This is a genomic window from Xanthomonas sp. F10 (genome assembly GCF_014206815.1).
Classification (GTDB): Bacteria; Pseudomonadota; Gammaproteobacteria; order Xanthomonadales; family Xanthomonadaceae; genus Xanthomonas_A; species Xanthomonas_A indica.
On sequence record NZ_JACHNP010000001.1, the window covers coordinates 1,416,746 to 1,529,574 of the forward strand.

Sequence of the window (112,829 nt, forward strand, 5' to 3'; positions counted from 1 at the left end):
ATCGGGCCACTGGTGGCGCTGCTGGCGGTGATGCGGGTGCCCGGATGCTCGGGCTGGAAGGTGTTGCGGATGATGATCGGCAGGCCGCGCTCGATCGCCGGCGACATGGTCTGCGGGTGCACCACCTTGGCGCCGAAATACGCCAGTTCGCAGGCTTCGTCGTAGCTGAGCGTCTCCAGTTGCACCGCTTCGGGCACCACCCGCGGATCGGCCGACAGCACACCGTCGACGTCGGTCCAGATGTGCAGCTCGGCGGCGTCGAACAGCGCGGCGAAGATCGCGCCGGAGTAGTCGCTGCCGTTGCGGCCGAGCGTGGTGATGCGGCCGGCGCGGTCGCGGGCGACGAAGCCGGTGACCACGATGCGCCGCTGCGGATGCTGCGCGCGCCACTGCGCCAGGCGCTGCGCGCTGACCTCCCAGTCCACGTCCACGCCCAGCTCGCCGCGATCGACCACCAGCACCTCGCGCGCGTCCAGCACCGCGCAGTCCTCGCCCAGCGCCCGCAGGTGGTCACCCAGCAGTTGCGCCGAGTACACCTCGCCCAGGCCCTGCACGCGGTCCAGCACTTCCCGCGGCAACTCGCCGATCACCGCCAGCGCAGCGAGGATCTCGGCCAGGTGCTCGAAGCGCGCGTCCAGCCATTCCACCGTGGCGCCGGCGTGCTCGCCCAGCAACGCGACCGCGGCGGCGCGATGGCGCGCGCGGGTCTCGTGCCAGCGTTCGCGCCAGTCCCCATGGCCGCGCGCGGCCAGTTCGGCCAGGCCGATCAAGGCGTCGGTGACGCCCTTCATCGCCGAGACGACGGTGACCTGGAGACGCTCCGGGCGCGCCAACAACAGCTGCGCGACATGGCGATAGCGTTCGGCATCGGCCACCGAGGTGCCGCCGAACTTGTGCACGACGGTGGCGGCGGCGAGCGCGGGATCGACGGCGGAATCAGGCGGAGCGGCGACAGCGGGAGCGGCGGCGGGGGACGACATGGGAGACCTCGGAGTGGAGGCCCCGCTCGCATCAGGCCGAGGGATTCCCCCGCATCCTGATCCGGGTGCGGGGCCGTGGTGTTCGACGATCAGGCGAAGACGACGGGCCGCACCGGGCGAATGGTGAGGGTGGTAATACCGGTGGTAATGCCCGCAGCGACCGCGGCCGCGTGCCGGAGCGAGCGCGGAAGCGAGATGGCGATGAGGGCGAGGACCAGAGGCATGGACGCAAGAGGACATCATGCGCCGGGGCGCTGTCAAGCACCGCGTGTGCAAGCGCAGCATCGGCCGGTCGACCGAGCAAGACGGTTGCAAAAGTGACTATCTCGAAAAGCCGCAAACCCCGGCGTTGCACCGGATCGGGCTGCTTCCTCCGCACCGGGGACACACCAGGCACGGCCCATGTCGGAGCACGCCGCACACAAGCGCGCGGCGCCCGTGGCGCCGCGCGCTTGCGCATTTTCTTACTGCTGCTTCTGATCCGCCGGCGGCGTCTGCGTCGGCTGCTGCGGATCCGGGTTGGCCGGGTCCTGCGGCGTGGTGGGCGACGTGCCGTCCTGCCCCTGCATCGTGCCTTGGCCGGCATCGGTGCCGGTGGTGCCGGTGGTGCCGGTCGCGGTGCCGCTGGCGTCGCCGCTGGTGCTGCCCGCCGGGGCCGTGCCGCCTGCCGGGGCGGTGCTGCCGCCTGCCGGGCTGCCGTCGGCCGCGGCCGGCGGGTTGGCCGCATTCGGGTCGTTGGCCGGGTGATCGCCATCGCGCTTACACGCGGCCAGCGCGGCCAGCATCGAACCAACCAGGACCATCTTCATCGCTGTTTTCATCTGTGACTCCTGCTTCGCATAGGGGTGGAAATCGCCGCGTGCATGCCGGCAAACCGGCAATGGCGCCAAGACGACCAGGACCGCCGATGCGCGGCGGCGATCGCCCCGCCGCACTCGTGCGGACGGGACGCTTGTAGCGGACGCGGCGGATGGGACTCCGTCATCGTCGTCGCCGCTGCGACAACCCGGGATCGCGAGGCGAGCCCTCGGGACGCCGCAGTGGCGGACGTACGCAGCCTACGCAGGGCCATGCTCAGGCCGCGTCGGCGCAAGGTGTAGAGGGCGTTATTGCAGACCGGCGCGACAACGCGCGATTCAGCGTCGTAGAATCTCCGGCAGGCCAATGGCCCCGTAGCTCAGCTGGATAGAGCGGTCCCCTCCTAAGGGACAGGTCGTGCGTTCGAATCGCGCCGGGGTCACCATTTCGTTTATGCCGGCGGCCGCGACGTCGCGCCCTCAGCCCCTTACTCGCCCATGCAAGCCGTGCAGCCCCGCGTGGCGGCATGCCTGCGCGTTTTTTGCGCTGGCCGGGCTTCCAGGCCAGCGACGGCGGCCGGCTGCGTGCGGTCTGCTAAAATTGTCGGCTGCGCGTCCCGCGTCCCCCGCCTGCGGTCGCCTTCCCTGTCGCAACGAACCCAGGAGATTCCATGTCCGCTGACCTGCTCAAGGCGCTCGGCCTCGCCGCCACCAACTCCGGCACCTACCTCGGCAACGGCGAGTGGTCCAGCGCCACCGGCGCCGGCGTGCTGCAGCCGCTCAACCCGTCGAGCAACGCCATCATCGCCGAGGTCCAGGCCACCACCGAGCAGGACTACGAGACGGTGATCGCCCGCGCCCAGGCCGCGTTCAAGGTGTGGCGCACCACCCCGGCACCGCGCCGCGGCGAGGCAGTGCGGCTGTGCGGCGAGGCGCTGCGCAAGCACAAGGACGCGCTGGGCTCGCTGGTCGCGCTGGAGATGGGCAAGAGCAAGCCGGAAGGCGACGGCGAAGTGCAGGAGATGATCGACATCGCCGATTTCGCGGTCGGCCAGAGCCGCATGCTGTACGGCTACACCCTGCACTCGGAGCGTCCGGGCCACCGCATGTACGAGCAGTACCAACCGCTGGGCCTGGTCGGCATCATCAGCGCGTTCAACTTCCCGGTCGCGGTGTGGAGCTGGAACGCGTTCCTGGCGGCGATCTGCGGCGACATCTGCATCTGGAAGCCGTCCAACAAGACCCCGCTGACCGCGATCGCGTCGATGAAGATCTGCAACGAGGCGCTGCGCGACGCCGGCTTCCCGGACATCTTCTTCCTGATCAACGATGCCGGCGTGGCCCTGTCCGAGCGCCTGGTCGAGGACACCCGCATCCCGCTGATCAGCTTCACCGGCTCCACCCAGGTCGGCCGCGTCGTCGCCGAGAAGTGCGCGCGCCGCCTGGGCCGCTGCCTGCTGGAGCTGGGCGGCAACAACGCCATCATCCTCGACGAGAGCGCCGACCTGAAGCTGGCCGTGCCCGGCATCGTGTTCGGCGCGGTCGGCACCGCCGGCCAGCGCTGCACCACCACGCGCCGGCTGATCGTGCACGAATCGATCTACGACACCGTGCTGGCGACCCTGGTCAAGGCCTACAAGCAGGTCGAAGGCAAGATCGGCGACCCCACCGACCCGGCCAACCTGATGGGCCCGCTGAACAGCCGCGGCGCGGTCGAGCAGTTCCTGGATTCCATCGCCAAGGCCAAGGCCGCCGGCGGCACCGTCGAGACCGGCGGCACCGCGCTGGACCGTCCGGGCAACTTCGTGTTGCCGGCCATCGTCACCGGCCTGAAGAACAGCGATGAAGTGGTGCAGCACGAGACCTTCGCGCCGATCCTGTATGTGATGAAGTACAGCACCCTGGACGAGGCCATCGACATGCAGAACGGCGTGCCGCAGGGCCTGTCCTCGTCGATCTTCACCCAGAACCTGAAGGCGGCGGAGAAGTTCCTGTCCGCGGCCGGCAGCGACTGCGGCATCGCCAACGTCAACATCGGCACCTCCGGCGCCGAGATCGGCGGCGCCTTCGGCGGCGAGAAGGACACCGGCGGCGGCCGCGAATCCGGCTCGGACGCGTGGAAGGTGTACATGCGCCGGCAGACCAACACGATCAACTACTCCGATTCGCTGCCGCTGGCGCAGGGCATCAAGTTCGATCTGTGATGCGGTAAGTCCGGCGGCCGCGCGCTGCGGCCGCCGATCCCTTCCTTCTTGCAAGGAGCGACAGCGATGAGTCAGGTGCGCGAAACCAATTCCCTCGCCGTGGTCAGCCTGGTCGCCGGCATCCTCGGCTGGACCCTGATGCCGGTGCTGGGCAGCCTCGGCGCGATCGTCACCGGGCATCTGGCGCGCGCGGAGATCCGCCGCCAGCCGCAGCGCTTCCAGGGCGACGGCCTGGCGGTGGGTGGGCTGATCCTGGGTTGGGCCGCGGTGGTGCTGGCCGTGCTAGCGGTGCTGGCCTTCGTGCTGTTCTTCGGCGGGCTGGCGTGGTTCGCCAGCACCCAGTCGTGAGCCGGGACGCCGCCGCGCCGCGCGAGCGCTTCAGCGACCGCGTCGCCGATTACGTGCGCTATCGCCCCAGCTATCCGCCGGCCCTGCTCGACTGGGTGCACGGCGAACTGGGCGTGGCCGGCGACGCGCTGGTCGCCGACATCGGTGCCGGCACCGGGATCTCCACCCGCCTGTTCCTGCAGGCCGGGCACCCGACCCTGGCGGTGGAGCCGAACGCGGCGATGCGCGCGGCCGCCGAGCAATTGCTGCAGGACCAGCCGGGCTTCCGCGCCATCGATGGCAGCGCCGAAGCCACCACCCTGGCCGACGCCAGCGTCGACCTGATCAGCGCCGCGCAGGCCTTCCACTGGTTCGACCTGGAGGCGGTGCGCCGCGAATGGGCGCGGGTGTTGCGCCCCGGCGGCCTGGCGCTGGTCTACTGGAACTCGCGCCTGCTCGACGCCACCGCGTTCCTGGAAGGCTACGAGCAACTGCTGCTGGAGTACGGTACCGACTACAGCGCGGTGGCCGAGCGCTACCACGACGATGCCACCATGCAGCGCTGGTTCGGCACCGGCCTGCGCGGCACCGCGCAGTTTCCCAACGAACAGCGCATGGACTTCGAGGCGCTGCGCGGACGCCTGCTGTCGTCCTCCTACGCGCCGCTGCCCGGCCACCCGCGCCACGCGCCGATGCTGGAGGCGCTGCGCACGCTGTTCGACCGGCACCAGCGCGACGGCGTCGTCGCGTTCCATTACCGCACCCGCGCCTTCGCCGGGACGCTGAACTGAGCCACACGCCATGTATTCCCTCGCCCGACCGTTCCTGTTCGCCTTCGATGCCGAGCGCGCCCACGCCCTGGGCCTGCGCGCGATCGAACTGGCCTACCGCACCGGCACCAACCCGCTGCTGGCGCGCACGATCGCGCCGATGCCCACGCGTGCCTTCGGCCTGGACTTCCCCAATCCGGTCGGACTGGCCGCGGGCCTGGACAAGAACGGCGAACACATCGATGCGCTGCTGGCGCTGGGCTTCGGTTTCGTCGAGATCGGCACGGTCACCCCGCGCGCGCAGGCCGGCAATCCGCTGCCGCGCATGTTCCGCCTGCCGCGGCAGCAGGCGGTGATCAACCGCATGGGCTTCAACAACCTGGGCGTGGACGCGCTGGTGCGCAACGTCGAGCGCGCGCGGCGCCGGCGCGGCCTGCTCGGCATCAACATCGGCAAGAACAAGGACACGCCGAACGAAGACGCCGCGTCCGATTACCTGCACTGCCTGGAGAAGGTCTATGCGCTGGCCGACTACGTCACCGTCAACATCTCCTCGCCCAACACCGCCGGCCTGCGCGAACTGCAGGAAGAACAGGCGCTGCGGCAGCTGATCGCGCGCCTGCGCGAGGCGCAGGAAGCGCTGGCCGCGCGCCACCGCAAGCGCGTGCCGATGCTGGTCAAGGTGGCGCCGGATCTGAGCGACAGCGACATCGACGCGGCGGCGCGGGTGCTGTCGGACCTGCAGGTGGACGGCGTGATCGCCACCAATACCACGGTTGCCCGCCCCGGCCTGGAGCACGAGCCATTGGGCGCGGAAAGCGGCGGCCTGTCCGGCGCACCGCTGCTGGGCCAGTCCACCCTGGTGCTGCGCCGGCTGCGCGCGCGCCTGCCCGAACACATCCCGCTGATCGGCGTCGGCGGCATCCTGTCCGGGGCCGACGCGGTGGCGAAGATGGCCGCCGGCGCGGCGCTGGTGCAGTGCTACAGCGGGCTGGTGTTCCGCGGGCCGGAACTGATCGGCGAGTGCGTGGAGGCGATGCGCCGGCGCCGCGAAGCGCCCAGCCGCGGGGACGTGGTCGTCCCATGAGCACGACGGCCTGGTCGCTCACCGCGCAGGCGCCGCTGCAGGCGCTCAACACCTTCCACGTCGCCGCGCAGGCGCCGTGGCTGCTGCAGATCTTCGCGCCCGAGGCGCTGCCCGAGGCGCTGCTGGCGCCGGAACTGGCCGGCGCTGCGCTGCTGCCGCTGGGCAGCGGCAGCAACATGCTGTTCGCCGGCGATGCGCCCGGGGTGGTGTTGTGCTTCGCCAACCGCAGCATCGACACCCTGGAGCACCGCGCCGACTACGCCATCGTCCGTGCCGGCGCCGGCGTGGGCTGGCACGAACTGGTGATGTGGTCGCTGGCGCAGGGCCTGTCCGGCCTGGAGAACCTGGCGCTGATCCCGGGCACGGTCGGCGCCGCACCGATCCAGAACATCGGCGCCTATGGCGCGCAGATGGGCGAGTTCGTGCACGTGGTCGAAGCCTACGACCGTGCCGATGCGCGCTTCGTGCGGCTGGACGCGGCCGCCTGCGAGTTCGGCTACCGCGACAGCCTGTTCAAGCGCCAGCCCGACCGCTACCTGATCGCCGCGGTGGAGTTCAACCTGCCGCGGTTGCACGCGCTGCGCCTGGACTACGCCGGCATCGGCGAGGAACTGCAGGCGATGGGCATCGCCACGCCCGGCGCGCCGGACGTGGCCCAGGCGGTGATCAACATCCGCCGGCGCAAACTGCCCGACCCGGACGTGCTCGGCAACGCCGGCAGCTTCTTCAAGAACCCGTTGCTGCCGCTGGAACAGGCATTGGCATTGCAGCACGAGTTCCCGGCATTGCCGGTATTCCCGGGCGAGGACGACAGCCAGCGCAAGCTGTCGGCAGCCTGGCTGATCGAGGCCTGCGGCTGGAAGGGCTACCGCGACGGCGACGCCGGCGTGTCCGCCGCGCATGCGCTGGTGCTGGTCAACCATGGCCAGGCTAGCGGCGCCGAGCTGCTCGACCTGGCGCGGCGCATCACCGCCTCGGTGCGCGAGCGCTTCGGCGTCATCCTGGAGCCGGAACCGCGCATCGTCGGCGCGCAGTGGTAAGCGCGCCCACGCCGCTGCGCGCGGCGCTGCTGATGCTGGCCAGTACGATGGCCTTCGGGCTGATGGTGGTGGCGATCCGGCTGGCCTCGGCACACCTGTCCACGCTGCAGATCGCCTTCTTCCGCAACCTGTTCGGCCTGCTGTTCCTGCTGCCGATGCTGCTGCGCCCGGGCCGGCCGCTGCCGCGCACCGCGCAACTGCCGCGCTACCTGCTGCGCACCGCGATCGGCCTGGTGTCGATGCTGGCCGGGTTCTGGGCGATCGGCCACCTGCCGCTGTCGCAGGCGATCGCCCTGTCCTACTCCACCCCGCTGTTCGCGACCCTGGCCGCGGCCCTGTGGCTGGGCGAGACGGTGCGCCTGCGGCGCTGGCTGGCGGTGCTGTGCGGCTTCGCCGGGGTGCTGCTGATCGTGCGCCCCGGCGTCGCCGCGTTCAGTCCCGGCACGCTGGTGGCGGTGCTGGCCGCGGTGATGAGCGCGCTGGTCGCGATCCAGATCAAGCAACTGGCGCGGGTGGACGACGCCAACACGGTGGTGTTCTACACCTATGCGTTCTGGGTACCGATGTCGTTGCTGCCGGCGCTGTTCGTGTGGCGCTGGCCGCAGGGCATCGACTGGCTGTGGCTGCTGGCAACCGGCCTGTTCGGCACGCTCGGCCAGTTGCTGTGGACGCACGCGCTGCGGCTCGGCGAGGTCTCCGCGCTGACCCCGATCAGCTTCACCCAACTGCCGCTGGTGGCGCTGTTCGGCTGGTGGCTGTTCGACGAGACCCCGGACGGCGGCACCGTGCTGGGCGCGCTGGTGATCCTGAGCGCCAACGCCTATATCGCCCACCGCGAGGCCGTGCTGGCACGGCGTGCAGTGCGCGCCGGCGCCGGCACCCCGCCGACGCTGGACGCCTGAGCACCGCGCATGACGCCGCGCCACGCTCCGGCGTCGTGGCAGTCGCCGGCACGGCCGCCGCGCGCGGTCGCTGCACGCGGCCGATGCCGCTACCATCCTCGCGCACGCGCAACCACGGCAGGCGACGCACGATGAAGACCATCGGCATGATCGGCGGCATGAGCTGGGAATCCACCCTGCCCTACTACCGGCACATCAACGAGACGGTCCGCGCACACCTGGGCGGGCTGCACTCGGCCAGGATCCTGCTGCACAGCGTGGACTTCCACGAGATCGCGCAGTACCAGCGCGACGGCGACTGGGATGCGGCCGGCGCCGCCCTGGCGGCGTCGGCGCGCGCGCTGCAGGCCGGCGGCGCCGATTTCCTGGTGCTGTGCACCAACACCATGCACTGCGTCGCCAACGCGATCGCCGCCGCGGTCCCGCTGCCGCTGCTGCATATCGCCGACGCCACCGCCGATGCGCTGCAGGCCGCCGGCATCGCCCGCGTCGGCCTGCTCGGCACCCGCTTCACCATGGAACAGGCGTTCTACCGCGAACGGCTGCAGCGGCGCGGCTTCGAGGTGCTGATCCCGGACGCGCCGGCGCGCGAGGACGTGCACCGCATCATCTACGAAGAGCTGTGCCAGGGCCTGGTGCTTGCGCCGTCGCGGCTGCGCTACCAGGAGGTGATCGCGGCGCTGCAGGCGCAGGGCGCGGAGGCGGTGATCCTGGGCTGTACCGAGATTTCCCTGCTGATCGGCCCCACCGACGCGGCGATGCCGCTGTTCGACACGACCGCACTGCATGCGCGCGCCGCCGCGCTGCACAGCCTGGCCTAGCGATGCGCAATCAGCCCCCTGCCCTTGTCCCGCACCGCGATGTCGACGCTGCGCGCGCGTGGGCGCCGTTCCGGCGCGGCGCCCTGCTGGTCCTGGCCCTGCTGCTGTGGCCGGCGCTCGGCCGCTGCGCCGTCGCCATTCCGCCGTACACGCCGAACGTGGTCGATCCCGCCGGCACCCTCAGCGCGGACGACACCCAGCGGATCAACGCGGCACTGCAGCGCCTGCGCGAGCGCCAGCACATCTGGGGCGCGGTCTACATCGTGCCGTCGCTGCAGGACGAGCCGATCGAGCGCCTGGCCGAACGCGCCTTCCGCACCTGGCAGCTTGGCCAGAAAGGGACGGACAACGGCCTGTTGCTGGTGCTGGCGATGCAGGACCGGCGTTCGCGCTTCGAAGTGGGCTACGGGCTGGAAGGCGTGCTGCCCGACGTGGTCGCCCGGCACGCGCTGGACGACTACCTGGCGCCGCGCCTGCGTCAGGGCGACACCGCCGACGCGATCGTCGCCGCGTTCGACTTCATGGGCCGCGCCGCCACGCAGGATCCCGAGGCCGTCGCCGAACTGGCGCAACCGGCCGACGACGGCATGCACTGGCGGCGCGGCGCCATCGCCTGGGCGGGCCTGCTGGTGCTGATCTGGCTGCTGCTGCCGCTGCGCAGTGCCTGGACCGGCGTCCTGCGCAGGCGTCTGCTGCGACGGCACCCGCGCCTGTCGGCCCAGCCCGAGGAACTGGTCCAGGACACCGCAGGTGGCGGTTTCTGGGCGTGGTTCATTCGCCTGTTCCTCAGCGCCAACCCCGGCATCTTCGTGATACTGCTGTCGGCCAGGTCGATGACGATGACGGTGATCTTCCTGGCGCTGGAACTGCTGATCCTGGTACTGACCCTGGTCATCGCCGCGCAGCGCTATCGCTCGCCGCAGCGCTACAGCCGCTTCCTGCGGGCGCTCACGCGGCGGCGCAATGCACTGATCCGCAAGGGCCATATCGCCGAGACCGCGCCCGGGGTGTTCGCCTACACCGCCAGCTACTACGCCCATCAGGCCGCCAGGGAACGCGCCGCGGCCGAGTCCGCAGGATCGTCCTCGTCCTCCTCCTCGTCCTCCAGCAGTAGCTCGTCCTCCGGCGGCGGCAGCTCCGGTGGCGGCGGCGCGAGTTCGAGCTGGTAGGCGGCGGGCGGCGCGTTAGCGCCCCGCATCCTCAGGCGACCGGCGACACGACTGGCGCCGGGGATCAGTCGGCGGATCCGGCGTTGGCGATCATGCGCTCGAGCAAGCCGAGCAGCAGTTGCTGCTCCTCCGGCTGCAGGCCGGCGCAGACCTGCTGGTCGACGCCGCGCAAGGCCTCGCGGCCAGGTTCCAGCAGCGCGAGTGCCTGGTCGGTCAGGGAGATCGCCGCGCTGCGCTTGTCCGCGGCCGCGCGTTCGCGCTTGATCAGTCCGTCGCGCTCCATGCGCGCGAGCAACTGCGCCATGCTCGGCTGTTCGACGCCGGCCATTCGGGCCAGTTCGCCCTGCGTGCGCTGCTCGCCGTGCTTCAACGCCACCAGCACCGGGAGCTGCGCCGCAGTGATGCCGGCCAGGCGCAGCCGCTCGTCGCTCAGCTTGAGCAGCAGGCGCGCCAGGCGACCGACCACCAACGTCGGCATGGCATGCGGCGTCCACTCGGCAGGCGCGTCAGGCATTGCATAGGATCCTATGTATCTATAAGGTGGCGTCCATGCGCAGCCCCACTCCAACCCGCTCAACCCAACCCAGCGTCGCGATCGTCGGTGGCGGCCCCGCCGGACTCACGGCTGCGGCCATCTTAAACCGCCATCGTTGGGCGGTCTCGGTGTTCGAAGGCGACGCCTCGCTGGAGGCGCGCGACCAAGGCGGCACGCTCGACCTGCACCCGGAAGATGGCCAGTTGGCCCTGCACAAGGCCGGGCTGCTGGAGCGGTTCAAGGCGATTGCGCGCTACGAGGACCAGGAACAGCGATCGTTGGACCACGCCACCGGTGCCGTCCTGCGCGAGGAAGTGCCGCTTCCGGGAACCGGCGATCGCCCGGAGATCGACCGCCTCGTGTTGCGCCGACTCCTGCTGGAAGCGACCGATGGCACCGCCATCCGCTGGGACAGCAAGGTGACCGACGTGATCGGCAACCGCACCGGGGGCTACCGCTTGCAGTTGCAAGACGGCCTCACGCCCGCCTTCGACATCGTGATCGGCGCAGACGGCGCCTGGTCGCGCGTGCGCAGCGCAGTGACCCCGGTGGTCCCGGCGTACACCGGCGTGACCTTCGTCGAACTGTGGCTGTCCGAGGTGGATACCCGGCATCCGCAAAGCGCCGCGCTGGTCGGGCACGGCACGATGTTCGCGCTGCACGGCCCCACCGGCATCATCGCGCAACGCAACGGCGGCGGGACGATTCGCGTCTATGCCGCCTTCCGCACCGGCCCCGAACACGGCGATTGGCCGGACACCGCCTTGCAGGGCATCGACAAGCCCGCCCTGCTGGCGCGCTTCGATGGCTGGTCGGCGACGTTGCGGCGACTGATCGCCGATGCGGACCGCATCGCCGCCATGCGCCCGATCGTGGCCTTGCCGCCGGGACTGCGCTGGCCGCACCGCAGCGGGTTGGCGCTGGTCGGCGATGCGGCGCATGTCATGCCGCCGCTGGGGGTCGGCGTCAACCTGGCCATGCTCGACGCCGCCGAGCTCGCCGAAGCCCTGGTCGGCGCCGCGGACTGGCGCGACGCGATGCAACGCTGGGAAGTGGCGATGCTCGACCGTGCCGCCGGGTTCGCCTCGCTGTGCCGCGACGGGTTTGCCGAGATGTTCCCCGACGCAGCGCCCCCGGGCGCGTGAGTGCCACGCCTTGCGGCTGCTTGGCGCGCGCGCCAAGCGACGCGCAGCCCGCGGTGTCCGGCGGTGCGACGCCATGGGTCACAGCGCCGCGATCGCGCTGCCGCGCGTCAGCTCGCCAGCCGCCGTGCGCGCCAGCGCGGGCGGCGCTCGCCGCGGAACAGCAGCAGGTACAGCCCCACCACCCACACCAGCGCCGCGCTCCAGCCGCCGAGGATGTCCGAGGGGTAATGCACGCCCAGGTACACCCGCGACACCCCGACCAGCAGGGTGAAGCTGCCGGCCAGCCACAGCACCGGCCAGCGCCAGCGGGTGCGCCAGCTCAGCGCGATCAGCACCGCCGCCAGGGTCATCGAGCCCATCGCGTGGCCGCTGGGGAAACTGAAGGTGTGGTGCTCCGGCGCGATCGACTCCCACAGGCTGGGCCGGTCGCGCTGGAAGAACTGCTTGGCGCCCATGTTCAGCAGCGCCGAACCGATGAAGGACAGCGCCGCGAACAGCGCCTCGCGCCAACGGCGCAGGCCCAGCAGTACCAGCACGATCAGCGTGTCCAGCGGGATCACGCCGTACTGGTAGCCGGCATCGGTGACCACGGTGAAGAACCGGTCCCAGCCGGGGCTGGTCAGGCCGCGCATGCTCCACAACAGCGGCTCGTCGAAGTAGAGGTCTTCCAGCGCATGCACTTCGTCGGCCAGGGCCACGAACACGCCCAACGGCAGCAGCACCCCGGCGAACAGCAGGATCACGCGCCAGGCATTGCGCCGCAGCCAGCGGCGCAGTCCGGCCGCCTCGGCGGCGGACTCACCCGGTGCGGCGGACATAGGTGCGTTCGACGTAGTCGTCGATCAGCGCGACGAACTCGTGGGCGATGTTCTCGCCGCGCAGGGTCACTTTCTTCTCGCCGTCGATGAACACCGGCGCGGCCGGCGCCTCGCCGGTGCCGGGCAGCGAGATGCCGATGTTGGCGTGGCGCGACTCGCCCGGCCCGTTGACCACGCAGCCCATCACCGCCAGGGTCATGCTTTCGGCGCCGGGATGGGTCACCTTCCACTCCGGCATCTTCGCGCGGACGTGATTCTGCACCACCTTGGCCAACTCCTGGAAGAACTCGGAGGTGGTGCGGCCGCAGCCCGGGCAGGCGGTGACCAGCGGGGTGAAGGCGCGCTGGCCGGTGGTCTGCAGCAGTTCCTGGGCGACGATCACTTCCTGCGTGCGCGACTGCCCCGGCTCCGGGGTCAGCGAGATGCGGATGGTGTCGCCGATGCCTTCCTGCAGCAGCACCGCCAGCGCCGCGCTGGAGGCGACGATGCCCTTGCTGCCGATGCCGGCCTCGGTCAGGCCCAGGTGCAGGGCGAAGTCCGAGCGCTGCGCCAGGTCGCGGTACACCGCGATCAGCTCCTGCACGCCGCTGACCTTGCAGCTGAGCACGATGCGGTCGCGGCCCAGGCCCAGTTCCACCGCACGCTCGGCCGAATCCAGCGCCGAGCGGATCAGCGCCTCGCGCAGCACCCGGCCGGCATCCCACGGCACCTCGCGCCGCGAGTTCTCGTCCATCAGCTGCGCGGCCAGTGCCTGGTCCAGCGAGCCCCAGTTGGCGCCGATGCGCACCGGCTTGTCGTACTTCAGCGCGAATTCGATCAGCTGCGCGAACTGGGTGTCCTTCTTCTTGCCGAAGCCGACGTTGCCGGGATTGATCCGGTACTTGGCCAGCGCCTCGGCGCAAGCGGGCTCGGCGGCCAGCAGCTGGTGGCCGTTGTAGTGGAAGTCGCCGATCAGCGGCACCTCGATGCCCATCATCCGCAGCTTGTCGACGATGCGCGGGATCGCCGCGGCCGACTCGGGATTGTTGACCGTCAGGCGCACCAGTTCCGAGCCGGCGCGCCACAGGTCGGCCACCTGCTTGACCGAGGAGGCGACGTCGGCGGTGTCGGTATTGGTCATCGACTGCACCACCACCGGCTTGCCGCCGCCCATGGTGACGCCGCCGATGCGGACCGGCTGGGTGAGACGGCGCGCCCAGGGCGCGGCGTCGGCGGGAGGCGTGGGGCGGCTGACGGCGTCGTACATGCGCCCATTTTAGCCTGCGCGGCGCATCCTGCCGCACGCGCCGGCACCGGCGATTCAGCGAGGCGGCGCCGCTGCGACGGTTTGTCGCAGGCAGGCCCCGGGCCCAGCGCATACGATGCGCAGCATGGATTCCACCGATGCCTCCTTCCTGCGCACCCTGTGCAGCCTGCGCTGGCTGGCCACCGCCGGCCAGGCCGCGACGATCCTGGTGGCGACCTGGCCGCTGCAGTTGCCGCTGCCGCAGGCGCCGCTGTGGGCCGGCGTGGCGGTGCTGGCGCTGTTCAACCTGTACGCGCAACTGCGCCTGCGCCATGCCGACTCGGCCGCACCCGCCACCGCCTTCGGCCATATCCTGGTCGACGTGACCGTGCTGACCTGGATGGTCGGCTGGAGCGGCGGCATCGGCAACGCCTTCGGCTCGCTGTTCCTGGTGCTGATCGCGCTGGCGGTGCTGGCCCTGCCGCTGCGCTGGGCGCTGGCGGTCGCGCTGGCCTGCGTGGCCGGCTACGCGGTCAGCGCGCTGTTCGGCCTGCCGCTGCCGCACGGCCCCTACCAGGCGCTGGACCTGCAGCGCTGGGGAATGGCGGCCAATTTCCTGCTGTCCACGGTGGTGGTGCTGGTGTTCTCCACCCGCCTGGCGATCGCCATGCGCGAACGCGAGCGCGAGCTGGCGCTGCTGCGCGAGCGCTTCACCCGCAACGAGGGCATCGTCGCCCTGGCCACCCATGCCGCGTCGGTGGCGCACGAACTGAACACGCCGCTGGCGACGATGACCCTGCTCACCGACGACATCGCCGAACAGAGCGACCAGCCGGAACTGCGCGAGGACCTGGACACCCTGCGCGAACTGCTGGTGCAGTGCCGCGAGCGGGTGCTGGCGCTGGCCGCGCCGGCGCAGCGCGCAGGCGGGCAGACCGTGTCACTGGCGCAGGTGCTGCACCAGTGGCAGTTGGTGCGGCCCACCGTGCGCCTGCGCCGCAACGACGACGCGCCGCTGCAACTGCGCATGGAAAGCGCCATCGGCCACCTGCTGCAGGTGCTGCTGAACAACGCCGCCGACGCCGGCGAACGCGCCGGCCACCCGCAGGTGGACCTGAACGTGCGCGTCACTGGCAGCGAACTGGTCGGCGAAGTGCGCGACTACGGCGGCGGCTTCGACGCCAACCAGGTCGGCCTGCCGGCCACCCTGTTCCGCAGCGGCAAGCCCGAGAGCATGGGCGTGGGCCTGGCGCTGTCGCATGCGACCATCGAACGCCTGCGCGGCGAGCTGTGGACCGAGCCGGCGCCGGACCACGGCGCCCGGGTCGGCTTCCGCCTGCCGCTGCTCGCCCTGGAGACCTCCGCATGAACACCGACACCCCGCTGGGCCTGCTGGTCGACGACGATCCGCTGTACCTGCGCACCCTGCAGCGCACCCTCGCCCGCCGCGGCCTGGACACGCGTACCGCCGACAGCGCCGCCGCCGCGCTGGCGCTGGCCGCCGAAACGCCGCCGGACTATGCGCTGATCGACCTCAAGCTCGGCGACGAATCCGGCCTGGCGCTGATCCAGCCGCTGCGCGCGATCCGCGCCGACATGCGCATCCTGCTGGTCACCGGCTACGCCAGCATCGCCACCGCGGTGGAGGCGATCAAGCTCGGTGCCGACGACTACCTGCCCAAGCCGGCCACCGTGCCGATGATCCTGCGCGCGATCGGCCTGGAGGCCGAGGAGGAGGAAGACGAGGACGGCAGCGACGTGCCGGACGCGATGACTCCGCTCAGCCGCCTGCAGTGGGAACACATCCAGCAGGCCATGCACGAGACCGGCGGCAACGTCTCCGCGGCCGCGCGCCTGCTCGGCATGCACCGCCGGTCGCTGCAACGCAAGCTGGCCAAGCGCCCCAGCCCGCAGCGCGACCCGCCGCGCTGAGCCGCGCGGCGCGGCCTGAACCGCGCCCGGGCCTGGCGCTCAAGTCCCCCGGCGCCGGGCCGCTAACTCGGTATGTTGAAATCTCCGCCCGCCTTGCTGGACGAGCCGCAACGGCTCAGCGCCCTGCACCAGCTCTGCCTGCTGGATACCCCGGCCGACCAGGTCTTCGACCTGGTCACGCAGCTGGCGTCCCGCTACCTGCGGGTGCCGATCGCGCTGGTCTCGCTGATCGACGAAAAGCGCCAGTGGTTCAAGTCCCGGGTCGGCCTGGAGGCGGCACAGACACCGCGCAGCCAGGCGTTCTGCGCCTACGCGATCCACAGCCCGGAGCTGATGGTGGTGCCCGATGCGCGCCAGGATCCGCGCTTTCGCGACAACCCGCTGGTCACCGGCCCGCCGTTCATCCGTTTCTACGCCGGCGCACCGTTGCTGATGGCCGACGGTGCCAGCCTCGGCACGCTGTGCGTGATCGACAGCGAGCCGCGCCACGAGTTCGACGAGGTCGCGCGCCGCACCCTGCAGGACCTGCGCGACCTGTTGATGGTGCGCATCGACACGTTGCGCAACAGCGGCTTCGTCGACGCCCTGACCGGCCTACCCAACCGCAGCCGCTTCAACGACGACCTGACCATGTGGCTGTCGCTGCAGAGCGCGGACCAGCACGACACCGCGGTGGCGATCGACGTGTGCGGCATCGAGTACTTCCGCGACATGGTCAAGGCGCTGGGCTGGGAGTACGCCGAGGGCTATCTGCTGGCCGCGCGCGATCGCCTGCGCCAGGCGCTGAACGGCCTGCCGCTGTACCGCATCGACACCACCACCTTCGTGTTCATCATGGAAGGCAGCGACACAGCGCATCTGGAGTACTGGTGCGAGCACGTCTGCGACGCCTTCGCCGCGGCGATCGACCACCAGGGCATCCCGCATGCGGCCAGCCCCTCGCTGGGCGCGGTGCGCCTGGACGGGGCGCTCAGCGCCAACCATACGGTGCGCTCGCTGACCACCGCGGTAGACATGGCGCGCCAGCGCGGGCAGCGCTGGAGCCTGTACGAGCGCAATCACGACGCCAACCAGCGCAATGCCTTCCGCATCCTGGCCGCCTTGCCCGAGGCGTTGGAGGCGCAGGGCCAGCTGAGCCTGCACTACCAGCCGCGGGTGAGCCTGCGCAGCGGCGAATGCGTGGGCGTGGAGGCGCTGCTGCGCTGGCAGCATCCGTTGCTGGGCGCGGTGGCGCCGAACGACTTCATCCCGCTGGCGGAAAAGACCGCGCTGATGAGCCGGATCACCGCCTGGGTGCTGCGCACCGGCATCGCCCAGGCGGCGCAGTGGCAACAGCGCGGCTATCGCTTCAGCGTCTCGCTGAACGTGTCGGCGGTGGACCTGGAGCAGGTCGATTTCATCCTCCGGCTGCAGGCGCTGCTGCAACAGCATGCGCTGGCCCCGGGGGCGCTGGAGATCGAATTCACCGAGAGCGCGATGATCCGCGATCCGCAGCGGGTGGCCGAACAGCTGCAGCAGATCAGCGCGCTCGGGGTGAAGATCGCCATCGACGACTTCGGCACCGGCTACAGCAATCTCGGCTATCTGAAGAACATCCCGGCCAGCGCGCTGAAGATCGACCAGTCGTTCATCCGTGCCCTGCCCGACAGCCGCAGCGACGGCATGCTGGTGCCGTCGATGATCCATCTCGGCCACGATTTCGGCCAGCAGGTGGTGGCCGAGGGCATCGAGAGCGAAACCGTGTACCGGATGCTGCGCGACTGGGGCTGCGACGAAGGCCAGGGCTACTGGATCGCGCGGCCGATGACGGCCGAGGCGCTGGACGCCTGGCTGGCCGAGCCGTGGCAGGGCGACGACGCCTGAGCGCACCGCGCCACGGCCCGCCCGTGGCTCACCAGAACACCGCGTAGAGCGCCACCAGGATCGCGATCACCGCGGCGGCGCCGAGCTTGAAACCGAGCGTGGTGCCGTAGCGCACGTCGTCGGTGCGGATCAGGTCGCGCGCCGGCGCCTGCGGGGTCAGCAGCGACACCACCACCGCCGCAACGAGCGACAGCACGAACACCAGGCCGATGCGGTCCATGAACGGCAGTTCCGGCCACAGCTTCTTCAGCGCGAACGACAGCAGCACCGAGCCGATCGCCGCGGTCAGCGCGCCGGCCTCGTTGGCGCGCTTCCAGAACAGGCCGAGCATGAAGATCACCACCACGCCCGGGGTGAAGAAGCCGGTGAACTCCTGGATGAACTGGAAGCCCTGGTCGAAATTGCCCAGCAGCGGCCGCGCGGTGAGGATGCCGATCAGCACCGAGGTCACCGCGGCCACGCGGCCGACCCGCACCAACTGCGGCTGGTCGGCCTGCGGACGGAACTTGGCGTAGAAGTCCAGGGTGAAGATGGTCGCCACCGAATTGATCTTGGACGCCAGCGAGGCCACGATCGCCGCCACCAGCGCGGCGAACACCAGGCCGAGGATGCCGCTGGGCAGCAGCTGCATCATGGTCGGGTAGGCCTGGTCGGGTTTGGCCAGGTCCGGCGCCAGCACCACCGCGGCGATGCCCGGCACCACCACCACCACCGGCATCAGCAGCTTCAGGAAGGCAGCGAACACCATGCCCTTCTGCGCCTCGCCGATGTTCTTGGCCGCCAGCGCGCGCTGGATGATGTACTGGTTGAAGCCCCAGTAGCTGATGTTCATCACCCACAGGCCGCCGAGCAGCACGCTCAGGCCCGGCAGATCCTTGTAGAACGGGTTGTCCCTGGACAGGATCATGTGGAAGTGCTCGGGGTGCGCGTTCCACAGGTGGCGGAAGCCGGCGAGCACGCCGGCGCCGTCGCCGATCCGCGACAGGGTCAGCCCGGCGACCAGCAGGCCGCCCAGCACCAGCAGGGTGACCTGGACGATGTCGGTCAGCGCCACCGCCTTCAGCCCGCCGTACAGCTGGTAGACCAGCGCGAACACGCCGATCAGCGCCAGCGCCAGGGTCTGGTCCATGCCGGTGACCTGGCTCACCGCGATCGAGCCCAGCCACAGGATCGAGGTCAGGTTGACGAACACGTACAGCAGCAGCCAGAACACCGCCATCAGCGTGCGGATCCACTTGCCGTAGCGCTGTTCCAGGAACTGCGGCATGGTGTAGATGCCGTTGCGCAGGAAGATCGGCAGGAAGAACTTGCCGACGATCAGCAGGGTCAGCGCCGCCATCCACTCGTAGGAGGCGATCGCCAGGCCGATCGCATAGCCGGAGCCGGCCATGCCGATGATCTGCTCGGCGGAGATGTTCGCCGCGATCAGCGACGCGCCGATCGCCCACCACGGCAGGGTCTTGCTGGCCAGGAAGTAATCCTCCGCGCTCTTGCGGTGCCCCGCCTTCTCCCGCGAAACCCATTGCGCGAGCAGGAAGATGCCCGCCAGGTAGACCACCACGATCGCCACATCCAACGTCGCCAACCCCACTGCCTTCTCCTACGGGCCGCAGCCCTGTCGCACCGTTGTCCATGACGCCGCCCGCGTGGGCGGCGCCGCTCGTTCGATAAACCCGTTCGCCGCCTGCGCCGCCGCTCAGTGCAGCGGGCAGTCGACCACGCTCTGCGCCTCGTTGCTGCTGCCCAGCGCGATCCGCGACAGCGCCAGGTCCAGTGCGCCGTCGCTCTCGATCTCCGGCAGACGCTCCAGCCGGGTCAGGTCAGCGCCGCCCGCCGCGAAGCACTTCAACGGTACGCCCAGCGTGCGCCACTCGCCCTTGGGCAGCGCGGCCAAGGCCTTGCCCAGGTCCACGCGCGCGCCGCAGTCGTGGCCGCAGGCCACGCCGATGCGCGCGGCTGCGCTGGGTGCCGCGTCCACCTTCAACGTCAGGATCAGTTGCACGTCGCCATTGCTCTCGCGCGAGACGTCCAGCGGCTTGGGCAACACCAGCGCCAACCCGGACTTGCCGCTGCCGGACCAGACGAAGCGCCGCGCATCCTCCTGCGCCTTATAGTCGATAGCGGTGACCTTCAGCGATCCGTCGGCCAGCGCCGCCGGAAAGGTCGCCGCCGGCAGGTTGGTCTGGGCGCCGCCGAACAGGATCAGGTTGATGCCGGTCGCCGGCTTGCCGCGGTCCAGGTACACCCCGCCCACCGCCTGCGCGCCGGACACGCCCGACACCTCGGACAGGCGGCTCAGATCGCCCTTGTCTTCATAGGTGAGGCCATAGCCGAAGGCGAACTGCGGGTTGTAGTTCTTCTGCCCGACGTTGTTGGCGAACTGCACCGCGGTGCGCGGCCAGGAGAAGCTCAGCTTGCCGTGGAAGTCGTACTGCACGCTGCCGTCGGGCTTGCGCAGCAGCACGTCGGCGATGCCGCCGCCTTCCGAGCCGGGCAACCAGGCCGCGACGAAGGCGTCGGCGGCATTGATCTCGCGGTTCACCCACAGCGGCCGCCCGCTCAGGAACACCGCCACCACCGGGATGCCTTGCGCCTTCAGCGACTTGATCAGGTCCAGATCGCTGTCGTCGCCGGGCTTGTACAGCAGCGTGGCGACGTCGCCCTGGAATTCGGCGTAGGGATGTTCGCCGAACACCACCACCGCCACGTCCGGCTTGGTCGCGAACTTGCCGTCCACCGCCAATTCGGCGCTGCCGCCGGCGGCGCTGACCTGTTGCTGCAGGCCTTCCCAGATGGTGGTGCCGTTGGGGTAGTCGGCGCGCTTGGTGCCGGTGCCCTGCCAGTTGAGGGTCCAGCCGCCGGCCTGCTTGCCCATGTCGTTGGCGCCGTCGCCGGCCACCAGCAGCTTGATCTGCGGCTTCAGCGGCAGCAGCTGCCCCTGATTCTTCAGCAGCACCAGCGATTCGCGCACCGCCTGCCGCGCCACCGCGCGGTGTTCGGGCGCGCCCAGCAATGCGAACTTGCCGCCCAGCGGACGCTGCGACGGCTTGCCGGCCTCGAACAGGCCCAGGCGCAGCTTCACCCGCAGGATCCGCCGTACCGCATCGTCCAGCCGCGCCATCGGGATCTGGCCCGACTTCACCGCCTTCAGCGCGTTCTCGTACACGCCCTTCCAGCTGTCCGGCGCCATCAGCATGTCGACGCCGGCGTTGAACGCGGCCGGGCAGTCGTCCTTGCGGCAGCCCGGGACCTGGGCATGGCCGTTCCAGTCGCCGACCACGAAGCCGCCGAAGTGCATCTGCCCCTTCAGCACGTCGGTCAGCATGACCGTGTTGCCGTGCATCTTGACCCCGTTGACGCTGTTGAACGAGGCCATCACCGTCTGCGCCCCCGCGGCGATCGCCGGCGGATAGCCGGCGCCGTGGATGTCGCGCAGCTGCTGTTCGCTGATGCGGGTATCGCCCTGGTCCTTGCCGTCGGTGGTGCCGCCGTCGCCGAGGAAGTGCTTGACCGAGGAGATCACATGCGACCCGTCCAGGAAACCCGGCGTGCCGGGCACGCCCTGCAGCCCCTCGACCACCTTGCCGGCGTAGCTGGCCACCACCTCGGGCGACTCCGAATAGCCTTCGTAAGTGCGGCCCCAGCGGTCGTCCTGCGGCACCGCCACGGTCGGGGCGAAGGTCCACTCCATGCCGGTGGTGCGGGTCTCGGCGGCGGTGATCTCGCCGATCTTGCGCATCAGTTCCGGGTCGCGGGTCGCGCCCAGGCCGATGTTGTGCGGGAATAGCGTAGCGCCGACGATGTTGCTCTGCCCGTGCACCGCGTCGATGCCGAAGATGATCGGGATCGCCGGGCCGGCGCCGTCGGTCTGCATCGACGCCGCGTAGTAGGCATCGGCCAGCGCCAGCCACTGCGCCGGGCTGGCGTCGTACTTGCCGCCGGGATCGGAATTGCCGCCGGCCAGCACCGAGCCGATGTGGTACTTGCGCACGTCCTCCGGGGTCATGCTGCCGATGTCGCCCTGCACGGTCTGCCCGACCTTCTGCTCCACCGACATCTGCGCCATCAGCTTGGTGATGCGCGCCTCCAGCGCCGGATCCTCCTTCAGCGGCCAGGCCGGCGACGGCCAACGATCCGGGTGGATCGGCGGCGGCGCAGCGGCCGCCACGGCGGGGACCGAACGGCCCGGGACCGCCGCGACCAGGGCCAGCAGGCCCAGCGCAGCGGCCGCGGCCAGCGCAGTGCGAAGCGGCGCGGTCGCGCCAGAAGGCTGTGTATGCAAGAGACTCCCTCCGAGGAACGGCGAACGCATGCCATGTCGCGGCCGGACCGCCCACGCCGAAGTGCGGCCGGCGCCTACGCTTCCCGAATCGCCCCAAGCCTGTCAACCGCGATGCGAGGTATGCCCCAATGCCAGCGGGATATCGGTTGACGCTATAGCGATGGAATACCGGCTTGGCTTGTGCGGGGGCCACATCCGGGTCGTTGCCGGCGCTCGCCGGCGCCACCCGCCGCGACGACGTTTGCTGCGCCGCAATATTGACCGCAGCGCGCACTGCGCAAGGCGCAGCTGCATTCGACGCGGCCGCCGCCGGCCGCACGCGCTCGCAGGTTTCAAACGCATGTCACCAAGCGCGCCTAGGTTGGACCGCGCCGGCACCGAGGGGGAGTGACCGGTATCCCGCCCGTTCTGGAGAGTCCCCCGATGTCGCACCTCCCCGATTCCGGTCGCCGCCGCGCCCTGCGCCTGCTGGCCGGCACCTCGCTGCTGCCGCTGGGCAGTCTTTCCGCCGCCGCGTTGGCGAGCGACCCTGCGGCCGCGCGTCTGCCGCCCCAGCCCCCGCCGCGGCCAAGCCGCCCGCCGCGATCGCGCGTGCGCGCGGTCAGCTTCGACGGCATGGCGGCGCCGTCGCTGGCCGAGCCGGCGGCGATGGCCACCACCAGCGTGCGCTCGCATGTCGAGGTGACCCTGCACGACGGCAGCCGACAGCGTTACGCCCTGGCCTACCGCCCGTTCTTCATGACCGGCGACCAGGTGCCCGACGGCGCCGGCGGCACCGTGCTGGCCGGCGGCTACTACGACATCCACAACCGGCCGATCCTGGATCGCTCGGTCCCGGGCAGCGAACGGCCGTTCTTCTCCGATTGTCCCGATGGCTCGTCGCTGCTGGCCCTGCCGCATGCGCACGTCCCTGGCGTGCGCGGCAACACGGTGTTCGCGGTGGTGCAGTTCGAGTACACCACGCGCGATCTCGCCGGCAACGGCACCTACCGCCAGCTGCCGGCGCCGATCGCGGTGCTGACCCTGGACCAGGACCCGCGCAGCGGCCACCTGCGCCTGGTCAAGTACCACAACGTCGACACCTCGGCGGTGCACGGCCTGTGGACCACCTGCGGCGCCAGCCTCTCGCCCTGGAACACGCACCTGTCCAGCGAGGAATACGAACCCGATGCCGCCAGCATCGCCGGCAACACCCAGTTCCAGCGCTTCAGCGAACACCTCTACGGCGACGCCACGCGCGCCAATCCTTATCACTACGGGCACCTGCCGGAAGTGACCGTGCACGCCGACGGCAGCGGCAGCATCCGCAAGCACTACTGCCTGGGCCGCATCTCGCACGAACTGGTGCAGGTGATGCCGGACCGGCGCACCGTGCTGATGGGCGACGACGCCAGCAACGGCGGCCTGTTCCTGTTCGTCGCCGATCGCGACTGCGACCTGTCCAGCGGCACCCTGTACGTGGCGAAGTGGCGGCAACGCTCGGCCAGCGGTCCCGGCGCGGCCACGCTGGACTGGATCCGCCTGGGCAGCGCCAGCAGCGACGAGATCGAGGCGATGGCCGACGTGCTGCGCATCGGCGACATCATGGACGTGGCCACGCGCGATCCGGGCGGCCCCGGCTACACCCGCATTCCCTACAGCGGCGGCTTCAACTGGATACGGCTGCGACCGGGCATGGAACAGGCCGCCGCCTTTCTTGAAACCCATCGCTACGCCGCGCTGGTCGGCGGCAGCCTGGGCTTCACCAAGATGGAGGGCACCACCGTCGACACCCGCGACCGCATCGCCTACTCGGCGATGTCCTACATCCAGGGCAGCATGCTCGACGGCTCCGGCGACATCCGCGTGGAAGGCCCGACCGCCGGCGCGATCTATGCGCTGCCGCTACGCGGCGGCCAGCGCGACCATCTCGGCCAGCCGATCCGCAGCGAGTGGGTGCCGGTGTCGATGAGCGCGCCGCCCGCGCTGGTGGGGCGCGACTTGCCCGCGGCCGACGCGTTGGGCAATCTGGCCGACCCGGAGCGCATCGCCAATCCGGACAACATCAAGTTCTCCGAACGCCTGCGCACGCTGTTCATCGGCGAGGACAGCGCCATGCACGTTAACAACTTCCTGTGGGCCTACAACGTCGATACCGGCAAGCTGTCGCGCCTGCTGTCGGTGCCTGCCGGCGCCGAATCCACCGGCCTGCACGCGGTCGACGAGATCCATGGCTGGACCTACGTGATGAGCAACTTCCAGCATCCCGGCGACTGGGAAAGCCCGCTGCACGACAAGGTCAAGGCGCAGCTGGATCCGCTGATCCGCGCCAACTACAAGGATCGCTACGGCGCCGCGGTGGGCTACCTCACCGGCGACCCGGTCGGGTTGCGCCTGGACGATGCGCGCCTGGACGACGCATAGGACGCCGCACGGCGTCCAAGAGATTGCGCGAGCCGATCGCGCGAGCCGCCTTGGCTCGCGCGACCGGGTACGTTCTCGCTCAGCCCTGCAAGTGCGCCAACACCGCGCGGGTGACCGGGTCGGCGACCTCGGTGGACTCGCCCTGCAGCGCCGGCAGCAACTGGCTGGCCAGTTGCTTGCCCAGTTCGACGCCGAACTGGTCGAAGGCGTTGATGCCCCAGACCACCGACTGCACGTACACGCTGTGCTCGTACATCGCGATCAGCGCGCCCAGCGCCTGCGGGGTCAGCGCGTCGAGCAGGATCAGGGTGCTGGGGCGGCCGCCCGGATAGTCGCGGGCCGGATCGTCGCTGCCCTGCCCGTTCGCCAGCGCCTCGGTCTGCGCCAGCAGATTGGCCAGCAGCGCCTGGTGGTTGACGGTGTACGGATCGTCGTTGCGGATGCAGCCGATGAAATCGGCCGGCACGATGCTGGTGCCCTGGTGCAGCGCCTGGAAGAAGCTGTGCTGCACGTCGGTGCCGGCGCCGCCCCACCACACCGGCACGGTGTCGGCCTCGACCGGGCTGCCGTCCAGGCGCACGCGCTTGCCCAGGCTTTCCATCACCAGTTGCTGCAGGTAGGCCGGCAGCAGCGCCAGGCGCTGGTCGTAGGTCATCACCGCCTGCGTGGCGTAGCCCAGCAGGTTGCGGTTCCACAGCGTGGTCAGGCCATGCAGCACGGCCACGTTGCGCTCCAGCGGCGCGGTCAGGGCGTGTTCGTCGAACTGCGCGGCGCCTTCAAGCAACTGTTCGAACGCGTCGGCGCCGATCGCCAGCGCGATCGGGAAGCCCACCGCCGACCACAGCGAGTAGCGGCCGCCGACCCAGTCCCACATCGGCAGCACGCGGCCGGCGGCGATGTCGAAAGCCTTGGCGGCGCGCTCGGGGTTGGCGCTGACCGCGTACAGGCGCTCGCTGCCGCCCAGCCAGTCGCGCAGGATCTGGCCGTTGAGCAGGGTTTCCTGGGTGCCGAAGGTCTTGGAGATCAGCACGCCGGCGGTGCGCGCCGGATCCAGCGTGGCCAGGGTGCGCTGCATCGCCGCGCCGTCCACGTTGGAGACGAAATGCACGCGGAAACGCGCGCCGGCGACCGGACGCAGCGCGTCGGCGACCAGGCGCGGGCCGAGATCGGAGCCGCCGATGCCGACGCTGACGATGTCGGTGACCTCGGTCTGCGCCAGGGCGTCGATCAGCGCGCGCATGCGCTGCTGCACCTCGCGGGCGCTGGCGTGGGCCTGGCTGGCCACCGGCGCGCCGGTGAGGTCGCCGCGCAGCGCGGTATGCAGCGCGGCGCGGCCTTCGGTGACGTTGACCGTTTCGCCGCGGAACAGGCGCTGGAAGGCGCCGGCCAGGTCGTGCTCGGCGGCCAGCGCCAGCAGCGCGTCGAGCGCGGCGCGGTCGTACTTCTGCCGCGCGAAATTGAAGTACAGCGGTCCGACCTGCAGCGCCAACGTCTCGGCACGGCCGGGTTCGGCCGCCAGCAGGTCGGGAAGGCGCGCCCCGCGCAAGCGCTGGGCGTGGGAATGCAGTGCGTCGAAACCGGTGGACTGTGTCATGCGGCCTGCTTTGGGATGCTGTGGTTGGTGTGGGTGATCTTGTTGTTGCCGTCCACGTAGACCAGGGTCGGCTGGAAGCGCGCGGCTTCCTCTTCGCTCATGCCGGCGAAGGCGGCGATGATGATCAGGTCGCCGACCTGCACGTGGCGCGCGGCGCCGCCGTTGAGCGAGATGATGCCGCTGCCCTCGTCGGCGCGGATCGCATAGGTGCTGAACCGCGCGCCGTTGGTCACGTCCCAGATGTGCACCTGCTCGAACTCGCGGATGCCGGTCGCCTCAAGCAGCAGCCCGTCGATGGCGATCGAGCCTTCGTAGTTCAGCTCGGAATGGGTGACGGTGGCGCGGTGGATCTTGGTCTTCAACAGGCTCAGTTGCATGGGGCGGGACTGCGGTCAGGAAAGACGCGCAGTTTAGCAGCCGAGGGTTAGGTGGCGGTGGTGAGGGGCGGCCTCAGACCGTCGTAGGAGCGGCTTCAGCCGCGACAGGCGGTCGCGGGAAAGCCCGGTCGCGGCTGAAGCCGCTCCTACGACGACGGCGACCGCGGCCGCTTGCTCAGAATTCCAGGTTGTCGATCAGCCGGGTGCGGCCCAGGCGCGCGGCGATCAGCGCCACGCGCGGGCCGGTACCGTCGTCCTGCGGCTCGCTCAGGTCGGGCGCACGCAGCACGCTGTAGTCGACCTCGAAGCCGGCCGCCTGCAACTGCGCGGTCGCGTCCGCCTCCACCTGCGCGCGCGGGCGCCCGGCCAGGTGACCGTCGCGCATCGCCCGCAGGGTGCGGTGGATCTGCGCCGCGCGCGGCCGCTCCTCGGCCGACAGGTACTGGTTGCGCGAGCTCATCGCCAGGCCGTCGGCCTCGCGCACGATGCTGCCGCCCAGGATCTCGATCGGGAACGCCAGGTCGGCGACCATCTGCCGGATCACCGCCAGTTGCTGGTAGTCCTTCTTGCCGAACGCGGCCAGGTCCGGCTGCACCTGGTTGAACAGGCGTGCGACCACGGTGCAGACGCCGTCGAAATGGCCGGGTCGGCAGGCACCCTCCAGCACTTCGCTGACGCCGGGCGTGTGCATGCGCAGCGCCAGTTCCACGCCCAGCGGGTACATGCTCTCCACCGTCGGCAGCCACAGCACGTCGCAGCCGGCGCCTTCCAGGCCGCTGGTGTCGGCTTCCGGGGTGCGCGGGTAGCGGGTGAAATCCTCGTTCGGGCCGAACTGGGTCGGGTTGACGAACACGCTGGAGACCACGCGGTCGGCGTATTGCCGCGCCAGCATCACCAGCGAGAAATGCCCGGCATGCAGGTTGCCCATGGTCGGCACGAAGGCCACGCGCAGGCCCTGCCGCTTCCAGCCGGTGACGACGGCGCGCAGTCGCGCCAGGTCGGTGACGGTCTCGATCATTTGGCGTAGGCGTGTTCGGCGTCGGGGAAGGTGCCGGCGCGTACTGCGTCGGCGTAGGCGCGCGCGGCGCCGGCGATGGAACCGCCCTCGGCCAGGAAATCCTTGACGAAGCGCGGGCGGCGGTGGCCGCTGTCCAGGCCGAGGAAATCGTGCATCACCAGCACCTGGCCGTCGCACTCGGGGCCGGCACCGATGCCGATGGTGGGGATGTCGATCTCGGCGGTGATCCGCGCGGCCAGCGGCGACGGCACGCATTCCAGCACCAGCAGCGCGGCGCCGGCCGCGGCGACCGCCTTGGCGTCGGCGAGCAACCTGGCCGCGGCGGCTTCTTCGCGGCCCTGGATCTTGTAGCCGCCGAAGGTCAGCACCGACTGCGGGGTCAGGCCCAGGTGCGAGCACACCGGGATGTCGCGCTCGCTGAGGAAGCGGATCACCTCCAGCTTGTGGCCGGCCCCCTCCAGCTTGACCATCTCCGCCCCGGCCTGCAGCAGCCGGGTCGACGCGTCCAGCGCGCGCTCGGGGGTGGCATCGGACTGGAACGGCAGGTCGGCCACCAGCAGCGCCCGCTGCAGCACCCGCGCCACCGCGGCGGTGTGATAAGCGATGTCGTCCACGGTCACCGGCAGGGTCGAGTCGTGACCCTGCACCACCATGCCCAGCGAGTCGCCGATCAGGATCAGGTCCACGCCGTTGGCGTCGAAGGTCCGCGCGAAGCCGGCGTCGTACGCGGTCAGCATCACCAGCTTCTGCTGGCGGCGCTTGGCCTCGGCCAGGGCGGGGACGGTCCAGGGCTTGCTGTCGGCGTGGCTGCTCATAAGCTCATGTGCTGCGGTAATGAGCCGAGCATTATCTACCGATTGGCGCGATCCCGCCGGTTTCGATGCGGTCGCGGGCGTCACGCACCGTTCCATGCCCCGGAATGACCGCCTCCGCGGCGATCTCGGCGAGCGGCAGAAGGACGAAGGCACGCTCGTGCAGGAACGGATGCGGCACCTGCAGCCCGGGCAGGTCGATCACCGCCTGCGCGTACAGCAGCAGGTCTAGGTCCAGGGTGCGCGGACCCCAGCGTTCGCCGGGCAGGCGCTGGCGGCCGTGGCGCGCCTCCAAGTCCAGCAGCGCCTGCAGCAGGTCCGGCGCCGGCAGCGTGGTGGTCAGCAGCGCCGCGGCGTTGATGAAGTCCGGCTGGTCCTCGCGGCCCCAGGCCGGGCTGCGGTACAGCTGCGAGGCGCGCAGCAGGCGGGTCTGCGGCAGGGTGTCGAGCGCGGCCAGGGCCGCGCGCAGGGTCGCCGCGGCGTCGCCGAGGTTGCCGCCCAGGCCGATGCAGGCCTGGACCGGCGTCTCCACCACGGTGCTCACTCGACGGGCGCGGTGGCGTCCGGGCGGCGGCGCCGGCGCCGGCGGCGCTTGGGGGTCTCTTCGCTGTCGGCCGGCGGCGCGAACGCCAGCTCGTCGCCGGCGTAGTCCACCTCCGGGTCGAAGCCGCGCGGCGGCGGCGCGTAGCCGGGCTGTTGCTGCAACTCGCGCCAGTAGGCAATGTCGGCCGCATGCTCGTCCGAGGCCGACTGGCGCACGATCAGGAAATCGAACGCAGCACGGAAGCGCGGATGCGACAGCGTGCGCATCACCCGCTTGCGCTGGCGCGAGGTGAAGCGCGACTGCAGCAGCCAGATCTCCTGCATCGGCAGCGAGAAGCGCCGCGGCAGCGCGACGGTGCTCAGCTGGTGCAGGGTCACCCGGTCGGCGGCGCGGCGTTGCGCCTCCTCCATCTGCATGCCCTGCTTCTGCAGGGTCATCAGCGCGCGGCAGTAGGCCGGCCACAGCAGCAGCGCGAACAGGAACGCCGGCGACACCGGCTCGTCGTTGGCGACGCGGTTGTCGGTGTTGCGCAGGCCCTCGATCAGCATCCGCCGCAGCGCGCCGCTGCGGTTGGAGCGCAGCGCCGCCGCGCTCTCGGGGAACAGCGCGGCCAGCAGGCCGTGCCGCTCCAGGCCCTCGAAGCTGGCCACGCCGTGGCCGGACAGGAACAGCTTGAGCACTTCCTCGAACAGCCGCGCCGGCGCGGCCTCGGCCAGCAGCCCGGCCAGGCGCGGGATCGGCTCGGCGGTGCCGGCCTCGATCTCGAAATCGAGCTTGGCCGCCAGGCGCACCGCACGCAGCATGCGCACCGGGTCCTCGCGGTAGCGCTGCTCGGGGTCGCCGATCAGCTTCATCAGCCGCGCCTGCACGTCCTCGAAGCCGCCGACGTAGTCGCGCACCGAGAAGTCCTCGATGGCGTAATACAAGGCGTTGCAGGTGAAGTCGCGGCGCACCGCATCGTCCTCGATGCTGCCGTAGACGTTGTCGCGGACCAGGCGGCCGTTGTCCACCTCGCGGTCGCCGCTGCCGTCGTCGACGTTGGCGCGGAAGGTGGCGACCTCGATGATCTCGCGGCCGTAGACCACGTGCGCCAGGCGGAAGCGGCGGCCGATCAGGCGGCAGTTGCGGAACAGCTGCTTGACCTGCTCGGGCGTGGCGTCGGTGGCGACGTCGAAGTCCTTGGGCTGGACCTGGACCAGCAGGTCGCGGACCGCGCCGCCGACCAGGTACGCGCCGAAGCCGGCCTCGCGCAGCCGGTACAGCACGCGCAGGGCATTGGGGCTGATGTCCTTGCGCGAGATGGGGTGCTGATCGCGCGGGATCGCGCGCAGGGTGAATGGCGATGGAACTGGCGGATTGATGATGGCGCTTCCGTATCGGGTTGCGGGATTGCCGAAGGGCGGCGAGACCCATATACTAGCGCGCTGCAATCGACGCGACCAACGCTCCCTTCGTCTAGTGGTTAGGACGTGGCCCTCTCAAGGCTAAAACAGGGGTTCGAGTCCCCTAGGGAGCGCCATCCTCGCCTCGCCTGCAGCGCGACACAGCAAAAACCCCGCCTTGGCGGGGTTTTTTGCGTTTCGGGGAACCGCAGCATGGCAGGACGGGGCGCAGGCGCCGGCCATCCTGGACCCGGCGCATCGCGGGTTGGCCCATCCCCGGCAAACGGCCGCGGTCGCCACGCCGCCCGGATGATCGCGGCCAGCCAGGCCGTCGCCACGGGCCGCGCGGCCCGGTGGACGGCAAGCAGACGCCTGGCGCCGGATCTCAGCGAACGGCCTCGGCCAACGCCCCCGCCGCCGATGCGGTCTCCGCCACCGCATCGTGCGCATGCAGGCTCTCCAGATGCCGCACCTGCACCTGCACCTCGGCGTAGTGCGCGCCCAGCGCCTGCTGCAGGCGCCGCGCGGCGTCCTCCACGTACATCAGGTTCTCGCCGTTGCGGCGCGCGAACGCCTGTTCGTCGGCGCGGCGCACCGCCGCCTGCACCGGCGTGGCCAGGGCCTGCTCGGCGAGCGCGATCACGCCCTCGGCATCGAAACGCACCGCGCGCGCCGACAGGCCGACCCGGACCGAGGCCACGCTGCGCTGGCTATGCGGGGTGGCATGGCTGCCGTGCCGGAGCAGCCAGTCCGCGACCGCCTCGCGCGGCACCGAGGCCTGGTCCACATGCTGCTGCACGAAAGCCTCGCTGAGCAGTTGCCGCGCCAGCGCCGCCGAACAGGGACACGTCGAGGAGTACAGCAACTCCACGCCCAGCCCCAGGCGGACCACGCCGCCGCGCAGCTCGGCGTCGATCCGCAGCGGATACGCCCGCCAGCCGGCCAGCCCCGGACTGCGCAGCGCCGGGCTGCGACGCAGCAGGTCCAGGCGCAACGACACCCGCGCCGCGGTCGAGGCGCAGTCGGCATGGCTGTGCACCATCGCCCGCAGCAACTGCGACAGCCGCGACGGCGACAGCGGCTGCTGCGCGCTCTCGTCGAGGAGGCGGTACAGCCGCGACATATGAATGCCCTTGACCTGCGCCGACGGCAGGTCGACGGCGAGCGCGGCCTGCGCCGGCACGGGTGCCGCAGGCGCGCCCTCGCCCACCTCCAGACAGATCGGCACCGCGATGCCGTCCATGCCCACCCAGTTCAGGGGTGCGGCGATCTGCGAAGGTTCGTCGGCAGCGACATCGGGCAAGGGCGAGGAGATCTGCAGGTTCATCGGATCGACTGGAGCGGCAAGGGAGCGAGGGACGGCAAGCAAGCCGGAGTGACAATTGTTATAAAGTAACACAACAAGCGCACGCCGACGGGACCATCGATCGCACACCTCAGCCGTTGGGAGTGCCCGGCACCATGGCCGGGAGGACATCAATGAACGTCTATGGGCTGCGCGGACCTGCTCGCAAGGATTCGCCCGGACCCTCATCCGCCCCTACGGGGCACCTTCTCCCGGCGGGAGAAGGGAGAGGCCAAAAGCCCCTCTCCCACCGGGAGAGGGGTTGGGGTGAGGGTACGGCACCCGCAGCGCCGCCACCGATCCGGCAATGCCTTCAGCCGCTCGCTGCAGACACCTCGATCCGGACACGGCATGCACGCCGCGTGCGCGTGCGTATCGGCCTTAGCCCTGCATCTGTTCCAGTTCCTTGCCCTTGGTCTCGTACACGTAGCGCAGCACGAAGAACACCGACAGGAACGCGGCCACGGTGTAGATGCCGTAGGCACCGGCCAGGCCGATGCTGCCGAGCAGGACCGGGAAGGTCACGGTGATGGCGAAGTTGGACATCCACTGCGCCGCACCGGCCACGGCCAGGCCGGAACCGCGGATCTGGTTGGGGAACATCTCGCCCAGCATCACCCACATCACCGGGCCCCAGGACATGTTGAAGAAGACCACGTAGACGTTGGCGGCGATCAGCGCCAGCCGGCCCATGCCCGGCGACAGCGCCAGCTTGCCCGCCGCATCCAGCGAGGCGCTGGCGAAGGCGATGGTGACCAGCGCCAGCGACACCGCCATGCCGGCCGAGCCGATCCACAGCAGCGGCTTGCGACCGATCCGGTCGATCAGCACCACGGTGACCAGGCAGGCGCCGATGCTCAGCGCGCCGGACAGCACGTTGATCAACAGCGCATCGCTCTCGGAGAAACCCACCGCCTGCCACAGCACCGCGCCGTAGTAGAACACCACGTTGATGCCGACCAGTTGCTGGAAGGTGGCCAGGCCGATGCCGATCCACACGATCGGGCGGACCTTGCCGGTGACCTTGCTGACCAGGTCGGACAGGCGCGGCTTGTGCTGGTCGGCCGACAGCGACCCGGAGATCTCGGTCAGCTTGGTCTGCGCGGCGCCGGCCCCGTACAGCCGAGTCAGCACCGCCAGCGCCTGCTCGCGGCGGCCCTTCACCACCAGAAAGCGCGGGCTCTCCGGGATCGCCAGCAACAGCAGCAGGAATGCCGTGGACGGCAGCGCCTGCATCCAGAACATCCAGCGCCAGGCCGGCTGGCCCAGCCACAGCGCCTCGGTGGACGCGCCAGCGGCCTTGGCCAGCAGGTAGTTGCTGAGGAAGGCGCAGAACAGGCCGCCGATGATGGCGATCTGCTGCACCGTGGCCAGGCGCCCGCGGTAGCGCGCCGAGGCGACCTCGGCGATGTAGGCCGGCGACATCACGCTGGCCGCGCCCACCGCGAAGCCGCCCATCATCCGCGCCAGCACGAACACCGCCGAGTTGTGCGCCGCGCCGGCGCCCAGCGCCGACAGCAGGAACAGCGCCGCCGAGACGATCAGCACCGTGCGCCGGCCCCAGCGGTCGGCCAGCGAGCCGGCCAGGAACGCGCCGACCGCACAGCCCAGCAGCATCGACGCGACCTCGAAGCCGGTGCCGGCGGAACTGGACTGGAAGGCCTCCTTGAGGCCATCGACGGTGCCGTTGATGACGCCGCTGTCGAAGCCGAACAGGAAGCCGCCGATGGTGGCGACGCAGCTGATCAGGATGATGAGGCGGGTGTTCTCGCCGGCGTCGGCGTGGCGATCGATCGGAACACTGGACATGGATTCACCTGGTGGCGTGCAAGAGGGAGACGGCCGGCGCGCGGAGCGGCGTGCGCAGCGACGGCACCGGGCCGCCGCCGCGCACCCGGTTCAGCGCAGCAGGTACTGGTTGATCAGGTTCTCGTAGGCTTCCTGGCGGCCGCTGCGCTGGGTCGGCTCGCCGGCCTGCGCGGCATGCGCCACCAGGTCGGCCAGCGTACTGTTGCCGGCGGCGAAGGCCGCACCGGCGCCGCCGTCGAAGCTGGCGTAGCGCTCGCGGCGCCACTGCTCCAGCGGCGAGGCGGTCAGCAGCGCATGGGCGACTTCCAGGCCGCGCGCGAACGCGTCCATGCCGCCGATGTGGGCGATGAACAGGTCCTGCGGATCGGACGACTCGCGGCGCACCTTGGCGTCGAAGTTGAGCCCGCCCGGGGCCAGCCCGCCCTGCCGCAGCACCACCAGCATCGCGCCTACGGTGTCGTACAGGTCGACCGGGAACTGGTCGGTGTCCCAGCCGTTCTGCGGATTGCCGCGGTTGGCGTCGATGCTGCCGAGCAGGCCGGCGTCGCTGGCCACCTGCAGGTCGTGCTCGAAACTGTGCCCGGACAGCGTGGCGTGGTTGGCCTCGATGTTGAGCTTGAAGTCCTGGTCCAGGCCGTACTGGCGCAGGAAGCCGACCACGGTGGCACTGTCGAAGTCGTACTGGTGCTTCATCGGCTCCATCGGCTTGGGCTCGATCAGGAAGTTGCCCTTGAAGCCGATGCTGCGCCCATAGTCGCGGGCCAGGGTCAGGAACCGCGCCAGGTGCTCCTGTTCGCGCCGCATCTGCGTGTTGTGCAGGCAGGCGTAGCCTTCGCGGCCGCCCCAGAACACGTAGTTCTCGCCGCCCAGTTCGACGGTCGCCTCCAGCGCGGCCTTGACCTGCACCGCCGCACGCGCGACCACGTCGAAGTCCGGGTTGGTCGCCGCGCCGTTCATGTAGCGCGGGTGTGAGAACAGGTTCGCGGTGCCCCACAGCAGCTTGACCCCGGTGTCGGCCTGGCGCTGCCTGGCGATGCCGACCATGTGCGTGAGGTTCTTTTCGTACTGGCCGATGTCCTCGGCGTCCGGCGCCAGGTCCACGTCGTGGAAACAGTAGTACGGCACGCCGAGCTTGGTGAAGAACTCGAACGCCGCATCGGCCTTGGCCTCGGCGCGGCCCAGCGCATCGCTGCCGGCGTCCCAGGGATAGGCGCGGGTGCCCGGGCCGAACGGATCGGCGCCGTTGCCGCAGAAGCTGTGCCAGTAGGCCACGGCGAAGCGCAGGTGCTCGGCCATGGTCTTGTCGCCGATGCGCTTGCCGGCGTCGTAGACCTTGAACGCCAGCGGATTGTCCGAGGCCTTGCCCTCGAACGGAATGCGGCCGATGCCCGGGAAGTACGCCTTGGCGCCGGTGTAGACGGAAGTGCTCATCACGAAGTCCTGGTGCGTTGCGGGGGAAAGGAAATCACGCGGCGTACAGCGGGCCGATGGCCTGCAGATGCCGCTGGAACGTCTGGTAGTGCGCCTGGTACTGCGCGCCGCGCTGCGCATCCGGCTGCGCGGAGCGCGCCGCATCGTCCTGCTGGTGCCGCAGCACCACCTCGGCCAGGCTGGCGCGCTCGCCCTGCGCCCAGCCGTCGGCCCACAGCGCCTGCAGCGCGGCGCCGAACGCCGCACCTTCGGCCTGTGCCGGCACCTGCACCGGCAACCCGAACAGGTCGGCGATGAGCTGGCGCCAGCCGGCGCTGTTGCTGCCGCCGCCGGTGAGGGATATGGCATCGAAGCGCAGGCCGGCGTCGACGAAGGCATCGAAGCCGTTGCGCAGGCTGTAGCTGGCGCCCTCCATCGCCGCGCGATAGAAATGCGCCGGCGTGCTGTTGTGCAGGTCCATGCCGGTCAGGCAACCGCGCGCGGCCGGCAGGTTCGGGGTGCGTTCGCCGTTGAAGAACGGCAGCAGCACCAGTCCGTCTGCACCGGGCTCGGTGGCGGCGAGCAATGCCTCGCCCTGCCCGGTCTTGATGCCGAACAGACGCGCGATGGTCTCGGTGGCCACTGTGCAGTTCATCGTGCAGATCAGCGGCAACCAGCCGCCGCTGGAGGAACAGAACGCGGCCCAGCGCGCGTCGGGGTCCACCACCGGGCGCTCGGCGTAGGCGAACAGCGTGCCGGAGGTGCCCAGGCTCATGCTCAGGCGCCCCGGCACCACGTTGCCGGTGCCGATCGCCGCCATCATGTTGTCGCCGCCGCCGGTGGCCACGCGCACCTCGCGCGGCAGGCCCAGCGTCTGCGCCGCGGCGGCGGACAGGGCGAAGCTGGTCTCGGTCGGCACCAGCGGCGGCAGCGCCGCGGCCAGGTCGCGCTGCGGATCGATCGCCTGCAGCAGCGGCGCCGACCACTGGCGGGTGCGCACGTCCAGCCAACCGCTGCCGGAGGCATCGCCGACCTCGGCGTAGCGCTCGCCGGTGAGCCAGAAATTGACGTAGTCGTGCGGCAGCAGCACCGCGGTCATCGCGGCATAGGCATCGGGGCGATGCTTGCGCGTCCACGGCAGCTTGGAGGCGGTGTAGCCGGCCAGGATCGGGTTGCCGGCCAGTTCCACGCAGCGCTGCGCGCCGCCGACCGCGTCCATGATCTCCTCGCACTCGCGCTGCGTGCTGGTGTCGCACCACAGCTTCACCGGCGCGGTGACGTGGCCCTGCGCGTCCAGCGGCACGAAGCCGTGCTGCTGCCCGGACACCGCGATCGCACGCACCTGCGCCCGCTGCGCGGCGCTCAACGCGGCGAAGCAGGCAACGATGCCGTCGATCCACCACTGCGCCTCTTGCTCGCGGGTGCCGTCGTCGCGGCTGATCAGTTCCAGCGCATGGCCGTGGGTGGCCACCACCTGCCGAGTGTCGGCATCGTAGGCGAGCAGCTTGACGCTCTGCGTGCCCACGTCCAGACCGATGTACAGACTCATTGCCCTACTCGCCACATCGTGCACACACCCAGTTCCATCGTCGCTCCAGGAGAAAGGCCGGCGTGCGGGGACCACCCGCCATGACGCCGAGTGTAGTGCGCACTGCATGCATCACGTAGCGGTGCATGATGACGGCGTGCGTCGCGCCAGGCCAGGCCGTGCCATCGTGCGCCGCATGTGTGAGGTGCGCGCGGTGCGTCATAGGTCATCCCGCACGCGTTGCAGTCGCAATACGGACTTCGGATGGGGCTGTCCGCCATGCACGCACAGGTTGTGGAGGTCGCAGCGGATGCGTCGATGCGCATCCACATGCCCCCGTTTTGATGCACCGCATCAAGCACACGCGCAAGCCGTGCGCAGTTGCGCCGGATTCCATTCGCTTCATCCCTTCTCCCACGGGACGATGACCGCTTTTCGGGGAAAGGTACCCCGCCGGGACGGACGAGGGTGCGGCGTAGCCCGCGTCCTGTGACGACCTGCGCTGATGTCGGCACGAGGGCTGCGCTCCGTACCCTCACCCCAACCCCTCTCCCGGGGGGGAGAGGGGCTGAAGCGCGCCGCGGCTGTGTCTTTGCCGCCGTCATGATCGTGCCTGCGCCAGCGAACTCGCCTCCCTTCACCCATCGGGACCATGGCTCCCTTTTCGGGGGAAGGTGCCCCGAGGGCGGATGAAGGTACGAGCATAGCGCGCATATTTCGCTGCATCGCGCCCCAGTCGGCACGCCATGACCGACAGCATGGCGCAACCAACGCTGGCACCATTTCGCACGCCATCCCAGGCTCATCCACCCCGCGCCGCGGCGGCATGGCGGCTGCCCTTGCGTGGCACCTCCAGGGGCTGGCCGCGGTACTCCACGCTGGCGTCCGCCGCCGGTTCCAGCGCGCCGGCATCCGCGCGCGGGCCGTCGACGAAGCGCACGTGGATGCTGCGCCGGTCCTGCATGCCGGGCCAGCGGCCTTCGCGCGCACCGATGCGCAACACGCCCCGCGCCTGGTCCCACTGCAGCGGGATACGGCTGAACTCGCCCTTCTCGTAGCCGTAGCCGGTGCCGTCGTCTTCGTAGAGCGAGAAGCGGCCGTCGGCGCCGGTGTAGACCACCACGGTCAGCGGCGCATCCGGGATCTGGTCGACGTACTGCTGCACGCGGGTCATCGGCACGATGGCGCCGGCGCGCACGAACAGCGGCATGCGCTGCAGCGGCGCGGCGGCGTCGATGGTCTGGCCGCCGGCGTGGCGCGCGCCGCTGTTGAAGTCGATCCAGTCGGTACCCGCCGGCAGGTACACCTTGCGCGAGGTCGCGCCGAAGCGGATCACCGGTGCGACCAGGAACGCCGGCCCGAACAGATACTCGTCGTCGATGTCCGCGACCTTGGGGTCGTGCGGGAAGTCCATCGGCAGGCCGCGCATCATCACCCCGTCGCGGTGATAGGTGTCGCCGGCGAGCGTGTAGATGTAGGGCAGCAGCGCATAGCGCAGACGGCTGTAGTAGGCCATGCTGGCGTAGTACGGCGTGCCTTCCGGCGCGATGTTCCAGATCTCGCGGTACGGGAACTGGCCATGCGAGCGGAACAGCGGCACGAAGGCGCCGAACTGGAACCAGCGCGTATTGAGTTCGCGCCACTCCGGCAGGTGCGCCGGGTCCTGGGTTTCGTAGCGCTTCTCCACGGCGAAGCCGCCGATGTCGAAGGTCCAGTTCGGCAGGCCCGACATCGACAGGTTGACGCCGGCGGAGATCTGCTCGCGCATGTCCTCCCAGCGCGAGGCGATGTCGCCGCTCCACACCGCTACCGCGTTGCGCTGGACGCCGGCGTAGCCCTTGCGCGACAGGATGAACACGCGCTTGCCATCGGCGGCGCGATCGCCGGCATAGACGCCGTGGGTATGCGGCAACGGATAGGCGTTGAAGAACTCGGTGGACGGCCCCAGCGCGGTCGGCGTGGTGCGCGCCTTGCGCTCGGCGATGTCCAGGTTGGAATGCACGTCGGGCTCGTCGGCATCCAGCCACCAGGCATCGATGCCCTTGCGGTTGAGTTTTTCGTCGATCTGCCGCCAATAGATCGCCTGCGCGTCGGCCGCGTACGGATCGTAGAACGCGTTGGTGTAGCCCTTGCCGATCCAGTCCAGCTCGCCCACTTCGACATTGCGCCGATAGATATGTCCCGCCGCGTCCAGTTCCTTGTAGTGGTCCGTGCTCGGGTAGAACTTCGGCCAGACCGAGATCATCAGTTGCGCGTGGTTGGCGTGCACTGCCTTGACCATGCCGTCCGGATCGGGGAAACGGCTGCGATCGAAATCATGCGAGCCCCAGGCGTCCTCCGGCCAGTACGACCAGTCGAGCACGATGTTGTCGATCGGCAACTGGCGCCGGCGGTATTCGGCCAGCGCGCCGAGCAGTTCATCCTGGGTCTTGTAGCGCTCGCGGCTCTGCCAGAACCCATAGGCCCACTTCGGCAGCAACACCGCCTTGCCGGTCAGTTGCCGGTAGCCGGCGATGACCTGGTCGGCGTTGTCGCCGGCGACGACGTAGTAGTCGATCATCTGCCCCGCTTCGGACCACAGCGACAGGTTGCCGGCCTCGGCCGCCGGCAGCGGATCGCGATGCAGCAGCGCGATGTAGCTGGGATCGATCAGGTCCCACTCGACCTTCAGGGTATGCCGCTGGCCAGGCTGCAGTTGCAGCGCGAACTCGTGGTGCCAGGGGTTCCAGTTCTGCCGCCAGCGGTCGACGAGCAGCTTGCCGTCGACCCACAGCCTGGCGTATTCGCTGGCATACAGCGAGAAGGTATGCGTCCCGCCGCGCTCGGCCTCGATCTGGCCTTCCCAGCGCACCTGGATGCGGCGCTTGTCGCCGGGCTTGGCGGCGGCGGGAAACCTCGCCAGGTCCTTGATGTACTGATAGTCGATGTCGGGCTCGCGGCGCTCCAGCACCGGCTTGCCGTCGATCGCGTAGCGCGCGGTGAGCGCGCCCGGCTTGCCTTGCGCGTCGTACAGGCGCAGCGACGCCGGCAGCGGCTGCAGCCCGCGCGGATCGCCGAAGCGGGTGATCGCGTTGTTGTCCCAGAGGATGCCGTAGTTGCGGCTGGACACCAGGTACGGCACCGCCATGTCGAGATTGCTCTGCAGCAGCTCGATGTCGTGGCCCTTCTGGTTCATCCAGCCCTGCTGGTGCTGCCCGAACCCGTAGAAGGCCTCGTCGGGCGGCGAGACGAAACGCTGGCGCACGCTCAGGTAGTGGCGCCCTTCGACCTGCAGCGGCGCGAAGCTGCGCCCGCCCGCCACTTCCGCCAGCAGCGGCGTGCCGTGCGCATCGGCGAAGCCGACGTGGCCGTCGACGGTGGACACCTGCGCGGTCAGCCTGGCGGTCCTGAGCTGGACCGTCTCACCGTGTTGCTCGAGCGCGAAGCCGGTGTCGCCCTGCACCGGCACCCGCATCAGGCTGGGCGTGCGCTGGAACGTACCGGCCGGATCGGCGCTGACGCGGACGATGCCGCGGTCGATCACCTGCAGGCGCACCGGCGCCGCGCCCTTGGCGCTGGGCCGCACGGTGACGCCATCGGCATCGCGGGTCACCTGCTGCGCGGGAGCGGACGCGGCGACAAGCGAGAGCGACAGCAGCAACAGGCCTCGCAACGAGGGCGGCAGGGGGCGGTTCGCGTTGTGCATGTTCACTCCATTGGATCGTCACGCAGCGCGGCACCACAGGCGCCGCCGCGTCGTCAGTAGGTCGCCAGGGTGACGCGCAGCAACTGCGGCACGTCGGAGAAGTTGAGGCCGTAGTCGGTCTGGTCGCCGTTCCAGTTGCGCCGGAACTGCCAGTGCTCGCCGTCGTAGACGCCCTCCTCGACCCGGTCGTAGAGCATGTTGGCGGTCGCTGCGCTGGCCGGGTGCAGGGTCACCCGTGCGTGCTGGGCGGTGATCAGGAAGGTGTCCGGGCCGAGTTCGGCAATCAATGCCGCGCCGATCGGTGCGGCATTGCCCGGCGGCGTGCCCTGGAACCAGAACTGCGGCACGCCATAGGTGATGGTGGCACTCCAGCGCGCGTTGAGCGGCAATTCCTGCACCGCCTGGCCCGGCGCCTCGGCGGTGCCGTGCAGTTTGCCCGCGGCCGCGGCGCGGGCGAACACGCGCATGCCCATGCCCACCGCACGGTAGCCCAGCGCGAACGGCGCCAGCGCCTGCGCGTCCACGCGCCTGGCGCCGAGCGGATAGTTGGAGTAGCCGCTGTAGTCGATGCCGAAGGTCGACCAGCCGATGCCGTCATGGCCCAGCGCCGGATACAGGTAGCGCGCGTATTCGGGCCGGTTGCCGGTCTCGGCCACGAACAACGCGTTGTCCGTCCGCGCATAGCGCTGCAGCACCGTGGTGTACAGCGGGTACTCGGGCATGTAGATGTCCGGTGCCAGCAGGTCGATGTGCGGCGCCGCCGCCTTCCATACGTCCAGCACGTTGTCGGTGGGGCCGCCGCTGGCGTACTGCCCGGGCTGGCCGGGATTGAACGGACCGCGCAAGGCCGCGTTGACGTAGATCGGCAAGGGATAGGCCGCCTTGCCGGCCTCGGCGATGCGGTCGATGAAGCGCGCGATGTGCCAGGCGTGGAAGATCTCGTCGGCATCGGCGCCGAACACCTGCGCCCAGTTGCCCGGCGGCTTGCCGAGCCGCTGCAGCAGCACCGGCGGCACCGGGCCGTCGAACTCGCGCTGCGCCATCGGCGAGAAGTCGCGCGCACTGCCGTAGGTGCCCGGCTCGTTCTCGGCCTGCACCATGATCACGGTGCGCTGCGGATCGGCCTGGCGCAGATGCCGCATGAAGGCAACGAAGGCAGTGCGGTCGGCCTCCAACGTGGCCGGCGCCAGCGGCGACAGCGAACCCAGGCGTCGCCCGTCGCGCGTGACCACCCGCGGGAAGCGCGCATCGTCGGTCTTGACCCAGTGCGGTGCGTAGTTGGGGCCGTTGTTCTTCCAGGTGCCGAACCACAGCAGCACCAGCCGCACCCGCTGCGCGCGCGCCTGCGCCAGCAGCGTGTCGACGAAGGAGAAATCGAAGCGGCCCTCTTCCGGTTCCACCTGCTCCCAGGCGATCGGCACCTGCACGGTGTTCGGCCCCAGCGCGCGGATCGCCGGCCACACCTGCGCCAGCGCCGCCGGATAATTGCTGGAGTTGTTGACTTGCGCGCCGAGGATCAGGAACGGCGCGCCATCGACCAACAGCGCGTGGCGGCCGTCGCTGCTCACCAGGCGCGGGATCGGTGCCTGCGCCTGCGCCGATGGCGCGGCGTTGGCGGCAGCAGCGCGTGCATGGGCCGGCGGCGCATCCGGCGCGGCCTGGCAGGCGGCCAACAGCAGCGACAGCAGCACCGGCAGCAAGCATCGACGGCGGGCGGTGCGCGACTGCGGCCCGGTGTCTCCCATGCGGCGCGTGCCCTGCCTCACCAGCTGTCGGTGCGGAACGGGCCCACCGGCAACTGCTCGCGGTTGACCAGGTTGGCGTCCTCGGGGTTCTCGCTCCAGGCGTAGCGCAGCGCCTGCGGCTGCGGCACCTCGGCGCTGCGGACCACCACCTGGTCGCCCTCGATGCGCGCCTGCGCCGGATGGAAACGACGATCGGCACCGGCCAGGGCGAAACCGCGCACCGCGTTGCCGCCGCCGCGCACCGCCAGCACGCTGCCCATCATGTCGAACATCACCCGTGCCTGGCCGTCGGCAAATGTGGCGCGGGCGAACACCGGCGCGCTGTAGACCAGGGTTTCGCCGTAGGCCACGTGCCGCGCGACCAGCGCCAGGCGATGCCCCACGTCCTGCTTGTTGGTGGGATGGATGTTGTCCGGCATGCCGATGTCGATGGTCACCGCCTGCCCGGTCGCCGGCAGCGCCAGCGTCCTGGTCTGCGATTCGCGCAGCTGCGCCCACGGGCTCAGGTCGCCCTGGTCGTTGCCGGCCTTCCAGTTGGCCAGCTGCACCCACAGGAACGGCAGTTGCGGCTGTCCACGCTCCTGCCGCCAGCGGCCGATCAGCGACGCGAACTGCTCACGGTAGCGCAGCGCACCGTACGGGTAGGCGTTGCTCTCGCCCTGGTACCAGATCACGCCCTTGACCGGGAACGGCTGCAAGGGATGGATCATCGCGTTGTACAGCAGCGTCGGGATCTGGTTCTTGTCGTCGTTGGCAGCCAGCGTGACCTTGCCCGGACGGAACTGCCAGTCGCCGGCGAGCGAGTGCGGCCGGCCACCGTCGGGCTGCACGAAGAACGCCGCCGCGTCGCCGGGAATGCCGCCGAAGCCGCCGGTATCCAGGATCCGGATCGCGATGTGGTTGACCCCGGCGCGCAATGCCGCCGGTGGTACGCGATAACGGCGCGGCTCGGTGTAGCGCCCTTCGGTGTGGCCAACCTCGACGCCGTTGACGTAGGTGGTGTCGGCATCGTCGGCCGGCCCAATGCCCACGACCGCACCGGCTTTGGCCTCGGCCGCGCTGAGGGTGAAGGTGGTGCGATACCAGGCCACGCCGTCCATGCCGACATAGCCGTGCTGCTCCCACAGCCCCGGCAGCGGCTGGCGGTCCCAGTCGCGGTCGTCCAGGTCGGCGGCCGCCCAGCCTGCATCCGCATCCGCTGTGGCCGGCTGCGGCCAGCGCGCCAGGCGCCGCTTGGTCTCGCCCAAGTCTTTTGCGTCCTTGACCTGCATCTGCGCGATGCGCGTGCGCACCTGCGCCACGTCCACGCCGGGCGAGGCCGCGTCCATCCACGCCTCGATCGCGCTGCCGCCCCAGGTGCTGTCGATGATGCCGATCGGCACTCCGGTGCGCTGGCGCAGGTCGCGCGCGAAGAAGTACGCCACCGCCGAGAACGCACCCGCGGTGCTCGGCGTCGCCGCGACCCAGTGGCCCCCGGGCAAACGCGGCTGCGGTTGCGCCGCCCAGGCCTTGGGCACCTTGAAGTTGCGCAGCTGCGGATCGGTCGCCGCCGCCACCTCGCGTGCGCCGTCGCGCGCCTGCGCCAGCGGCCACTCCATGTTGGACTGGCCACTGGCCAGCCACACGTCGCCGATCAGCACGTCGCCGATGCGGCGCTGGCCGCCGTCGCCCTGCACTTCCAGCACGTACGGACCGCCGGCCGCATGCGCCGGCAACTGCAACTGCCAGCGGCCATCGGCGCCCGCGACCGCACTGGCGCTGGCGCCATCCAGGCGCGCCTGGATGCGCGCGCCGGGCGTGGCCCAGCCCCACACCGGGATCGGCGCATCGCGCTGCAGCACGGCACCGTCGTCGAACAGCAACGGCAGTTGCAGCGCGGCCGCGGCCGGCCATGACGCGGTCGCCAGGGCCAGCAGGGCCAGGCGGCGGACGGTGGAAAACAATGGGGCGGCCATGAGCGGATCCTGCATCGGGGGAAAGCCCGGCCGCGGCCCCCCGCCTCGCCGCAGGCGGACCGCGTGCCGGATGCGGCGCGGCGCCTACCAGTTGGCGCGCAGCACCAGCGAGTAACGGCGATCGTTGACGAACCAACTGCGCGTGTACAGGCGGCTGTCGACCTCGCCGTCGCTGTACGAGGTCGGCCCCATCAGCACCTTGGTCACCGAATTGGTGAGGTTGTTGGCCTGGATGCCCAACTGCAGGTGCGGGGTGAAGCGGTAGAACACCGAGCCGTCGAGCTGGCCGTAGTCGTCCGACCAGGTCGGCAGCTTGGTCGCCACGTCGCTGGCGGTGAGCAGGTAGCGCGAGCGCCAGTTGTAGGCCAGGCGCACCGACAACGGCCCCTTCTCGTAGATGCCGGCCAGGTTGTAGCTGCGCCGCGACAGGCCTTCCAGCGGCAGCGCCACGCCGGTCACGGTGGTCTTGGTGTACGGATCGGTGGCGGTGTTCACGCCGCCGCTGCTGTCGACGAAGGTGAAGTTGGCGTTGACGCCGAAACCGCTCATCCAGCCCGGCAGCGAATCGAAGAACTGGGTGTAGCCGTACTCGAAGCCGCGGATGCGGCCCTTGTCCATGTTGTACGGGCGCGTCACCAGGAAGTCCTGGCCGCCGTAGTTCTCGGTGACGGTCTGGTTGGAGAAGTAATCCTTGACGCTCTTGTAGAACAGCGTCAGGTACATCATGTCGCTGCTGTCGAAGTACCACTCCAGCGCGGCGTCGTACTGGTCGGCCTTCATCGGCTTGAGGTTGGGGTTGCCGGCGGTGCCGGTCCATTCCTTCGGGGTTCCGTCGTCGTTGAAGGTCGCGGTCAGCAGCAGGTAGGGCTGCAACTGGGTGTAGTCCGGTCGCGCCATCGCCTTGGAGGCGGCCAGGCGCAACTGCAGCGCATCGGAGAACTTGAAACGCAGGTTCAGGCTTGGCAGCACGTCGGTGTAGCGGCCGCGCGCGTTGTTGGGGAAGTACTGACCGTCGTACTGCGCCTTCAGCGCCTCCGAGGCCGCGGTGGCGGAGAGGTCCGGATACTGGCCGTAGCCGGCCGCCTCGGTCTTGGTCTGCACCACGCGCACGCCGATGTTGCCGTCCACCGGCACGCCCAGCGCCGCGTCGTTGCCGAAGTACATCACCATGTACGCGGCCTGGGTCCGCTCGAACTGGCGGTTGGTGTCCTGCAACTGGTGTTGGTCCGGCGCCCAGCCGGAGCCGCGCAGCGCCACGATCTGCTCGATCAGCGCCGACGTGCCGGCGTAGTCCTTGACCGCGCTGTTGCGCGGAAAGACCAGTTGGGTCGGCACGTTCACCTTGCCGCGGAACAGGTTCGAGTAGGTGTATAGCGACGACGAGGCGGTCATGAAACTGGCCAGGTCGGCCAGGCCGGTGCTGGTCCCGGGGACGGTGGCCCAGTTGTCGCTGATCACGCCCCAGTTGTAGCCGGAATTCTTGTTGGTCTGGGTGCGGTCGGTGGCGCGGATGCCGGCGCGGAAGGTACGCAGCCACGGGTTGTCGTCGTAGCTGTATTCCAGGTCGAAGCGCGTGGCCAGTTCGCGGCCGCGGTTCTTCGCCAGGTGGTCCATCGCCGCGCTCCAGAAGTAATTGGAGGGGTTGGCGGTGTAGCCGGGGTCGGCCAGGGTCACCGCCGGGTAGCGGCCGCCCAGGTCCACGTTCAGGCCCGGCAGGTAGATCGAACTGAACAAGGTGAAATCCAGCACGTCGCTCTGCGAGCGCACCAGTTGCATGTCGCCGCGCACGGTCAGCCGGTCGGTCAGGCGATGGCTGAAGCCGCCGGACAGGTCGGACGTGGTGGCGCTCTGCTGGGCGTAGCGGTTGTCGGTGTAGAAGCGCACGCCATCGTTGCCGGTGACGTTGCCGCGCCAGGAGGTGGACACCGGCGAGCCGCTGACGAAGCGGCCTTCGCTGTCGTAGGTGAAGGTGGTGCCCGGTGCCGGCACGATGGCATTGGTGTCGTCGTTGAAGAACGCGGCGCGGTCGCGCCAGTTCATGTCGTAGGACGAGCGCAGGTATTGCACGTACACGTCGGTGGCGTCGCTGGGGCGCCACTGGAATGCCGCCGCCACGCCCTTGCGCTTGCGCTCGAAATCCATCTGCCGCCAGTTCACCCCGCCCGGCACGTAGACCTTGTCGAAGGTGGTGCCGGCCAGCAGCGCCGGATCGGTGCGGCGCACGAACGGCTCGACCTGGATGCCGTCGCTGCGCGTGGCCAGTTCCGAGTGCGCCACGTCGAGCATGAGGCCCATCTCGCCGCCGCCGGTGTTCCAGCGATCGCTGAACAGGAACGAGCCGGACGGCTTGTAGGTCTTGCTCATGTCGCCGTAGTTGACGTCCGCGGTGGCGCCGATCACCCGCCCCGGCTGGTCGAACGGCATGCGCGTGCGCAGGTTGACCGTGCCGCCGAGGCCGCCTTCGATGATCTCGGCCGACGGGTTCTTGTACACGTCCACGCCGGCCATCAGTTCGGCCGGCACGTCCTCGAAACTGAGTCCGCGCCCGCTGGCGGCGCTGAAGCTGTCGCGGCCGTTGAGTTCGCCGCGCACCTGGGTCATGCCGCGGATCATCACCCCGCTGCCTTCGGCCGAGAAGTGGTCCGGATCGTTGCGCGCCATGAAGTGATCGATGGTCACGCCGCTGACCCGCTGCAGGGTCTCGGTGACGCTGCGGTCCGGCAGCGCGCCGATGTCCTCGGCGCTGACCGAATCGACGATCTGCTCGGCATCGTGCTTGATCGACTGCGACTTGATCAGGCTGCCGCGCACGCCCTTGACCTCGACCGCGTCGAGCTGGGTCACCGAGCCAGGTGTCTGCGCCTTGGCGGCGCGCTCCGCGTCCTGCGCCAGCGCCTGCGCGCTGAGCAGCAGGCCGATGCTGAGTGCCATGATGGAACGCGGCAAAACGCGGGTACGGCGTGACGCTGCGGTCGGCCAGGCCGGACCACGGGGATGCTGCGAGGCCATGCTGTTTCCCTCCCAGGAGACATGCACACAGACACGGGCGACGGTCGCCACGGGCGCCGTCCTGCGAGTTGTGACGGCATCGGTCTCGGCCGCTGCCGTATCGGATGGCGCCGCTGCACGGATCGGCAGGTCGCTCGCTATCGCGATCGGCCGAGACTAGGGAATGACAATCGCGTGAAGCAAATGAAGATTTCACGCACACCTATGCGATTCCCGACTAGCGGGATGCGCACCACGGCATGTCTACGAAATCGTCCGATTGTGTCAGGAAAGTGCCTGCGACGGCGCCGTTCAGAGGCCTGCCGCCCGCTCGGGGTACAGCCGCTTGGCGGCGTTGCGCAATGCCAGCAACACCCGTTCGGCACCGGGCGGCAACAGATAGTCGCGACGGCGCACGATGCCGAACGATTCCATGCGCACGCCCAGCGCGATCGGCAACACCGTCAGCAGCTTGGCCTGCACGTACGGCGCCACCGCCTCGGCCGGGAGCGCGGCCAGCAAGTCGCTGCCGCGCAGCAGGCTGGTCATCACCGGCAACGACGAGGTCTCGATGACATTCTGCGGCGCCGGCACCGCGTGCTCCAGGAACATCGCGTCCAGCCGCGCACGCAGCACGCTGTCGGCCGGCGGCAGCACCCAGCCGTAGCGCGCCAGGTCGGCATGGCGCAGGTCGGCGCGGGTGGACAGCGGGTGCCCGGCGCGGGCGATCACCGAATGCGGCTCGTCGGCCAGCGGCTCGAACTCCAGCGCCTCGGCGCCGTAGGGGCCGAGGATGCGGCCGATCACGATGTCGAGCTGGCCGTCGAGCAGTTTGGCCACCAGCGGCCGGCTGTAGTCCATCTCCACCCGCACCAGGATGCCGGGGAACTCGCGCTTGACCTCGGCGATCGCCTGCGGCACCAGGTTTGTGCCCGGATTGACCACGGTACCGATCGAGACCTGCCCCATGCGCCCTTCGCACAGCGCCGCGATCTCTTCCTGGGCGCGGCCGATCTCCGACATCGCCGCGCGCGCGCGGCGGATCAGCACCTGCCCGTACCAGGTCGGCTCGACCCCGCGCGCGTGGCGCTCGAACAGCTTCACCCCCAGCAGGTCCTCCATTTCCGCCAGCAGCTTGGACGCCGCCGGCTGGGTCATGCTGGCCGCCTCGGCCGCGCGCAACACCGAGCGGTGCTCGTGCAACTGCAGCAGCAGCAACAGGTGCCGGGTCTTCAGGCGCGCGGCGTTGAACCAGGGATTGGCGGAGGCATTCATCGTGGGCAGGCATCCTGAGGGCGGCGCCGCGTATTCGGCAGCGGAATAGAATATGCCTAAAATTTCATTTGCAGAGCATAGCTCACGCGCGCAGGCTACTGCCCATCGCGCCCCCTGCTGGCGTCGCCGCCGCCGCCCCTGCTCGCGCAGGCAGGCCGATTCAGCCGGGTCCGCGCCAGCGCCGATGCAGCGGGCGCGGACCGCGGCCTTGCCGCCCGGCCCCACCGCGGCACCGCGCTGACCGCGCGCCTTCTTCACCGCCGCTTCCGTCAGGTACCCCGATGTCCGCCGCCTCCCCGTTCCGACTCCCGCTGATCGCGATCCTGCGCGGCCTCACCCCGGAGGACGCGCTGGCGCACGTCGGGGCGCTGGCCGATGCCGGCTACGACGCGATCGAGATCCCGCTCAATTCGCCGCGCTGGGCCGACAGCATCGGTCCGGCCGCACAGGCATTCGGGCAGCGCTGCTGGATCGGCGGCGGCACCGTGCTGCAGATCGGCGACGTCGACGCCCTGGCCGATCTCGGCGCGCGCTTCATCGTCACCCCCAACACGCGCCCGCCGGTGATCCGCCATGCGGTGGCGCGCGGCCTGCAGGTGGTGGCCGGCTTCGCCACCGCCACCGAGGCGTTCGACGCGCTGGACGCCGGCGCGCAGATGCTCAAGCTGTTCCCCGCCGCCACCTACGGCCCCGGCCACGTGCGCGCCCTGCGCGCAGTGCTGCCGGCGCAGGTGCCGCTGTTCGTGGTCGGCGGCATCAACACCGAGACCCTGCACGACTACCTGGGCGCCGGCGCGGTCGGCGCCGGCATCGGTGGCGAGCTGTACCGCCCCGGCCAGCCGCTGACACAGACCCAGGCGCACGCTGCCGCCTTCCGCCACGCCTATCTGGACCGCGCATGAAGATCGTCCGTCTCACCACCTATCACGCCGCGCCGCGCTGGCTGTTCCTGAAGGTCGAGACCGACGAGGGCATCACCGGCTGGGGCGAGCCGGTCATCGAAGGCCGCGCGCGCAGCGTCGAGGCCGCGGTGCGCGAACTCGGCGAGAGCCTGATCGGCAAGGATCCGGCGCGGATCAACGACATCTGGCAGATGCTCTACCGCGGCGGCTTCTACCGCGGCGGCCCGATCCTGATGAGCGCCATCGCCGGCATCGACCAGGCGCTGTGGGACATCAAGGGCAAGGCGCTGGGCGTGCCGGTGTACGAACTGCTCGGCGGGCGCGTGCGCGACCGCATGAAGACCTACCGCTGGGTCGGCGGCGACCGCCCCGCGGCGACCATCGCGCAGATCCAGGGCTACCGCGACCTCGGCTTCGACACCTTCAAGTTCAACGGCACCGAGGAAATGAAGCTGATCGATGGCCCGCGCGCGGTGGATGCGGCGGTGGCCAAGGTCGCGCAGATCCGCGAGGCGTTCGGCACCGCCATCGACTTCGGCATCGACTTCCACGGCCGCGTCGCCGCGCCGATGGCGCGCGTGCTGCTGCGCGAGCTGGAGCCGTTCAAGCCCCTGTTCGTCGAGGAGCCGGTGCTGCCCGAGCAGGCCGAGTACTACCCGCGGCTGGCCGCGTCCACGCCGATCCCGCTGGCCGCCGGCGAGCGCATGTTCTCGCGCTTCGATTTCAAGCCGGTGCTGCAGGCCGGCGGCCTGTCGCTGCTGCAGCCGGACCTCTCGCACGCCGGCGGCATCACCGAATGCCTGAAGATCGCCAGCATGGCCGAGGCCTACGAGGTCGGCCTGGCGCCGCATTGCCCGCTCGGCCCAGTGGCGCTGGCCGCCTGCCTGCAGGTGGACTTCGTCTCGCACAACGCGGTGCTGCAGGAACAGAGCATCGGCATCCACTACAACGAAGGCGCCGACCTGCTCGACTACGTGCTCAACAAGGACGACTTCGCCTGCGACAATGGCGGCAGCATCGCCGCCCTTCCCAAACCGGGCCTGGGCGTGGAAATCGACGAGGAGCGCCTGCGCCATGCCAACGCCAACCCGCCCGACTGGCACAACCCCATCTGGCGTCACGCCGACGGCAGCATCGCCGAGTGGTGAGCCGATGAACGTTTCCGCCACACCCCGCCACACCGCCACCCTGGCGGTGGACAGCCGCTGCGAGCATGGCGAAGGCATGCTGTGGTGCGAGCGCCGCGGCGTGCTGTTCTGGGTCGACATCAGCGGCCGCCGCCTGTGGCGCCACGATCTCGCCAGCACCGTCAGCCGTCATTGGGACCTGCCCGACCGCCCCGGGTGCCTGGGCCTGTTCGACGACGGCCGCCTGCTGCTGGCGCTAGCCAAGGGCGTGTACGCGGCCGATCCGGATGCCGCCGCCGAGGCCGACAGCGCGCTGCCGCTGCAGCACCTGGCGGACGTGGAACCGGAGCGCGACGACACCCGCAGCAACGACGGCCGCGCCGACCGCCACGGCAACTTCGTGTTCGGCACCATGAGCGAGCGCGCGGACCAGGCGCCGGTCGGCAGCTTCTACCAATGGTCGGCGCGCCACGGGCTGCGCCGCCTGCCGTTGCCGGGCGTGGCCATTCCCAACGCGATCTGCTTCAGCGCCGACGGCCGCACCCTGTACTACTGCGATTCGGTGCAGCCGCGCATCCTGTGCTGCGACTACGACCCGGACAACGCGCACACCGCCAACAGCCGCGTGTTCGCCGAACTGGATCACCCCGGTGCCGAGCCGGACGGCGCCATCGTCGACGCCGAAGGCCACCTGTGGAACGCGCAGTGGCGCGCCTGGCGCGTGGTGCGCTATCGCCCCGACGGCAGCGTCGAGCGCAGCGTCGCCCTGCCGGTCAAGCATCCCACCTGCCCCACCCTCGGCGGCGCCGACGGCGGCACCCTGTATTTGAGCACCTCGCGGCAGGACCACAGCGAGGACGAACTGGCCCGCACGCCGCAGGCCGGCGGCGTGTTCGTGGCCGCGGTCGGCATCGCCGGCCTGCCCGAAGGACGCATCGCCAGCGCATGATCGTCGTCGATTGGGGCACCAGCAGCCTGCGCGGCTATCGGCTCGACGCCGACGGCGGCATCCGCGACCAGCGCCGCAGCGACCAGGGCATCGCCGCCTGCCAGGGCCGCTTCGCCGAGACCCTGGCCGCCTTGATCGACGGCTGGGACGGCGACGTCGTCCTGTGCGGGATGATCGGCAGCCGCAACGGCTGGATCGAACTGCCGTACGCGCCCTGCCCGGCCGACGCTGCCGCGCTGGCCGCGGCAATGCAGCCGCTGCAGGATCCGGCCCTGCCCGGCCGCACGCTGTGGTTCGTGCCCGGCGTGGCCAGCGACGCCGACGCCGTGCCGGACGTGATGCGCGGCGAGGAGACCCAGTTGATCGGCCTGCTCGCGTTGCTCGCGCAGGAACCGCCGACGGCCGAGGTCCACCACGTCTGCCTGCCCGGCACCCACAGCAAGTGGGTGACCCTGCAGAATGGGCGCATCGCCTCGGTGGCGACGATGATGACCGGCGAACTGTACGCACTGCTGCGCACGCACAGCCTGCTGGCGCGGCTGATGGACGCCGACGACGGCGCTTTCGACGCAGCCGCGTTCGATGCCGGCGTGCAGCGCAGCGGCGACCCCGGCGGCTTGCTGCACCATCTGTTCGGCGTGCGCAGCCTGGGCCTGTTCGAGCGCCTGAGCGGTGCCGCGGCACCGTCCTATCTGTCCGGCCTGCTGATCGGCCACGAGTTGCGCGCGCGCGCCTTGCCTCTGGTGGTGCACCTGGTCGGCGGCAGCGGCCTGCTGGCGCGCTATGCGCATGCGCTGGCCGCACTCGGCAGCCGCGTGCGCACCCACCCGGAGGATCTGGCCGCGCGCGGCCTGTATCGGCTGGCGCAGCAGCACGGCGGCCTGACCGGCTGAGCGCGCGCATCGCCCGGCTCCTGCCAGGCTGCCCCGCACACACGGCGGCGCGCGCCGCTTTGCATTAGAATTACCGGGTTAATCGCCGGATCCCGCCATGCCTTTCGTCGTCACCGAAAACTGCATCAAGTGCAAATACACCGACTGCGTGGAAGTGTGCCCCGTGGATTGTTTCCACGCCGGGCCGAACTTCCTGGTGATCGATCCGGACGAATGCATCGACTGCACCCTGTGCGAGCCGGAGTGCCCCGCCAACGCCATCTATCCCGAAGACGACGTGCCGGCCGGCCAGGAAGGCTTCGTCGCGCTCAACGCGGAACTGGCCAAGGCCTGGCCGGTGCTGACCACGCGCCAGGAACCGCTGCCCGACGCCGCCGAGTGGGACGGCAAGCCGAACAAGCTGCCGCTGCTGCAGAAGTAACCTACTCACATCGTGGTACGCGAATCCTGCGTTCGCGGCTGCATGATGGTTGGCTCCCAGGGTTCTTCTCGTTCGTCTCGTAAATCTCAAGCAACAGCAAAGGCTTTCGCCTTGCGGCGAGTTACTTTTCTTTGCTTGTGCAAAGAAAAGTAACCAAAAGAAAGCACACCCTGCCTACGCGCCCTCCGCGCTGCGCGCTCCGGGTCCGCGTCCATCCCGGGGATCCGCGGAAGGGGCATCCTGCCCCTGCCGCGGACGGCGCACATCCATGTGCGCCGCCCTTCGGGTGTTTCCCCGCGATGGCCGCCGCTGCGGAAGGGGTCTCGGTAAGTCAAAAGCCGAAGCAACATCAGTAGCAAAGGCCGAACAATTACGACTGCAGCACACCCCCGCCTCATACAATGTCCTCCAGCGAATACGCTGCGCGTCGGCGGGCTACGTCGCCTATCGATCATCGAGGACACGCAACGACGCTAACTTCCTTAGCAGCGGCACGCGCCGTTCGCGCGGCGAACGGCAGTTACAGGGACTTGCGATACGCTGACTGGGTGCACTGTGGGAGGGACTTCAGTCCCGACGCATTGAGGTTGGAGATCTAGCGGGCGCCGCGTGCCTCGGTTGCTTGGCCGTTGGCTCCTACGGAAAACGAAACGGGCGCCCAAGGCGCCCGTTTCGCATGCGAACCGCATGGCAGCCCGGCGCATGCGCCGGACCCGTACCGGATCAATGACCCAGCTTGGCCTTCAGCGCCGCGATCAGCTTGACCGGCGCTTCGCCGGTGGCCGGCAGGCCGCGCGGATCCACCGCCGAAACGTACACGCCGGCATCCACCGCCACCACGCGGATCAGGAAGTTGCTGCCTTCGTAGGCCACGTCGTAGGAGCCGAGCAACTGCGCGCGGCTGGCGATGGTCACGCCGGGAATGGCACCCAGCGCGTCGCCGACCTGGCCGAACACCTGGTCGCGCGCGCCCGGCACCACGAAGCCGCTGTTCGATGCCGCCGGCGCCTGCCCGGCCGGCGCCGCAGGACGCTGCGCCGAGGCCAGCGCCGGCACCTTCATCGCCGCCGAGGTATCGGGCGTGGTCAGATCCGGCGGCACTTCCAGCGGGCGCATCTCGGGCGCCAGCGCGTAGTCGCCGCGCGGCTTGCCCTTGTGGAACCAGCTGCAACCGCTGGTGGCCGCGACCATGGTGGTCGCCAGCACGGCGGCCGACAGCACGCGGACGTAGGGAACGGAAGCACGCATCAATCAATCTCCTGGGGTCAGGCCGCGAGCGTTTCGCGGCTGGATAGGTCTTCCAACGCGGCAGCGTCGGCGGCAAGTCGGTCGGCCGTGGCGTGGTGCGCCGCGGACAGCGGCAGCAGCGGCAGCCGCAGCCCCTGGCCGATCCCGGCACGCTGCAGCAGCGCCTTGACCGGGATCGGGTTGGATTCGATGCCGCAGAACGCATGGAACGGCTGCAGCCGCGCGTCCCAGGCCTGCGCCGGCTCGGCCTGGCGTGCGCGCGCCAGGTCGCACAGGCGCCGGTAGGCGCGCGGCAAGGCATTGGAGGCGACCGAGATCAGCCCGTCGAAGCCGGCCAGCATCGCCTGCGCGGCGCTGCCGTCGTCGCCGCTGAGCACGGCGAAGCGGTCGCTGCGCAGGGCCGCCAGCGCGGCGACGCGCTGCGGATCGCTCACGGCCTCCTTGATGCCGACGATGTTCGGGTGCTGCGCCAGTTGCGCCACGGTCTCCGGCAGCAGGTCGCAGCCGGTGCGGCCGGGCACGTTGTACAACACCACCGGCAGGCCGCCCTGCTCGGCGACCTGGGTGTAGTGCGCGATCAAGCCGGCCTGGGTCGGGCGCACGTACGGCGGGGTCACCACCAGCGCGTACTGCGCGCCACCGGCAGCGGCGCGCTGGGTCAGCGTCACGGTCTTGGCGGTACCGGACAGGCCGGTGCCGGCCAGCACCGGCACGCGCCCGCCGATCAGCTGCACCGCTTCGCGCAGGATGCGGTCGTATTCCTCATCCAGCAGCGTGGCGGCCTCGCCGGTCGATCCCGCCACCACCAGCCCCTGCACGCCGCCGTCGAGCTGGCGTTTGAGCAGCCGCTGCCAGGCGTCGAGGTCGAGGTCGCCATTGCCCTGAAAGGGCGTGGCCAGGGCGGTGATGATGCCGGAGAGGGACAAGATGCCGGGTGCTCGCTGGGAGATGAGGGCCGCGCAGGTTGCGCGGACGGATCGGCCCCGCACGCGGGGCAGGGTCGCCCCGCATGTTACTTGCGGCCCGAAAGCGCGGGCAAGTATGCTGCACACCATGCCGGGCGACCGCCCGGATGCCGTTCAGCCTTACGCAATGCCGGAAGCCCCTTTGACCGACACCACGCCCCGGCCCGCGCCGACCGAAAACCACCTCCTGATCAACGCCTACACGACGCATCCGGAGTCGCCCTTGTTGCCGGTGACGCGTCGCATCGCCGACAGCGGCTGCAATCTCGTCGATGCACGCCTGGCCACGGTCGGCCGCGACGTGTCGGTGACTGCGCTGGCGACCGGCTCGTGGGATTCGGTGGCCAAGCTCGAAGCCATGCTCACCCGCCTCGACCGCGAGGAAGGCATGAAGCTGGTGTGGTACCGCACCGGCGCCAAGCAGGCGCAGTCGAACCTGCTGCCATACATCGTCGAAGTCATCGCCGCCGACAAACCGGGCATCCTGTTCCAGTTGGCCGACTTCTTCGACCGCCAGGGCATCACCATCGAGAACCTGCAGAGCACGCGCTACCGCGCCATGCAGACCGGCGCGGAGATGTTCTCGGCGCAGGTGACGATCGGGGTGCCCGCGAACATGCACATCGCCGCCCTGCGCGACGACTTCCTCGAGTTCTGCGATCACCTCAACCTGGACGCGATCATGGACCCGATGAAGTTCTGAGTGCACCGCGCTGGACACCGACGCAATCGAACGCAGATGATGGCGATGCACGCGGAGGAGACCCCATGAAGGACGGCGACACCCTGGACCGCAGCACGCTGGCCTTGCCGCTGGCGCTGTCCGGCGGCGCCAGCGCCACGCTCGGCGACTACGCCGGCCGCTGGCTGGTGCTGTATTTCTACCCGAAGGACAGCACGCCCGGCTGCACCACCGAGGGCATCGAGTTCAACGCGCTGCTGCCGCAGTTCGAACAGGCCAACGCCACCGTGCTCGGCGTGTCGCGCGACTCGGTGAAGTCGCACGACAACTTCTGCGCCAAGCAGGGCTTCCGCTTCCCGCTGATCAGCGACGCCGACGAAGCGCTGTGCCGCGCCTTCGACGTGATCAAGGAAAAGAACATGTACGGCCGCCAGGTGCTGGGCATCGAGCGCAGTACCTTCCTGATCTCGCCGACCGGCCAACTGCTGCGCAGCTGGCGCAAGGTCAAGGTTCCCGGCCACGCCCAGGCCGTGCTCGACGCGCTGCAGGCCGCCGCCAAGCAGTGACCACTGCCGTTTCCCGCACCCCGCATCGCCCTGCCCCGCAGGCAGCGATGGCTCGTCCCTGCTCCTCTTTCAGGAATCCATGATGACCCGAGGCAAGCGCATCTACGTGCTGGATACCAACGTGCTGATGCACGATCCGACCGCGCTGTTCAAGTTCGAGGAACACGACGTGTTCCTGCCGATGCAGGTGATCGAGGAACTGGACAATGCCAAGAAGGGCATGTCCGAAGTCAGCCGCAACGCGCGCCAGGTCAGCCGTTTTCTCAACGAGCTGATCGAGGGCGCCGGCGCCGAGCAGATCGAATCCGGCATTCCGCTCAGCCACCCGCAGGGCATCCAGCTCAAGAGCACCGGCAGCATCGGCCGGCTGTACTTCCAGGTGCGCCCGGTCGAGCCGGGGCGCAGTTTCGGCACCGTGGCGCCGGACAACAAGATCCTGGCCGCGGTGCTGGCGCTGCGCGAGGAGCACCCGGACATCCCGGTGATCCTGGTCTCCAAGGACATCAACCTGCGGATCAAGGCCGCGATCAGCGGCCTGGTCGCCGAGGACTACGAGAACGACCGCGCGCTCGACGATTTCAGCCTGCTCTACACCGGCGCGATCGAACTGCCCGAGGATTTCTGGCAGAAGCACAACCAGGACCTGCGCAGCTGGAGCGACAAGGGCCGCACCTGCTACGAGATCGCCCTGGCCGCCGACGAGGACTGGCACCCGAACCAGTACCTGTACCTGCCCGGCGAGGACGAAGTGGAACTGCGCGTGGTCAAGGTCAATGCCGAGCGCAAGGCCACGCTGGCGCTGGTCGACGACTTCCGCAGCGGCCAGCACGCGGTGTGGGGCATCGCCGCGCGCAACCGCGAGCAGAACTTCGCGCTCAACGCGCTGATGGATCCGGAAATCGACTTCGTCACCCTGCTCGGCACCGCCGGCACCGGCAAGACCCTGCTGGCGCTGGCCGCGGGCCTGGCGCAGACCATGGACCAGCAGCGCTACCGCGAGATCATCATGACCCGCGCCACGGTCAGCGTCGGCGAGGACATCGGCTTCCTGCCCGGCACCGAGGAAGAGAAGATGACGCCGTGGATGGGCGCGCTCACCGACAACCTGGAAGTGCTCACCCACACCCAGGAAGGCGGCACCTGGGGCCGCCAGGCCACCAACGACCTGCTCGCCAGCCGCATCAAGATCCGCTCGATGAACTTCATGCGCGGGCGCACCTTCCTGTCGCGCTACCTGATCCTGGACGAAGCGCAGAACCTGACCCCGAAGCAGATGAAGACGCTGATCACCCGTGCCGGCCCCGGCACCAAGATCGTGTGCCTGGGCAACGTCGAACAGATCGACACCCCGTACCTGACCGAGACCACCTCCGGCCTGACCTACGCGGTGGACCGCTTCAAGGCCTGGCCGCACAGCGCGCACATCACCCTGCGTCGCGGCGAGCGTTCGCGCCTGGCCGACTACGCCTCGGAGGTCCTGTGAACGCGGCCGCCGGCATGCGCCTGGCCGGCGCGGCGCTGGCCATGGCCCTGCTCGGCGCCTGCGCCACCGCGCGCGGGCCGGCCACGGTACCGACCGCGGTCAAGGCCGGGCAGTCGTGGATCGTCACCCGCAACAGCACCGCCGCGCAGGTGCTGGACACCTGCTCGCGCGACAGCCCGGCGCGCCAGGATGGCGCAGTCACCGGCTACTGGATCCCGACCCCGGAACAGATCGCGCAGATGGAGGCGCACCTGGCGCAACTGCAGCCGCACATCGCCGACCCCACCGCGTCCGATCGCCAGTACGTCGGCATCCTGTACCGCGGCAAGCAAGCGATCTACATCAATGCCTTCGCGCCGGACGACACCAGCGAGCGCGATCCCACGGTCGATGCGGTTCGCGCCTGCGGCGGCGGCAGCCGCTTCTGGGGCGCGGTCTACGATCCGGCCAGCGCCGGCTTCTCCGAGATCGCGGTCAACGGCGCACGCTGAGATGGCCGCGGGCAGGCGCCAGTGGCGGCGCACTGGCGCCGCCGCACACCGCGGCCGCCGCGCCGCGGCTGCACGGCGCGCGGCATGAACCTGGAACTGCCGCGCTGGGCCTGGGCGTTCGCCGGCGCACTCGCCGCCGTCGCCGGCATGGTCAACGTGGTCGGCTATCTCGGCTTCGAGCACCAGGCGGTCACCCACCTCACCGGCACCACCACCCTGCTCGGCGCGGCGCTGGCCGACGGCGACGCGCGCGCGATCGCACAGCTGGTCGGCGTGGTCCTGGCCTTCCTCGGCGGCTCGATGCTGGGCGGCTTCATCGTGCAGGACAGCCGCCTGCGCCTGGGCCGCCGCTACGGCGTGGCGCTGGCGCTGGAGGCGCTGTTGCTGCTGGCGGCGATGCAGGCGTTCAAGCAGCAGCAACTCGCCGGCGCCGTGCTCGCCGCGATCGCCTGCGGCCTGCAGAACGCCACCACCACCATCTACAGCGGCGCGGTGGTGCGCACCACCCACCTGACCGGCATGTTCACCGACCTGGGCATCGGCATCGGCCAGGCGCTGCGCGGCCTGCCGCTGCCGCGCCGGCGCATCCGCCTGAGCCTGCTGATCATCGGCGGCTTCCTGTGCGGCGGTGTGCTCGGCGCCTGGGCCTACCGACAGGTCGGCTTCGACGCACTGCTCGGCCCCGCCCTGCTGACCGGCACGGTCGGCATCCTGTACGCGCTGCAGGCGCACTACCGCAGCCGCGAGCGCTGAAGGCGCTGCGGAGTGCATAAGCCGCGCCAGCCCTGCACAATCGGCGCATGAGCGAACCCACCGTCGTCTCCGCGCTGAGCATCGCCGGCACCGATTCCGGCGGCGGCGCCGGCATCCAGGCCGATCTCAAGACCTTCGCCGCGCACCGCGTGCACGGGCTGGCGGCGGCCGCCGCGCTGACCGCGCAGCACACCCGCGGCGTCACCGCGGTGCACGTGCCGCCGCTATCGTTCCTGCGCGTGCAGATCGACGCCTGCTTCGCCGACTTCGACATCGCCGCGGTCAAGCTCGGCATGCTCGCCAACGCCGAGGTGATCCACCTGGTCGCCGATGCACTGGAGGAGTACCGCCCGCCGTGGGTGGTGCTGGACCCGGTGATGGTGGCCACCAGCGGCGCCAAGCTGTTGCAGGACGACGCCCTGGACGCGCTGCGCAGCCGTCTGTTGCCGCTGGCCACGCTGGTGACGCCGAACGTGCCGGAAGCGCAGTTGCTGCTCGGCCGCCCGATCGACAACGCCGACGACGCCGAGCACGCCACCGCCGCGCTGCTCGCGGCCGGCGCGCAGGCGGTGTTGTTGAAGGGCGGCCACCTGCAGGAAGGCCAGCGGGTGATCGACCGCTACGACGACGGCGTCAGCCGCAGCGAGTTCAGCCATGCACGGCTGGCGCTGGAGGCACACGGCACCGGCTGCACCCTGGCCGCGGCGATCGCCGCACAACTGTGCCAGGGCCTGGCCCTGCCGGCCGCCTGCGAAGCGGCGATCGACTACGTGGCGCGCGCGCTGCACGGCAGCTACCGCCCCGGCCGCGGCGATGTGGCGGTGCTGGATCACTTCGGCGCGGCGCGCGGCCCATGAGCGCCGTACCCATCGGCTCGCCAATCGCCGAACACGCCCTGCCCGTCGCCGCGGCCGACGGCCATCGCTGGACCTTGCTGGCGCGCGTGCCCGACGCGCCGCGGCAGGCGCTGCTGTGGCTGCCGGCGCTGGGCGTGGCCGCGCGTCACTACCTGCCGTTTGCCGACGTGTTGGCCGCGCACGGTGTCGCGGTGTTCCTGCACGAATGGCGCGGCAACGGCAGCAGCACACTGCGGCCGTCGCGGCAATGCGACTGGGGCTATCGCACGCTGCTGCAACTGGACCTGCCCGCCAGCCAGGCGGCGATCGCCGGAGCCGGCATCACGACGCCGCTGCTCGTCGGCGGCCATAGCCTGGGCGGACAGCTCGCCTGTTGCTACGCCGGCCTGCAGCCGCAGGCCTTCGCCGCGTTGTGGCTGGTCGCCAGCGGCACGCCTTACTGGCGTCGTTTCCCCGCGCCGCGCGGCTATCTGCTGCCGCTGGCATACCGCCTGCTGCCGTGGCTGGCGCAGCGGCAAGGCGTGCTGCACGGCCGCCGTCTCGGCTTCGGCGGCACCGAAGCGCGCAGCCTGATCGCCGACTGGGCGCGCGTGGGCCGAAGCGGCAGCTACGCCGCGGCCGGCCTGGCGGCCGACCTGGACGCGCACCTGGCGCACCTGACGCTGCCGCTGCGCGGCGTGGTGCTGCAGGACGACTGGCTGGCGCCGGAATCCTCGCTGCGCGGCCTGCTGGACAAGCTGGCCACGCCGACAGCGCAGATCCGCTGCCTGGACGCCGCGCAGCTGGGCACGGCCGCCGACCATTTCGCCTGGATGAAGCGCCCCGCGGCGGTGGCCGTGGCGCTGCTGGCCGAGCGTCCGTGAAATTTTTCGCAAAGAGCATTGACGGGCCAGATCGGCTCCCGCATAATTCCGCTCCTGACGACGCGCCCGTAGCTCAGTTGGATAGAGTACCTGGCTACGAACCAGGCGGTCGGGAGTTCGAATCTCTCCGGGCGCACCAGTCAGATAAAAAACGACAAGCCACCGCTTGTCGTTTTTTTTTGCCCTGTCGCGGCGCCGCGATCGCATCGGGACAGGCTGCGGCAGCGCATTCGCTCGCGGTTGGTCATGCCGACGACACGCAGGTGTAGACGAATCGCCGCAACTCGTGAATAATCCCGCGCCTGACAACGCGCCCGTAGCTCAGTTGGATAGAGTACCTGGCTACGAACCAGGCGGTCGGGAGTTCGAATCTCTCCGGGCGCACCAGTCAGATCAAAAACGACAAGCCAGCGCTTGTCGTTTTTTTTGTCTGCGCTTCGGCGATTTGCACGCCGCGCGCAGGGACCGGTGACGCACCCATACCGTGGCGTTGCGCCGATCACGGCACCCGTCTCGCACACGGGCGTCCGCACCACCGACGCGCACTCCAGAACGCGACGCAGCTTGCACACCGCCTCGCGCTCGCCTGCGCGAACGCCGAGGCCGCCGACCGACTCAGGCGATGGTGTCCACCACGCCACCGTCGACGCGCAGCGCCGCACCGGTGGTGGCGGATGCCTGCGGCGAGGCGACGTAGACGCAGAGATTGGCGACCTCCTCCACGGTGGCGGCGCGGCGGATGATCGAGCTGGCACGATGCGCCTTCACGAAATCGGCGGCGACCTCTTCCAGCGGCTTGCCGGACTGCTCCACCTGCTCGGCCAGCATGGCCGCGACGCCCTCGGTCAGCGTCGGCCCCGGCAGGATGGCATTCACGGTGACGCCGGTACCGGCCATGCGCTTGGCCAATCCGCGCGCCAGGGCGAGATCGGCCGTCTTGGTGACCCCGTAGTGGATCATTTCGACCGGGATATTGAGTCCGGACTCCGAGGAGACGAACAGCACGCGTCCCCAGCCCTTGTCCGCCATCCGCGGCAGGTACGCGCGCGACAGGCGCACGCCGGACATCACGTTCACCGCCAGAAATCGCTCCCACTCCGCGTCGGGCGTGTCGAAGAAATCCTGCATCCCGAAGATGCCGGCGTTGTTGACCAGGATATCGACCGCAGGAAGCGCCGCGACGATCGCATCGCAGCCGGCTGCGGTCGCCACGTCGCCCGCCACGGCGCGTACGCTGGCAGCGGGGACATCGCGCTTGAGTGCGGCAACCGCCGCCTGGGTGCGGGCCTCGTCGCGGCCGTTCAGCGCCACTTCGGCGCCCGCCGCGGCCAGCCCCTTGGCGATCCCGAAGCCGATGCCGGCGGTGGAACCGGTGACGAGGGCGGTTTTCCCGGATAGATCGATCTTCATGGCTGTCTCCATGCATGAGGGTGAGGGTGAGGATCCGCTGCGACGCCCTTGCGGGATCGCCACCGACACGGGCTTGCCGCGCCGGTGTTGCCGTCGCCGGATCATGGACGCATCCGCGGGCGAGCAAGTGAACGCACCCTGGTCGCCACGCCAGCTCGGCCACGCCAGCGGGATGCGGCGACGCAGGCGGAAGGATCGAGCGTATCAGGGCATGACGGGCGCCCCTGCCCACCTCGCCCACGCCTGCAGACGAGCCACGCGCCGGCATCGACGGGCATGCATGCGCCTGCGCCTCGTGATGTCACTGGAACGCATGACGCTCGCGCTGCGGCGACTCACGCCGCGATCGTGTTGCTTTTCGGCGGTGGCGCCACTGCAGCAGCGGGGCCCAGCGCAACCAGCGGATGACCCGCCGCACGCCACGCCTCCAGGCCACCGCGCAGCGGCAGCACATCCTCGAAGTCGTGCTGGCGCAGGCGCTTGGCCAGCACCGCGGCCGAGACCTCGTTCGGGCAGGCGCAGTAGATGACGATCGTGCGATCGCGCGGCAAGCGCGCGACCAGTGCCTCGACCTGACGCTCGTCCACTTCCAGTGCGCCGGGGATGGCGTACGGCTCCAGCGTGCGGTAGCCCGGGGCGCGAATGTCCAGCAGCAGCGGCGGGGTCTCGCTCTGCAGCAGCGCATGCAGCGCGTCGACGTCGATGCGCAGGGTCTCCATCGCCTTGCGCAGCGTATGCCGGCGCCAGGCGCGGTAACCGATGTACAGCGCCAGCAGGCCGACCAGCAGCAGCGCCGCGCGCCTGCCGAGCAGGCTCAGCCAGTCCAGCAAGTCCTGCACCTGGTCGGCGAAGCACAGACCCAGCAACAAGCCGCCACCGGCCCACAGCGCCGCGCCCAGCGCGTCGTAGCGCAGGAAGGCTGCAGGACGCACGCGCATGGCGCCGGCCATCGGCACCGACACCATCGACAGGCCTGGCACGAACTTGGCCACCGCCAGCACGCGCACGCCCCAGCGCGAGTAGAAGCGCTCGGTGCGCTTCATGCAGGTGTCGCGCGACAGCGACAGCCGGCACAACGACTGCAGCGTGCGGTTGCCGTAGCGACGGCCGGCGCCGAACCACAGCAGGTCGCCGAGCAGGCTGGCCACGATCGACACCGACAAGGCGCCCAGCAATGCGCTCCACATCGCCGCCCCATCGAGCAGCGCATAGGTCGCGCCGACCAGGATCAGCGTGGGCAGCGCCGGCACCGGCAGGCCCAGCGACAAGGCCAGGACGTTGACGAAGACCAGCCCGAGTCCGTAGCGCGCGATCAGGTCCTGCATGGCATGGCGGGCGGAGAGAAGAGGATGCCGCGCATTATCCTCCCGGCATCCGCGGCGCGCATGGGCGCGACGGCATCACCGGCGGAACAGACCCATCCATCGCCACCCTGCAGGACGCGTTGCCGGTGCCCCGACGTGCATCACCCGCCCTCGTCCAGCCGCGCCGCCATCTGCGCCAGCCACGCCGAGAACACGCCCGGCGCGCGCATGCGCGCGCGCCACCAGGCCAGCGCCGCGCCCTCCTCGCCGCTGCGCCAGGCCAACTGGAACACCTCGTCCGGCTTCGGCTCCTCCACGGCCTTGCGCACCAGCGCGCCCCGCGCCAGCGCCGCGCGCGCATAGGGCTCGGGCAGAAAGCCGAAGCCGAGCCCGGCCAGCTGCAACCGGTACTTGCTGCGCATGTCCGGTACGGTCAGTGCGTCCTGGCCGAACAGCAGACCCACCGTGCGCGGCAGCAGCCGCCGCGCCGAATCCGCCACCGCGATCGCGCGATGCGCACTCAACTGACTGCGGCTGAGCGGTTCCGGCGCCTGCGCCAGCGGGTGCCCGGGCGCGACCGCGAACACGAACGGCAGCGTGCCGAGCGGCTCGGCCACGTAGCCGCCGCCGCTCGGGCCTTCGCCGGCCGCCCCGACCAGCAGATCCACCCGGCGGTCCAGCAGCGCCTCCCAGGTGCCGGACAACGATTCCTGCACCACCCGCAAGCGGGTGCGGTCAGCGACCGCGTAGAACGCCGCCATGTCCTGCGCCAGGCACTCCGGCGCGAACACCGCATCCAGGCCCAGCGCGAACTCGGTCTCCCAGCCAGAGGCGACGCGGCGCACGCGCAGCTCCAGGTCGCCGGCCGCGCGCAGCAGATGGCGGCCTTCGCGCAGCAGTTCGGCGCCTGCGGCAGTCGGCACCGCCTTCGGCCCCAGGCGCTCGAACAGTTGCACGCCCAGGTCCTCCTCCAGCTTGGCGACCGTGTAGGAGATGGTCGACGGCACCTTGTGCAAGGCCTTGCCGGCGGCCGAGAACGAGCCGCGACGGTCGATGGCGTCGAGGATCTGCAGGGCATCGAGGCTGAGCTTGAGCATTCGAATTTTTCGATGATGGATACCAAATCTATCCGTTTTTCAAACCCAGCGACAGCGCGGATACTTGTTCCCAAGCCGAAGCGCTAGCGAAATCAAAGCAAACAGCGCTTTCGATCCACTTGCACATCAATGTCACCAAGGAGCCTCCCATGCTGCAGATCCGCCCCGCCAACACCCGTGGCCGCGCCGAACACGGCTGGCTGTCCTCGCGCCACACCTTCTCCTTCGGTCACTACCACGACCCGCGCTACATGGGCTTCGGGCCGCTGCGGGTGATCAACGAAGACCGCGTGCAGCCCGGCGAGGGCTTCGGCACCCACGCCCATCGCGACATGGAGATCCTGTCCTACGTGGTCGACGGCGCGCTGGAGCACAAGGACAGCATGGGCAACGGCTCGGTGCTGCGCTACGGCGACGTGCAGCGCATGAGCGCCGGCTCCGGGGTCACCCACAGCGAGTTCAACCATTCGGCCAGTGAGCCGGTGCACTTCCTGCAGATCTGGGTGATGCCCGAGCGCGCCGGAATCGAGCCGGGCTACGAGGAGAAGCACTTCGCCCCGGACAGCAAGCGTGGCCAGTTGCGGCTGATCGCGGCCCCGCAGGGCGAGGAAGGTGCGGTGCGCATCCATCAGGACGCGCGCATCTACGCCTCGATCCTCGACGGCGACGCGCACCTGGACTATCCGCTGGCGGCCGGGCGCGGCGCCTATGTGCAGGTGGTGCGCGGCACCCTGACCGTCAATGGCCAGACCCTGCAGGCCGGCGACGCCCTCCAGGCGGTCGACGAGGCCAGCCTGCAGTTCGCCGACGCGCAGGACAGCGAGTTCCTGCTGTTCGATCTGCCGCGCTGAGCGCTGCAGCCCAGGTCGTGCCCGGGGCCATGGACCGGGCCACGACCGCGACCGCGCGCAATCGGACCGCGCAGCGGCGCCACGGCGTCGCTGCGCCTCGCCCCCCCGGCGTGCTCACGCCACCCTCGGCACCCCGTAACGCGTCCTGCACGGCCTCCGCGGCAATGCTTCCGCTCTCCCTCCCCTATTGCCGGTATGCCGGCCGAGAGCCTGCCGATGCGCCACCCCACCAGCGCCGCCTATGCCACCCCCTCGCGTATCCGCGAAGGGCGTCCCTTTCCGCGCGGCGCCGTGTTTGACGGACAGGGCACCAACTTCGCCCTGTTTTCGGCGCACGCCACCCGCGTGGAGCTGTGCCTGTTCGACGAGGCCGGAACCGAGACGCGCCTGGACCTGCCCGAATACACCAACGAAATCTGGCATGGCTACCTGCCCGACGTGAAGCCCGGTCAGCGCTACGGCTATCGCGTGCATGGCCCCTACGCCCCCAGCGAAGGCCACCGCTTCAATCCCAACAAGCTGCTGCTCGATCCCTATGCCCGCGAACTCGAGGGCGACCTGATCTGGGCCGACGAACTGTACGGCTACACCGTCGGCCACCCGGACGGCGACCTGAGCTTCGACGAGCGCGACAGCGCCCCGTTCATGCCCAAGTGCGTGGTGGTCGAGGACACCTACGATTGGGAAGACGACCAGCGCCTGCTGACGCCGTGGAACCAGACCCTGGTCTACGAGACCCACGTGCGCGGCTACACCATGCGCCACCCTCAGGTGCCGGACGAGTTGCGCGGCACCTGCGCCGGGCTGGCGCAGGAACCGGTGCTGCGCTACATCAAGGAACTGGGCGTCAGCGCCGTGGAGTTGCTGCCGGTCCATGCCTACCTCGACGACCAGCACCTGCTCGACAAGGACCTGCGCAACTACTGGGGCTACAACACCCTCGGCTTCTTCGCGATCAAGTCGCGCTACCTCGCCAGCGGCCACCGCGACGAGTTCCGCGACATGGTCAAGGCCATGCACCGCCAGGGCCTGGAGGTGATCCTGGACGTGGTCTACAACCACACCGCCGAGGGCAGCGAACTGGGCCCCACCCTGTCCTTCCGTGGCATCGACAACGCCAGCTACTACCGCCTGGCCGAGGACAAGCGCTACTACATCAACGACACCGGCACCGGCAACACGCTCAACCTGAGCAACTCGCGGGTGATCCAGTTCGTCAACGATTCGCTGCGCTACTGGGCCGGCGAAATGCACGTGGACGGCTTCCGCTTCGACCTGGCCACCATCCTCGGCCGTGAGCCCACCGGCTTCGACCAGCGCGGCGGCTTCCTCGACGCCTGCAACCAGGATCCACTGCTGTCGCAGGTCAAGCTGATCGCCGAACCCTGGGACTGCGGCCCCGGCGGCTACCAGGTCGGCCACTTCCCGCCGGGCTGGTCGGAGTGGAACGACAAGTTCCGCGACAACGCCCGCGCGTTCTGGAAGGGCGACGACGGCAAGCTCGCCGAATTCGCCACCCGCTTCACCGGCTCGGCCGACCTGTTCGACCGGCGCGGGCGGCGCCCGTGGGCCTCGGTGAACTTCATCACCGCGCACGACGGGTTCACCCTGCACGACCTGGTCAGCTACAACGGCAAGCACAACGACGCCAACGGCGAGGACAATCGCGACGGCTCCGATCACGACAGCTCCTGCAATTACGGCGTAGAGGGTGAGACCGACGACGCCGGCATCCTGCAACTGCGCGAGCGGCAGATGAAGAACCTGCTGGCGACGCTGCTGCTGTCGCAAGGCACGCCGATGCTGCTGGCCGGCGACGAACGCGCGCAGACCCAGGGCGGCAACAACAACACCTATTGCCAGGACAACGAGATCACCTGGATCGACTGGGAACGCGACCCGAGCGAGGGTCGCCTGACCGCGTTCGTGAAAGCGCTGACCGCGCTGCGCCGGCGCTACCCGATCCTCACCCGCGGGCGCTTCCTCAACGGCCAGTACAACGAGGAAGCAGGCGTACGCGATCTCACCTGGCTCAATCCCGGCGGCACCGAGATGGACGAGGCGCACTGGACCGACGCCGGCGCGCGTTCGGTCGGCCTGCTGCTGGAAGGCAAGGCGCAGACCTCCGGCGTCAAGGAGCTGGCCAACGACCACACCTTGCTGATCGTCATCAATGCCTACCACGAGGGAGTGAGCTTCGTGCTGCCCTCCTCGGAAGAGGAAACGCATTGGAAGCTGGTGCTGTCCACCGACGACGCGCTGCAGGTCGACAGCATGCCGGCCGGTGCCAGCGAGTTCCTGGCTCCGCCGCGCAGCGTCAGCGTGTTCGAGTGTCAGGCGCCTGCGCCGGCGTGATCCCACGCCGCGTTGCGCACTGACAGCTTTTCGCCCTTCGCCGCCAGCATGCGATGCTGGCGGCGAGCGTGTCTGTGCACATGACCGACAGCACGGCAGCACGGCTGACGCCTCGCCGCGTAGACCTCAGTGTCAGCTGCGCTGTCGACGGGCGCAGCATGGACTGCATGCGCAGGTCCGCTCTATGCGTGCGCGCGACTGCCAATGTGAATCGTTGCCTGGTCTTGCCCACGACTCGTCTCGCGGAGCGCAATGCAGTCATCCCGCCTCGCGAGAATTGCGGCGGTGCGTGGTAGCGCCGCGCTCGAACCCGGTCACTTGCGTGCCGAACCCGCCACATCCGGCAAGCGCCAGCCGCGTCTGATTCGAAAGACGCCTCGCACCGAAACCACGATGCAGCACCCGCTGCTGACGGCGAAGAACTGCTGAAAGAGCGCGCTCGGTTTTCAGCATCTCTCTGCACGGCACGGATGCCGGCGCTGCCACGCCGCTGCGCCAGTGACACGACATCGCGTCGCGCTACCACAGCGCCGCCGCAGTGCAGGTGCAATTGGCCCGCATGGCCTTTGGCACAGTGCTGGAGGACGTAAGCTCGTTACGCTGAGCGCCCACCCGCTTCCCCATCCGGCATGCGCGACTCGACTCAACACAGCACCTTCCCGCCAGCTAACGGCATCGCCGTCATGCGCCACCCGTTGCTGCGCATCGCGCTGAGCGCCGCAATTCTCGCGCTGGCGTCCTACCCATGGCTGCCGTTTCCCTGGCGGATGCCGGTGGTCGGCCTGCTCGGTCTCGCCCTGGTGTGGCTCGAGACGCGCTCGCCCGCGGCCTGCGGTGTCGCGCGCCCTCGCCTGCTGTCCGTGATCGGCTGGACGGCCCTGCTGGTGCTGCTGACCGTCGGCTTCATCACGCCGGTGCTGCAACCGCTGATCGATGCCATCACCGGGCACAAGACCGACTACAGCGCCTACGGCGCACTCAAGGGCAACGTCCAGGCCACGACCCACTTGATCGGCGCGGCATGGCTGAGCGCGGCACTCGGCGAAGAACTGGTGTTCCGCGCCTTCCTCATGCACCAGCTCGATGCCCTGTTCGGGCGGCTGCGCGGCGGCCGCTGGATCGCCGCACTGGCCGGCGGCGTGGTGTTCGGCCTGATGCACGCCGCGCAAGGCGCCTCCGGCATCCTGCTGACAGGCGTGGTCGGCATGATGTTCGGGTATGCCTATCTGCGTTCCCGGCGCAACCTGTGGGCGATGATCCTCGCGCACGGCCTGATCGACACCTGGGGCGTGACCACCCTGTATCTCGGCTGGTACTGACGCAGCGCAGGCGCAGACGCAGGCCGCCGATCGGCCTGCCGATGCTGACGAACGGCTCCGCTCGTAGCTGGAGGACGGAAGATCGCGCCGCTATCCCTGTGCCCTCCGGCGCAAGACCCTAAGCACTCCCGTACGAGGAATGCGCCATGACGCGTTTGATGAATAGCACAGGCGTCAGCGCGCAACCCGTCCGCCGCCTAAATGGCGCGCGCGCATCGGCTCGATTTTCACTCGGGCGCTACCGGCCGGCGCTCAGTTTGGCTGATGCCCACTTGAGGGCATCCCTACTGCGGAGTCAACGATGGACAAGAATCGCACCGAAGGCGCCAAGAACCAGATCAAGGGCACCGTCAAGGAAGTCGCCGGCAAGGTGACCGGCAACAAGATGAAGGAAGTCGAAGGCAAGATGCAGAAGAACGCCGGCAAGGTACAGAGCGAAGTCGGCAAGGCGCGCGACCACGCGCGTGGCTGAGTTCCAGGCCTTGGTGCTCCCCTGCCGTGCATGGCTGGGGAGCTTCTGCTAGCGGCGTCAGCTTGCCGACTCTCTGGTTTGCCGATTTGCTCTGCGCATTGGACTCTCTGGATTTGCTCAGGCCTCTAGGGCAATTGGCGAATCGACCGACGTATCGAACATTGCCGCCATGCAATCAGCTATGCCGTCACACCAGTCGGTCGGCGACGCGCATGGCGAGCAAACACCAGGACACCGGCTTCCAAGCTGGTGGATCGCGTCCACAACGACCTGGTGCACTGCGCACTCAACTAGGTCCGCAAGCAGCCCAACTGCACCACCAATCGAGTTCGCACGAAGATCGTCACGGCGACAGTTCGCGCCGGAACTGCATGCTGCACGCCCGTCCACGCGCAGCGGCGTCACTCCAGGTGCAGACGTACGCCGCAGTGCCACACGCAGTGGCGTCCCATGACATCACTCAGGAGTCGCCGCTGACGTGGGAGCAACTGCGAGACGTGGCAGTGCTCGCGATCGCCTCCACGATGGACGACACCATGTCATCCGCCGCGCGTTGCCTGGCCTGAGCCGGCAACCCGATAATGTTCGGCAGCTTGTCCGAACACAAATCTACCGATGATGCTCCTCGCCTCAATCAAACAATCGATCGCCATCACCGCCTCACCCAGAGGCGCAACACGTTTGCTCTTTTTACTACTTACTGCCACCCAGGCTGGCATGACTGCGGCGGCAGCAACGGGTGCAGCACCCGCCGAAATAACGGCCAATGATTTCACCGTGGAAATCAACAGCCATCCTTTCTCCCTCGGTGAAAACTGGAGCGATCAGGTCAGGAAGCAGGCGGGCAGCCAGATCAGCGAAAGCTTCGTGGGAGATGTGCCGGCCGGGGACACCAGCTACAAGTACTACCAGCACCGATATGCCGGCTTTGAAATCTACACTGCGAACTTATTCTGGCAGATAGAGCAGCGCGACATTGACAGCTACATGATTGCGCAGATCACCATCAGTGCGCCCGCGGTCAAAACAGCCAGGGGTGTCACGGTAGGCGACACGCAGAGTGTGCTGATCGGCAAGTATGGCCCAGGCACGGCAGATGACAGAGACGATCAGCACTGGCGGTATTATGAAGCCGGCAACAAACGCATCTCTTTTCAGCTTGAACATGGAAACATCAGCCACATCATGATGACCCTCGACCCGGGCAGCTGAAAGCAAGCGCATGTGATGCGGCACGCAGGATCACATCAATACCCGCTGCCAATGCCACCGAACCGGCTTTTTTTCGCCACGCTTGCAACACCTACTCAGACGCAGCGACGATTCGCCGCCCAAGCGACGCCTCCAAGACGCGTCACTGCCGTCCATCTCGTCGAAGGTGACGTGAGCGACCCAACCTTGATGCGACTCCACTGCGCACGATCACGGCAAGCCCGCTGAAGTACGCAAATGCGCGGCCGGCGGCGCAACAGGGACGTTGAGACTTGAACCAGCCAGGCGGGCGCGGTCGCATGTCGCGCCGGTGCTGCGCGTTATGGCCTTGCAGCCGAAATGCACTCGCCGCTCGGCCGGAACGCGCAACGAGTGGAGCAGACGCCACCCTCGCCACGGTCGAAGGAGTGCGCCACACCAATGAAAGCTCCAGGCGAGCCTCCAGGGCGACCAAGGAGCACACGCGCAGAAGGCGCTCGCTTGCCGCGAGCGCCATCCGGCTTCGGCCTGGCTACAAGCCCCTCGACCCGAGAACGTACCGCTGCACGGTGAGGCGTCTTCCCAAGAGAAGCCCCGATACGGCCATTCTCCAACCGCCCTTGGCGTTGGTTATGCCTTGCGAGCGAGATGCAGGAAGTACCCCGCCCCCACCAATGCGAGCAGCCCGAAGATGATCCCGTTTTTGCCGTTTTCGCGCCGCGCTTGCAGCGCTTGGTCCGGCGTCACAACCACGCGATCGCCCAGCCGCAATCCCCACACTTCGCGCTCGCCGTCTTCTTCGGAAAAGGTGACGCGCACCGGTGCTCCTGCCCTGATCTCATTCCACAGAGGATCGATACCTGGAAGGATGCTGGAATACTTGAATTCGTCACCCGCGGGTGCCACGGTAAAGTTGACGCTTTGCAACCTTGACTTGCTATGCGATGCGTGGACCGAGCCCACCGTCCCACTCGACTCGAGCAGCCTGTCCGGCACAGCCGATGGTCGGCTCAAGAAGGTGACCACGCTGGCAACTGTCATGCCAAAGCAGAGCACCGCGATGATGATGAAACGAATCTTGTGTGATTGCATCCGGATACCAGAGTAGGAAAGAAACGCCGCCAGTCTGCGGCGTGCACATTCTTAGGAGAGCGGCCGCATTGGTCAATGCGAAGTTGCCTGCTCGATCGCACACGGCCGTCTTCATCGCGTGCCTGCCGAAGGTGCGCTGTCATCAGGCCTAGCTGGAACGACCGAATGAACTTCATGCAAGCAGCACCATGGAAACTCAGTGCAACACGCGCTCTCTTTTCGCGAGGAGATGGCCATGGGCCGCAACGGTGAGTCCACGCATGCTCTTGCTGACCCGAGATGAGCGTTCGTCGTTACTCACCTAGTCAATCAAGAGAAAGCCCATGAGGATTGCCGCGCGCAGTGATAGGCCATCACGCGCTTGCGGTCGAACACGCTCTGTTCTGGCAAAGTCTTGCAGCATGTCCAGGTATCGATGGCACTGAACTGCTGTCACTGGAACATCTGCAGAAAAAGTCGAGCGCTTGTGCGCCACGCATAGAGCAGCACATGCGTGTGATGGAGCGCGATCCACCGCGTCGCGCCGTTCTTCAACTGCGCGAGATATCCGGGCCGAAGATGCGCTAGATCGGACCACAGTTGAGCACATGCTGCAGGGGCTCCTTACCCACTGCTTTTGCGCTGCCAGCCCAGGACGCGTGCAGAGAAGCCGCCTCGCAGGTAGTGGTGCGCTTTGCATGCCTTCAATGCGCTTCGTGCACGCGAGAGCCCGGCACCGATGCAGGCAGGAACATGCCTCCGCGCCGTCTGGCGCAAGAACCAATGCGAGAAGTCTTTCCATGCAAGCTCGTTCGGCAACACGATCTGCTTGCCCTCATGCCAGTTGACGACGTACAGCGCTGTACCGCCCTGAGCCCGCGAGTCTTATGGACGATTGTCATGGCGGGCGCCGGTCTCGGATGTTGACCAGCATCTATCGCGATGGCGGAGGTCACGCCGACCAGAGGGCCCTCGCCGATGGGCATGATGACCTTGCACGAGGGAAGCGAGGCGAACGCTAGACGAAGGCACGGGAAGCGGCACGATTGCCGCGTCGCCAGTTGCCGAAGCAGCGACCGAGCCTTGGTCTCGCCTCTCCACCGGCCCGCACAGGCTCTGCTGGTGGCTACACGCACTTGAGGTCCGCACGCGATGCCACGCCCTTCCGCCACCGCAACGATTCCTTCGCCGCCCCATGCGGCTTGTCCTGATACGGATGCGCCGTAACGGCTTGAGCGTGGGCACAGCAGACGACAAGCGGCAGCGCATGGTCGAGTGCAGCACGATCGCAGGTCGCACGGTACTGACTGCGCTGCCGCTCTCGCGTTCAAAGCGCACCTGCAGCTCAGCAGGAGCGCGCAAACAAGCGCAGTAGCGACGGTCTCGCCGCACGTCAGGGAGTGCGCGGCTCGCATGGAAGTGTCCAAGCGAGTGTCCAAGGTCGGGAAAAAGAAAAACGCCCACAAATCGTCGATTTGCGGGCGTTTCCTTGACACTGGCGGAGTGAGAGGGATTCGAACCCTCGATAGAGCTTTTGACCCTATACTCCCTTAGCAGGGGAGCCCCTTCAGCCACTCGGGCATCACTCCGGATTTATGCGCTGCGGATATTCCGCGACCGGGCGCGAAGAATACCGGGTTGTGGGGGCTCAGGTAAACCCTTTTGACGCATCAATCGGCAGATTGATCGCCGTGACCGCCGCCGTGCGAGTTCGGCTCGTCGCCGCGCTGGATGCGCTGGTAGATCTCTTCGCGATGCACCGCCACGTCCTTCGGCGCGGTGATGCCGATGCGCACTTGATTGCCCTTGACCCCAAGCACCGTCACGGTGACCGAATCGCCGATCATCAAGGTTTCGCCTACCCGGCGAGTCAGGATCAACATTGTTTGAATTCTCCAGGGAACCGGTGGGTCTCACCGGCACGGCGCCCGCGCTGCGGCACGCCCCATAATGAAAGGGAAAAGAGGGGTGATGTTACGGGAAGCCGCGCCTTGCCAGCAAGGCACGCGGCTCGGGTGTTCAGGGGAGATGTTGCTTGACCCAGGCCGGGACGCCGGCGAGCGCAGGGGCAAGGGCGGGCCCGTCCTCGCCACCACCCTGGGCGAGGTCCGGGCGGCCGCCGCCCTTGCCCGAGATCTGACCGGCGATGTGGCTCAACAGTTCCCCGGCCTTGACCCGCCCCATTGGGCTGCCGTTCACGCCTGCGACCAGGGCGACCTTGCCCTCGCTGGCGCCGGCCAACACGATCACGCTGTCGCCCAACTGCTGCTTCAGGCGGTCCATGGCCTCGCGCAGGGCCTTGGCGTCGAAGCCTTCCAGCCGCACCGCCAGCACCTTCACGCCGGCAACGTCGACCGCCGAACCGGCCAGGTCGGCGGTGGCACCGGACGCCAGCTTGGCCTTCAGCGCCTCCAGTTCGCGCTCCATGCGCTTGTAGCGGTCGCCGAGCTGGCGGATCTTGTCGACCACGTCGTGGCTGTTGCCGCCGACCAAGTCGGCCGCCTCGCGCAGCCGGGCCTCCTCGGCCGCCACGTAGTCCAGCGCGCCCTGCCCGGTCACCGCCTCGATGCGGCGCACGCCAGCGGAGACGCCGCCTTCGCTGGTGATCTTGAACAGGCCGATGTCGCCGGTCCGCCCGACATGCGTGCCGCCGCACAGTTCGGTGGAGTAGTCGCCCATCTTGAGCACGCGCACGCGCTCGCCGTATTTCTCGCCGAACAGCGCCATGGCGCCGAAATCCAGCGCCTCCTGCATGCCCATCTGATGCACTTCGGCGGCGTTGTTGGCCCGGACCTGCTGATTGACCTTGCGCTCGATCAGCGCCAGTTCCTCGGCCCCGATCGGCTGGAAATGCGAGAAGTCGAAACGCAGGCGATCCGGCGCCACCAGCGACCCCTTCTGCTGGACATGGGTGCCCAGCACTTCGCGCAGTGCGGCATGCAGCAGGTGCGTCGCGGAGTGGTTGAGGATGGTGGCGCCGCGGCGCTCGGCATCGACCTGGCCGGCCAGGACATCGCCGATCTTCAGGCTGCCTTCTTCCAGCGTGCCGACATGGCCATGGAACTGGCCGGCGAATTTCTGCGTGTCGGTGACCGTCAGGCGGGTGCCGGCGGCGGCCAGTGTGCCGAGATCGCCGACCTGGCCGCCGGATTCGGCATAGAAAGGCGTTCTGTCGGTCAGCACGATGACTGCGTCGCCGGCCTGGACCGACTGCACCGGGCGACCGTCCTTGAGCAGGGCGACCACGCGCAGGCCGTCGGCCTGCAGGCTGTCGTAACCCAGGAACACGGTCGGGGCCAGGGTCGCCACCAGGTCCGCCGGCAGCTGCACGCCACCGCCGAACTTGCCGGCTTCGCGCGCCCGCCGGCGCTGCTCGTCCATTGCCGTCTCGAAGCCCTGCTCGTCCACGCGCAGGTCGCGCTCGCGGGCGATGTCCTGCGTCAGGTCCAGCGGGAAGCCGTAGGTGTCGTACAGGCGGAAGGCATCTTCGCCGGCGATCACCCCGCCCTGCGCCTTGGCGGCGACGTCTTCGAAGATCTTCATGCCGGCATCGAGGGTTTCGGCGAAGCGCTCCTCCTCGGCCTGCAGGGCGCGCAGCACGGTGTCCTGGGCCGCAGTCAGCTCCGGATAGGCCTCGCCCATCAGTTCCACCAGGGTCGGCACCAGCTTGCTGAAGAACGGCTGGCGCACGCCGAGCATCCAGCCATGGCGCAGGGCGCGGCGGATGATCCGGCGCAGCACGTAGCCGCGGCCTTCGTTGGACGGCAATACGCCGTCGACGATCAGGAACGCGCAGGCACGGATATGGTCGGCGATCACACGCAGCGACTTGTTCTCCAGGTCGGCGGTGCCGGTCAGCTCGGAGGCCTTGCGGATCAGCGTCTGGAACAGGTCGATCTCGTAGTTGGTGTGCACGTGCTGCAGGATCGCCGCCAGGCGCTCCAGGCCCATGCCGGTATCGACGCAGGGCGCCGGCAGCGGCACAAGGGTGCCGTCGGGCTGGCGGTCGAACTGCATGAACACCAGGTTCCAGATCTCGATGAAGCGATCGCCGTCTTCGTCCGGCGAGCCCGGAGGACCGCCGGCGATGTGCGCGCCGTGGTCGTAGAAGATCTCGGTGCACGGGCCGCAGGGACCGGTGTCGGCCATCTGCCAAAAGTTGTCCGAGGCGTACGGCGCGCCCTTGTTGTCGCCGATGCGCACGATGCGCTCGGCGGGTACGCCGATCATGTCGCGCCACAAGGCATAGGCCTCGTCGTCGGTGTGATAGACGGTGACCAGCAGGCGCTCGGCCGGCAGCTTCCAGACCTGGGTCAGCAGTTCCCAGGCCCAGGCGATGGCGTCCTTCTTGAAGTAGTCGCCGAACGACCAGTTGCCGAGCATTTCGAAGAAGGTGTGGTGGCGCGCGGTGTAGCCGACCGAATCGAGGTCGTTGTGCTTGCCACCGGCGCGCAGGCAGCGCTGCACGTCCGCCGCGCGCACGTAGCTGCGCTTCTCGGCGCCCAGGAACACGTCCTTGAACTGCACCATGCCGGAATTGGTGAACAGCAGCGTCGGGTCGTTGCCGGGCACCAGCGGCGCGGACGGCACGATGGTATGGCCCTTCCCCTTGAAGAAGTCGAGGAAGTCGCTGCGGATCTGGGAGGTGGAGAATTTGGCGGGTGCGTTCATGGGCTGGCTATAGACGAGCGGACGGGCTTCCGGCAACTCCCTCCTAGATGAGGGCGCCACGGAAACCGGACAAGACAACTCGCCAAGGGTAGCAGGCCCGGCCCGCTCAGTCCTCCGTAGCGTCGCGGACCGCGGCGCGGATGCTGTCGCCATCGAAGCCACGCCGTGCCAGCAGATCGGCGGCCTTGCGCCGCTGCGGCAAGTCCATCGCCCCGGCAGCGCCGAAACGGCGCCGCACCAGATCGCGGGCGTTTTCGGTCCAGTCGCCTTCGAAAGCGCCCATCGCGGTGGCGATGGCCTCGCTGTCCAGGCCGTGGGTACCGAGCTCGGCACGGATATGCAGAGGGCCGTAGCCGGACCCGGCGCGACTGCGCACCAGCAGTTCGGCGAAGCGGCCATCGTCCTGCCAGCCCTCGCCGCTCAGGCGCTCCACCGCCTCGGCGGCGGCCTCGGCCTCCACGCCGCGCGCGCGCAGCTTGCGGGTCAGTTCCTTGCGCGAATGCTCGCGCCGCACCAGCAGGCCCAGCGCTTTCTGCAGCGGCGTCTGCTCAGCTTGCCGGCGACGCCGGCGTGGTTCCTGCGCGTGTTCGTCGCTCATGCGCCAGCCACCCTACTCTGAAAAATGCGCCGTCCCTGGCGCGCGCCCTCCTGGCTTGCTCAAGACTGCCGAGGGAGACGAGCGGCACTGACTCCACCGCTCCCCCGGCAGAAAACCGTTACGCGTCGTCGTCTTCCGCCTCGGCCTCGCTCGGCGCGATCTCCGTGGGCTGGAACTTCTCGCGCAGCTCGCTTTCCAGCTTGGCCGCGACCTGCGGGTTGTCGCGCAGGTAACCACGGGCGTTGTCCTTGCCCTGGCCGATGCGCTCGCTGCCGTAGCTGTACCAGGCACCGGCCTTCTCGACCAGCTTTGCTTCCACGCCCATGTCGATCAACTCGCCCTCGCGGCTGATGCCTTCGCCGTAGAGGATTTCGGTGATGACCTGCTTGAACGGAGGCGCCAGCTTGTTCTTGACGACCTTGATCTTGGTCTGGTTACCGATGATCTCGTCGCCCTTCTTGATCGCGCCGATGCGGCGGATGTCCAGGCGCACCGAGGCATAGAACTTCAGCGCGTTGCCGCCGGTGGTGGTTTCCGGGCTCTGGCCCGGCATCATCACGCCGATCTTCATGCGCAACTGGTTGATGAAGATCACCAGGGTGTTGGAGCGCTTGATGTTGCCGGTGAGCTTGCGCAGCGCCTGGCTCATCAGGCGCGCCTGCAGACCCGGCAACTGGTCGCCCATCTCGCCTTCGATTTCGGCCTTCGGGGTCAGCGCGGCGACCGAGTCGACCACCACGATGTCCACCGAGCCCGAGCGCACCAGCATGTCGGCGATTTCCAGCGCCTGCTCGCCGGTATCCGGCTGCGACAGCAACAGCTCGTCGACGTTGACGCCCAGCTTGGCGGCGTAGATCGGGTCCAGCGCGTGCTCGGCGTCGATGAACGCGGCGGTGCCGCCGTTCTTCTGGCACTGGGCGATGGCCTGCAGGGTCAGGGTGGTCTTGCCCGAGGATTCCGGACCGTAGATCTCGACCACGCGGCCCTTCGGCAGGCCGCCGATGCCCAGCGCGATGTCCAGCATCAGCGAGCCGGTCGGGATCACTTCCACCGCTTCGATGACGCGATCGCCCATCCGCATCACCGAGCCCTTGCCAAACTGCTTCTCGATCTGGCTCAGGGCGGCAGCGAGCGCGCGCTTCTTGTTCTCGTCCATTGTGGTGTCCTTGGAAGGTGAGGAGGATTTGCGGAGTGAGGTCAATGTAAGGGCCTGGTATCGCACGGACTGAGACAGTGCGTGGCGAGATGAAAATAATTCGTCCGCACCGGGCTGCGGCAGCGGCGAATGGCGATATCTGGGGTCGGAAAAGTCCGGCCGGCGCTGTAGTGCATGCCCTGTTCCACGCGCGGCATCAGCGATTGGGGCGCAGCAGGCCGCAGTACAGGCCTTCGATGGCGAACTCCTGATCCGGCAGCACCTCGATCGGCGCGTAGTCCGGGTTCCGCGGCAACAGGCGGATGCGGTCCTTGCCGATCTTCAGCAGCTTGACCGTGATCTCCTCATCGATGCGTGCCACCACGATCTGCCCGGAGCGGGCATCGCGGGTGCGGTGCACGCCGATCAGGTCGCCGTCGAAGATGCCTTCGTCGCGCATGGAGTCGCCCTGCACCTTCAGCAGATAGTCCGGCGCCGGCGAGAAGAACACCCGGTCCAGCACCACGAAATCGTCCGAGCCGATGTCCGCGCCGATCGGCAGGCCGGCGGCGACGCGCCCGAGCACCGGCAGGCGCAGCACGTCGGCGCTGTCCACCTGTGCCGCCGGCGGCGGGGTCGCCGCCCCGCCGAGCAGGCGGATGCCGCGCGCCTGTCCGGGCACGCGGCGGATCGCGCCGGCCTGTTCCAGCGCTTCCAGGTGGTACTGGGCCGCGCGCACGCCTTTGAAGCCGAAGGCACGGGCGATCTCGGTCTGCGACGGCGGCACGCCATCGTGTTCGATGCGCTCGGCGATCAGGTCGAGGATCGCCTGCTGGGTTTCGGTCAGGTCCATGGTTAGTAGTAATACTACTAAATCGACTGGCGAGCAACTGGCGCGTGGAACCGGAGTGCCGGTGCGCAGCGTTGCCGGCGGCTTGGGCAGGTCCGCACGGCAGCCTGCCGTCGCTGACAGGCGCCTCGCGGCCTCTGCTTCGCGCGTCCTTCCAGGCGGCTCTGCATCTCGTCATAGCGCTGTGGGCAGAGCGATTTGGCCACATCGCGCCGGGGCTGAAGCCCCTCCCACAGTGGGAGTAAGTGTGCGCTGGCTCTCGTGGACGCGGCGCGGTGCCCGACCCACAGCCTCGACGCCTTGCGGCGGAGCGTGCTCGACGGTGTATGCCGCGCTCAGCGCCCGCTGCGCCAGATCGAGAACAGGATCCACACGCCCGACAGCGCCGCGCCGATGAAGCCGCAGACGCCGATCGCCAGCAGCCAGCGGCTGGAAATGCCGCCGACGCTGTTCATCACGATCGACGAGCCGATGATCAGTGCGGCGGTGACGATGCCCATGGTCAGGCGGTTGGCGGCGCGGTTGACCTGGTCGCCGAAGCCTTTCAGCGAACCGGTCTCCACGTTCAACTGCAGGCGCCCGCGGCGCGCCGCCTGCAGCAGCCGGCGCGTGTCGCGCGGCAGGTCGCCGAGCAGTTCCAGCGCGCCCAGTACGGTGCGCCGGCCGCGCCGGGCCATCGCCCGCGGCGCGAACCGCTGCAGCATCACCCGCTCCAGGTACGGGGCGGCGGCGCCGGCCATGTCGAAGTCCGGATCGAGCTGGCGCCCCACCCCTTCCAGGGTCAGGAAGGTCTTGATCATCAGCGCCAGGTCGGCCGGCAGCGCCAGCGCGTGCTGGCGCAGCAACGCGGTGACGTCGCCGAGCATGGCGCCCGCCCGCAGGTCCTTCAGCGGCACGCCGCGGTACTGGTCGACGAACGCGGCGATCTCCAACTGCAGGCGCGCCTCGTCGACCTCGACCTCGCCGTCGGTCCACTCCAGCAGGATGTCGGCCACCGCTTCGGCGTCCTGGGTGACCAGCCCGTGCAGCAGTTGCACCACCTGGTAGCGGCGCTGCTCGGAAATGCGCCCGACCATGCCGAAGTCGATCACCGCGATGCGCTCGCCGGGCAGGTAGAAGATGTTGCCCGGATGCGGATCGGCGTGGAAACAGCCGTCCTCCAGCACCATCTTCAGCACGATGTCGGCACCGGTGCGCGCCAGCCGGCGCCGGTCCAGGCCGGCGGCTTCGACCCCGGCCAGGTCGCGGCCTCCGATGCCGGCGACGAAGTCCTGCACGTTCAGCGTCTCGCAGGTCCACTGCCAATGCACCCGCGGGATCACGATCTCGTCGTGTCCCTGGAAGTTGGCGGCGATGCGCTCGGCGTTGCGGCATTCGCCGGCGAAATCCAGCTCGCGGCGCAGCGACAGGGTGAACTGGTGCACCACCGCGGCCGGGTGGTAGCGTTTCAGGTCCGGCGCGCGCGCCTCGACGATCTCGGCCAGCCGCGCCAGCAGTCGCAGGTCGGCCTCGATCACCTCGCGGATGCCGGGGCGACGCACCTTGATCACCACCGCGGTGCCGTCGTGTAGCCAGGCGCGATGGGTCTGCGCCAGCGAGGCGGCGGCCAGCGGGGTTTCCTCGACCTCGGCGAAGATCGCCGTCGGCGCCTCGCCGAGCGCCTCGATCAATTGCGGCAGGATCTGCGGATAGTCCAGCGCCGGCGCCGCGTTCTGCAATTCGCCGAGTTCGTCGATCCACTCCGGCGGCAGCAGGTCCACGCGCGTGGCCAGCACCTGGCCCAGCTTGACGAAGGTCGGGCCGAGATCCTGCAGGGCGCGCCGCACCCGCTGCGGCGCCGACATGCGCAGCATCTCCTCGGCGTTGTGCCAGTGCAGCAGGCGCCCGGCGCGTTCCAGCACGTCGGCCATGCCAATGCGCCGGACCACGTCGCCGAACCCGTAGCGGATCAGCACCGAGGCGATTTCCTGCAGACGCCCCAAGTCGCGGACGGTGCTCAGCGCCTCCCACATCGCGCTCATCCTCGGGGAAGGCGCGCGGCCATGATCACAGCAACGCGTCCAGGCCGTGCAGGGCCGCGGCCACGGTCTGCCGGCGCACCGCATCGCGGTCGCCCGGGAAATGGAACAACTGCGCGCTGGCGTAGCCGCCGCGGCGCTTCCAGCCCAGCCACACGCTGCCGACCGGCTTGTCGGCCGAACCGCCACCGGGGCCGGCGATGCCGGTGACCGCCACCGCGACGCTGGCGCCGGAATTGACCAGCGCCCCGGACACCATCTCGATCACCGTCTCGCGGCTGACCGCGCCGTGATGCTCCAGCGTCTGCGGACGCACGCCCAGCAGCGCCTGCTTGGCCTCGTAGCTGTAGGCGACGATGCCGCAGTCGAACCACGCCGAGGACCCGGCGACGTCGGTCATCACCTTGGCGATCCAGCCGCCGCTGCAGCTTTCGGCGGTGACCAGGCGCTCGCGCGCGGTGCGCAAGCGGTCGCTGAGCGCGGTGGCCTGTTGCAACAACTCCGAATCGGTGGGAAGCGTCATGGCACAGCTCGGGAAACCAGTGCGCTTTGTAGCCCAATTCGCCGTGGCTGTCGCGCCTGTGCGCGCCGGCGGACGGCTGGGCGTCAGCCGACGCGGCGCAGGTGTAGCTGCCACGCCGGCCGTCACTCGCTCGATCGCGGCGGCCCGACGCACCGTGCACCGCTAGCGCTGCTGCCACTCCTCCTGCTCGCGCGGCGGCAGCAGCGCGCGGATCGGCGCGCCGTCGGCCGCGGCGGCCAGGCGCTCGGCCTCGGTGATCGGGATGTCCACCTGCAGCAGCCAACCGTCCTCGTCGGCCAGCTCGCTGCGGATCACCTGCAACTGGTGCAGTTGCGAGCGCAGGCGTCCGGCGCTGGGCGGCAGGCGCAGGCTGCCCTGCACGTGGCGCAGGCCCAGGCGCTGGCCGAGCACGTGCTGCAGCAGGTCCAGGCCGCGGCCGTCGCGTGCGGAGATCCACACCCGCTCGCGCCGCGCCGTGTCCGGCACGCCGTCCTGCGCATCGTGGCGCACCTCGGCGCCGTCGATACGGTCGATCTTGTTGAACACCAGCAACTGCGGCAGTTCGCCGGCGCCGACCGCGTGCAGCACCTCGTCGACCTGGGCGATGCGCTCCTCGCGCAACGGGTCGGCGGCATCGACCAGGTGCAGCAGCAGATCGGCCTCGCGGGCCTCGGACAATGTCGAGCGGAACGCCGCGACCAGTTCGTGCGGCAGGTTGCGCACGAAGCCGACGGTGTCGGCCAGCATCGCGTTGCCGCCAGGCAATGCGATGCGCCGCACGGTCGGGTCCAGGGTCGCGAACAACTGGTCGGCAGCGTAGGCCTCGGCGCCGGTCAGGGCGTTGAACAGCGTGGACTTGCCGGCGTTGGTATAGCCCACCACCGCGATCCGCGGCAGTTCGCTGCGCACCCGCGCACGGCGCATCTGGGTGTGCTGCACCTCGACCTTCTCCAGCCGCTTCTGCAACTGCTCCACCCGCTTCTGCAGCAGGCGGCGGTCGGTCTCCAGCTGGGTTTCGCCGGGCCCGCGCAGGCCGATCGAACCGCCGCGCTGGCGCTCCAGGTGGGTCCAGCCGCGCACCAGCCGCGTGGCCATGTGCCGCAACTGGGCCAGCTCGACCTGCAGCTTGCCTTCGTGGCTGCGCGCGCGCTGGGCGAAGATGTCCAGGATCAGCCCGGTGCGGTCGATCACCCGCCGCTCCAGGTACTTTTCCAGATTGCGCTCCTGCCCGGGACTGAGCGCGTGGTTGACCAGGACCAGGTCGGCGCCGCTGGCGTCGGCGGCGGCCTTGACCTCCTCCAGCTTGCCGCTGCCGATCAGCGTCGCCGGACTCGGCTTGTCGATACGCGCGGTCACGGTGGCGGCGATGCTGGCGCCGGCCGAGCGCGCCAGGTCGGCGAACTCTTCCAGCACATCGTCTTCCAACGGACCGCCCGCGTAGGGCTGGATCAGCAGTGCGTGTTCGCCGCGGCGGGACCGATCAAACACCCGCGGCTCCGCTCTTTACCACCGAACTACTCGACTTCGTCATCACCCGCACTGCCACCTTCGTTCTGCTGCACATAACCGCCGCCCGGTCCCACGCGCACGTTGCGCGCCGGCACCACGGTGGAAATGGCGTGTTTGTAGACCATCTGGCTGACGGTATTGCGCAGCAGGACCACGAACTGATCGAACGACTCGATCGTGCCCTGCAGCTTGATGCCGTTGACCAGATACACCGAGACAGGCACCCGTTCGCGACGCAACGCGTTGAGGAAAGGATCCTGCAAGGATTGCCCCTTGGACATGCTTCACTCCCAAATTATTGTTTTTATTATCCGGGACGGCACTGCAGCTCCCCTGCCGTGGTCCGGAACGTCGATGTTACACAACCGCGGGCGCCAGCACAGCGCGACCGGCCGCCGGATCAGCCGAGGAAGGCGTCCACGGCCGCCCGCAGGCGCCCGGCGTCACACGCCGGGTCGAACCAGCGTGCGTCCTGCTCGCCGCGCAGCCAGGTGAACTGGCGCTTGGCCAGTTGCCGGGTGGCGGCGATGGCGCGGGCACGGAAGTCCGCCGCGTCGCCGACACCGTCCAGGTATTCCCAGGCCTGGCGATACCCGACCGCGCGCACCGCCGGCAGCGCCAGCGGCTGCGCGACCGCCTGCATCCCGGGCAGCGCGCGCAGGGCGCGCACTTCCTCCAGGAAGCCCTGCTCCAGCATCGCGTCGAAGCGGGCTTCGATGCGCCCGTGCAGCACCGCGCGCTCGGCCGGCGCCAGCACCAGCTTCAGCACCCGCAGCGGCAACCGCGGCGGCCCCGGATCCGCCTGCCAGGCGCTGATCGGCCGCCCGCTGAGCCGGTGCACCTCCAGCGCACGCTGGATGCGCTGGGCGTCGCCGGGGCGGATGCGCTGCGCGGCCAGCGGATCGACCCGCTGCAGCTCCGCGTGCAGCGCCGCCCAGCCTTCGGCCTGCGCACGCGCGGCCAGCGCCGCACGCAGCTGCGGGTCGGCCGCCGGCATCGGCGCCAGCCCCTCCAGCAGCGCCTGGAAGTACAGGCCGGTGCCGCCGGCCAGGATCGGCAGGCGGCCGCGGGCGACGATCGCCTCCAGCGCGGCGCGCGCGTCGGCGGCAAACTCGGCCGCCGAATAGGGCTGCCAGGGATCGCGCAGGTCCAGCAGATGGTGCGGCACCCGCGCGCGCTCGGCCGCATCGGGCTTGGCCGCGCCGATGTCCAGGCCGCGGTAGACCAGCGCCGAATCGACGCTGACGATCTCGCCGCCGTAGCGTTCGGCCAGGGCGATCGCCGCGGCGGTCTTGCCCGAGGCGGTCGGGCCCATCAGCGCGATCGCGCGCGGGCGCCGGTCGGCCGCCATCAGTCCTCGTCCGGCCAGCGGATCGCCGCTGCGGCGGACGAGCCGGTGGCGCGTGGCAACGGCACCGCCTGCAGCGCCTGCCAGACCTTCAGCGCGTCGACGGTGGCGGCGACGTCGTGCACACGCAGCAGCGTGGCACCGCGTTGCGCGGCCAGCAGGTGCGCGGCGACCGAGCCGGCCACCCGCTGCTCCGGCGCCTCGCGCCCGGTCAGCTCGCCGATGCTGCGCTTGCGCGACAGCCCGGCCAGCACCGGCACGCCCAACTCGACCAGCCGCGCCAACTGCGCCAGCAACTGCAGGTTGTCGGCGGTGCTCTTGCCGAAGCCGAAGCCCGGATCGACCAGGATGCGCCGCTTGTCGATCCCGGCCATCTCCGCGGCGAAGATGCGCTCGGCCAGGAACCGGTGCACCTCGCCGACCACGTCGTCGTAGCCGGGCGCGCTGCCGGCGGCGTAGGCATCGGCGGGCATGTGCATCAGCACCACCGGCACCCCCAGTTCCGCGGCGGCATCCAGCGCGCCGGGCTGGCGTAGGGCCTGCACGTCGTTGATCATGCCGGCGCCGGCGGCGACCGCGGCGCGCATCACCTCCGGCTTGAAGGTGTCCACGCTCAGCGGCAGCGCGGTCTGCGCGGCCAGCCGCTCGATCACCGGGATCACCCGCCGCAGTTCCTCTTCCACCGGCACCGGGGTCGCGCCTGGGCGGGTCGACTCGCCGCCGATGTCCAGCAGGTCGGCGCCCTCCGCGGCCAGGCGCAGGCCATGCGCCACCGCCGCGTCCACGCTGGCGTGCGCGCCGCCGTCGGAAAACGAGTCCGGGGTGACGTTGACGATGCCCATCACCCGCGGGCGATCGAGCAACAGCCGGTGGGCGCCGCACTGCAGGCTGGGCGAGGTGTCGAACATCGGCAGATCTCCTGAAGGATGGCCGCCGCCTGCGGCGAGCACGGCGCCGGCGCTGGCCGCAACGTGGGTTCGCGGCTGCGGCGCGCGCCGCGCATGGCAGCGGGTCGTGAATCAAGCCGCCATTGTCGCGCACCCTCGAGCGGACGACGAGCCGGCGGCATCGGCAGCGGCCAGCGACAAAAAAGCCAGGGATCGCTCCCTGGCTTTTCGGTACTTGCAGGTTCGCCGCGCTTAGACCTGTTCGGCGGGCCCGGCGATCGGCGGCAGTGGCCGCGAATTGCCCTTGTCGTTGCCGCCGTCCTTGCCGGACCTGTTCCAGCCCATCGGCGGCGGCGGGTCGCGGCCTTCCATGATCGCGTCGATCTGCGGCGCGTCGATGGTTTCGTACTGCAGCAGCAACTGCGACATGGTGTGCAGCTTGTCCAGATTCTCGGTGAGGATCTGGGTGGTCTTGGCATACGCCTTGTCGAGGATCGACCGCACCACTTCGTCGATGCGCCGCGCGGTGTCGTCGGAGACGCTCTTGTGCTGGGTCACCGAACGGCCCAGGAACACCTCGTCGTCCTCCTCGCCGTAGGCGATCGGGCCGAGCTCGTCGGACAGGCCCCACTTGGTGACCATGTTGCGCGCCATCTTGGTCGCCCGCTCGATGTCGTTGGACGCGCCGGTGGTGACCTTGTCGGTGCCGAAGATCAGTTCCTCGGCGACGCGGCCGCCATACAGCGAGCACAGTTGCGATTCGATCGCCACGCGGTTCATCGAGTACTTGTCGCCCTCGGGCAGGTACATGGTCACGCCCAGCGCGCGGCCGCGCGGGATGATCGTGACCTTGTAAACCGGGTCGTGCTCGGGCACCAGGCGGCCGACGATGGCGTGGCCGGCCTCGTGATAGGCGGTCAGCGTCTTCTCGTCCTCGCTCATCGCCATCGAGCGGCGCTCGGCGCCCATCAGGATCTTGTCGCGGGCGCGATCGAAGTGATCCATGCGCACTTCCTTGACCGACTCGCGCGCGGCGAACAGGGCCGCCTCGTTGCACAGGTTGGCCAGGTCGGCGCCGGAGAAACCCGGAGTACCGCGGGCGATCACCATCGGCTCGATGTCGTCGGCCAGCGGCAGCTTGCGCATGTGCACCTTGAGGATCTGCTCGCGACCGCGCACGTCCGGCAGGCCGACCACGACCTGGCGGTCGAAACGGCCCGGGCGCAGCAGCGCCGGATCCAGCACGTCCGGACGGTTGGTCGCGGCGATCACGATCACGCCCTCGCCGCCCTCGAAGCCGTCCATCTCCACCAGCAACTGGTTGAGGGTCTGTTCGCGCTCGTCGTGACCGCCGCCCAGGCCGGCGCCGCGGTGACGGCCCACCGCATCGATTTCGTCGATGAAGATGATGCACGGCGCGTGCTTCTTGGCCTGCTCGAACATGTCGCGCACGCGGCTGGCACCGACGCCCACGAACATTTCCACGAAGTCCGAACCGGAGATGCTGAAGAACGGCACCTTGGCCTCGCCGGCGATGGCCTTGGCCAGCAGGGTCTTGCCGGTACCCGGCGGGCCGACCATCAACACGCCGCGCGGAATCTTGCCGCCGAGCTTGGTGAACTTGGTCGGGTCGCGCAGGAAATCGACGAGTTCGCCGACCTCTTCCTTGGCCTCGTCGCAGCCGGCGACATCGGCGAAGGTGATCTTGATCTGGTCCTCACCCTGCAGCTTGGCCCGCGACTTGCCGAAGGACATCGCGCCCTTGGCGCCGCCGCCACCGCCCTGCATCTGGCGCATGATGAACAGCCAGAAGCCGATGATCAGGATGACCGGCAGGAAGTTCAGCACCAGCGACCAGAAGCTCGGGCCGTTGTCCGGCTTCTGCCGGGTGATGTCCACGTTCTTGCTGTACAGCACGTCGATCAGCTTGTCGTCGCTCGGGCCATAGACCATGCCCTCGCTGTTGTCGGCGCGCTTGAAGCGGATCGCGTTGACCGAAAGGTTGGTGGCGTCGGTGAAATCGACCGACTTCACCCGCCCGGCATCCACGTCCTTCAGGAACTGGGAGTAGGTCACGTTGTCGACGCCCGCGCCGCCGGCGAGACGCGGCGAGAAGCTATTGAACACCACCATCAGCACGACGGCGACGACTACCCACAACAGCAGATTCTTGGTCAAGTCGTTCATCCTCATTGGCTCCGGTGTCCCTTCAACTCTGTCTCGATGCGTGGCATTGCGGGTTCAGCCTTGCGTTCAGCTTACTTGATCTGGGCGCGCTTGCCCTGTCCGAGGGCGTAGACCTCCGGCGAGCGCTTGCGCGACGCGGCCGGCTTGCGGATGGTCACCTTTTCATAGCGGCGGCGCATGTCGCGAATGTAGTCGTCGAACCCCACGCCCTGGAACAGCTTGATCAGGAACGCGCCATTCGGCTTCAGGTGGCTGTCGGCGAATGCCATCGCCAATTCCGCCAGATGCATCATCCGCGGCTGGTCGACCGCATCCATTCCGCTCTTATTGGGGGCCATATCCGACAGCACAAGGTCCACCGGGGTATCACCCAGCATGGCCTCGAATTGCGATAGCACCGCCTCCTCCCTGAAGTCACCGTGAAGGAACTCCACGCCGGCCAGCGGCGGCATCTCCAGGATGTCCAGGGCCAGGACCCGGCCGCGGTCGCCCATCGATTTGCGCACCTGCTGCGACCAGCCGCCCGGGGCGGCGCCGAGATCGACCACCACCATGTCCGGCTTCAGCAGCCTGTCGCGCTGCAGCAACTCCTCCAGCTTGTAGGCCGCGCGCGAGCGCATGCCTTCGGCCTGGGCCTTCTTCACGAAGGGATCGGCGAAATGTTCGCGGAGCCAGCGTTGGCTGCTTTTGCTGCGGGTGGCCATGGACGCACGGTCGGGAGGGGCGGCCATGATACCCTGATCGCCCTTGCCAACCCTGCTCCCACCTGCATGTCGATCAGCCTGACATCGGCCCAGAACCGCTTCCTGCGCGGCCTGGCCCACGACCTCAAACCCCTGCTGCAGATCGGCGGCAAGGGCGTCACCCCGGCCTTCCTGGCCGAACTGGACGAGGTGCTGGAGCGCCACGAACTGGTCAAGGTGAAGGTCGGCGGCGACGACCGCGAGGCCCGCGACGCCGCCATCGGCAGCCTGGTGGAACAGTCGCACAGCGTGCTGGTGCAGCGGATCGGCCATACCGCGATCCTGTATCGCCCGGCCAAGGAAGACCGGCAGATCGTGCTGCCGCGCGCCTGAGCGCGCCTTCGGTGACCCCATGCAACTGACCCAGGACCTGCCCGACTACGCCTACGCCCTGCGCATGGCCGACGGCCGCCAGGCCAAGGTGAACGACCGGCTGCTGACCCGCAGCTTCATCCTCGCCCCGGACACCCTGGTCGAGGACTGGCAGGCGCCGCTGGCCGGCGACCTGCAGCCGCAACATCTGCAGCCGCTGCTCGCACTCAACCCTGCCCTGGTGATCCTCGGCACCGGCGAACGCCAGGTGTTTCCCGCTGCGGCGGTGATGGCGCTGTTCCTGACCCGCGGCATCGGCATCGAAGTGATGAGCAACGCGGCCGCGGCGCGCACCTACAACGTGCTGGCCGCCGAAGGCCGGCGCGTGGCGGTGGGGTTCCTGCTCGAAGGCTGAGCCCAGCGTCTCTGCGGACCGTTGCACGCCCTCCACAGACATTCACTCCCGTGGGAGCGGCTTCAGCCGCGACCTGTGACGTTCGCTAGAACCCCGGTCGCGGCTGAAGCCGCTCCTACGAAAGCCGGAGATGAAGACCGGCTACACGCTGCGCCAGGGCGGCAGCCCATTGGTCGCGCCGGCGTTACTCCCGCGGCAGATAAAGCAGCGGGTCGACCGGCTTGCCGTTGTAGCGGGTGAGCCGGCGGCGCTTGCAGCCCACCTTGCAGCCCACTGGGCCGCGCCGTTGGCGAACGCCCGGCGCGCTGCGCCGGGCCGGGGATCCGTCCGCTTGAGGATGCGACCGGTTACTTCGGCGGAAGATACAGCAGCGGGTCGACCGGCTTGCCGTTGTAGCGGATCTCGAAGTGCAGCATGTCGCGCGCCGCGCCGCTGTGGCCCATCTCGGCGATCTGCTGGCCGGCCTTGACGTTCTGGCCTTCGTTGACCAGGCGCTTGCGGTTGTGGCCGTAGGCCGACAGCCACTGTTCGTTGTGCTTGACGATGATCAGTTCGCCATAGCCCACCAGGCCGGCGCCGGAATACACCACCACGCCATCGGCGGCGGCCCGCACCGCTTCGCCGTTGCTGCCGGCGATGTCCACGCCCTGCTTGGTGGTTTCGCCGCTGACGAAGCGGCTGACCACCACGCCATCGGCCGGCCAGCGCCAGGAGAACCCGCTGCTGACCGGTGTCGGCGCCGCGGCGACCGGCGGCCGCGCCGCCGCTGCCGTGCCGGCAGCCGGCGGTACTACCGCGGTGCCGCTGCCGGGCCGCGCGGCACCCGCGCCGCCGGGCGGATACAGCCGCAGCGATTGCCCCGGGTAGATCGTGTACGGCGGCTGCAGGCCGTTCCAGCCCGCCAGGTCCTGCGGGGTGATGTTGTTGGCACGGGCGATCGCATACAGCGTGTCGCCGCGGCGCACGGTGGCGCTGACCCCGGGCTTGGGCACGGACACCCGCGGCGCCGAGGCGGCGCTGCCGCGTACGGGCGCACCGCCGGGGGTGCGGACCACCGTGGCGCTGCTGCAGGCGCCGAGCGCCACCGCCACCAGCACACCCAGGCCGCAACGCAGGCCGTTCCGCACCACCCGATCGACGCTCATCCGAACTTGGCTCTCCATATGACCCACACCACCAGCAGCGCCAGGATCGCCGAGGCGACCCAGCCGAGCGGCTCGATCCAGCGGCGCAACGCGGCTTCCGCGCGCGGCCCGCCGAGGCGAATCGCTCCGGCCACCAGGTACACGCGCTTGCCGCGCCCGACCAGCATGCTCGCCAGGAACGGTAGCAGCGGCACCCCGACGATGCCTGAGGCCCAGGTGAATATCTTCAGCGGGATCGGCGTGAACCCGGCCAGCACCAACAGCCAGAACGCGCGCCACGGCGACTCGGCGATGACCTGGCGCAGGTGGCTGACCTGCGCGTCGATCTTCTGCGTCCAGCCCAGCCATTCGATCAGCGGCTGCACCGCGGCGAAGGCGAAATGCCCGAGCAGGTAGCCGATCATCGCGCCGGCCAGCGAGCCGAGCAGGCTCAGCGTGGCGAACCACAGCGCGCGCCGCGGCTGCGCCAGCGACATCGGCGCCAGCATCACCTCCGGCGGCACCGGGAACACGATGGCCTCGGCAAAACTGAGCCCGGTCAGCAGCGCCGGCGCGCGGCGGTGCCGCGACCAACTGATGGCGCGTTCGTACAACGGCCCAAAAATCTTCATCCAGTGCGGCTCCGGGAGGTCAATCCAGCATGCCCGACAGCAACGGGACGAAGGTCACCGGCGCCAGGACGTCTTGTTCGATCTGGCCGTCGGCAGCGCGGCGCAGGCGGATCAGCGATTGCGCGGACGGGCCGCCGACCGGCGCCACCAGGCACCCGCCCGGCGCCAGTTGCTCGATCAGGGCATCGACCAGCGCCGGCGCCGCGGCGGTGACCACGATCGCATCGAAGGGACCGTGCTCGGGCCAGCCGATGCGGCCGTCGTCGTGCTTGCTGCGCACGTTCATGCCGAGCTGGCGGAAGCGCTTGCGCGCCTGCCGCAGCAGGTCGCCGATGCGCTCGACGGTGTGCACCTCCAGGCCCAGTGCGGCCAGGATCGCCGCCTGGTAGCCGGAGCCGGTGCCGACTTCCAGCACCTTCTTCGGCGCCGCTTCCAGCACCGTCTCGGTCATGCGCGCCACCACCCACGGTTGCGAGATGGTCTGGCCGTGGCCGATCGGCAGCGCGGTGTCCTCGTAGGCGCGCGAGGCCAGTGCCTCGTCGATGAACAGGTGCCGCGGCACGGTGCGTACCGCGTTGAGCACGCTCTCGTCGCGGATGCCGGCTTCGCGCAGGCGCTCGACCAGGCGGTCGCGCACGCGCTGCGAGGTCATGCCGATGCCGATCGCTTCCGGCTGCAGGCGCAACCGCGGGGTCATGCCGGGCGGTCCAGCGCGGCGGTCAGGCCGCCGACCCAGCTGGCGACCTTTTCCAGCGCCTGGTAGCGGGTCAGGTCGACCTGGATCGGGGTGATCGAGATGAAGCCGGTGCGCACCGCGTGGAAGTCGGTGCCGGGGCCGGCGTCCTGTTCGCGCCCGGCCGGGCCGATCCAGTACACGGTGCCGCCGCGCGGGTCGGTCTGCGGCAGGCAGGGTTCGGAGCGGTGGCGGTTGCCGAGCCGGGTGACCTCGAAGCCCTTGATCTCCTGCCACGGCAGGTCGGGCACGTTGACGTTGAGGATGGTGTCGGCCGGCAGCGGATCGGCCTTGAGCCGCGCCACGATCTCCACCGCCGCGCGCGCGGCGGTCTGGAAATGCTTGGGTTCGTGGTTGTGGGTGACCAGCGACACCGCTACTGCAGGCAGGCCGAGGAAGCGGCCTTCCATCGCCGCCGAAACGGTGCCGGAATAGATCACGTCATCGCCGAGGTTGGCGGAATTGTTGATGCCGGAGACCACGATGTCCGGGTCGAACTCCAGCATGCCGGTGAGCGCCAGATGCACGCAGTCGGTCGGCGTGCCGGCGACGCTGCAGGTGTAATGGTCGATGCGCTTGAGCCGGATCGGCAGATCCAGGGTCAGCGAATTGCTGGCGCCGGACCGGTCGCGGTCGGGTGCGACCACCGTCACTTCGTGGCCGGCGCCGCGCAACTGCTCGGCCAGCATGCGAATGCCGGGGGCGTCGACGCCGTCGTCGTTGCTCACTAATACGCGCATGGTGCTCCTCGAAAACCGGTGCATGATACCGGATGCGTCCGGCCAGGTCGCTGACGGCGCGCCGACGATCGCGATGGCGGCCTTTGCGCGGGACGCTGCACGGGCAACACGGCACTGCTTCTACGCTGGGCACCGAAAACGCCGCGCCCCGCGGCGAAGGCACTGCCGGCGCTACCGCACTCACCTCAAACCGCGCAGCACGCTCTAAGCTGTGCGCATGGCGCATTCCGACGACGAAGACCCCGCCGCGCTGTTCCGCGCGGCCATCGGCAAGGTGGCCCCGCTCAATGCGACGCCGCCGGCCAATGCCAAGCCACGCCCCAAGCCGCGCGCACGCATGGCCGAACGCGACGAGGCAGAGGCGCAGGGCGAGTTCCAGCAATTGCTGCGACAGAGCGCGCCACTGGAAGCTGGCGATGTCGCCAGCTACCGCCGCGAGCATTTGCCGGCGCGGGTGTTCCAGCGCCTGCGCAAGGGCCAGTTCTCGGCCCAGGACGAACTGGACCTGCACGGCGCCACCGCCGCGCAGGCCGAGGCGCTGCTGCGGCAGTTCCTGGCCGAAGCGCACGCGCACGAGTTCGGCTGCGTGCGGATCGTGCACGGCAAGGGCCTGCAATCCGGCGGCGCGCCCCTGCTGAAGAACCTGGTGGACCGCCTGCTGCGCCAGCGCAACGACGTGCTGGCCTTCCATTCGGCGCCGACCGCGCAGGGCGGCACCGGCGCGATGCTGGTGCTGCTGGCGCGGCGCTGAGCGGGGCCGCCGTTACGACGACGCAACAGGCGTGGCGTCGGATTCCCGATCGGCATCGGCGACGTCGCCGAGTTCGTGCAGCAGCGCGGTGGCGTAGCTGCCCGGCGGCAGAGCGAACCGCAGTTCCAGCGCATCGCCCTGCCCGTCCAACCAGCGCCACTGCAGGTCCGCCACGCGCAGGCGGGTCGCCCGCCGCTCCTGCTTCAGTCCCTCGCGCTCCAGGCCGTCGCGCAGGCGCAGCGCCACCGCCTCGTCCAGCGCCGCCAGCTCCAGCGCACGCGCCGCCTCGGCGCTGCGCAGTTCACCGGCACCCCACAGCGGCGCGGACGGATGGATGTCGAACCGCTGCAGGCGCTCGGCCAGCGCCTCCGACCACGGCTCCGGACCGAACACGCTGCGGCTGCCGTCGAGCATCCAGACTTCGCCGTCCAGCGCACTGTCCCAGTTGCCGGCGGCCACGCGTGCGGCCAGCACCCGGTTGAACAGCTCCGAACGGGCGGCCGACAGCAGCAGCGAGCGCTGCTCGCGGCGCACCCGGCGGCCGCCGAACATCGACAGCGCGGCACCGACGTTGCCGCCATCGCGGCCGAAGCGCTGCTCACCGAACCAGTTGGGAATCCCGCGCGCGGCGATCTGCGCCAGCCGCGCCTCGATCGCCGTGCGCTCACCGCGCACCTCGCGCAGCACCAGCACGAAGCCGTTGCCGGCCAGCGCGCCGCGCGGCAGCTTGCGGTTGTGCCAGTGCGACTCCAGCACCTGCAGGTCCGCGTCCTGCAGGCTGTCCAGGGGCGGCGCCACGCGCTTGGGCAGATGCACCGAAAAGCGTTGGGTGGTCACCGCATGGCGGTCCTTCATGCCGGCATAGCCGATCGCCAGCTCCGCCACGCCGGCCCACTGCGCCAGGCGGCGCGCGGCGAAGGCGGTGTTCATGCCGCGCTTGCGCACCGTCAGCAACAGATGCTCGCCCTCGCCGCTGGGCGCGAACGCGGGCAGCTCGTCGACCTGGAAATCCTCGGCGCTGCTGCGCATGCGCGCCTGCAGCGGCGCGGCACCGAACGCGCGCGGCAGCTCGCTCACAGTGCCACCAGCAAGGCCACCGCCTGCGCGGCGATGCCTTCGCCGCGGCCGGTGAAGCCCAGCTTTTCGCTGGTGGTGGCCTTGACGCTGATGCAGTCCAGTTCGACCTGCAGCAGCGACGCCAGGCGTTCGCGCATCGCCTGCGCGTGCGGGCCGACCTTGGGCCGTTCGCAGATCACGGTGACATCGGCATTGCCCAGGCGCCAGCCGCGCGCATGCAGCAGGCCCACGCAGTGATCGAGGAACTGCGCGCTGTCGGCGCCCTTCCAGCGCGGATCCGATGGCGGGAAATGCTGGCCGATGTCGCCCAGCGCCAACGCGCCGAGCAAGGCGTCGCACAGCGCGTGGATCACCACGTCGCCATCGCTGTGGGCAAGCACGCCGCGCTCGTGCGCCACGCGCACGCCGCCGAGCATGATGTGGTCGCCCTCGCCGAAGGCGTGGACGTCATAGCCCTGACCGATGCGGAAAGAAAGAGGAGCAGAGGTACCGTGTGACATGGGAATCCTGTTCGTGAGAAGCGTCGACGCCACCTGGCGGTCAGACGCCGGGGTGCAACGTGCGCATGTAGACCGGCAGGGCCGCGGACGCCGGCATCGCGTCGTCGTCCACGTCCGCTGCCCCCCACTGCGGATTGAACCAGTCGGTCTGGACGATGCGCGCAACGAGCGCCGGCAACGACGTCTGCTGGATCGGCACGCCAAACGGCAGGCGGCCGTGCGCCGCCGACACCAGGCTGAAGCGCAACTGCCGCGCCTGCCCGTCGTGCCAGCAATAGAAGATCATCGAAGGCGCACCCTGGGCGCGCAGCGTGGCCTGCCGATCGTCGGCGACCGCCTCCACACACCGCACCACGCTCGCGACGTCGACGCCCGCGGCCTGATCCTCGCGCGGCGAGAACGCCCACAGGTTGGCCTGGGCCTCGTGCTGGATGGCGTCGCCATCGACCACGATCGCAGCGGCCGCGGCCTGCTGCAGCCAGGCGTGCGCCACCGAGTCCTCGAACCGCATCAGCCGCTCTGCCGCTGGAACAGTTCGAACTCGAAGCGCGCCAGGTCGGCCGGCGTGGTGACCTTGAAATTGTCTTCGGCACCCTCGACCAGCAGCGGCCGCAGCCCCAGCAACTCCATCGCCATGGCGTCGTCGGTGACCTCCACGCCGGCCGCGGCGGCCTGCTCCAGCGCGCGGCTGAGCTGCATGCGCCGGAACAACTGTGGGGTCAGCGCGCGCCACAGGCGCTCGCGCGGCTCGGTGCCGTCGATGCCGCCGTCGTCGCCGGCGCGCTTGAGCGTGTCGCGCACCGGCGCGGCCAGGATCGCGCCGACCGGATCGCCGCGCCCCGCTTCCAGCAGCCGGTCCAGATCGGCCAGCGCCAGGTTCGGGCGCGCCGCATCGTGCACCAGCACGAAATCGTCCACCTTCACCGACTCGGGCAAGGCGTGCAGCGCGGCCAGCACCGAGCCGGCGCGGCTGCCGGCGCCCAGGCAGGTCAGCACCGGCTTGCCGGCCAGTTCGGTCCAGCCCGGCCACTGCGCATCGTTCACGCCCAGCGCGACCATCGCCCCAGCCACCGCCGGATGCGCCAGCAGCGCTTCCAGCGCATGCGCCAGCAATGGGCGCCCGCCCGCCTGCAGATACTGCTTGGGGGTGGCGCCGCCGAAACGGGTGCCGCGGCCGGCCGCCGGGACCACGGCCCAGACCGTGGCCATCAGGGTTGCTCGCCCGGCGCTGGCGTGACAGGCGCAGGCTGCGCAGCCGCGGCCGTGCCGGCCGGGGTCGACACCGGCGCATTCTCGACCACGCGGTAGAACTTTTCGCCCGGCTTGATCATGCCCAGTTCGCTCCGCGCGCGCTCCTCGATCGCCGCCTCGCCGTCCTTGAGATCCTTGACCTCGGCGGCGAGCGCGGCGTTGCGTTGCTGCAGTCCTTCGTTGTCGCGCTTCTGGTGCTCGACCTGGCTTTCGAGCACCAGCACCTCGCCGGAATTCCCCGGACCGAGCCAGAAGCGGTACTGCAGCCACGCCAGCAATCCCGCCAGCACCAGCAGCAGCCAGCGCCAGTTGCGCACGGCTTATCGCTTGAGCGAGACGAAGGCGCCGCGCCCGGCATAGCGCGCGGCGCTGCCCAGCGCTTCTTCGATGCGCAGCAGCTGGTTGTACTTGGCCACGCGATCGCTGCGGCACAGCGAACCGGTCTTGATCTGGGTGGCGGTGGTGGCCACGGCGATGTCGGCGATGGTGGTGTCCTCGGTCTCGCCGGAACGGTGCGACACGATGGCCGCGTAGCCGGCCTTGTCGGCCATGGCGATGGCTTCCAGGGTCTCGGTCAGGGTGCCGATCTGGTTGACCTTGATCAGGATCGCGTTGGCGGTGCCGGACTCGATGCCCTGCTTGAAGATCTTCGGGTTGGTCACGAACAGGTCGTCGCCGACCAGTTGCACCTTGCTGCCGATGCGGTCGGTGAGCAGCTTCCAGCCGGCCCAGTCGTCCTCGGCCAGGCCGTCCTCGATGCTGACAATCGGGTACTGCGCGGCCCAATCGGCGAGGAAGTCGACGAACTGCTCGCTGGTCAGGCGCTTGCCCTCGCCCACCAGGTGGTACTTGCCGTTGTCGTAGAACTCGCTGGAGGCCACGTCCAGGCCCAGCAGCACGTCTTCGCCGGCGGTGTAGCCGGCCTTGCCGATCGCTTCCAGGATCGTGTCCAGCGCTTCCACGTTGCTGCGGAAATCCGGCGCGAAGCCGCCTTCGTCGCCGACCGCGGTGGACAGGCCGTGGCCCTTAAGCACCGACTTCAGCGCGTGGAAGATCTCGGTGCCGGCGCGCAGCGCCTCGGAGAACGAGGCGGCGCCGACCGGCAGCACCATGAATTCCTGGAAATCGACGTTGTTGTCGGCATGCGCGCCGCCGTTGATGATGTTCATCATCGGCACCGGCAGCGCCAGGTTGGCGGTGTTGCCACCGGACAGCGACTGCCACAGCGGCTGCTTGCGCGAGGCGGCAATGGCATGCGCGTTGGCCAGCGAGACGCCGAGCAGCGCATTGGCGCCGAGGCGGCCCTTGTTCTCGGTGCCGTCCAGGTCGATCAGGCGGCGATCCAGGCCCTGCTGGTCGGCGGCGTCGAAGCCCTTCAGCGCGCTGGCGATGGTGGTGTTGACGTTCTCCACCGCCTTGCGCACGCCCTTGCCCAGGTAGCGGGTCTTGTCGCCGTCGCGCAGCTCGACCGCTTCCTTGGTGCCGGTGGACGCGCCCGAGGGCACCGCGGCACGACCGAACGAACCGTCCTCCAGGATGACATCGGCTTCCAGCGTGGGATTGCCGCGGCTGTCGAGGATTTCACGGGCGTGGATGCTGCGGATCGTACTCATGGGCGGGCCGGTTACCTGTAGGAAGAGGGGGCGGAAACGAATGCCGGCTGATTATCCCCGGCTGCCCGTTCCTTGCCAAATGCCGCCTCAACCAAGGCGCACCGCGCCGAGCGGGATCGCGCCGAGGAACAGCAGGATCAGGACCAGCATCGCCAGCAGCAGGCCGGCGCCGACGCCGGCCAGGACGCGGCCACGCCGCAGGACCAAGCCCAGCGCGGCGGCGATCAGCGTGCCCAGCGCGGCGACCGCCAGCACCAGCAGGCCGCCCACGATCCAGGGCTGCATGGCCAGGATGCCGTGGTCGCCGTCGCCGGGCGGACCCATCGCCCGGATAAAGGCGAACAGCACCACGCCCAACGCCGCCCAGGCCAGCAGCGACAGCAGCAGCGCGCACAGACCCCACGAGAAACGGACCCGGGTGCGTGCGCTCATCGCCCGCGTCCCACAGCCCCAGGCAAGGACCCGGCAGGACGCGTCCCGCCAGCGTGGGACGGACGCCGCGGCGGCAGCCACGGCCTCACGCGAAGCGCGAGAACCCGTGCTTCTTGGTGACCGCGTCCAGTTCCATCAGCGTTTCCAGCAACGCTTCCATCTGGTCCAGCGGCCAGGCGTTGGGGCCGTCGGACAGCGCCTTGGACGGATCCGGGTGGGTCTCGGCGAACACGCCGGCCACGCCCACGGCGACCGCCGCGCGCGCGAGGACCGGCACGAACTCGCGCTGGCCACCGGAACTGCCGCCCTGCCCGCCCGGCAACTGCACCGAATGGGTGGCGTCGAACACCACCGGGCAGCCGGTCTCGCGCATCACGCTCAGCGAGCGCATGTCGCTGACCAGGTTGTTGTAGCCGAAGCTGGCGCCGCGCTCGCAGACCATGATCTGCTCGTTGCCGGTGGACTTGGCCTTGTCCACCACCGGCTTCATGTCCCACGGCGACAGGAACTGGCCCTTCTTGATGTTGACCGGCTTCCCGGCGGCGCACACGTTCTTGATGAAATCGGTCTGCCGCACCAGGAATGCCGGGGTCTGCAGCACGTCCACCACCGCCGCCACTTCGTGCATGGGCGTGTACTCGTGCACGTCGGTCAGCACCGGCACGCCGATCTGCGTCTTCACCGCCTCCAGCACCTTCAAGCCTTCTTCCAGGCCGGGGCCGCGGAAGCTGGTGCCGGAAGTGCGGTTGGCCTTGTCGAAGCTGGACTTGAAGATGAAGTTGATGCCCAGCCGGCCGGTGATCTCCTTGAGCCTGCCGGCGACGTCGAGCTGCAGCTGCATCGACTCGATCACGCACGGGCCGGCGATGAGGAACAGCGGCTGGTCCAGGCCGACCTCGAATCCACAGAGCTTCATGTCTTCAATTCCTATGTTTGAGCAAATGCACCATGCCGCCAAGCAGCAGAAGCGGCGTGCCAGTGAGAAAAAGTACGGACGCGGCGCGACGGGCGGCGACCACGGTCACGACGATGTAATAGCCGTCGCCGAGTCGGGGCCGCGCCAACACACCGCCCAACGGCACATACCGCACCAGCACTGCGAGCCAGAACGCCGCCGCGGCCAGCGCCACCAGCAACAGCCCTAGCACGAGCAAGCGCTCGCAGCCAGCGCTGAGCCACGTTGTCGGCGCGGGCATTACGCCCGCGCTTCCTTCAGCAGCTTGCCGCCGGCCTTCTTCTCGCGCGCAGCGCGGACGAAGCCGATGAACAGCGGGTGGCCGTCGCGCGGCGTGGACAGGAATTCCGGGTGCGCCTGGCAAGCCAGGAACCACGGGTGCGTCTCGCGCGGCAGTTCCACCATCTCCACCAGCGTGTCGTCCATCGACTTGGCGGAAATCACCAGGCCGGCGTCCTCCAACTGGGTGCGGTAGCGATTGTTGAACTCGTAGCGGTGGCGATGGCGCTCGGCCACCACGTCCTTGCCGTACAGCTCGCGCGCCAGCGTGCCCGGCTTGAGCCGCTGCTCCTGCAGGCCCAGGCGCATGGTGCCGCCGAGATCGGACTTCTCGTCACGCTTCTCGACATCGCCGCTGGCGGTGCGCCACTCGGTGATCAGGCCGATCACCGGATACGGCGACTGCCGGTCGTTCTCGGTGCTGTTGGCCGCATCCAGGCCGGCGACATGCCGCGCATAGTCGACCACCGCGGCCTGCATGCCGTAGCAGATGCCGAAGTACGGCACGCCGTGCTGGCGCGCATAGCGCGAAGTCAGCACCTTGCCTTCGAAGCCGCGGTCGCCGAAGCCGCCAGGCACCAGGATGCCGTCCACGTCGGCCAGCGCCGCCATGTCGCTGCCTTCCAGGTCCTGCGCTTCCAGCCACTTCAGGTTGACCTTGGTGCGCTGGCGCAGGCCGCCGTGCTTGAGCGCCTCGCCGACCGACTTGTAGGCGTCCTGATGGTCCACGTACTTGCCGACCACGGCGATGGTGACCTCGTCGAGCGGGTGCTTGATCGCGTCGACCACCGCCTCCCATTCCGACAGGTTGGCCGCGCCGACCTTGTCGCGCAGCTTGAACTGCTCGATGACGATCTCGTCCAGGCCCTGCCGGTGCAGCTCCAGCGGCATGCCGTAGAGCACGTCGATGTCGGCGGCGCTGATCACCGCGCGCTCGGAGACGTTGGTGAACAGCGCGATCTTGCGCCGCTCCGAATCCGGGATCGCCTGTTCCGAGCGGCACAGCAGCACGTCCGGCTGGATGCCGATCGAGCGCAGTTCCTTGACCGAATGCTGGGTCGGCTTGGTCTTCAGTTCGCCGGCGGCGGCGATGTACGGCACCAGGGTCAGGTGCATGAACATGGCCTTCTCGGCGCCGCGTTCGGTGCGCACCTGGCGGATCGCTTCCAGGAACGGCAGCGACTCGATATCGCCGACGGTGCCGCCGATCTCGACCAGCGCCACGTCGTAGCCGGCGGTGGCTTCATCCACGCAGCGGCGGATCTCGTCGGTGATGTGCGGAATCACCTGCACGGTGGCGCCGAGGTAGTCGCCGCGGCGCTCCTTGCGGATCACGTTCTCGTAGATGCGCCCGGTGGTGACCGAATTCTTGCGCGACAGCCGCGTGCGCACGAAGCGCTCGTAGTGGCCCAGGTCCAGGTCGGTCTCGGCGCCGTCGTCGGTGACGTACACCTCGCCATGCTGGAACGGGCTCATCGTGCCCGGGTCGACGTTGATGTAGGGGTCCAGCTTCATCATCGTGACCGACAGGCCACGTGCTTCGAGAATGGACGCAAGCGAAGCGGCCGCGATGCCCTTGCCAAGCGAGGACACTACGCCGCCGGTAACGAAGATCAGGGGGGTCATGGCTCAAAGGCCTCCCGGAAAGCCATAGTTTAACGGGTGAAGCGGATTTGCCCAAGCGCTTTCGCGAACAGCCGCCCCACAAAAAAGCGACGCCCCGGGCGACCGGGGCGTCGTGTGCAGGAAACCGTGCGCAGGCTCAGGGCTTGCGCGCTTCCTCTTCCTCTTCCTTCTTCGGCGCGGCCGCATCCTTGCCGGCCTTGTGCTCGGCAGCGGCGGCGGCGCGGCGCTTGGCCTTGGCGTCGGCCTCGGCCTTTTCCTTGGCGACCTGCGCCTCGTAGGCGGCGGCACCGGAGGCGGCCGGATCGGCGCTCTGCGCCTGGGCCATCGCGACCGGCACGGCCACCGCGGCGGCGACCAGGGCGGCCAGGGTCAACAGCTTGCGAACGTTCATGGCAGACTCCTTTGGGACGTGCGACGAAGATGTGGGCGACGTCGCGGTTTTTCCAGGGCCAGCGTAGCGCAGAGCCCCCGCACCCGCCCTGAACACCGGCGACGTGCAAAAAACCGCCGCAGACCGCACACTTCCGGATCTGCTTCGCGCCACCTGCTGAGACGCATGAATACCCGCTACAACGCCGCCGACATCGAAGTTCTCTCTGGCCTGGACCCGGTCAAGCGCCGGCCCGGCATGTACACCGACACCGCACGCCCCAACCACCTGGCGCAGGAAGTCATCGACAACGCCGTGGACGAGGCACTGGCCGGCCACGCCCGGCACATCGAGGTGACGCTGTACAAGGACGGCAGTTGCGAGGTGTCCGACGATGGCCGCGGCATGCCGGTGGACATCCACCCGGAAGAGAAGATCTCCGGCGTCGAACTGATCCTGACCCGGCTGCACGCCGGCGGCAAGTTCAGCGACCGCAACTACACCTTCAGCGGCGGCCTGCACGGCGTCGGCGTCAGCGTGGTCAATGCGCTGTCCACCCGGGTGGAGCTGTTCATCAAGCGCGAAGGCAACGAATACCGCATGGCCTTCGCCGATGGCCACGCCGCCTCCAAGCTGGAGATCGTCGGCAGCGTCGGCAAGAAGAACACCGGCACGCGCCTGCGCTTCTGGCCGGATCCGAAGTATTTCGACACGCCGAAGTTCGCGGTGCGCGCGCTGCGCCACCTGCTGCGCGCCAAGGCCGTGCTGTGCCCCGGGCTGACCGTCAAGCTGCACGACGAGGCCACCGGCGAACAGGACACCTGGTACTTCGAGGACGGCCTGCGCGACTACCTGCGCGGCGAATTGGCCGAGCGCGAGCTGCTGCCGGCCGAGCTGTTCGTCGGCAGCCTGAAGAAGGACCGCGAGATCGTCGACTGGGCGGTAGCCTGGGTGGTGGAAGGCGAACTGGTGCAGGAGAGCTACGTCAACCTGATTCCGACCGCGCAGCACGGCACCCACGTCAACGGCCTGCGCAGCGGCCTCACCGACGCGCTGCGCGAGTTCTGCGATTTCCGCAACCTGCTGCCGCGCGGCGTGAAGCTGGCGCCGGAAGACGTGTGGGACCGCGTGGCGTTCGTGCTGTCGCTGAAGATGACCGACCCGCAGTTCAGCGGCCAGACCAAGGAACGCCTGTCCTCGCGCCAGGCCGCCGGCTTCATCGAGGGCGCCGCGCACGATGCCTTCAGCCTGTGGTTGAACCAGAACGTGGAGACCGGCACGCGCATCGCGCAGATCGCCATCGACCGCGCCAGCGCGCGGCTGAAGACCGAGAAGCAGATCGTGCGCAAGAAGGTCACCCAGGGTCCGGCGCTGCCGGGCAAGCTGGCCGACTGCATCAGCCAGGACCTGTCGCGCACCGAACTGTTCCTGGTCGAGGGCGACTCGGCCGGCGGCAGCGCCAAGCAGGCCCGCGACAAGGATTTCCAGGCGATCCTGCCGCTGCGCGGCAAGATCCTCAACACCTGGGAAGTGGCCTCCGGCAGCGTGCTGGCCTCCGAGGAAGTGCACAACCTGGCGATCGCGATCGGCTGCGACCCGGGCAAGGAAGAGATCGACGGCCTGCGCTACGGCAAGGTGGTGATCCTGGCCGACGCCGACTCCGACGGCCTGCACATCGCCACCCTGCTGACCGCGCTGTTCCTGCGCCACTTCCCTGCCCTGGTGCGCGCCGGCCACGTGTTCGTGGCGATGCCGCCGCTGTTCCGCGTGGACGTGGGCAAGCAGGTGTTCTACGCGCTGGACGAGGAAGAGAAGCGCTCGCTGCTGGACAAGATCCAGCGCGAGAAGATCAAGGGCCAGGTCAGCGTGACCCGCTTCAAGGGCCTGGGCGAGATGAATCCGCAGCAGCTGCGCGAATCCACCATCCACCCGGACACCCGGCGCCTGGTGCAGCTGACCGTGGACGACGGCGACCAGACCCGCTCGTTGATGGACATGCTGCTGGCCAAGAAGCGCGCCGGCGACCGCAAGCAGTGGCTGGAGACCAAGGGCGACCTGGCGTCGCTGGAGGTCTGAGGCGGCCGCAGCTCGATTGCTTGCTGCCGTCGTAGGAGCGGCTTCAGCCGCGATCCGGTGCTCGGAAAGCCCCGTCGCGGCTGAAGCCGCTCCTACGATGAAAGACGACGACATGGCGGGCTTATGCACCGACTTGCTCGTTCGTCACGCTGGCTATCCGGCAATGGATTGCCGCCCAGGCAATCAACCGTGTGCAGGCGCCGCCGCGACCAGGCCGGTGCAGTCGTGATCCTGTAGCTCCTCCGCACCGACGCCGTCGCCGGGACGTGCCGTGGCCGCCAGCAGCACGAAGCCAGGGCGGCCATCGACATCCGCGCCGACCACCGCCAGGGTCTGTTGCGCCATGCCCTGCTGCGGCGGCAACGCGCGCGCCAGCAACGTCAACGGATTCGCATCAAGCGCCTCGCCCTCCACGCGCATGGCCCGATAGGCGTGGCCGTGCAGCGGTTGCGGCAACGGCGCCCAGGCCGGCCCGATCGACGCCTGCATCGCCTGCAGCTGATCGCGCACCTGCGGCGCTAGGCAATCGATGTGGATGTGCAACTGGTCCTGCGAGCGCGCCGAGGGCGGATTGATCGTCAGGCTGGCCAGATCGCGCGGCAGCGGCCTGCCCAGTGCAGTCGCGACCCGGCTGCGCGCCTGCCAGGCCAGGCCCAGCCAGTTCGGCGCACCGGCGGCACGCGCGCGCGGATCCTCGATGCCGCTGACCGGCACCGTCGGGATCAGCAGGTACTGGTAGGCGCCGCGCAGGTCCTTCATCAGCGCGTAGCGCTGGCCGGGCTCGGCATGGACTTCGCTGCACGGCGCCGGATCGGCGCCGGCCCGTGCCTGCGGCAGGCAGCGGGTGCTCAGCAGCCGCCACAGGCGCTGCCGATCGTGGGCATGCGGATCGTGTGCGGCCGGCGAGTCGGACACGGGCCGCGGCGCGCCGATGCAGCCGGCCAGCTGCGTCGCCAGCAACAGGCACAGCGGCAGGCGGAAACGAAAGACGGGCATGCGCAGCGGACCGGACACGGGACGAACCGGCGATTGTAGCCAGCGCCGATGAACCGGCATGCCGCGGCGGCGCCGCCAGCGACCATGGCTTTGTGCACATCCGCCACGCCGACGCCGCGGCCTAGCATGCCGGCTCCCTCCCTGCGAGCGACTGCCCGTGCCGACCTTCCCCTCCGTCCTGCTGGCCGTGCTGCTGGCCGCGACGCCGATGACCGCGGCGCTGGCCGCCGATGCCGATGCGGCGAATGCCGACAAGCCCGACAAGGCTGCCGCCGAACCGGCGCCGCTGCCGGCCGACGCGCAGACCAGCCAGTCCATCCAGCTCGACGGTCGCACGCTGCGCTACACGGTCAAGGTCGGCACGCTGCCGGTGAAGGACAAGCAGGGCAAGGTCGTCGCCGACGTGGTCTATACCGCCTACACCATGGACGGCAAGGACCGCCCGGTGACCTTCGCGCTCAACGGCGGCCCCGGCGCGGCCTCGGTGTATCTCAACCTGGGCGCGATCGGGCCGAAGGTGGTGGCGTTCGGCAGCGAGGGCGACAGCGCCTCGGCGCCGGCGCACCTGCGCGACAACCCCGGCACCTGGCTGGATTTCACCGACCTGGTGTTCATCGACCCGGTCGGTACCGGCTTCAGCCGCTCGCGGGTGCCCGACGAGCAGGCCAAGAAGCAGTTCTACAACCCGCAGGCGGACGTCGAGTACCTCTCGCGCACCATCTACGACTGGCTGCTGAAGAACCAGCGCCTGCAATCGCGCAAATACCTGGTCGGCGAAAGCTACGGCGGCTTCCGCGGCCCGCGCATCACCCACTACCTGCAGACCAAGCTCGGCGTGGCGATGAACGGCGTGGTCCTGGTCTCGCCGTATCTGAACCCGACGCTGGACGACAACGGCGACGTCTCGCCGCTGCCGTGGATGCTGACCCTGCCGTCGATCGCCGCCGCGCACCTGGAGCGCGAGGGCAAGCTGACCCCGGAGGCGATGCGCCAGGTGATCGACTACACCCGCGGCGATTACGTCACGGCGCTGCTGCGCGGGCGTTCCGACCCGGCCGGCACCACCCGCATGATCCAGCAGGTGACCGCGATGACCGGCCTTGACCCGGCCTTCGTGCGCCGCGCCGGCGGCCGCCTGGAGACCCAGGCCTATCTGCGCGAGGTGTTCCGCGACAAGGGCGAACTGGGCAGCCGCTACGACTCCAACGTCACCGCCTTCGACCCGTTCCCCAACGCCCCCGAGCAGCGCGCCAACGACCCGCTGCTGGACAGCATCATCGCCCCCACCACCACCGCGATGGTCGATTTCGTGACCCGCGTGGTCGGCTGGAAAATCGACGCCCGCTACGAGGCGCTGAACTACGACGTGAACCGGCTGTGGGACTGGGACGACGAGCTGCGCAAGGGCTCGGTGACGCAACTGCGCCAGTCGGTGGCGATCGACCCGAAGCTGCGCGTGCTGATCGTGCACGGCTGGAACGACCTGTCGTGCCCGTTCATGGGCTCGGTGCTGACCGTGGACCAGATGCCGGTGATGGGCAACGACCCGACCCGCGTGCAGGTCAAGAACTATCCCGGCGGCCACATGTTCTACAACCGCGCCGACAGCCAGCGCGCGCTGCGCCAGGACGTTTTGGCGATGTATCGGGCGAACTAGCGGGGATTGGGCATTCGGGATTGGGGATTCGCTAAGGCGGGTTCCCGGCGCCGACAGCGGAGATTGGGGAGTTGGGATTGGGGATTCGGAAAAGCCGCATTTCGGCGGCGTGAGCCAGTCCGCATGATTCGGGCAGAGCTCGCTGCAGAGCGGCGAGCGGATATCAGGCTAGCCGGGAATCCGCCTTAGCGAATCCCCATCCCAACTCCCCAATCCCCGCCCCACTCACACCCACCCGGCCAGCGCGAATCCCCGAAAAATCAGGTACGCCACGCCGGCGGCGGCGGGGATGGTCAGGATCCAGGCCCAGACGATGCGTTCGATGACGCCGAAGCGCAGCGAGCGCGGGTTCTTGGCAAAGCCCACGCCCATGATCGCGGTGGAGATGCTGTGGGTGGTGGAGACCGGCATGCCGAAGTGCGCGGCCAGGGTCAGGATCGTGGCCGAGCTGGTCTCCGCGGCGAAGCCGTGGATCGGATGCAGCTTGACCATCTTGTGGCCCAGGGTCTTGATGATCTTCCAGCCGCCGGAGGCGGTGCCGGCGGCCATCACCACCGCGCAGGTCAGCACGATCCAGGTGGCGATGCCCTGCCCCTGATGGGCGTCGGGGTGCAGGAACGCCAGCCACGACGGCAGCTCGTCCAGGGCGCCGGTGCTCTGTGCGCCGATCAGGGTCATGGCGATGATGCCCATGGTCTTCTGCGCATCGTTGTGGCCGTGCGCGTAACCCATGTACGCGGCCGAGGCGATCTGCGCCTTGCCGAAGAAGGCGTTGACCCAGCGCGGCCGCGCCAGCCGCCCGAGCGGACCGCCCAGCTTGGCCAGGCCGGCGATCGCCGCCCACAGCAGCAGCATCACCGCGATGCCGAGCAGGAAACCGGCGATCGGCGAGGTGACCATCGGCACGAACACCTTCCACAGCAGGCCCTTGTTCTTGGCCCAGTCGCCGACGTTCTGCGACCAGATCAGCGCGCCCCAGTTGTTGTGCGCGGCGGCCAGGCCGGCGCCGCACAGGCCGCCGATCAGCGCATGCGAGGACGAGGACGGCAGGCCCTTCCACCAGGTGATCAGGTTCCACACGATGCCGCCGAGCAGCGCGCACAGCACCACCTGCGGGGTCACCGCGACCACGTCGGTGTTGAGCAGGCCCGAGGCGATGGTCATCGCCACGGCGGTGCCGGTCAGCGCGCCGACCAGGTTCATCGCCGCGGCCAGCATCACCGCCCAGCCGGGACTGAGCACCTTGGTGGCGACCACGGTGGCGATCGAGTTGGCGGTGTCGTGGAAGCCGTTGATGAACTCGAACACCAGCGCCGCCAGGATCACGATCAGGACCAGGGTCAGCATTGGCGCGCCTCCGCGCACGAACCAGCGGCGGCCGGCGCGCACAGGGCGCCGCGGCCGCGCAGGCAGCAACTCCGCAGCGCGTCCATCAGGAGTTCTTCAGCACGATCTGGTAAACCACCACGCCGGCCTCGCGGCAGCGGTCGATGGCCTTCTCCAGGATTTCGAAGAACTCCTTGAGCAGGAACATCTGCAGGTTGTCCAGGCGCCCGGAGTAGATGTCGCGGTACAGCTCCAGCATCAGCCGGTCGGCCTCGTTCTCCAGCGAACGCAGCTTGTCGTTGAGCGCACTCATCCGGTCCAGGTTCATGTTGCGCAGATCGTGGACCATCTCCACCACCACCGCCGCGGCCTGCTCGAGCATCGCCGCGCGCGGGGCGAAGTCGATGTGCTCCAGGTGCTGGATCGCCAGCGAGTAGCGGTCGGCGAACTTCTCCACCTGCTTGGGGATCTTGTACAGCGCCGAGCCCAGCGCCTCGATGTCCTCGCGCTCGATCGGGGTCATGAAGCTGTCCACCAGCGCCTGGCCGATCTTGTCGGACGCGGCGCGCTCGCGCAGGCGCGCCAGCTTGAAGCCGTCCAGCGCCGGCTGCCGGTCGGACTCGCGCATCATCGCGTGCAGGGCCTTGGTGCTGTCGTAGGCGGCCTGCGCCGCCTCGTCGAGCAGGGTGTAGAACTGCTTGCCGGAACCGAAGATGGTCTGCAACGAAAACATGCAACGCGCTTCCCGCCGTCGCGGGAAGGACGGCACTGGGGCGGAATTATGACTGTTTGCTGACACCTGCGGGTAGTCGCGGCGGCCAGGCATGCCCCTGACGGCGTCGCGGCGGCGTGGACGCGGCCCCCACCCGGGTTTGCTACCATCGCAGCCGCGCCCTCCGCGGGCGCACCCTATGGACGACCACCCCAGCCCCCCTCCCCCGCGCCGCAACGGCGCCCATGTCCCCGCTTTCCTTGGCGCCAAGGAGCGCGCGCATGCTTGAACTGTTGATCGTGGCAGCCCTGGTGCTGCTGAACGGTTTCTTCGCGATGTCCGAGATGTCGCTGATGACCTCGCGCAAGAGCCGCCTGAAGCAGATGGCGCAGACCAGCACGCGCGCGGCCAAGGCGCTGGCGCTGGCCGAGAACCCCGAGCACTTCCTGTCCACCGTGCAGATCGGCATCACCGCGATCGGCATCCTGACCGGCGTGTTCGGCGGCGAGGCCATCGGCGTGGCGATCGCGGCCAAGCTGCAGGCGCTGTTCCCGGCGCTGTCCGCCAACTTCACCCTGTTCGGCGATCCGCAGCCGTGGTCGGCGCTGATCGGCAAGACCCTGGCGATCGTGCTGATCACCTTCCTGACGCTGATCTTCGGCGAACTGGTGCCCAAGCGCCTGGCGCTGACCCGCTCGGAGGCCATCGCCGGCTTCGTCGCGATGCCGATGGGCTGGCTGGCCTGGATCGCCGCGCCGTTCGTGTGGGTGCTGTCGCGCTCGACCCGGCTGGTGCTGCGCCTGCTCGGCCTGGGCAAGGAGGAGTCGGCCTCGGTGTCCGAAGAGGAGATCCGCATGCTGGTGGCCGAGAGCCACGAGGCCGGCGTGATCGACGCGCACGAGCGCGACATGATGAACAGGGTCATGCGCCTGGGCGACCGCACCGCCGACAGCCTGATGACCCCGCGCAACCGCATCGCCTGGCTCGACGCCAACGCCGAGCCGCAGCGCAACCTGCAGGTGATGCGCGAGCACGAGTTCTCGCGCTACCCGGTGTATCGCGGCAGCGACCAGGACATCGCCGGCGTGCTGGAGGTGAAATCGCTGGTCACGCGCATGGACGGCGACGCCACCCAATTGTTCCAGAGCCTGCGCGACACCCTGTTCGTGTCCGAATCCACGCACGCGATGAAGCTGCTGGAGATCTTCCGCGAGGAGCAGCAGTCGATGGCGCTGGTGGTGGACGAGTACGGCGAGATCCAGGGCCTGGTGACGATCAGCGACCTGATGGGCGCGGTGGTCGGGCGCCTGCAGTCGGCCGACAACGCCGACGAGGACGCGCTGGTGGTGACCCGCGCCGACGGCTCGCTGCTGATCGACGGCTCGCTGGCGATCGAGGATCTGCGCGAACTGCTCGGCGGCGCCGAACTGCCCAGCGCCGAGGAAGGCGACTACAACACCCTGGCCGGGCTGTGCATCTACTACTTCGGGCGCATCCCGCATGCGGGAGAGTTCTTCGACTGGGCCGGCTGGCGCATCGAGATCGTCGACCTGGACGGCGCGCGCGTGGACAAGCTGCTGCTGCGCAAGCTGCAGGACGAGAACAGCGATGACATCACCGGGTGACGCACCCGGCGGCGAGCCCCGCGACCACGGCTACAGCGCCGAGGGCATCCGCACCCTGCTCGACACCTTCGTCCTCGGCGATCCGGACGAACACCTGCGGCTGCGGCTGATCCTCGCCGACCTGCAGCAGAGCGCGTTCGGCGTGTTCCTGTTCGTGGCGATCCTGCCGGCGTTCCTGCCGGTGCCGGGCCTGGCCGGCGGCATCAGCGGGCCGCTGGTGACGCTGATCGGCGTGCAGATGCTGATCGGCCTGCGCAAGCCATGGCTGCCGCGCTTCATCGGCGAGCGCGGGCCGCGCCGCCGCACCATGCAGCGCTTCGTCGGCCGTATCGCGCCGTGGCTACGGCGCCTGGACCGGCTGCTCAAGCCGCGCCTGCCGGCGCTGGTCGACACGCTGCCGGCGCGCGCCTTCAGCGGCCTGTTGCTGATCGTGCTGGGGATCCTGCTGTCGCTGCCGATCCCGTTCACCAACTACGCCTTCGGCGCGATGCTGCTGCTGTTCGCGTTGGCGCTGCTGGAACGCGACGGCGGGCTGATGCTGCTGTCGTGGCTGGGCAGCATCGCCGTGGCGCTGAGCCTGGGATTGGCCTCGGACCAGGTGGTCGACCTGGGCCGGGAATGGATGCAGAAGCTGCGTTGATCCCGCGGCCGCAGCGGCGCTGCGCCGCTGGCCTGGCTCACTTCACCAGAGACAGTTCCACATCGCCGGCGAAGACGTTGCGCCTGTACGACGGGCGCGGCGCTACGCTCTGCGCGGCGCGTTCGCTCGCCTGGCTGCGCGCGCGCTCGAAATACTTGCTCATCTGTTGCAAGGCCGCTTCCAGTCCACATTCGTGCGCCGGCGCCATCGGATGTTGTGCGTTCATTGCCGATCCCCTGTTTGCGTCGTTGTACGGCCATCTCCTGGGGCCGAACGCCACGCTGATGCGCGGCGCGACACGATCACATACCGGGGAAAATCAAGGCGTCGTGAAAGCAGCACATGCTGTGATGCGCATCAACGCAGATGCGGCGTTACTCGCTCGAGTGCGTCTGCGCTCGTAGACACGCGCGCAGAGCTGTGCATCAGGCCGCGGCAGCCACCTGCGTCCACGCTTCTGCCGCCAGTTGGAACGAGCGCAAGCGCGCGGCGTGATCGTGGATGTTCGCGGTCAGCAGCAACTCGTCCGGCCGGTGCCGCGCGACGAAGTCGGCCAGGCCCTGCGCGACCGTGCCGGGATCGCCGAGCACCGTACAGGCCAGCGCCCGCTCCACCCCCAGCTTCTCGTGCGGCGCCCAGAACGCTTCGATGTCGTCGATCGGCGGCGGAATCAGCCCGGGGCGGCCGCGGCGCAGGTTGACGAAGCTCTGCTGCTGGGTGGTGAACAGCCGCCGCGCCTCGGCCGTGGAGGCGGCGGCCACCACGTTCAGGGCCAGCACCGCATACGGCGCCTGCAGCCGCGCCGACGCGCGGAAGTCGCGGCGATACACCGCCAGCGCCTCGTCCATCGCATCCGGCGCGAAATGCGAGGCGAAGGCGAACGGCAGCCCCATCGCCGCGGCCAGGCGCGCACTGAACAGGCTCGAGCCGAGCAGCCACACCGGCACCTCGATGCCCGCACCCGGCACGGCGCGTACCAGTTGCCCGTCCACCGCCGGCTCGAAGTAGCGCAGCAGTTCGGCCACGTCGTGCGGGAACTGGTCGGCGCTGTCGAAATAACGACGCAAGGCGCGCGCGGTGGCCTGGTCGGTCCCGGGCGCACGGCCCAGGCCCAGGTCGATGCGTCCGGGATACAGCGAGGCCAGGGTGCCGAACTGTTCGGCCACCTGCAGCGGCGCATGGTTGGGCAGCATGATGCCGCCGGCACCGACGCGGATACGCTTGGTGCCGCCGGCCACATGCCCGATCAGCACCACGGTGGCGGCGCTGGCGATGCCGGGCATGTTGTGGTGCTCGGCCAGCCAGTAGCGGTGGTAGCCCCAGCGTTCGGCATGCTGGGCCAGGTCCAGCATGTTGGCGAAGGCGCCGGCAGCGTCGCTGCCTTCGCAGACCGGGGCGAGGTCGAGGATGGAGATCGGCATCATGTGAGGCGGGTTCCTGCAGGCGATGCGATCGAATTGGGGGCACCGGTCGCCGATTGCAGTGGCTGCGGCCGGAACGCTGATTTGCGCTGGGTGTAGTGGGTGGATGTGGGCGGGACGCTTGGCTGGCTGCCGTACCCTCACCCCAACCCCTCTCCCGGGGGGAGAGGGGCTTTGGCCTCTCCCTTCTCCCACCAAGAAGGTGCCCCGAAGGGCGGATGAGGGTGCGGCCGAAGCTTCGCGCAACCAGATCCCTGCAGACGCTGCGCGCTCCGTTCCCTCACCCCAACCCCTCTCCCGAGGGGAGAGGGGCTTTGACTGCCTGCGCCGCCGCGCTACCACGCGGGTTGCACGGCACGCCGGCTACGCTGGCGAACCCGCCCTCGCCTGGTCACCTCCATGTCGCTGATTCCGCCGCCCGCCCCCGTTCCCGCCCTGCCCTTGCGCGACCGTGTGGTGCTGGTCACCGGCGGCGCGCAAGGCATCGGCCGCGGTGTGGTGCAGGCGGTGCTGGGCGCCGGCGGCCGGGTCGCCTTCTGCGATCTCGACGCCGATGCGGGGCGTGCCTGCGTGGCCGAACTGGACGCCGGCGAGCGCCTGCTGTTCCGCCGCGTCGACGTGGCCGCCGAGGCCAGCGTGCGCCGCTTCGTCGATACCGCCTTGGCCCGCTTCGGCCACATCGACGGCCTGGTCAACAACGCCGGCATCGCCGATCCGCATACCGGACCGCTGGAGCGGCTGTCGCTGCGCGAATGGAACCGACGGCTCGGGGCAAGCCTGGGCGGCGCATTCCTGTGCAGCAAGCACGCCCTGCCGGCGCTGCGCGACAGCCGCGACGGGGGCGCCATCGTCAACATCGCCTCCACCCGCGCGCAACAGTCCGAACCGGATACCGAGGCCTATGCCGCGTCCAAGGGCGGGCTGGTGGCCTTCACCCATGCGCTGGCGATCAGCGCCGGTCCGGCGGTGCGGGTCAATTGCATCAGCCCCGGCTGGATCGCCACCGATGCCTGGCGCATGCCGAACGCGCGACGCGCTCCCAAACTGTCGCGGCAGGACCATGCGCAGCACCCCGCCGGGCGGGTCGGCACGCCGCCGGACATCGGCGCATTGGCGGTCTATCTGCTGTCGGCACAGGCCGGCTTCATCACCGGCCAGGACTTCGTGGTCGATGGCGGGATGACGCGCAAGATGCAGTACGCCTGACGGCGTGGGGATTGGGGAGTCGGGATTGGGGATTCGTTAAAGCGGGTGTTGCCTCACCTGACGGGCCACGTGCATAGCTGGCAGCAACCCGCCTTTGCCAATCCCCAAGCCCGACTCCCCAATCCCGCGGCGATCAGCCACCAACCAGCGGCCGCAACTGCGGATCCAGCGCCACGCGTTCGTCGAAGACGAAGCAGCGGCCGTCGTAGCCGTCGCCGCCCACCTCCTCGAAGTAGCCGAGGATGCCGCCGTCCAGTTGCAGCACGTTGTCCATGCCATCGGCGCGCATCCACAGCGCCGCCTTTTCGCAGCGGATGCCGCCGGTGCAGAAGCTGACCACGGTGGCGTCGGCCAGCGCCGCACGATGCGGGGCCAGCGCCTCCGGCAGGTCGGTGAACTTGACGATCGGCAGGGTCAGCGCGCCGGCGAAGGTGCCATGGACCACTTCCTGCGCATTGCGCGTGTCCAGCAACACCACGCGCCGGCCGGCGTCGTCGTGGCCCTGGCGCAGCCAGCGCTGCAGCGTGGCCGGCGCCACCGCCGGCGCGCGCGCCGCCCCAAGCGGTGAGGCGGCGTCGCGGCGGAAGCTGATGATCTCCGGCTTGACCTTGACCTTCAGCCGCGCGAACGGCTGCTGTGCGCTGGCGCTGGTCTTGATGCGCAGATCGGCGAAGCGCGGATCGCTGCGCAACTGCGCGTAGAAGCCGTCGATCGCCGCCGGCGCGCCGGCCAGGAACAGGTTGATGCCCTCGCCCGCCACCAGGATGGTGCCGCGCAGATCGCCGTCCTGCGCCCAGGCGTGCAGCTGCGCGGCGAGCGCGTCGGGGTCGGCGATGGCGACGAAGTGGTAGGCG

100 protein-coding genes and 5 tRNA genes (2 of these 105 running past the window's edge) are annotated in these 112,829 nt (G+C 69.4%); 42 read left to right on the top strand and 63 right to left on the bottom strand.

Going from position 1 to position 112,829, the window contains the following annotated elements; all coding sequences use genetic code 11:
- Window positions 1–980, bottom strand: the beginning of a protein-coding gene (gene thrA, locus FHR56_RS06240) for a bifunctional aspartate kinase/homoserine dehydrogenase I (protein ID WP_160946617.1). 1,546 nt of this gene lie to the left of the window's left edge; 980 of the gene's 2,526 nt are visible here — the first part of the coding sequence; its start codon is at window positions 978–980; its stop codon lies off the left edge, out of view.
- A gap of 464 nt (window positions 981–1,444) precedes the next feature.
- Window positions 1,445–1,801 (bottom strand): hypothetical protein, encoded by a 357-nt coding sequence (locus FHR56_RS06245; RefSeq protein WP_237473118.1) that lies wholly within the window; start codon window positions 1,799–1,801, stop codon window positions 1,445–1,447.
- A gap of 345 nt (window positions 1,802–2,146) precedes the next feature.
- Between FHR56_RS06245 and FHR56_RS06250 the strand changes: the two genes are divergently transcribed.
- The 9 genes from FHR56_RS06250 (at window position 2,147) to FHR56_RS06290 (ending at window position 10,097) form a co-directional block, all read left to right on the top strand.
- Window positions 2,147–2,223: transfer RNA gene (locus FHR56_RS06250), tRNA-Arg, on the top strand.
- A gap of 225 nt (window positions 2,224–2,448) precedes the next feature.
- On the top strand, window positions 2,449–3,981 hold the full coding sequence (locus FHR56_RS06255) for an aldehyde dehydrogenase family protein (RefSeq protein WP_160946616.1): 1,533 nt from the start codon (window positions 2,449–2,451) through the stop codon (window positions 3,979–3,981).
- 66 nt (window positions 3,982–4,047) lie between these two features.
- A complete protein-coding gene (locus FHR56_RS06260; protein WP_160946615.1) occupies window positions 4,048–4,329 on the top strand; it encodes a DUF4190 domain-containing protein in 282 nt (93 codons plus the stop codon).
- The gene (locus FHR56_RS06265; RefSeq protein WP_160946614.1) at window positions 4,326–5,099 is read left to right on the top strand and encodes a class I SAM-dependent methyltransferase; all 774 of its coding nucleotides are present in this window, start codon (window positions 4,326–4,328) and stop codon (window positions 5,097–5,099) included. The genes FHR56_RS06260 and FHR56_RS06265 overlap by 4 nt, the downstream gene beginning before the upstream one ends.
- A 10-nt stretch (window positions 5,100–5,109) precedes the next feature.
- Complete coding sequence (locus FHR56_RS06270) at window positions 5,110–6,165, top strand: quinone-dependent dihydroorotate dehydrogenase (protein WP_160946613.1); 1,056 nt, start codon at window positions 5,110–5,112, stop codon at window positions 6,163–6,165.
- Window positions 6,162–7,205, top strand: a complete 1,044-nt coding sequence (gene murB / locus FHR56_RS06275; RefSeq protein ID WP_160946612.1) for a UDP-N-acetylmuramate dehydrogenase — start codon at window positions 6,162–6,164, stop codon at window positions 7,203–7,205. The genes FHR56_RS06270 and murB overlap by 4 nt, the downstream gene beginning before the upstream one ends.
- Window positions 7,199–8,107 (top strand): DMT family transporter, encoded by a 909-nt coding sequence (locus FHR56_RS06280; RefSeq protein ID WP_343160747.1) that lies wholly within the window; start codon window positions 7,199–7,201, stop codon window positions 8,105–8,107. Before murB ends, FHR56_RS06280 begins: the two co-directional genes overlap by 7 nt.
- Before the next feature lie 131 nt (window positions 8,108–8,238).
- Window positions 8,239–8,928 carry an aspartate/glutamate racemase family protein gene (locus FHR56_RS06285; RefSeq protein ID WP_160946611.1) on the top strand — a complete coding sequence of 230 codons (690 nt, stop codon included), beginning with the start codon at window positions 8,239–8,241 and terminating at the stop codon, window positions 8,926–8,928.
- 2 nt (window positions 8,929–8,930) lie between these two features.
- Window positions 8,931–10,097 (top strand): TPM domain-containing protein, encoded by a 1,167-nt coding sequence (locus FHR56_RS06290; protein WP_184502439.1) that lies wholly within the window; start codon window positions 8,931–8,933, stop codon window positions 10,095–10,097.
- A 64-nt stretch (window positions 10,098–10,161) separates the two neighbouring features.
- On the opposite strand, the gene FHR56_RS06295 is transcribed toward FHR56_RS06290, so the two are convergent.
- The gene (locus FHR56_RS06295) at window positions 10,162–10,611 is read right to left on the bottom strand and encodes a MarR family transcriptional regulator (protein WP_202406923.1); all 450 of its coding nucleotides are present in this window, start codon (window positions 10,609–10,611) and stop codon (window positions 10,162–10,164) included.
- A 35-nt stretch (window positions 10,612–10,646) separates the two neighbouring features.
- Here FHR56_RS06295 and FHR56_RS06300 point away from each other — a divergent pair, with 35 nt between their 5' ends.
- A complete protein-coding gene (locus FHR56_RS06300; protein WP_160946609.1) occupies window positions 10,647–11,777 on the top strand; it encodes an NAD(P)/FAD-dependent oxidoreductase in 1,131 nt (376 codons plus the stop codon).
- A 107-nt stretch (window positions 11,778–11,884) separates the two neighbouring features.
- Here FHR56_RS06300 and FHR56_RS06305 read toward each other — a convergent pair whose 3' ends face one another.
- Window positions 11,885–12,595 carry a phosphatase PAP2 family protein gene (locus tag FHR56_RS06305; RefSeq protein WP_160946608.1) on the bottom strand — a complete coding sequence of 237 codons (711 nt, stop codon included), beginning with the start codon at window positions 12,593–12,595 and terminating at the stop codon, window positions 11,885–11,887.
- The gene (ispG, locus tag FHR56_RS06310) at window positions 12,576–13,841 is read right to left on the bottom strand and encodes a flavodoxin-dependent (E)-4-hydroxy-3-methylbut-2-enyl-diphosphate synthase (RefSeq protein ID WP_160946607.1); all 1,266 of its coding nucleotides are present in this window, start codon (window positions 13,839–13,841) and stop codon (window positions 12,576–12,578) included. The genes FHR56_RS06305 and ispG overlap by 20 nt, the downstream gene beginning before the upstream one ends.
- Window positions 13,842–13,965: 124 nt before the next feature.
- On the opposite strand from ispG, the gene FHR56_RS06315 reads away from it, so the two are divergent.
- From FHR56_RS06315 to FHR56_RS06325, 3 genes are all read left to right on the top strand, one after another.
- Window positions 13,966–15,189 carry an ATP-binding protein gene (locus tag FHR56_RS06315; protein WP_184502440.1) on the top strand — a complete coding sequence of 408 codons (1,224 nt, stop codon included), beginning with the start codon at window positions 13,966–13,968 and terminating at the stop codon, window positions 15,187–15,189.
- Window positions 15,186–15,752 (top strand): response regulator transcription factor, encoded by a 567-nt coding sequence (locus FHR56_RS06320; RefSeq protein WP_160946605.1) that lies wholly within the window; start codon window positions 15,186–15,188, stop codon window positions 15,750–15,752. Before FHR56_RS06315 ends, FHR56_RS06320 begins: the two co-directional genes overlap by 4 nt.
- 72 nt (window positions 15,753–15,824) lie before the next feature.
- Window positions 15,825–17,615 carry a sensor domain-containing phosphodiesterase gene (locus tag FHR56_RS06325; protein WP_184502441.1) on the top strand — a complete coding sequence of 597 codons (1,791 nt, stop codon included), beginning with the start codon at window positions 15,825–15,827 and terminating at the stop codon, window positions 17,613–17,615.
- A gap of 28 nt (window positions 17,616–17,643) precedes the next feature.
- On the opposite strand, the gene FHR56_RS06330 is transcribed toward FHR56_RS06325, so the two are convergent.
- Entirely contained in the window at window positions 17,644–19,206 is a 1,563-nt protein-coding gene (locus tag FHR56_RS06330; RefSeq protein WP_160946604.1) for a sodium/sugar symporter, read from the bottom strand.
- Between the two features lie 105 nt (window positions 19,207–19,311).
- Entirely contained in the window at window positions 19,312–21,852 is a 2,541-nt protein-coding gene (locus FHR56_RS06335) for an exo 1,3/1,4-beta-D-glucan glucohydrolase (RefSeq protein ID WP_345776735.1), read from the bottom strand.
- A 468-nt stretch (window positions 21,853–22,320) separates the two neighbouring features.
- Between FHR56_RS06335 and FHR56_RS06340 the strand changes: the two genes are divergently transcribed.
- Window positions 22,321–24,300 (top strand): alkaline phosphatase PhoX, encoded by a 1,980-nt coding sequence (locus FHR56_RS06340; protein WP_160946602.1) that lies wholly within the window; start codon window positions 22,321–22,323, stop codon window positions 24,298–24,300.
- Window positions 24,301–24,379: 79 nt separating this feature from the next.
- Here the strand turns inward: FHR56_RS06340 and pgi are convergent, their stop codons facing one another.
- The 6 genes from pgi to pcnB form a co-directional block, all read right to left on the bottom strand.
- Window positions 24,380–25,894 (bottom strand): glucose-6-phosphate isomerase, encoded by a 1,515-nt coding sequence (pgi, locus tag FHR56_RS06345; protein WP_160946601.1) that lies wholly within the window; start codon window positions 25,892–25,894, stop codon window positions 24,380–24,382.
- Window positions 25,891–26,271 (bottom strand): aspartate 1-decarboxylase, encoded by a 381-nt coding sequence (panD, locus tag FHR56_RS06350; RefSeq protein ID WP_160946600.1) that lies wholly within the window; start codon window positions 26,269–26,271, stop codon window positions 25,891–25,893. Before panD ends, pgi begins: the two co-directional genes overlap by 4 nt.
- A 175-nt stretch (window positions 26,272–26,446) precedes the next feature.
- Complete coding sequence (gene panC / locus FHR56_RS06355) at window positions 26,447–27,289, bottom strand: pantoate--beta-alanine ligase (protein ID WP_160946599.1); 843 nt, start codon at window positions 27,287–27,289, stop codon at window positions 26,447–26,449.
- On the bottom strand, window positions 27,286–28,104 hold the full coding sequence (gene panB / locus FHR56_RS06360; protein WP_160946598.1) for a 3-methyl-2-oxobutanoate hydroxymethyltransferase: 819 nt from the start codon (window positions 28,102–28,104) through the stop codon (window positions 27,286–27,288). The genes panC and panB overlap by 4 nt, the downstream gene beginning before the upstream one ends.
- Before the next feature lie 31 nt (window positions 28,105–28,135).
- Window positions 28,136–28,636 (bottom strand): 2-amino-4-hydroxy-6-hydroxymethyldihydropteridine diphosphokinase, encoded by a 501-nt coding sequence (gene folK, locus FHR56_RS06365; protein ID WP_343160750.1) that lies wholly within the window; start codon window positions 28,634–28,636, stop codon window positions 28,136–28,138.
- Between the two features lie 5 nt (window positions 28,637–28,641).
- Window positions 28,642–30,060: a polynucleotide adenylyltransferase PcnB gene (gene pcnB / locus FHR56_RS06370; protein ID WP_160946690.1), complete on the bottom strand. Its 1,419-nt coding sequence runs from the start codon at window positions 30,058–30,060 to the stop codon at window positions 28,642–28,644.
- Between the two features lie 29 nt (window positions 30,061–30,089).
- On the opposite strand from pcnB, the gene FHR56_RS06375 reads away from it, so the two are divergent.
- A tRNA-Glu gene (locus FHR56_RS06375) sits at window positions 30,090–30,164 on the top strand.
- Window positions 30,165–30,412: 248 nt separating this feature from the next.
- Here the strand turns inward: FHR56_RS06375 and folE2 are convergent.
- The 9 genes from folE2 to FHR56_RS06420 form a co-directional block, all read right to left on the bottom strand.
- Window positions 30,413–31,342 (bottom strand): GTP cyclohydrolase FolE2, encoded by a 930-nt coding sequence (folE2, locus tag FHR56_RS06380; RefSeq protein ID WP_184502596.1) that lies wholly within the window; start codon window positions 31,340–31,342, stop codon window positions 30,413–30,415.
- 411 nt (window positions 31,343–31,753) lie between these two features.
- Window positions 31,754–33,181 (bottom strand): sugar porter family MFS transporter, encoded by a 1,428-nt coding sequence (locus FHR56_RS06385; RefSeq protein WP_160946595.1) that lies wholly within the window; start codon window positions 33,179–33,181, stop codon window positions 31,754–31,756.
- A 90-nt stretch (window positions 33,182–33,271) separates the two neighbouring features.
- Window positions 33,272–34,612 (bottom strand): xylose isomerase, encoded by a 1,341-nt coding sequence (gene xylA / locus FHR56_RS06390; RefSeq protein ID WP_160946594.1) that lies wholly within the window; start codon window positions 34,610–34,612, stop codon window positions 33,272–33,274.
- A gap of 34 nt (window positions 34,613–34,646) precedes the next feature.
- Window positions 34,647–36,140, bottom strand: a complete 1,494-nt coding sequence (gene xylB / locus FHR56_RS06395; RefSeq protein ID WP_160946593.1) for a xylulokinase — start codon at window positions 36,138–36,140, stop codon at window positions 34,647–34,649.
- 781 nt (window positions 36,141–36,921) lie between these two features.
- Entirely contained in the window at window positions 36,922–39,804 is a 2,883-nt protein-coding gene (locus FHR56_RS06400) for a TIM-barrel domain-containing protein (protein ID WP_160946592.1), read from the bottom strand.
- A 53-nt stretch (window positions 39,805–39,857) separates the two neighbouring features.
- Entirely contained in the window at window positions 39,858–41,549 is a 1,692-nt protein-coding gene (locus FHR56_RS06405; RefSeq protein ID WP_160946591.1) for a DUF5597 domain-containing protein, read from the bottom strand.
- Window positions 41,550–41,566: 17 nt separating this feature from the next.
- On the bottom strand, window positions 41,567–43,504 hold the full coding sequence (locus FHR56_RS06410) for a sialate O-acetylesterase (RefSeq protein ID WP_160946590.1): 1,938 nt from the start codon (window positions 43,502–43,504) through the stop codon (window positions 41,567–41,569).
- An 84-nt stretch (window positions 43,505–43,588) separates the two neighbouring features.
- Window positions 43,589–46,435: a TonB-dependent receptor gene (locus tag FHR56_RS06415; RefSeq protein ID WP_237473112.1), complete on the bottom strand. Its 2,847-nt coding sequence runs from the start codon at window positions 46,433–46,435 to the stop codon at window positions 43,589–43,591.
- A gap of 369 nt (window positions 46,436–46,804) precedes the next feature.
- A complete protein-coding gene (locus tag FHR56_RS06420; protein ID WP_160946588.1) occupies window positions 46,805–47,767 on the bottom strand; it encodes a LysR substrate-binding domain-containing protein in 963 nt (320 codons plus the stop codon).
- A gap of 281 nt (window positions 47,768–48,048) precedes the next feature.
- Here FHR56_RS06420 and FHR56_RS06425 point away from each other — a divergent pair, with 281 nt between their 5' ends.
- The 5 genes from FHR56_RS06425 to fdxA all read left to right on the top strand — a co-directional run bounded on the left by FHR56_RS06425 (window position 48,049) and on the right by fdxA (window position 52,059).
- Window positions 48,049–48,669 carry a 2-dehydro-3-deoxy-6-phosphogalactonate aldolase gene (locus FHR56_RS06425; protein WP_160946587.1) on the top strand — a complete coding sequence of 207 codons (621 nt, stop codon included), beginning with the start codon at window positions 48,049–48,051 and terminating at the stop codon, window positions 48,667–48,669.
- Window positions 48,666–49,817 (top strand): galactonate dehydratase, encoded by a 1,152-nt coding sequence (dgoD, locus tag FHR56_RS06430; protein WP_160946586.1) that lies wholly within the window; start codon window positions 48,666–48,668, stop codon window positions 49,815–49,817. The genes FHR56_RS06425 and dgoD overlap by 4 nt, the downstream gene beginning before the upstream one ends.
- Window positions 49,818–49,821: 4 nt before the next feature.
- Window positions 49,822–50,745, top strand: coding sequence for an SMP-30/gluconolactonase/LRE family protein (locus FHR56_RS06435; RefSeq protein ID WP_160946585.1), 924 nt, complete (start codon window positions 49,822–49,824; stop codon window positions 50,743–50,745).
- Complete coding sequence (locus tag FHR56_RS06440; protein ID WP_160946584.1) at window positions 50,742–51,638, top strand: 2-dehydro-3-deoxygalactonokinase; 897 nt, start codon at window positions 50,742–50,744, stop codon at window positions 51,636–51,638. Before FHR56_RS06435 ends, FHR56_RS06440 begins: the two co-directional genes overlap by 4 nt.
- A 97-nt stretch (window positions 51,639–51,735) precedes the next feature.
- Window positions 51,736–52,059, top strand: a complete 324-nt coding sequence (fdxA, locus tag FHR56_RS06445) for a ferredoxin FdxA (RefSeq protein ID WP_017909525.1) — start codon at window positions 51,736–51,738, stop codon at window positions 52,057–52,059.
- A 723-nt stretch (window positions 52,060–52,782) separates the two neighbouring features.
- Here fdxA and FHR56_RS06450 read toward each other — a convergent pair.
- On the bottom strand, window positions 52,783–53,307 hold the full coding sequence (locus FHR56_RS06450; protein WP_160946583.1) for a hypothetical protein: 525 nt from the start codon (window positions 53,305–53,307) through the stop codon (window positions 52,783–52,785).
- Window positions 53,308–53,324: 17 nt separating this feature from the next.
- Window positions 53,325–54,233, bottom strand: a complete 909-nt coding sequence (gene dapA / locus FHR56_RS06455) for a 4-hydroxy-tetrahydrodipicolinate synthase (protein WP_160946582.1) — start codon at window positions 54,231–54,233, stop codon at window positions 53,325–53,327.
- A gap of 166 nt (window positions 54,234–54,399) precedes the next feature.
- Here dapA and FHR56_RS06460 point away from each other — a divergent pair, with 166 nt between their 5' ends.
- The 9 genes from FHR56_RS06460 (at window position 54,400) to FHR56_RS06500 (ending at window position 60,354) form a co-directional block, all read left to right on the top strand.
- Entirely contained in the window at window positions 54,400–54,975 is a 576-nt protein-coding gene (locus tag FHR56_RS06460) for a glycine cleavage system protein R (RefSeq protein ID WP_087943489.1), read from the top strand.
- A gap of 65 nt (window positions 54,976–55,040) precedes the next feature.
- Window positions 55,041–55,520, top strand: a complete 480-nt coding sequence (locus FHR56_RS06465) for a peroxiredoxin (protein WP_160946581.1) — start codon at window positions 55,041–55,043, stop codon at window positions 55,518–55,520.
- A gap of 82 nt (window positions 55,521–55,602) precedes the next feature.
- Window positions 55,603–57,003, top strand: a complete 1,401-nt coding sequence (locus tag FHR56_RS06470) for a PhoH family protein (protein WP_160946580.1) — start codon at window positions 55,603–55,605, stop codon at window positions 57,001–57,003.
- A 14-nt stretch (window positions 57,004–57,017) separates the two neighbouring features.
- The gene (locus FHR56_RS06475) at window positions 57,018–57,494 is read left to right on the top strand and encodes a hypothetical protein (RefSeq protein ID WP_184502597.1); all 477 of its coding nucleotides are present in this window, start codon (window positions 57,018–57,020) and stop codon (window positions 57,492–57,494) included.
- 84 nt (window positions 57,495–57,578) lie between these two features.
- Window positions 57,579–58,247 (top strand): YoaK family protein, encoded by a 669-nt coding sequence (locus FHR56_RS06480; protein ID WP_160946578.1) that lies wholly within the window; start codon window positions 57,579–57,581, stop codon window positions 58,245–58,247.
- Between the two features lie 47 nt (window positions 58,248–58,294).
- A complete protein-coding gene (thiD, locus tag FHR56_RS06485) occupies window positions 58,295–59,104 on the top strand; it encodes a bifunctional hydroxymethylpyrimidine kinase/phosphomethylpyrimidine kinase (RefSeq protein WP_160946577.1) in 810 nt (269 codons plus the stop codon).
- Window positions 59,101–59,967, top strand: a complete 867-nt coding sequence (locus FHR56_RS06490; RefSeq protein WP_160946576.1) for an alpha/beta fold hydrolase — start codon at window positions 59,101–59,103, stop codon at window positions 59,965–59,967. The genes thiD and FHR56_RS06490 overlap by 4 nt, the downstream gene beginning before the upstream one ends.
- Before the next feature lie 62 nt (window positions 59,968–60,029).
- Window positions 60,030–60,106: transfer RNA gene (locus FHR56_RS06495), tRNA-Arg, on the top strand.
- Between the two features lie 171 nt (window positions 60,107–60,277).
- A tRNA-Arg gene (locus FHR56_RS06500) sits at window positions 60,278–60,354 on the top strand.
- Window positions 60,355–60,582: 228 nt separating this feature from the next.
- Here FHR56_RS06500 and FHR56_RS06505 read toward each other — a convergent pair.
- The 3 genes from FHR56_RS06505 to FHR56_RS06515 all read right to left on the bottom strand — a co-directional run bounded on the left by FHR56_RS06505 (window position 60,583) and on the right by FHR56_RS06515 (window position 63,778).
- Window positions 60,583–61,377, bottom strand: a complete 795-nt coding sequence (locus FHR56_RS06505; RefSeq protein WP_160946575.1) for an SDR family oxidoreductase — start codon at window positions 61,375–61,377, stop codon at window positions 60,583–60,585.
- Window positions 61,378–61,712: 335 nt separating this feature from the next.
- The gene (locus tag FHR56_RS06510) at window positions 61,713–62,702 is read right to left on the bottom strand and encodes a VTT domain-containing protein (RefSeq protein ID WP_160946574.1); all 990 of its coding nucleotides are present in this window, start codon (window positions 62,700–62,702) and stop codon (window positions 61,713–61,715) included.
- 140 nt (window positions 62,703–62,842) lie between these two features.
- Window positions 62,843–63,778 (bottom strand): LysR substrate-binding domain-containing protein, encoded by a 936-nt coding sequence (locus tag FHR56_RS06515; protein WP_160946573.1) that lies wholly within the window; start codon window positions 63,776–63,778, stop codon window positions 62,843–62,845.
- A 149-nt stretch (window positions 63,779–63,927) separates the two neighbouring features.
- On the opposite strand from FHR56_RS06515, the gene FHR56_RS06520 reads away from it, so the two are divergent.
- The 5 genes from FHR56_RS06520 (at window position 63,928) to FHR56_RS06540 (ending at window position 69,987) form a co-directional block, all read left to right on the top strand.
- On the top strand, window positions 63,928–64,629 hold the full coding sequence (locus FHR56_RS06520; RefSeq protein ID WP_160946572.1) for a pirin family protein: 702 nt from the start codon (window positions 63,928–63,930) through the stop codon (window positions 64,627–64,629).
- Between the two features lie 216 nt (window positions 64,630–64,845).
- Window positions 64,846–66,984 carry a glycogen debranching protein GlgX gene (glgX, locus tag FHR56_RS06525; protein ID WP_160946571.1) on the top strand — a complete coding sequence of 713 codons (2,139 nt, stop codon included), beginning with the start codon at window positions 64,846–64,848 and terminating at the stop codon, window positions 66,982–66,984.
- 767 nt (window positions 66,985–67,751) lie between these two features.
- Window positions 67,752–68,303 carry a CPBP family intramembrane glutamic endopeptidase gene (locus FHR56_RS06530; protein WP_184502598.1) on the top strand — a complete coding sequence of 184 codons (552 nt, stop codon included), beginning with the start codon at window positions 67,752–67,754 and terminating at the stop codon, window positions 68,301–68,303.
- Window positions 68,304–68,604: 301 nt separating this feature from the next.
- The gene (locus tag FHR56_RS06535) at window positions 68,605–68,775 is read left to right on the top strand and encodes a CsbD family protein (RefSeq protein ID WP_019797255.1); all 171 of its coding nucleotides are present in this window, start codon (window positions 68,605–68,607) and stop codon (window positions 68,773–68,775) included.
- Between the two features lie 615 nt (window positions 68,776–69,390).
- Window positions 69,391–69,987, top strand: coding sequence for a hypothetical protein (locus tag FHR56_RS06540; RefSeq protein ID WP_237473111.1), 597 nt, complete (start codon window positions 69,391–69,393; stop codon window positions 69,985–69,987).
- 609 nt (window positions 69,988–70,596) lie between these two features.
- Here FHR56_RS06540 and FHR56_RS06545 read toward each other — a convergent pair.
- The 15 genes from FHR56_RS06545 to rlmE all read right to left on the bottom strand — a co-directional run bounded on the left by FHR56_RS06545 (window position 70,597) and on the right by rlmE (window position 87,467).
- On the bottom strand, window positions 70,597–71,058 hold the full coding sequence (locus tag FHR56_RS06545) for a hypothetical protein (protein WP_160946569.1): 462 nt from the start codon (window positions 71,056–71,058) through the stop codon (window positions 70,597–70,599).
- Between the two features lie 1,475 nt (window positions 71,059–72,533).
- A tRNA-Ser gene (locus FHR56_RS06550) sits at window positions 72,534–72,626 on the bottom strand.
- An 81-nt stretch (window positions 72,627–72,707) separates the two neighbouring features.
- Window positions 72,708–72,920 carry a carbon storage regulator CsrA gene (gene csrA / locus FHR56_RS06555; protein WP_010341308.1) on the bottom strand — a complete coding sequence of 71 codons (213 nt, stop codon included), beginning with the start codon at window positions 72,918–72,920 and terminating at the stop codon, window positions 72,708–72,710.
- 136 nt (window positions 72,921–73,056) lie between these two features.
- Complete coding sequence (gene alaS, locus FHR56_RS06560; protein WP_160946568.1) at window positions 73,057–75,708, bottom strand: alanine--tRNA ligase; 2,652 nt, start codon at window positions 75,706–75,708, stop codon at window positions 73,057–73,059.
- 106 nt (window positions 75,709–75,814) lie between these two features.
- A complete protein-coding gene (recX, locus tag FHR56_RS06565) occupies window positions 75,815–76,306 on the bottom strand; it encodes a recombination regulator RecX (RefSeq protein WP_019797330.1) in 492 nt (163 codons plus the stop codon).
- A 118-nt stretch (window positions 76,307–76,424) separates the two neighbouring features.
- Window positions 76,425–77,462: a recombinase RecA gene (gene recA / locus FHR56_RS06570; RefSeq protein WP_160946567.1), complete on the bottom strand. Its 1,038-nt coding sequence runs from the start codon at window positions 77,460–77,462 to the stop codon at window positions 76,425–76,427.
- Between the two features lie 196 nt (window positions 77,463–77,658).
- The gene (gene lexA, locus FHR56_RS06575) at window positions 77,659–78,294 is read right to left on the bottom strand and encodes a transcriptional repressor LexA (protein WP_160946566.1); all 636 of its coding nucleotides are present in this window, start codon (window positions 78,292–78,294) and stop codon (window positions 77,659–77,661) included.
- Window positions 78,295–78,626: 332 nt separating this feature from the next.
- Complete coding sequence (locus tag FHR56_RS06580) at window positions 78,627–80,303, bottom strand: AarF/UbiB family protein (protein ID WP_160946688.1); 1,677 nt, start codon at window positions 80,301–80,303, stop codon at window positions 78,627–78,629.
- A 34-nt stretch (window positions 80,304–80,337) separates the two neighbouring features.
- The gene (locus FHR56_RS06585) at window positions 80,338–80,832 is read right to left on the bottom strand and encodes a CinA family protein (RefSeq protein WP_160946565.1); all 495 of its coding nucleotides are present in this window, start codon (window positions 80,830–80,832) and stop codon (window positions 80,338–80,340) included.
- A gap of 162 nt (window positions 80,833–80,994) precedes the next feature.
- On the bottom strand, window positions 80,995–82,320 hold the full coding sequence (gene hflX / locus FHR56_RS06590; RefSeq protein WP_160946564.1) for a ribosome rescue GTPase HflX: 1,326 nt from the start codon (window positions 82,318–82,320) through the stop codon (window positions 80,995–80,997).
- A gap of 26 nt (window positions 82,321–82,346) precedes the next feature.
- On the bottom strand, window positions 82,347–82,622 hold the full coding sequence (gene hfq, locus FHR56_RS06595) for an RNA chaperone Hfq (protein WP_010341316.1): 276 nt from the start codon (window positions 82,620–82,622) through the stop codon (window positions 82,347–82,349).
- Window positions 82,623–82,741: 119 nt separating this feature from the next.
- Window positions 82,742–83,692, bottom strand: coding sequence for a tRNA (adenosine(37)-N6)-dimethylallyltransferase MiaA (miaA, locus tag FHR56_RS06600; RefSeq protein WP_160946563.1), 951 nt, complete (start codon window positions 83,690–83,692; stop codon window positions 82,742–82,744).
- On the bottom strand, window positions 83,692–84,597 hold the full coding sequence (gene folP, locus FHR56_RS06605; RefSeq protein WP_160946562.1) for a dihydropteroate synthase: 906 nt from the start codon (window positions 84,595–84,597) through the stop codon (window positions 83,692–83,694). The genes miaA and folP overlap by 1 nt, the downstream gene beginning before the upstream one ends.
- Window positions 84,598–84,828: 231 nt before the next feature.
- Window positions 84,829–86,763 carry an ATP-dependent zinc metalloprotease FtsH gene (ftsH, locus tag FHR56_RS06610; protein WP_160946561.1) on the bottom strand — a complete coding sequence of 645 codons (1,935 nt, stop codon included), beginning with the start codon at window positions 86,761–86,763 and terminating at the stop codon, window positions 84,829–84,831.
- A gap of 71 nt (window positions 86,764–86,834) precedes the next feature.
- Window positions 86,835–87,467, bottom strand: a complete 633-nt coding sequence (gene rlmE / locus FHR56_RS06615) for a 23S rRNA (uridine(2552)-2'-O)-methyltransferase RlmE (protein ID WP_019796327.1) — start codon at window positions 87,465–87,467, stop codon at window positions 86,835–86,837.
- 66 nt (window positions 87,468–87,533) lie between these two features.
- Between rlmE and yhbY the strand changes: the two genes are divergently transcribed.
- Window positions 87,534–87,839: a ribosome assembly RNA-binding protein YhbY gene (gene yhbY, locus FHR56_RS06620; RefSeq protein ID WP_160946560.1), complete on the top strand. Its 306-nt coding sequence runs from the start codon at window positions 87,534–87,536 to the stop codon at window positions 87,837–87,839.
- A gap of 19 nt (window positions 87,840–87,858) precedes the next feature.
- Complete coding sequence (locus FHR56_RS06625) at window positions 87,859–88,233, top strand: Mth938-like domain-containing protein (protein ID WP_019796326.1); 375 nt, start codon at window positions 87,859–87,861, stop codon at window positions 88,231–88,233.
- A gap of 347 nt (window positions 88,234–88,580) precedes the next feature.
- Here the strand turns inward: FHR56_RS06625 and FHR56_RS06630 are convergent, their stop codons facing one another.
- From FHR56_RS06630 to surE, 4 genes are read right to left on the bottom strand one after another with little or no spacing between them, the layout of a single operon-like run.
- The gene (locus FHR56_RS06630; protein ID WP_160946559.1) at window positions 88,581–89,378 is read right to left on the bottom strand and encodes a peptidoglycan DD-metalloendopeptidase family protein; all 798 of its coding nucleotides are present in this window, start codon (window positions 89,376–89,378) and stop codon (window positions 88,581–88,583) included.
- Complete coding sequence (locus FHR56_RS06635) at window positions 89,375–89,989, bottom strand: YqaA family protein (RefSeq protein WP_160946558.1); 615 nt, start codon at window positions 89,987–89,989, stop codon at window positions 89,375–89,377. The genes FHR56_RS06630 and FHR56_RS06635 overlap by 4 nt, the downstream gene beginning before the upstream one ends.
- A 19-nt stretch (window positions 89,990–90,008) precedes the next feature.
- Window positions 90,009–90,686 (bottom strand): protein-L-isoaspartate(D-aspartate) O-methyltransferase, encoded by a 678-nt coding sequence (locus tag FHR56_RS06640; RefSeq protein WP_026143980.1) that lies wholly within the window; start codon window positions 90,684–90,686, stop codon window positions 90,009–90,011.
- A complete protein-coding gene (gene surE, locus FHR56_RS06645; protein ID WP_160946557.1) occupies window positions 90,683–91,462 on the bottom strand; it encodes a 5'/3'-nucleotidase SurE in 780 nt (259 codons plus the stop codon). Before surE ends, FHR56_RS06640 begins: the two co-directional genes overlap by 4 nt.
- 217 nt (window positions 91,463–91,679) lie before the next feature.
- Between surE and FHR56_RS06650 the strand changes: the two genes are divergently transcribed.
- A complete protein-coding gene (locus FHR56_RS06650) occupies window positions 91,680–92,213 on the top strand; it encodes a Smr/MutS family protein (protein WP_160946556.1) in 534 nt (177 codons plus the stop codon).
- Window positions 92,214–92,225: 12 nt separating this feature from the next.
- On the opposite strand, the gene truD is transcribed toward FHR56_RS06650, so the two are convergent.
- The 11 genes from truD to FHR56_RS06705 all read right to left on the bottom strand — a co-directional run bounded on the left by truD (window position 92,226) and on the right by FHR56_RS06705 (window position 100,337).
- The gene (gene truD, locus FHR56_RS06655; RefSeq protein ID WP_160946555.1) at window positions 92,226–93,290 is read right to left on the bottom strand and encodes a tRNA pseudouridine(13) synthase TruD; all 1,065 of its coding nucleotides are present in this window, start codon (window positions 93,288–93,290) and stop codon (window positions 92,226–92,228) included.
- The gene (gene ispF / locus FHR56_RS06660; protein WP_160946554.1) at window positions 93,287–93,790 is read right to left on the bottom strand and encodes a 2-C-methyl-D-erythritol 2,4-cyclodiphosphate synthase; all 504 of its coding nucleotides are present in this window, start codon (window positions 93,788–93,790) and stop codon (window positions 93,287–93,289) included. Before ispF ends, truD begins: the two co-directional genes overlap by 4 nt.
- A gap of 40 nt (window positions 93,791–93,830) precedes the next feature.
- Window positions 93,831–94,301, bottom strand: coding sequence for a hypothetical protein (locus FHR56_RS06665; RefSeq protein WP_184502442.1), 471 nt, complete (start codon window positions 94,299–94,301; stop codon window positions 93,831–93,833).
- On the bottom strand, window positions 94,301–95,002 hold the full coding sequence (ispD, locus tag FHR56_RS06670) for a 2-C-methyl-D-erythritol 4-phosphate cytidylyltransferase (RefSeq protein WP_184502599.1): 702 nt from the start codon (window positions 95,000–95,002) through the stop codon (window positions 94,301–94,303). The genes FHR56_RS06665 and ispD overlap by 1 nt, the downstream gene beginning before the upstream one ends.
- Window positions 94,999–95,358, bottom strand: coding sequence for a cell division protein FtsB (gene ftsB, locus FHR56_RS06675; protein WP_160946552.1), 360 nt, complete (start codon window positions 95,356–95,358; stop codon window positions 94,999–95,001). Before ftsB ends, ispD begins: the two co-directional genes overlap by 4 nt.
- 3 nt (window positions 95,359–95,361) lie before the next feature.
- Window positions 95,362–96,654, bottom strand: a complete 1,293-nt coding sequence (gene eno / locus FHR56_RS06680) for a phosphopyruvate hydratase (protein WP_160946551.1) — start codon at window positions 96,652–96,654, stop codon at window positions 95,362–95,364.
- Between the two features lie 87 nt (window positions 96,655–96,741).
- On the bottom strand, window positions 96,742–97,086 hold the full coding sequence (locus FHR56_RS06685; RefSeq protein ID WP_237473110.1) for a hypothetical protein: 345 nt from the start codon (window positions 97,084–97,086) through the stop codon (window positions 96,742–96,744).
- A gap of 85 nt (window positions 97,087–97,171) precedes the next feature.
- Window positions 97,172–98,002, bottom strand: coding sequence for a 3-deoxy-8-phosphooctulonate synthase (gene kdsA, locus FHR56_RS06690; RefSeq protein ID WP_160946550.1), 831 nt, complete (start codon window positions 98,000–98,002; stop codon window positions 97,172–97,174).
- 4 nt (window positions 98,003–98,006) lie between these two features.
- Window positions 98,007–98,282 carry a hypothetical protein gene (locus FHR56_RS06695; RefSeq protein WP_160946549.1) on the bottom strand — a complete coding sequence of 92 codons (276 nt, stop codon included), beginning with the start codon at window positions 98,280–98,282 and terminating at the stop codon, window positions 98,007–98,009.
- Window positions 98,282–99,946, bottom strand: a complete 1,665-nt coding sequence (locus tag FHR56_RS06700; RefSeq protein ID WP_160946548.1) for a CTP synthase — start codon at window positions 99,944–99,946, stop codon at window positions 98,282–98,284. Before FHR56_RS06700 ends, FHR56_RS06695 begins: the two co-directional genes overlap by 1 nt.
- A 136-nt stretch (window positions 99,947–100,082) precedes the next feature.
- A complete protein-coding gene (locus FHR56_RS06705) occupies window positions 100,083–100,337 on the bottom strand; it encodes a hypothetical protein (RefSeq protein ID WP_010343426.1) in 255 nt (84 codons plus the stop codon).
- Window positions 100,338–100,502: 165 nt separating this feature from the next.
- Here FHR56_RS06705 and parE point away from each other — a divergent pair, with 165 nt between their 5' ends.
- Window positions 100,503–102,392: a DNA topoisomerase IV subunit B gene (parE, locus tag FHR56_RS06710; protein ID WP_160946547.1), complete on the top strand. Its 1,890-nt coding sequence runs from the start codon at window positions 100,503–100,505 to the stop codon at window positions 102,390–102,392.
- A 183-nt stretch (window positions 102,393–102,575) separates the two neighbouring features.
- Here parE and FHR56_RS06715 read toward each other — a convergent pair whose 3' ends face one another.
- Complete coding sequence (locus FHR56_RS06715) at window positions 102,576–103,388, bottom strand: CDP-diacylglycerol diphosphatase (RefSeq protein ID WP_237473109.1); 813 nt, start codon at window positions 103,386–103,388, stop codon at window positions 102,576–102,578.
- 157 nt (window positions 103,389–103,545) lie between these two features.
- Here FHR56_RS06715 and FHR56_RS06720 point away from each other — a divergent pair, with 157 nt between their 5' ends.
- Window positions 103,546–105,045 (top strand): S10 family peptidase, encoded by a 1,500-nt coding sequence (locus FHR56_RS06720; RefSeq protein WP_160946546.1) that lies wholly within the window; start codon window positions 103,546–103,548, stop codon window positions 105,043–105,045.
- 225 nt (window positions 105,046–105,270) lie between these two features.
- On the opposite strand, the gene FHR56_RS06725 is transcribed toward FHR56_RS06720, so the two are convergent.
- Both FHR56_RS06725 and FHR56_RS06730 read right to left on the bottom strand, forming a co-directional pair.
- Window positions 105,271–106,392: an inorganic phosphate transporter gene (locus FHR56_RS06725; RefSeq protein ID WP_160948507.1), complete on the bottom strand. Its 1,122-nt coding sequence runs from the start codon at window positions 106,390–106,392 to the stop codon at window positions 105,271–105,273.
- 85 nt (window positions 106,393–106,477) lie between these two features.
- Complete coding sequence (locus FHR56_RS06730) at window positions 106,478–107,104, bottom strand: DUF47 family protein (protein WP_160948508.1); 627 nt, start codon at window positions 107,102–107,104, stop codon at window positions 106,478–106,480.
- A 260-nt stretch (window positions 107,105–107,364) separates the two neighbouring features.
- Between FHR56_RS06730 and FHR56_RS06735 the strand changes: the two genes are divergently transcribed.
- Entirely contained in the window at window positions 107,365–108,708 is a 1,344-nt protein-coding gene (locus tag FHR56_RS06735; protein WP_019797718.1) for a hemolysin family protein, read from the top strand.
- Window positions 108,692–109,348, top strand: coding sequence for an exopolysaccharide biosynthesis protein (locus FHR56_RS06740; protein WP_160948501.1), 657 nt, complete (start codon window positions 108,692–108,694; stop codon window positions 109,346–109,348). The genes FHR56_RS06735 and FHR56_RS06740 overlap by 17 nt, the downstream gene beginning before the upstream one ends.
- 37 nt (window positions 109,349–109,385) lie before the next feature.
- On the opposite strand, the gene FHR56_RS06745 is transcribed toward FHR56_RS06740, so the two are convergent.
- Together FHR56_RS06745 and FHR56_RS06750 are read right to left on the bottom strand one after the other, a co-directional pair.
- A complete protein-coding gene (locus FHR56_RS06745) occupies window positions 109,386–109,574 on the bottom strand; it encodes a hypothetical protein (protein WP_160948500.1) in 189 nt (62 codons plus the stop codon).
- A gap of 199 nt (window positions 109,575–109,773) precedes the next feature.
- Complete coding sequence (locus FHR56_RS06750; protein WP_160948499.1) at window positions 109,774–110,772, bottom strand: LLM class flavin-dependent oxidoreductase; 999 nt, start codon at window positions 110,770–110,772, stop codon at window positions 109,774–109,776.
- Between the two features lie 396 nt (window positions 110,773–111,168).
- Here FHR56_RS06750 and FHR56_RS06755 point away from each other — a divergent pair, with 396 nt between their 5' ends.
- Window positions 111,169–111,975: an SDR family oxidoreductase gene (locus FHR56_RS06755; RefSeq protein WP_184502443.1), complete on the top strand. Its 807-nt coding sequence runs from the start codon at window positions 111,169–111,171 to the stop codon at window positions 111,973–111,975.
- A gap of 133 nt (window positions 111,976–112,108) precedes the next feature.
- Here the strand turns inward: FHR56_RS06755 and FHR56_RS06760 are convergent, their stop codons facing one another.
- Window positions 112,109–112,829, bottom strand: the 3' portion of a protein-coding gene (locus FHR56_RS06760) for a sulfurtransferase (RefSeq protein WP_160947435.1). The gene runs 17 nt beyond the window's last position; the window shows 721 of its 738 coding nt (coding positions 18–738); the start codon falls outside the window, past its right edge; its stop codon occupies window positions 112,109–112,111.

Excerpts from the sequence above, each read along its gene's own strand:
- FHR56_RS06385 (WP_160946595.1), bottom strand. The coding sequence starts at position 33,181 with ATGTCCAGTGTTCCGATCGATCGCCACGCCGACGCCGGCGAGAACACC.
- FHR56_RS06625 (WP_019796326.1), top strand. The coding sequence starts at position 87,859 with ATGCAACTGACCCAGGACCTGCCCGACTACGCCTACGCCCTGCGCATG.
- FHR56_RS06460 (WP_087943489.1), top strand. The coding sequence starts at position 54,400 with ATGCCGGAAGCCCCTTTGACCGACACCACGCCCCGGCCCGCGCCGACC.
- miaA (WP_160946563.1), bottom strand. The coding sequence starts at position 83,692 with ATGGCGGCCGACCGGCGCCCGCGCGCGATCGCGCTGATGGGCCCGACC.
- FHR56_RS06325 (WP_184502441.1), top strand. The coding sequence starts at position 15,825 with ATGTTGAAATCTCCGCCCGCCTTGCTGGACGAGCCGCAACGGCTCAGC.
- FHR56_RS06320 (WP_160946605.1), top strand. The coding sequence starts at position 15,186 with ATGAACACCGACACCCCGCTGGGCCTGCTGGTCGACGACGATCCGCTG.
- FHR56_RS06420 (WP_160946588.1), bottom strand. The coding sequence starts at position 47,767 with ATGAATGCCTCCGCCAATCCCTGGTTCAACGCCGCGCGCCTGAAGACC.
- kdsA (WP_160946550.1), bottom strand. The coding sequence starts at position 98,002 with ATGAAGCTCTGTGGATTCGAGGTCGGCCTGGACCAGCCGCTGTTCCTC.
- pgi (WP_160946601.1), bottom strand. The coding sequence starts at position 25,894 with ATGACACAGTCCACCGGTTTCGACGCACTGCATTCCCACGCCCAGCGC.
- FHR56_RS06520 (WP_160946572.1), top strand. The coding sequence starts at position 63,928 with ATGCTGCAGATCCGCCCCGCCAACACCCGTGGCCGCGCCGAACACGGC.
- FHR56_RS06665 (WP_184502442.1), bottom strand. The coding sequence starts at position 94,301 with ATGCGGTTCGAGGACTCGGTGGCGCACGCCTGGCTGCAGCAGGCCGCG.
- lexA (WP_160946566.1), bottom strand. The coding sequence starts at position 78,294 with ATGGACCTGACCGAAACCCAGCAGGCGATCCTCGACCTGATCGCCGAG.
- recA (WP_160946567.1), bottom strand. The coding sequence starts at position 77,462 with ATGGACGAGAACAAGAAGCGCGCGCTCGCTGCCGCCCTGAGCCAGATC.
- FHR56_RS06695 (WP_160946549.1), bottom strand. The coding sequence starts at position 98,282 with ATGCCCGCGCCGACAACGTGGCTCAGCGCTGGCTGCGAGCGCTTGCTC.
- FHR56_RS06470 (WP_160946580.1), top strand. The coding sequence starts at position 55,603 with ATGACCCGAGGCAAGCGCATCTACGTGCTGGATACCAACGTGCTGATG.
- FHR56_RS06285 (WP_160946611.1), top strand. The coding sequence starts at position 8,239 with ATGAAGACCATCGGCATGATCGGCGGCATGAGCTGGGAATCCACCCTG.
- FHR56_RS06640 (WP_026143980.1), bottom strand. The coding sequence starts at position 90,686 with ATGACCCCGCGGTTGCGCCTGCAGCCGGAAGCGATCGGCATCGGCATG.
- FHR56_RS06735 (WP_019797718.1), top strand. The coding sequence starts at position 107,365 with ATGCTTGAACTGTTGATCGTGGCAGCCCTGGTGCTGCTGAACGGTTTC.
- FHR56_RS06545 (WP_160946569.1), bottom strand. The coding sequence starts at position 71,058 with ATGCAATCACACAAGATTCGTTTCATCATCATCGCGGTGCTCTGCTTT.
- FHR56_RS06300 (WP_160946609.1), top strand. The coding sequence starts at position 10,647 with ATGCGCAGCCCCACTCCAACCCGCTCAACCCAACCCAGCGTCGCGATC.
- FHR56_RS06435 (WP_160946585.1), top strand. The coding sequence starts at position 49,822 with ATGAACGTTTCCGCCACACCCCGCCACACCGCCACCCTGGCGGTGGAC.
- FHR56_RS06650 (WP_160946556.1), top strand. The coding sequence starts at position 91,680 with ATGGCGCATTCCGACGACGAAGACCCCGCCGCGCTGTTCCGCGCGGCC.
- FHR56_RS06315 (WP_184502440.1), top strand. The coding sequence starts at position 13,966 with ATGGATTCCACCGATGCCTCCTTCCTGCGCACCCTGTGCAGCCTGCGC.
- FHR56_RS06290 (WP_184502439.1), top strand. The coding sequence starts at position 8,931 with ATGCGCAATCAGCCCCCTGCCCTTGTCCCGCACCGCGATGTCGACGCT.
- FHR56_RS06750 (WP_160948499.1), bottom strand. The coding sequence starts at position 110,772 with ATGATGCCGATCTCCATCCTCGACCTCGCCCCGGTCTGCGAAGGCAGC.
- FHR56_RS06260 (WP_160946615.1), top strand. The coding sequence starts at position 4,048 with ATGAGTCAGGTGCGCGAAACCAATTCCCTCGCCGTGGTCAGCCTGGTC.
- FHR56_RS06540 (WP_237473111.1), top strand. The coding sequence starts at position 69,391 with ATGATGCTCCTCGCCTCAATCAAACAATCGATCGCCATCACCGCCTCA.
- FHR56_RS06400 (WP_160946592.1), bottom strand. The coding sequence starts at position 39,804 with ATGCACAACGCGAACCGCCCCCTGCCGCCCTCGTTGCGAGGCCTGTTG.
- ftsH (WP_160946561.1), bottom strand. The coding sequence starts at position 86,763 with ATGAACGACTTGACCAAGAATCTGCTGTTGTGGGTAGTCGTCGCCGTC.
- FHR56_RS06755 (WP_184502443.1), top strand. The coding sequence starts at position 111,169 with ATGTCGCTGATTCCGCCGCCCGCCCCCGTTCCCGCCCTGCCCTTGCGC.
- FHR56_RS06410 (WP_160946590.1), bottom strand. The coding sequence starts at position 43,504 with ATGGCCGCCCCATTGTTTTCCACCGTCCGCCGCCTGGCCCTGCTGGCC.
- FHR56_RS06510 (WP_160946574.1), bottom strand. The coding sequence starts at position 62,702 with ATGCAGGACCTGATCGCGCGCTACGGACTCGGGCTGGTCTTCGTCAAC.
- FHR56_RS06730 (WP_160948508.1), bottom strand. The coding sequence starts at position 107,104 with ATGTTTTCGTTGCAGACCATCTTCGGTTCCGGCAAGCAGTTCTACACC.
- FHR56_RS06425 (WP_160946587.1), top strand. The coding sequence starts at position 48,049 with ATGTCCGCCGCCTCCCCGTTCCGACTCCCGCTGATCGCGATCCTGCGC.
- FHR56_RS06630 (WP_160946559.1), bottom strand. The coding sequence starts at position 89,378 with ATGAGCGTCGATCGGGTGGTGCGGAACGGCCTGCGTTGCGGCCTGGGT.
- glgX (WP_160946571.1), top strand. The coding sequence starts at position 64,846 with ATGCGCCACCCCACCAGCGCCGCCTATGCCACCCCCTCGCGTATCCGC.
- FHR56_RS06405 (WP_160946591.1), bottom strand. The coding sequence starts at position 41,549 with ATGGGAGACACCGGGCCGCAGTCGCGCACCGCCCGCCGTCGATGCTTG.
- FHR56_RS06305 (WP_160946608.1), bottom strand. The coding sequence starts at position 12,595 with ATGTCCGCCGCACCGGGTGAGTCCGCCGCCGAGGCGGCCGGACTGCGC.
- ispF (WP_160946554.1), bottom strand. The coding sequence starts at position 93,790 with ATGTCACACGGTACCTCTGCTCCTCTTTCTTTCCGCATCGGTCAGGGC.
- FHR56_RS06340 (WP_160946602.1), top strand. The coding sequence starts at position 22,321 with ATGTCGCACCTCCCCGATTCCGGTCGCCGCCGCGCCCTGCGCCTGCTG.
- FHR56_RS06585 (WP_160946565.1), bottom strand. The coding sequence starts at position 80,832 with ATGACGCTTCCCACCGATTCGGAGTTGTTGCAACAGGCCACCGCGCTC.
- ispG (WP_160946607.1), bottom strand. The coding sequence starts at position 13,841 with ATGTACGACGCCGTCAGCCGCCCCACGCCTCCCGCCGACGCCGCGCCC.
- FHR56_RS06440 (WP_160946584.1), top strand. The coding sequence starts at position 50,742 with ATGATCGTCGTCGATTGGGGCACCAGCAGCCTGCGCGGCTATCGGCTC.
- FHR56_RS06475 (WP_184502597.1), top strand. The coding sequence starts at position 57,018 with ATGCGCCTGGCCGGCGCGGCGCTGGCCATGGCCCTGCTCGGCGCCTGC.
- surE (WP_160946557.1), bottom strand. The coding sequence starts at position 91,462 with ATGCGCGTATTAGTGAGCAACGACGACGGCGTCGACGCCCCCGGCATT.
- FHR56_RS06245 (WP_237473118.1), bottom strand. The coding sequence starts at position 1,801 with ATGAAAACAGCGATGAAGATGGTCCTGGTTGGTTCGATGCTGGCCGCG.
- FHR56_RS06705 (WP_010343426.1), bottom strand. The coding sequence starts at position 100,337 with ATGAACGTTCGCAAGCTGTTGACCCTGGCCGCCCTGGTCGCCGCCGCG.
- FHR56_RS06255 (WP_160946616.1), top strand. The coding sequence starts at position 2,449 with ATGTCCGCTGACCTGCTCAAGGCGCTCGGCCTCGCCGCCACCAACTCC.
- hfq (WP_010341316.1), bottom strand. The coding sequence starts at position 82,622 with ATGTCCAAGGGGCAATCCTTGCAGGATCCTTTCCTCAACGCGTTGCGT.
- FHR56_RS06685 (WP_237473110.1), bottom strand. The coding sequence starts at position 97,086 with ATGAGCGCACGCACCCGGGTCCGTTTCTCGTGGGGTCTGTGCGCGCTG.
- FHR56_RS06270 (WP_160946613.1), top strand. The coding sequence starts at position 5,110 with ATGTATTCCCTCGCCCGACCGTTCCTGTTCGCCTTCGATGCCGAGCGC.
- panB (WP_160946598.1), bottom strand. The coding sequence starts at position 28,104 with ATGAGCAGCCACGCCGACAGCAAGCCCTGGACCGTCCCCGCCCTGGCC.
- thiD (WP_160946577.1), top strand. The coding sequence starts at position 58,295 with ATGAGCGAACCCACCGTCGTCTCCGCGCTGAGCATCGCCGGCACCGAT.
- FHR56_RS06715 (WP_237473109.1), bottom strand. The coding sequence starts at position 103,388 with ATGCCCGTCTTTCGTTTCCGCCTGCCGCTGTGCCTGTTGCTGGCGACG.
- rlmE (WP_019796327.1), bottom strand. The coding sequence starts at position 87,467 with ATGGCCACCCGCAGCAAAAGCAGCCAACGCTGGCTCCGCGAACATTTC.
- dgoD (WP_160946586.1), top strand. The coding sequence starts at position 48,666 with ATGAAGATCGTCCGTCTCACCACCTATCACGCCGCGCCGCGCTGGCTG.
- FHR56_RS06530 (WP_184502598.1), top strand. The coding sequence starts at position 67,752 with ATGCCGGTGGTCGGCCTGCTCGGTCTCGCCCTGGTGTGGCTCGAGACG.
- parE (WP_160946547.1), top strand. The coding sequence starts at position 100,503 with ATGAATACCCGCTACAACGCCGCCGACATCGAAGTTCTCTCTGGCCTG.
- FHR56_RS06745 (WP_160948500.1), bottom strand. The coding sequence starts at position 109,574 with ATGAACGCACAACATCCGATGGCGCCGGCGCACGAATGTGGACTGGAA.
- FHR56_RS06490 (WP_160946576.1), top strand. The coding sequence starts at position 59,101 with ATGAGCGCCGTACCCATCGGCTCGCCAATCGCCGAACACGCCCTGCCC.
- FHR56_RS06505 (WP_160946575.1), bottom strand. The coding sequence starts at position 61,377 with ATGAAGATCGATCTATCCGGGAAAACCGCCCTCGTCACCGGTTCCACC.
- FHR56_RS06535 (WP_019797255.1), top strand. The coding sequence starts at position 68,605 with ATGGACAAGAATCGCACCGAAGGCGCCAAGAACCAGATCAAGGGCACC.
- FHR56_RS06450 (WP_160946583.1), bottom strand. The coding sequence starts at position 53,307 with ATGCGTGCTTCCGTTCCCTACGTCCGCGTGCTGTCGGCCGCCGTGCTG.
- recX (WP_019797330.1), bottom strand. The coding sequence starts at position 76,306 with ATGAGCGACGAACACGCGCAGGAACCACGCCGGCGTCGCCGGCAAGCT.
- eno (WP_160946551.1), bottom strand. The coding sequence starts at position 96,654 with ATGAGTACGATCCGCAGCATCCACGCCCGTGAAATCCTCGACAGCCGC.
- fdxA (WP_017909525.1), top strand. The coding sequence starts at position 51,736 with ATGCCTTTCGTCGTCACCGAAAACTGCATCAAGTGCAAATACACCGAC.
- murB (WP_160946612.1), top strand. The coding sequence starts at position 6,162 with ATGAGCACGACGGCCTGGTCGCTCACCGCGCAGGCGCCGCTGCAGGCG.
- FHR56_RS06415 (WP_237473112.1), bottom strand. The coding sequence starts at position 46,435 with ATGGCACTCAGCATCGGCCTGCTGCTCAGCGCGCAGGCGCTGGCGCAG.
- csrA (WP_010341308.1), bottom strand. The coding sequence starts at position 72,920 with ATGTTGATCCTGACTCGCCGGGTAGGCGAAACCTTGATGATCGGCGAT.
- FHR56_RS06480 (WP_160946578.1), top strand. The coding sequence starts at position 57,579 with ATGAACCTGGAACTGCCGCGCTGGGCCTGGGCGTTCGCCGGCGCACTC.
- FHR56_RS06295 (WP_202406923.1), bottom strand. The coding sequence starts at position 10,611 with ATGCCTGACGCGCCTGCCGAGTGGACGCCGCATGCCATGCCGACGTTG.
- FHR56_RS06740 (WP_160948501.1), top strand. The coding sequence starts at position 108,692 with ATGACATCACCGGGTGACGCACCCGGCGGCGAGCCCCGCGACCACGGC.
- FHR56_RS06700 (WP_160946548.1), bottom strand. The coding sequence starts at position 99,946 with ATGACCCCCCTGATCTTCGTTACCGGCGGCGTAGTGTCCTCGCTTGGC.
- panC (WP_160946599.1), bottom strand. The coding sequence starts at position 27,289 with ATGATCGAGACCGTCACCGACCTGGCGCGACTGCGCGCCGTCGTCACC.
- FHR56_RS06465 (WP_160946581.1), top strand. The coding sequence starts at position 55,041 with ATGAAGGACGGCGACACCCTGGACCGCAGCACGCTGGCCTTGCCGCTG.
- panD (WP_160946600.1), bottom strand. The coding sequence starts at position 26,271 with ATGCAACTGAGCCTGTTGAAGACCAAGATCCACCGCGCCACCGTCACC.
- FHR56_RS06515 (WP_160946573.1), bottom strand. The coding sequence starts at position 63,778 with ATGCTCAAGCTCAGCCTCGATGCCCTGCAGATCCTCGACGCCATCGAC.
- FHR56_RS06580 (WP_160946688.1), bottom strand. The coding sequence starts at position 80,303 with ATGTGGGAGGCGCTGAGCACCGTCCGCGACTTGGGGCGTCTGCAGGAA.
- xylB (WP_160946593.1), bottom strand. The coding sequence starts at position 36,140 with ATGAGTCTGTACATCGGTCTGGACGTGGGCACGCAGAGCGTCAAGCTG.
- folP (WP_160946562.1), bottom strand. The coding sequence starts at position 84,597 with ATGTTCGACACCTCGCCCAGCCTGCAGTGCGGCGCCCACCGGCTGTTG.
- alaS (WP_160946568.1), bottom strand. The coding sequence starts at position 75,708 with ATGAACGCACCCGCCAAATTCTCCACCTCCCAGATCCGCAGCGACTTC.
- FHR56_RS06635 (WP_160946558.1), bottom strand. The coding sequence starts at position 89,989 with ATGAAGATTTTTGGGCCGTTGTACGAACGCGCCATCAGTTGGTCGCGG.
- xylA (WP_160946594.1), bottom strand. The coding sequence starts at position 34,612 with ATGAGCACTTCCGTCTACACCGGCGCCAAGGCGTACTTCCCGGGCATC.
- FHR56_RS06725 (WP_160948507.1), bottom strand. The coding sequence starts at position 106,392 with ATGCTGACCCTGGTCCTGATCGTGATCCTGGCGGCGCTGGTGTTCGAG.
- yhbY (WP_160946560.1), top strand. The coding sequence starts at position 87,534 with ATGTCGATCAGCCTGACATCGGCCCAGAACCGCTTCCTGCGCGGCCTG.